Origin of the sequence: Pontibacter sp. FD36, from assembly GCF_015686655.1 — a bacterium.
Lineage (GTDB): Bacteria > Bacteroidota > Bacteroidia > Cytophagales > Hymenobacteraceae > Pontibacter.
Genome location: NZ_JADPMP010000013.1, coordinates 115,343 through 217,453 on the forward strand (window position 1 = coordinate 115,343; position 102,111 = coordinate 217,453).

General features: G+C 50.4%; 97 protein-coding genes and 1 tRNA gene (1 of these 98 running past the window's edge). 42 read left to right on the top strand and 56 right to left on the bottom strand.

Going from position 1 to position 102,111, the window contains the following annotated elements; translation table 11 throughout:
* Both plsX and I0P70_RS18270 read left to right on the top strand, forming a co-directional pair.
* On the top strand, nt 1-695 hold the 3' portion of the coding sequence (gene plsX, locus I0P70_RS18265) for a phosphate acyltransferase PlsX (RefSeq protein ID WP_196120595.1). It extends 250 nt beyond the left edge of the window; 695 of the gene's 945 nt are visible here — the last part of the coding sequence; the start codon falls outside the window, past its left edge; the stop codon is at nt 693-695.
* A 133-nt stretch (nt 696-828) separates the two neighbouring features.
* Complete coding sequence (locus tag I0P70_RS18270) at nt 829-1,827, top strand: beta-ketoacyl-ACP synthase III (RefSeq protein WP_076421630.1); 999 nt, start codon at nt 829-831, stop codon at nt 1,825-1,827.
* Between the two features lie 67 nt (nt 1,828-1,894).
* On the opposite strand, the gene I0P70_RS18275 is transcribed toward I0P70_RS18270, so the two are convergent.
* Entirely contained in the window at nt 1,895-2,260 is a 366-nt protein-coding gene (locus tag I0P70_RS18275) for a histidine kinase (RefSeq protein ID WP_370583256.1), read from the bottom strand.
* Between the two features lie 27 nt (nt 2,261-2,287).
* Nucleotides 2,288-3,550 carry a PAS domain-containing protein gene (locus I0P70_RS18280; RefSeq protein WP_196120596.1) on the bottom strand — a complete coding sequence of 421 codons (1,263 nt, stop codon included), beginning with the start codon at nt 3,548-3,550 and terminating at the stop codon, nt 2,288-2,290.
* 312 nt (nt 3,551-3,862) lie between these two features.
* Here I0P70_RS18280 and efp point away from each other — a divergent pair, with 312 nt between their 5' ends.
* From efp to I0P70_RS18300, 4 genes are all read left to right on the top strand, one after another.
* Nucleotides 3,863-4,426: an elongation factor P gene (gene efp / locus I0P70_RS18285; protein ID WP_007660147.1), complete on the top strand. Its 564-nt coding sequence runs from the start codon at nt 3,863-3,865 to the stop codon at nt 4,424-4,426.
* Between the two features lie 5 nt (nt 4,427-4,431).
* Nucleotides 4,432-4,932: an acetyl-CoA carboxylase biotin carboxyl carrier protein gene (gene accB, locus I0P70_RS18290; protein WP_196120597.1), complete on the top strand. Its 501-nt coding sequence runs from the start codon at nt 4,432-4,434 to the stop codon at nt 4,930-4,932.
* Nucleotides 4,933-5,042: 110 nt separating this feature from the next.
* On the top strand, nt 5,043-6,386 hold the full coding sequence (accC, locus tag I0P70_RS18295) for an acetyl-CoA carboxylase biotin carboxylase subunit (protein WP_196120598.1): 1,344 nt from the start codon (nt 5,043-5,045) through the stop codon (nt 6,384-6,386).
* A gap of 137 nt (nt 6,387-6,523) precedes the next feature.
* The gene (locus I0P70_RS18300; protein ID WP_196120599.1) at nt 6,524-7,480 is read left to right on the top strand and encodes a DUF6340 family protein; all 957 of its coding nucleotides are present in this window, start codon (nt 6,524-6,526) and stop codon (nt 7,478-7,480) included.
* A 72-nt stretch (nt 7,481-7,552) separates the two neighbouring features.
* Here I0P70_RS18300 and I0P70_RS18305 read toward each other — a convergent pair whose 3' ends face one another.
* Both I0P70_RS18305 and I0P70_RS18310 read right to left on the bottom strand, forming a co-directional pair.
* Nucleotides 7,553-8,134, bottom strand: a complete 582-nt coding sequence (locus I0P70_RS18305) for a DUF3109 family protein (protein WP_196120600.1) — start codon at nt 8,132-8,134, stop codon at nt 7,553-7,555.
* An 81-nt stretch (nt 8,135-8,215) separates the two neighbouring features.
* On the bottom strand, nt 8,216-9,808 hold the full coding sequence (locus tag I0P70_RS18310) for an ankyrin repeat domain-containing protein (protein ID WP_196120687.1): 1,593 nt from the start codon (nt 9,806-9,808) through the stop codon (nt 8,216-8,218).
* A 269-nt stretch (nt 9,809-10,077) separates the two neighbouring features.
* Here I0P70_RS18310 and I0P70_RS18315 point away from each other — a divergent pair, with 269 nt between their 5' ends.
* From I0P70_RS18315 to murA, 3 genes are all read left to right on the top strand, one after another.
* Nucleotides 10,078-12,333 carry an ATP-dependent helicase gene (locus I0P70_RS18315; RefSeq protein ID WP_196120601.1) on the top strand — a complete coding sequence of 752 codons (2,256 nt, stop codon included), beginning with the start codon at nt 10,078-10,080 and terminating at the stop codon, nt 12,331-12,333.
* A gap of 187 nt (nt 12,334-12,520) precedes the next feature.
* Nucleotides 12,521-13,189, top strand: coding sequence for a DUF4290 domain-containing protein (locus I0P70_RS18320; protein WP_196120602.1), 669 nt, complete (start codon nt 12,521-12,523; stop codon nt 13,187-13,189).
* A 6-nt stretch (nt 13,190-13,195) separates the two neighbouring features.
* Nucleotides 13,196-14,500, top strand: a complete 1,305-nt coding sequence (murA, locus tag I0P70_RS18325) for a UDP-N-acetylglucosamine 1-carboxyvinyltransferase (protein WP_196120603.1) — start codon at nt 13,196-13,198, stop codon at nt 14,498-14,500.
* Nucleotides 14,501-14,702: 202 nt separating this feature from the next.
* On the opposite strand, the gene I0P70_RS18330 is transcribed toward murA, so the two are convergent.
* Nucleotides 14,703-15,896, bottom strand: a complete 1,194-nt coding sequence (locus I0P70_RS18330) for a class I SAM-dependent RNA methyltransferase (RefSeq protein WP_196120604.1) — start codon at nt 15,894-15,896, stop codon at nt 14,703-14,705.
* Nucleotides 15,897-16,219: 323 nt separating this feature from the next.
* On the opposite strand from I0P70_RS18330, the gene murB reads away from it, so the two are divergent.
* The 3 genes from murB (at nt 16,220) to I0P70_RS18345 (ending at nt 18,316) form a co-directional block, all read left to right on the top strand.
* On the top strand, nt 16,220-17,236 hold the full coding sequence (murB, locus tag I0P70_RS18335; RefSeq protein ID WP_196120605.1) for a UDP-N-acetylmuramate dehydrogenase: 1,017 nt from the start codon (nt 16,220-16,222) through the stop codon (nt 17,234-17,236).
* A gap of 102 nt (nt 17,237-17,338) precedes the next feature.
* Complete coding sequence (locus I0P70_RS18340; RefSeq protein ID WP_196120606.1) at nt 17,339-17,776, top strand: hypothetical protein; 438 nt, start codon at nt 17,339-17,341, stop codon at nt 17,774-17,776.
* 105 nt (nt 17,777-17,881) lie between these two features.
* Nucleotides 17,882-18,316 carry a hypothetical protein gene (locus tag I0P70_RS18345; protein WP_196120607.1) on the top strand — a complete coding sequence of 145 codons (435 nt, stop codon included), beginning with the start codon at nt 17,882-17,884 and terminating at the stop codon, nt 18,314-18,316.
* 32 nt (nt 18,317-18,348) lie between these two features.
* Here I0P70_RS18345 and I0P70_RS18350 read toward each other — a convergent pair whose 3' ends face one another.
* The gene (locus tag I0P70_RS18350) at nt 18,349-20,745 is read right to left on the bottom strand and encodes an endonuclease MutS2 (protein WP_196120608.1); all 2,397 of its coding nucleotides are present in this window, start codon (nt 20,743-20,745) and stop codon (nt 18,349-18,351) included.
* Nucleotides 20,746-21,075: 330 nt separating this feature from the next.
* Here I0P70_RS18350 and I0P70_RS18355 point away from each other — a divergent pair, with 330 nt between their 5' ends.
* Nucleotides 21,076-21,534: a YhcH/YjgK/YiaL family protein gene (locus tag I0P70_RS18355; protein ID WP_196120609.1), complete on the top strand. Its 459-nt coding sequence runs from the start codon at nt 21,076-21,078 to the stop codon at nt 21,532-21,534.
* A gap of 71 nt (nt 21,535-21,605) precedes the next feature.
* Nucleotides 21,606-22,574, top strand: coding sequence for an alpha/beta fold hydrolase (locus I0P70_RS18360; RefSeq protein ID WP_196120610.1), 969 nt, complete (start codon nt 21,606-21,608; stop codon nt 22,572-22,574).
* 154 nt (nt 22,575-22,728) lie between these two features.
* Here I0P70_RS18360 and I0P70_RS18365 read toward each other — a convergent pair whose 3' ends face one another.
* From I0P70_RS18365 to I0P70_RS18380, 4 genes are all read right to left on the bottom strand, one after another.
* Nucleotides 22,729-23,784, bottom strand: a complete 1,056-nt coding sequence (locus I0P70_RS18365) for a serine hydrolase (protein ID WP_196120611.1) — start codon at nt 23,782-23,784, stop codon at nt 22,729-22,731.
* Nucleotides 23,785-23,865: 81 nt separating this feature from the next.
* Nucleotides 23,866-24,642: a TIGR02757 family protein gene (locus I0P70_RS18370; protein ID WP_196120612.1), complete on the bottom strand. Its 777-nt coding sequence runs from the start codon at nt 24,640-24,642 to the stop codon at nt 23,866-23,868.
* Nucleotides 24,643-24,752: 110 nt separating this feature from the next.
* Nucleotides 24,753-25,736 carry a LysM peptidoglycan-binding domain-containing protein gene (locus I0P70_RS18375; RefSeq protein ID WP_230392285.1) on the bottom strand — a complete coding sequence of 328 codons (984 nt, stop codon included), beginning with the start codon at nt 25,734-25,736 and terminating at the stop codon, nt 24,753-24,755.
* 23 nt (nt 25,737-25,759) lie between these two features.
* Nucleotides 25,760-26,530, bottom strand: a complete 771-nt coding sequence (locus I0P70_RS18380) for a DUF4905 domain-containing protein (RefSeq protein WP_196120613.1) — start codon at nt 26,528-26,530, stop codon at nt 25,760-25,762.
* Between the two features lie 84 nt (nt 26,531-26,614).
* Between I0P70_RS18380 and I0P70_RS18385 the strand changes: the two genes are divergently transcribed.
* The 5 genes from I0P70_RS18385 to I0P70_RS18405 all read left to right on the top strand — a co-directional run bounded on the left by I0P70_RS18385 (nt 26,615) and on the right by I0P70_RS18405 (nt 30,271).
* Nucleotides 26,615-27,967 carry a nodulation protein NfeD gene (locus I0P70_RS18385; RefSeq protein WP_196120614.1) on the top strand — a complete coding sequence of 451 codons (1,353 nt, stop codon included), beginning with the start codon at nt 26,615-26,617 and terminating at the stop codon, nt 27,965-27,967.
* Nucleotides 27,968-28,063: 96 nt separating this feature from the next.
* On the top strand, nt 28,064-28,402 hold the full coding sequence (locus I0P70_RS18390; RefSeq protein ID WP_196120615.1) for a hypothetical protein: 339 nt from the start codon (nt 28,064-28,066) through the stop codon (nt 28,400-28,402).
* A 44-nt stretch (nt 28,403-28,446) separates the two neighbouring features.
* Entirely contained in the window at nt 28,447-28,791 is a 345-nt protein-coding gene (locus tag I0P70_RS18395) for a hypothetical protein (RefSeq protein WP_196120616.1), read from the top strand.
* Nucleotides 28,792-28,895: 104 nt separating this feature from the next.
* A complete protein-coding gene (gene kdsB, locus I0P70_RS18400; protein ID WP_196120617.1) occupies nt 28,896-29,633 on the top strand; it encodes a 3-deoxy-manno-octulosonate cytidylyltransferase in 738 nt (245 codons plus the stop codon).
* Nucleotides 29,634-29,845: 212 nt separating this feature from the next.
* On the top strand, nt 29,846-30,271 hold the full coding sequence (locus tag I0P70_RS18405) for a hypothetical protein (RefSeq protein WP_196120618.1): 426 nt from the start codon (nt 29,846-29,848) through the stop codon (nt 30,269-30,271).
* A gap of 154 nt (nt 30,272-30,425) precedes the next feature.
* Here the strand turns inward: I0P70_RS18405 and I0P70_RS18410 are convergent, their stop codons facing one another.
* From I0P70_RS18410 to gap, 4 genes are all read right to left on the bottom strand, one after another.
* Nucleotides 30,426-30,773: a translation initiation factor gene (locus I0P70_RS18410; RefSeq protein ID WP_196120619.1), complete on the bottom strand. Its 348-nt coding sequence runs from the start codon at nt 30,771-30,773 to the stop codon at nt 30,426-30,428.
* 18 nt (nt 30,774-30,791) lie between these two features.
* Nucleotides 30,792-31,673: a diacylglycerol kinase family protein gene (locus I0P70_RS18415; RefSeq protein ID WP_196120620.1), complete on the bottom strand. Its 882-nt coding sequence runs from the start codon at nt 31,671-31,673 to the stop codon at nt 30,792-30,794.
* Between the two features lie 122 nt (nt 31,674-31,795).
* A complete protein-coding gene (locus tag I0P70_RS18420; RefSeq protein ID WP_196120621.1) occupies nt 31,796-32,641 on the bottom strand; it encodes a universal stress protein in 846 nt (281 codons plus the stop codon).
* A 185-nt stretch (nt 32,642-32,826) separates the two neighbouring features.
* Nucleotides 32,827-33,819, bottom strand: a complete 993-nt coding sequence (gap, locus tag I0P70_RS18425) for a type I glyceraldehyde-3-phosphate dehydrogenase (RefSeq protein WP_196120622.1) — start codon at nt 33,817-33,819, stop codon at nt 32,827-32,829.
* A gap of 183 nt (nt 33,820-34,002) precedes the next feature.
* Here gap and I0P70_RS18430 point away from each other — a divergent pair.
* A tRNA-Glu gene (locus I0P70_RS18430) sits at nt 34,003-34,074 on the top strand.
* Between the two features lie 457 nt (nt 34,075-34,531).
* On the opposite strand, the gene I0P70_RS18435 is transcribed toward I0P70_RS18430, so the two are convergent.
* From I0P70_RS18435 to I0P70_RS18445, 3 genes are all read right to left on the bottom strand, one after another.
* The gene (locus tag I0P70_RS18435) at nt 34,532-35,497 is read right to left on the bottom strand and encodes a DUF5996 family protein (protein ID WP_196120623.1); all 966 of its coding nucleotides are present in this window, start codon (nt 35,495-35,497) and stop codon (nt 34,532-34,534) included.
* A 202-nt stretch (nt 35,498-35,699) separates the two neighbouring features.
* A complete protein-coding gene (locus I0P70_RS18440; protein WP_196120624.1) occupies nt 35,700-36,224 on the bottom strand; it encodes a DUF488 family protein in 525 nt (174 codons plus the stop codon).
* Nucleotides 36,225-36,518: 294 nt separating this feature from the next.
* Nucleotides 36,519-36,809 (bottom strand): M20/M25/M40 family metallo-hydrolase, encoded by a 291-nt coding sequence (locus I0P70_RS18445; RefSeq protein ID WP_196120625.1) that lies wholly within the window; start codon nt 36,807-36,809, stop codon nt 36,519-36,521.
* A 329-nt stretch (nt 36,810-37,138) separates the two neighbouring features.
* Between I0P70_RS18445 and I0P70_RS18450 the strand changes: the two genes are divergently transcribed.
* From I0P70_RS18450 to ygiD, 4 genes are all read left to right on the top strand, one after another.
* Nucleotides 37,139-37,717 (top strand): Crp/Fnr family transcriptional regulator, encoded by a 579-nt coding sequence (locus tag I0P70_RS18450; protein ID WP_196120626.1) that lies wholly within the window; start codon nt 37,139-37,141, stop codon nt 37,715-37,717.
* 207 nt (nt 37,718-37,924) lie between these two features.
* Nucleotides 37,925-38,497: a YceI family protein gene (locus tag I0P70_RS18455; RefSeq protein ID WP_196120627.1), complete on the top strand. Its 573-nt coding sequence runs from the start codon at nt 37,925-37,927 to the stop codon at nt 38,495-38,497.
* Between the two features lie 20 nt (nt 38,498-38,517).
* Nucleotides 38,518-38,970: a DoxX family protein gene (locus tag I0P70_RS18460; RefSeq protein WP_196120628.1), complete on the top strand. Its 453-nt coding sequence runs from the start codon at nt 38,518-38,520 to the stop codon at nt 38,968-38,970.
* Between the two features lie 116 nt (nt 38,971-39,086).
* Nucleotides 39,087-39,920, top strand: a complete 834-nt coding sequence (gene ygiD, locus I0P70_RS18465) for a 4,5-DOPA dioxygenase extradiol (protein ID WP_196120629.1) — start codon at nt 39,087-39,089, stop codon at nt 39,918-39,920.
* 79 nt (nt 39,921-39,999) lie between these two features.
* Here the strand turns inward: ygiD and I0P70_RS18470 are convergent, their stop codons facing one another.
* Nucleotides 40,000-40,863: an SDR family oxidoreductase gene (locus I0P70_RS18470; protein WP_196120630.1), complete on the bottom strand. Its 864-nt coding sequence runs from the start codon at nt 40,861-40,863 to the stop codon at nt 40,000-40,002.
* Between the two features lie 213 nt (nt 40,864-41,076).
* Here I0P70_RS18470 and I0P70_RS21405 point away from each other — a divergent pair, with 213 nt between their 5' ends.
* The 3 genes from I0P70_RS21405 to I0P70_RS18485 all read left to right on the top strand — a co-directional run bounded on the left by I0P70_RS21405 (nt 41,077) and on the right by I0P70_RS18485 (nt 42,081).
* Nucleotides 41,077-41,340 (top strand): YetF domain-containing protein, encoded by a 264-nt coding sequence (locus tag I0P70_RS21405; protein WP_196120631.1) that lies wholly within the window; start codon nt 41,077-41,079, stop codon nt 41,338-41,340.
* Between the two features lie 100 nt (nt 41,341-41,440).
* Nucleotides 41,441-41,737, top strand: a complete 297-nt coding sequence (locus I0P70_RS18480; protein WP_196120632.1) for a hypothetical protein — start codon at nt 41,441-41,443, stop codon at nt 41,735-41,737.
* Nucleotides 41,710-42,081: a hypothetical protein gene (locus tag I0P70_RS18485; protein WP_196120633.1), complete on the top strand. Its 372-nt coding sequence runs from the start codon at nt 41,710-41,712 to the stop codon at nt 42,079-42,081. Before I0P70_RS18480 ends, I0P70_RS18485 begins: the two co-directional genes overlap by 28 nt.
* A 30-nt stretch (nt 42,082-42,111) precedes the next feature.
* Here I0P70_RS18485 and I0P70_RS18490 read toward each other — a convergent pair whose 3' ends face one another.
* The 5 genes from I0P70_RS18490 to I0P70_RS18510 all read right to left on the bottom strand — a co-directional run bounded on the left by I0P70_RS18490 (nt 42,112) and on the right by I0P70_RS18510 (nt 48,203).
* Nucleotides 42,112-43,413, bottom strand: a complete 1,302-nt coding sequence (locus tag I0P70_RS18490; protein WP_196120634.1) for a DUF5690 family protein — start codon at nt 43,411-43,413, stop codon at nt 42,112-42,114.
* Nucleotides 43,414-43,572: 159 nt separating this feature from the next.
* The gene (locus I0P70_RS18495) at nt 43,573-43,983 is read right to left on the bottom strand and encodes a response regulator (protein ID WP_196120635.1); all 411 of its coding nucleotides are present in this window, start codon (nt 43,981-43,983) and stop codon (nt 43,573-43,575) included.
* Nucleotides 43,984-44,052: 69 nt separating this feature from the next.
* On the bottom strand, nt 44,053-44,409 hold the full coding sequence (locus I0P70_RS18500; protein ID WP_196120636.1) for a hypothetical protein: 357 nt from the start codon (nt 44,407-44,409) through the stop codon (nt 44,053-44,055).
* Nucleotides 44,410-44,860: 451 nt separating this feature from the next.
* Nucleotides 44,861-45,493 carry a response regulator transcription factor gene (locus I0P70_RS18505; RefSeq protein ID WP_196120637.1) on the bottom strand — a complete coding sequence of 211 codons (633 nt, stop codon included), beginning with the start codon at nt 45,491-45,493 and terminating at the stop codon, nt 44,861-44,863.
* 40 nt (nt 45,494-45,533) lie between these two features.
* Complete coding sequence (locus I0P70_RS18510) at nt 45,534-48,203, bottom strand: PAS domain-containing protein (protein ID WP_196120638.1); 2,670 nt, start codon at nt 48,201-48,203, stop codon at nt 45,534-45,536.
* Nucleotides 48,204-48,944: 741 nt separating this feature from the next.
* Here I0P70_RS18510 and I0P70_RS18515 point away from each other — a divergent pair.
* Together I0P70_RS18515 and I0P70_RS18520 are read left to right on the top strand one after the other, a co-directional pair.
* On the top strand, nt 48,945-49,436 hold the full coding sequence (locus I0P70_RS18515) for a hypothetical protein (protein WP_230392286.1): 492 nt from the start codon (nt 48,945-48,947) through the stop codon (nt 49,434-49,436).
* Nucleotides 49,437-49,529: 93 nt separating this feature from the next.
* On the top strand, nt 49,530-49,778 hold the full coding sequence (locus I0P70_RS18520) for a hypothetical protein (RefSeq protein WP_196120640.1): 249 nt from the start codon (nt 49,530-49,532) through the stop codon (nt 49,776-49,778).
* A gap of 116 nt (nt 49,779-49,894) precedes the next feature.
* Here I0P70_RS18520 and I0P70_RS18525 read toward each other — a convergent pair whose 3' ends face one another.
* The 4 genes from I0P70_RS18525 to I0P70_RS18540 form a co-directional block, all read right to left on the bottom strand.
* Nucleotides 49,895-53,089, bottom strand: a complete 3,195-nt coding sequence (locus I0P70_RS18525) for an efflux RND transporter permease subunit (RefSeq protein ID WP_196120641.1) — start codon at nt 53,087-53,089, stop codon at nt 49,895-49,897.
* Between the two features lie 35 nt (nt 53,090-53,124).
* Complete coding sequence (locus I0P70_RS18530; RefSeq protein WP_196120642.1) at nt 53,125-54,270, bottom strand: efflux RND transporter periplasmic adaptor subunit; 1,146 nt, start codon at nt 54,268-54,270, stop codon at nt 53,125-53,127.
* Between the two features lie 18 nt (nt 54,271-54,288).
* Nucleotides 54,289-55,623, bottom strand: coding sequence for a TolC family protein (locus I0P70_RS18535; protein ID WP_196120643.1), 1,335 nt, complete (start codon nt 55,621-55,623; stop codon nt 54,289-54,291).
* A 164-nt stretch (nt 55,624-55,787) separates the two neighbouring features.
* Nucleotides 55,788-56,363 carry a TetR/AcrR family transcriptional regulator gene (locus I0P70_RS18540; protein ID WP_196120644.1) on the bottom strand — a complete coding sequence of 192 codons (576 nt, stop codon included), beginning with the start codon at nt 56,361-56,363 and terminating at the stop codon, nt 55,788-55,790.
* Between the two features lie 195 nt (nt 56,364-56,558).
* Between I0P70_RS18540 and I0P70_RS18545 the strand changes: the two genes are divergently transcribed.
* Nucleotides 56,559-57,026: a DoxX family protein gene (locus tag I0P70_RS18545; protein WP_196120645.1), complete on the top strand. Its 468-nt coding sequence runs from the start codon at nt 56,559-56,561 to the stop codon at nt 57,024-57,026.
* Here the strand turns inward: I0P70_RS18545 and I0P70_RS18550 are convergent.
* The 3 genes from I0P70_RS18550 to mug form a co-directional block, all read right to left on the bottom strand.
* Nucleotides 57,023-57,457 carry a hypothetical protein gene (locus tag I0P70_RS18550; RefSeq protein ID WP_196120646.1) on the bottom strand — a complete coding sequence of 145 codons (435 nt, stop codon included), beginning with the start codon at nt 57,455-57,457 and terminating at the stop codon, nt 57,023-57,025. The two genes, I0P70_RS18545 and I0P70_RS18550, sit on opposite strands and share 4 nt — an antisense overlap.
* A gap of 15 nt (nt 57,458-57,472) precedes the next feature.
* Entirely contained in the window at nt 57,473-58,378 is a 906-nt protein-coding gene (locus I0P70_RS18555; protein ID WP_196120647.1) for a cyanophycinase, read from the bottom strand.
* Between the two features lie 145 nt (nt 58,379-58,523).
* Nucleotides 58,524-59,087, bottom strand: coding sequence for a G/U mismatch-specific DNA glycosylase (gene mug, locus I0P70_RS18560; RefSeq protein ID WP_196120648.1), 564 nt, complete (start codon nt 59,085-59,087; stop codon nt 58,524-58,526).
* A gap of 211 nt (nt 59,088-59,298) precedes the next feature.
* On the opposite strand from mug, the gene I0P70_RS18565 reads away from it, so the two are divergent.
* Both I0P70_RS18565 and I0P70_RS18570 read left to right on the top strand, forming a co-directional pair.
* Nucleotides 59,299-59,646 (top strand): PadR family transcriptional regulator, encoded by a 348-nt coding sequence (locus I0P70_RS18565; protein ID WP_007657775.1) that lies wholly within the window; start codon nt 59,299-59,301, stop codon nt 59,644-59,646.
* Nucleotides 59,643-60,308, top strand: a complete 666-nt coding sequence (locus tag I0P70_RS18570) for a hypothetical protein (RefSeq protein WP_196120649.1) — start codon at nt 59,643-59,645, stop codon at nt 60,306-60,308. The genes I0P70_RS18565 and I0P70_RS18570 overlap by 4 nt, the downstream gene beginning before the upstream one ends.
* Before the next feature lie 105 nt (nt 60,309-60,413).
* Here I0P70_RS18570 and tyrS read toward each other — a convergent pair whose 3' ends face one another.
* A complete protein-coding gene (tyrS, locus tag I0P70_RS18575) occupies nt 60,414-61,610 on the bottom strand; it encodes a tyrosine--tRNA ligase (RefSeq protein ID WP_196120650.1) in 1,197 nt (398 codons plus the stop codon).
* A gap of 593 nt (nt 61,611-62,203) precedes the next feature.
* Between tyrS and purL the strand changes: the two genes are divergently transcribed.
* Nucleotides 62,204-65,884 carry a phosphoribosylformylglycinamidine synthase gene (gene purL, locus I0P70_RS18580; protein ID WP_196120651.1) on the top strand — a complete coding sequence of 1,227 codons (3,681 nt, stop codon included), beginning with the start codon at nt 62,204-62,206 and terminating at the stop codon, nt 65,882-65,884.
* Nucleotides 65,885-65,977: 93 nt separating this feature from the next.
* Here purL and I0P70_RS18585 read toward each other — a convergent pair whose 3' ends face one another.
* From I0P70_RS18585 to I0P70_RS18670, 18 genes are all read right to left on the bottom strand, one after another.
* On the bottom strand, nt 65,978-66,652 hold the full coding sequence (locus I0P70_RS18585) for a LytTR family DNA-binding domain-containing protein (RefSeq protein WP_196120652.1): 675 nt from the start codon (nt 66,650-66,652) through the stop codon (nt 65,978-65,980).
* Between the two features lie 43 nt (nt 66,653-66,695).
* Nucleotides 66,696-68,213 carry a sensor histidine kinase gene (locus I0P70_RS18590; RefSeq protein ID WP_196120653.1) on the bottom strand — a complete coding sequence of 506 codons (1,518 nt, stop codon included), beginning with the start codon at nt 68,211-68,213 and terminating at the stop codon, nt 66,696-66,698.
* Nucleotides 68,214-68,288: 75 nt separating this feature from the next.
* On the bottom strand, nt 68,289-71,936 hold the full coding sequence (locus I0P70_RS18595; protein WP_196120654.1) for a M1 family aminopeptidase: 3,648 nt from the start codon (nt 71,934-71,936) through the stop codon (nt 68,289-68,291).
* Nucleotides 71,933-72,844: an ABC transporter ATP-binding protein gene (locus I0P70_RS18600; protein ID WP_196120655.1), complete on the bottom strand. Its 912-nt coding sequence runs from the start codon at nt 72,842-72,844 to the stop codon at nt 71,933-71,935. Before I0P70_RS18600 ends, I0P70_RS18595 begins: the two co-directional genes overlap by 4 nt.
* A gap of 334 nt (nt 72,845-73,178) precedes the next feature.
* A complete protein-coding gene (locus tag I0P70_RS18605; RefSeq protein ID WP_196120656.1) occupies nt 73,179-73,808 on the bottom strand; it encodes an HAD family phosphatase in 630 nt (209 codons plus the stop codon).
* 37 nt (nt 73,809-73,845) lie between these two features.
* Nucleotides 73,846-74,796: a phosphatase PAP2 family protein gene (locus I0P70_RS18610; RefSeq protein ID WP_196120657.1), complete on the bottom strand. Its 951-nt coding sequence runs from the start codon at nt 74,794-74,796 to the stop codon at nt 73,846-73,848.
* Nucleotide 74,797: 1 nt separating this feature from the next.
* Nucleotides 74,798-75,418, bottom strand: a complete 621-nt coding sequence (locus tag I0P70_RS18615) for a sterol desaturase family protein (RefSeq protein ID WP_196120658.1) — start codon at nt 75,416-75,418, stop codon at nt 74,798-74,800.
* Nucleotides 75,419-75,425: 7 nt separating this feature from the next.
* Nucleotides 75,426-75,986, bottom strand: a complete 561-nt coding sequence (locus tag I0P70_RS18620) for a DUF4833 domain-containing protein (protein WP_196120659.1) — start codon at nt 75,984-75,986, stop codon at nt 75,426-75,428.
* Between the two features lie 16 nt (nt 75,987-76,002).
* Entirely contained in the window at nt 76,003-76,722 is a 720-nt protein-coding gene (locus I0P70_RS18625) for a CDP-alcohol phosphatidyltransferase family protein (protein ID WP_196120660.1), read from the bottom strand.
* A gap of 18 nt (nt 76,723-76,740) precedes the next feature.
* A complete protein-coding gene (locus I0P70_RS18630) occupies nt 76,741-79,344 on the bottom strand; it encodes a DUF5686 and carboxypeptidase-like regulatory domain-containing protein (protein ID WP_196120661.1) in 2,604 nt (867 codons plus the stop codon).
* Nucleotides 79,331-79,702, bottom strand: coding sequence for a GtrA family protein (locus I0P70_RS18635; protein WP_196120662.1), 372 nt, complete (start codon nt 79,700-79,702; stop codon nt 79,331-79,333). Before I0P70_RS18635 ends, I0P70_RS18630 begins: the two co-directional genes overlap by 14 nt.
* Entirely contained in the window at nt 79,703-80,164 is a 462-nt protein-coding gene (locus I0P70_RS18640; protein ID WP_196120663.1) for a phosphatidylglycerophosphatase A, read from the bottom strand.
* Between the two features lie 9 nt (nt 80,165-80,173).
* Nucleotides 80,174-81,502, bottom strand: a complete 1,329-nt coding sequence (locus tag I0P70_RS18645) for an inositol-3-phosphate synthase (RefSeq protein WP_196120664.1) — start codon at nt 81,500-81,502, stop codon at nt 80,174-80,176.
* Nucleotides 81,503-81,541: 39 nt separating this feature from the next.
* Nucleotides 81,542-82,534 carry an NAD(P)-dependent oxidoreductase gene (locus I0P70_RS18650; RefSeq protein WP_196120665.1) on the bottom strand — a complete coding sequence of 331 codons (993 nt, stop codon included), beginning with the start codon at nt 82,532-82,534 and terminating at the stop codon, nt 81,542-81,544.
* The gene (locus I0P70_RS18655; RefSeq protein ID WP_196120666.1) at nt 82,531-83,652 is read right to left on the bottom strand and encodes a hypothetical protein; all 1,122 of its coding nucleotides are present in this window, start codon (nt 83,650-83,652) and stop codon (nt 82,531-82,533) included. Before I0P70_RS18655 ends, I0P70_RS18650 begins: the two co-directional genes overlap by 4 nt.
* The gene (locus tag I0P70_RS18660) at nt 83,630-84,871 is read right to left on the bottom strand and encodes a pyridoxal phosphate-dependent aminotransferase family protein (RefSeq protein ID WP_196120667.1); all 1,242 of its coding nucleotides are present in this window, start codon (nt 84,869-84,871) and stop codon (nt 83,630-83,632) included. The genes I0P70_RS18655 and I0P70_RS18660 overlap by 23 nt, the downstream gene beginning before the upstream one ends.
* Before the next feature lie 212 nt (nt 84,872-85,083).
* Complete coding sequence (locus I0P70_RS18665) at nt 85,084-85,674, bottom strand: TetR/AcrR family transcriptional regulator (protein ID WP_196120668.1); 591 nt, start codon at nt 85,672-85,674, stop codon at nt 85,084-85,086.
* Nucleotides 85,675-85,974: 300 nt separating this feature from the next.
* Complete coding sequence (locus tag I0P70_RS18670) at nt 85,975-86,379, bottom strand: DUF983 domain-containing protein (protein WP_230392287.1); 405 nt, start codon at nt 86,377-86,379, stop codon at nt 85,975-85,977.
* 146 nt (nt 86,380-86,525) lie between these two features.
* Between I0P70_RS18670 and I0P70_RS18675 the strand changes: the two genes are divergently transcribed.
* A complete protein-coding gene (locus tag I0P70_RS18675) occupies nt 86,526-87,404 on the top strand; it encodes an AraC family transcriptional regulator (RefSeq protein WP_196120669.1) in 879 nt (292 codons plus the stop codon).
* A gap of 10 nt (nt 87,405-87,414) precedes the next feature.
* Here the strand turns inward: I0P70_RS18675 and I0P70_RS18680 are convergent, their stop codons facing one another.
* From I0P70_RS18680 to I0P70_RS18695, 4 genes are all read right to left on the bottom strand, one after another.
* Nucleotides 87,415-88,329, bottom strand: a complete 915-nt coding sequence (locus I0P70_RS18680; protein WP_196120670.1) for a pirin family protein — start codon at nt 88,327-88,329, stop codon at nt 87,415-87,417.
* Between the two features lie 184 nt (nt 88,330-88,513).
* Nucleotides 88,514-90,460, bottom strand: coding sequence for a PAS domain-containing sensor histidine kinase (locus I0P70_RS18685; protein ID WP_196120671.1), 1,947 nt, complete (start codon nt 90,458-90,460; stop codon nt 88,514-88,516).
* A 120-nt stretch (nt 90,461-90,580) separates the two neighbouring features.
* Entirely contained in the window at nt 90,581-91,135 is a 555-nt protein-coding gene (locus tag I0P70_RS18690; RefSeq protein WP_196120672.1) for a serine acetyltransferase, read from the bottom strand.
* Nucleotides 91,136-91,210: 75 nt separating this feature from the next.
* The gene (locus tag I0P70_RS18695; protein WP_196120673.1) at nt 91,211-91,438 is read right to left on the bottom strand and encodes a hypothetical protein; all 228 of its coding nucleotides are present in this window, start codon (nt 91,436-91,438) and stop codon (nt 91,211-91,213) included.
* A gap of 187 nt (nt 91,439-91,625) precedes the next feature.
* Between I0P70_RS18695 and I0P70_RS18700 the strand changes: the two genes are divergently transcribed.
* The 8 genes from I0P70_RS18700 (at nt 91,626) to I0P70_RS18735 (ending at nt 99,080) form a co-directional block, all read left to right on the top strand.
* Nucleotides 91,626-92,738, top strand: coding sequence for an SDR family oxidoreductase (locus I0P70_RS18700; RefSeq protein ID WP_196120674.1), 1,113 nt, complete (start codon nt 91,626-91,628; stop codon nt 92,736-92,738).
* A gap of 494 nt (nt 92,739-93,232) precedes the next feature.
* A complete protein-coding gene (locus I0P70_RS18705) occupies nt 93,233-93,706 on the top strand; it encodes a small multi-drug export protein (RefSeq protein WP_076421573.1) in 474 nt (157 codons plus the stop codon).
* Between the two features lie 128 nt (nt 93,707-93,834).
* Nucleotides 93,835-94,956, top strand: a complete 1,122-nt coding sequence (locus tag I0P70_RS18710; RefSeq protein ID WP_196120675.1) for an MBL fold metallo-hydrolase — start codon at nt 93,835-93,837, stop codon at nt 94,954-94,956.
* A gap of 78 nt (nt 94,957-95,034) precedes the next feature.
* Complete coding sequence (locus I0P70_RS18715) at nt 95,035-96,852, top strand: long-chain fatty acid--CoA ligase (protein WP_230392288.1); 1,818 nt, start codon at nt 95,035-95,037, stop codon at nt 96,850-96,852.
* A 68-nt stretch (nt 96,853-96,920) separates the two neighbouring features.
* Complete coding sequence (locus I0P70_RS18720) at nt 96,921-97,352, top strand: cytochrome c (RefSeq protein WP_196120676.1); 432 nt, start codon at nt 96,921-96,923, stop codon at nt 97,350-97,352.
* A 179-nt stretch (nt 97,353-97,531) separates the two neighbouring features.
* Nucleotides 97,532-98,287, top strand: a complete 756-nt coding sequence (locus tag I0P70_RS18725; RefSeq protein WP_196120677.1) for a sulfite exporter TauE/SafE family protein — start codon at nt 97,532-97,534, stop codon at nt 98,285-98,287.
* A gap of 122 nt (nt 98,288-98,409) precedes the next feature.
* On the top strand, nt 98,410-98,652 hold the full coding sequence (locus I0P70_RS18730) for a MoaD/ThiS family protein (protein ID WP_196120678.1): 243 nt from the start codon (nt 98,410-98,412) through the stop codon (nt 98,650-98,652).
* A gap of 11 nt (nt 98,653-98,663) precedes the next feature.
* The gene (locus I0P70_RS18735; RefSeq protein ID WP_196120679.1) at nt 98,664-99,080 is read left to right on the top strand and encodes a molybdenum cofactor biosynthesis protein MoaE; all 417 of its coding nucleotides are present in this window, start codon (nt 98,664-98,666) and stop codon (nt 99,078-99,080) included.
* Here I0P70_RS18735 and moeB read toward each other — a convergent pair whose 3' ends face one another.
* From moeB to moaC, 3 genes are read right to left on the bottom strand one after another with little or no spacing between them, the layout of a single operon-like run.
* Nucleotides 99,081-100,142: a HesA/MoeB/ThiF family protein gene (gene moeB, locus I0P70_RS18740; protein ID WP_196120680.1), complete on the bottom strand. Its 1,062-nt coding sequence runs from the start codon at nt 100,140-100,142 to the stop codon at nt 99,081-99,083. It abuts the gene before it with no gap.
* On the bottom strand, nt 100,142-101,311 hold the full coding sequence (locus I0P70_RS21625; RefSeq protein ID WP_196120681.1) for an NTP transferase domain-containing protein: 1,170 nt from the start codon (nt 101,309-101,311) through the stop codon (nt 100,142-100,144). The genes moeB and I0P70_RS21625 overlap by 1 nt, the downstream gene beginning before the upstream one ends.
* Nucleotides 101,292-101,768, bottom strand: a complete 477-nt coding sequence (moaC, locus tag I0P70_RS18750) for a cyclic pyranopterin monophosphate synthase MoaC (protein ID WP_196120682.1) — start codon at nt 101,766-101,768, stop codon at nt 101,292-101,294. The genes I0P70_RS21625 and moaC overlap by 20 nt, the downstream gene beginning before the upstream one ends.
* Between the last annotated feature and the right edge of the window lie 343 nt (nt 101,769-102,111).

Here is a 102,111-nt window from a genome sequence, read left to right on the forward strand (position 1 = left end):
TTGCTGTTGGTTATGGATTGCTGAAGGCCGGGAAAGCACATGCTTTCTGCAGCGCCGGCAATACCGGCGCCATGCTGGTTGGAGCCATGTTCAGCGTAAAAGCCACTGAAGGTATTCTGCGCCCCGCTATCGGTGGCCTGGTACCGAAACTAAGCGGGGGCTTTGGCATCATGCTCGACGTAGGCGCCAATGCTGACTGCAAGCCAGAGGTTTTGGAGCAGTTCGGTGAAATTGGCTCTATTTATGCCAAGTATGTACTGGACATCGAAAAGCCTAAGGTTGGCCTGATGAACCTTGGCGAAGAGGAAGGAAAAGGAACTGTGAATACACAAGCAGCCCACCAGCGCCTCAAAGCCAACCCGAACATCAACTTCATTGGTAACATCGAAGGACGCGATATGTTCAACGACAAAGCCGATGTAATTGTGTGCGATGGGTATACAGGCAACATCATCCTCAAGATGGCGGAATCCATCTACGACATCCTCAACGAGAAGAACATGCATGATCCGTTCTTCGACAAGTTTAATTACGAGGCCGTAGGTGGCAGCCCGATCCTGGGTATCAATGGCAATGCCGTGATTGGTCACGGGGTATCCAGCCCGAAGGCTATTTGCAGCATGGTGCTGCAGGCCCAGAAGATGGTAGCTTCCAACCTGTCAGAGCGATTTAAAAAGCATACAGGCGCCCAATAAGGCGCTGGCTTCGGCCAAACATATTTCTTGGCACAAACTGTCTCCCTACTCTTTTTGCGGTAACGACGGTTTGTGCCAAGTTTTTTTTATTATATTGCCGTCTTAAACTTCCAACACTTATACCTTTCACAACATGAGTAAAATTACTGCCGCGATTACAGGTGTGGCTGGCTATGTTCCCGATTACGTGCTGACGAACAAGGAACTGGAGACAATGGTGGACACAAATGATGAATGGATTCTTTCACGCACCGGTATAAAGGAAAGGCGCATTCTCAAGGGTGAAGGCAAAGGCACTTCCCATATTGCAGTACCGGCAGTACTGGACTTACTCAAGAAAACCAATACCAAAGCAGAAGAAGTAGACCTACTCATCTGCGCCACTACAACTCCTGACATGGTATTCCCGGCTACGGCCAACCTGATCACGGCTGAGGTAGGAGCCGTAAACGCATTCGGCTACGACCTGCAGGCAGCCTGCTCGGGCTTCCTTTATGCACTGGCGACTGCTTCGAAGTTCATCGAATCGGGTCAGTACAAAAAAGTGATCGTGGTAGGTGCTGATAAGATGTCCTCTATTATTGACTATACTGACCGTACGACTTGCATTATTTTCGGTGATGGCGGCGGAGCCGTGATGCTGGAGCCAAACACCGAAGGCTATGGTATCATCGACTCGGTGTTGAAGTCGGACGGAACAGGCGCACAATACCTGCACATGAAAGCAGGCGGAAGCCGCAAACCAGCCACCATGGACACCATACTGGCGCGTGAGCACTATGCGTACCAGGAAGGACAGCAGGTGTTTAAATTTGCCGTGAAAGGTATGGCGGATGTTTCAGCTGAAGTGATGGAGCGCAATAACCTCACAGCAGAGGATGTTGCCTGGCTTGTACCGCACCAGGCGAACAAGCGCATCATTGACGCCACCGCAAATCGTATGGGCGTTGGAAGCAACAAAGTAATGCTTAACATTGAGCGCTATGGCAACACGACAAGTGGCACTATTCCACTTTGCCTGTGGGAGTATGAAAAGCAACTCAAAAAAGGGGATAACCTGATTCTGGCAGCTTTCGGTGGTGGATTCACCTGGGGCGCGATTTATGTAAAGTGGGCTTACGATCCGAAATAATTTATACCTCTATAAACAGAAAAAGCGGCACATTAGCCGCTTTTTCTGTTTATAGCAATCGTAGCACTTACACGATGTCGGCGCGAAGTGCTAATCGTTTTTCTACCTGTGTCAAAAGCTCCTGAAAACGGTCAGATAGCTTTTCAATGTCTTTCATGCCAGCATGTGCCTGGTCTATGCTACCATTGCGGTACAAGCCGAACAACTGGTTAGCGCTGGACAGCAAATCATTATGCGTTTTTTGCAGACTGTAGAGCTCCGGCTCATTGCCGTACTTTACTTTCCCGACCTGCACAAACCAATTGCTGATCGGGCCAGCATCAGAAAAGAATACACTATCGAGTACCCCTCCATATAGCACAGACCGCACCTTGGACTTAAACAGAATATGCTTAATCCGAATTTGCTGAAAATCTATCTGTGCTGAATTCACGTGCCTCTCCCCTAAATTTTTCTGCTGCTATACATCATCTACTGCAACTCCTAATTCCTGCAGTTTCTTTTTTAACTGATACTTGTCAGTCACATTAAAACCGGCGATCAGTATACCGGTTATCTGGTTATCTTCGTCATAGAGCGGCTGGAAAATAAAAGTCAGGTAATTGTCCTCCAGTTTCCCCTCTGCATTGGCAAGCTTTACAATAATCTCCTTGGCTTCGAACGTCTCCCCTGTCTTGTATACATTGTCCAGAACATCGATATACCCCTGATCAGCAATTTCAGGCAATGCTTCTGCCACCGTCTTTCCGATGAGCTCAACATGTGGGAACAGGTCCTGGTACTTGGGGTTAACCAGCTCATAACGATGCTCAGGCCCCTTCAGGATACCAAAGAAAGTCGGCGCCTGCATAATCAATCGCTCCAGGGTCTCCCGCTCGTTCTCAGCTTTGCGGTATGCCAGTTGCACCTGGTCGGCCAGTTCCGACATCTGCTCGTTGCTAGACAGGAGCTCCTGCACCATGTTTTTCACATCATGGATGTCACTGCAGCTGCCCAGCCACATTTTGATACTGCCATCGTCGTTGCGCATGGGCAAGTAACGGTTGAGGTGCCAGCGGTAATCACCGTCTTTATCCCGAATGCGAATCTCTAACTGTGATGGCTCCCCTGTCTCAAGAGATTTTTCCCATGCTTTGTTCGCTGCCACCAGATCATCCGGATGTATCGCCTCCTTCCAATCACCAGCTAAAAGCCGCTCAACAGGTATACCAGTATAGTTTTCCCATTGCTTGTTGAAATAGGTAGAACGGCCGCTGGCATCATCGGCGTCAACCAGGTGAGGCATTGCATCAGCCATAAAGCTGAACTTTTGCTCAATATCACGCAGCGCGTATTTGGTCTCCTCCCTTTCGGTTACATCTTTTGTTTCCTGTAATATATACACTACCTCCCCTTTTTCATTCAGGATCGGCGTATGTGATGCCTCCCAATAGCGCTCATCATAACCGCTGCCGTCAGGGCGGGAGATCGCGTAGCGTATCACATCCAGGTATACCCGCTGGCCTTTCGCTATCGCTTCCTGTATCGAGTGCAATACCGGATTCTGTTCATAGGGCACATTGGGCTCTGGAAAAGCTTCCAGAAGAAAATGTTTGCCTACAATATCATCCAATTGGCGCATCGTCACTTCCAGATAGCGCTTGTTAGCCCCCACAATTTTAAGATCGGGGTCAAGCAGTACCATGGCTTCAGGGCTATGTTCAAAGATGAGCTTATAATCCATGCAAAAAAGATTTACATTAAAAAAAGCACCAAGCAGGTGCTGTGGGCATACAACCATACGCAGAAATGCGAAAAGCGCATATGCTGGCACAGCTTATTTCTTTAAAATAAAGCCTAAATTATAGAAAAAAACTGACTTACCTCCCTATAAGACAGGCTTTGTTGTACTGATGTTCACATCCTGCCTGACAAACAACTTGCCCTAAGCTTTTTAATCAATATTTGAGTATAATAGCTAACTTTGTTTGCAAGACAGCGATTTGCGCTATACTTTTATCGTTTCATTCAATATCAAGCGTAACAACAGCATACTATGGCAACCACAGCTGACATCAGAAATGGTCTGTGCATGGAATACAATAACGACCTCTATGTGGTTATTGAATTTCAGCACGTTAAACCAGGCAAAGGCCCGGCTTTCGTTAGAACAAAGCTTCGCAATATCAAAACTGGCAAAGTAGTCGACAATACTTTCTCTGCCGGCCACAAGATCACAACTGCCCGTGTGGAGCAGCGCCCTCACCAATTTATCTTCAAGGATGACCTGGGGTATAACTTCATGGACATGAATACATTTGAGCAGGTAGCACTTGACGAAAAGATGGTTCCCTTTGCTGATTTGATGAAAGAAGGTCAGGAAGTAACGATCCTGTTCCATGCCGAGACGGAAACGCCGCTTACCTGTGAGATCCCTCCTTTTGTAGAGCTGACGATTACGTACACAGAGCCCGGTCTCAAAGGTGATACCGCTACAAACGCATCAAAACCAGCCATCGTTGAAACAGGCGCCACCATCCAGGTACCGTTGTTCATTGGCCAGGACGAAAAAATCAAAGTAGACACACGAACTTATTCTTACGCAGAAAGAGTAAAATAGAAAACATGAAAGCTAAAGAAATCCAGGACCTTATTGACTTTATCGCCAAATCTGGCTTGAATAAAGTAAACATTGAGACAGAAGAATTTAAGATCTCGGTGAAGCGCGATCCAGACCAGCAGGTAACGTATGTAAAGGAAGCTGCCTCTGCTCCGGTACAGCACGCTGCTGCTCCTGCACTAGCCGCTGCCCCTGCTCCCGCAGCACCACAGGCACCAGCCGCTCCGGCCGCCCCTGCTGCTGCTCCGGCCAGCGACGACAGCAAGTACATTGCGATCAAAGCACCTATGATCGGTACCTTCTACCGCTCTTCCAGTCCAGACAAGCCATCATTTGTCAATGTAGGTGACGAGGTGAAAAAGGGCCAGGTGATCTGTATCATCGAAGCGATGAAGCTCTTCAACGAAATCGAGTCAGAAGTATCAGGCAAGATCGTGAAAGTGTTGGTAGACAACGCCAACCCAGTAGAGTATGATCAGCCTCTGTTCCTGGTAGATCCTAGCTAATTCATTGATTTGAAAATGTGAAGATTTGAAAATGGAGAAGGCGTGTCCCTCTCCATTTTTATATCATTTTCACGACAGTCTCACGTTTCCAAATCTTCAAATCCGACAATATGTTTAAAAAGATACTAATCGCTAACAGGGGCGAGATTGCCCTGCGCATCATCCGTACCTGTAAGGAGATGGGCATTAAAACGGTAGCTGTGTATTCCACGGCTGATAAGGAAAGTCTGCACGTGCGCTTTGCCGACGAGGCTGTGTGCATCGGACCACCTCCTAGTGCCCAGTCCTACCTGAACATGCCAAACCTGATCTCGGCTGCCGAGATCACCAATGCAGATGCGATTCACCCGGGTTATGGCTTCCTGTCAGAAAACGCAGAGTTCTCTCGTATTTGCGCTGAGCACAACATCAAGTTCATCGGTGCATCGCCTGAAATGATCAACGCCATGGGTGACAAGGCTTCTGCCAAGGACACCATGAAGAAGGCCGGTGTACCAACTATACCTGGCTCTGATGGCTTGCTTAAGTCTGCAGAGGAAGGCAAGAAACTGGCCAAGAAGATCAAGTACCCGGTTATCATCAAGGCAACTGCCGGTGGTGGTGGTCGTGGTATGCGTATCATCAAGAGCGAAGAAGAGTTCGACAAGGCCTGGAACGATGCCCGTACCGAGTCAAAGGCTGCTTTCGGTAACGACGGTATCTACCTGGAAAAATTCATCGAAGAGCCTCGTCATATCGAGATTCAGCTGATCGGTGACCAGCACGGCCAGGTAGCGCACTTGTCAGAGCGTGACTGCTCGATTCAGCGCCGTCACCAGAAACTGGTGGAAGAGACACCTTCTCCGTTCATCACCGACGACCTGCGTGACCGTATGGGCAAGGCTGCCATCAAAGGAGCCAAGGCCATCAACTACGAAGGAGTGGGTACCATTGAGTTCCTGGTAGACAAGCACCGCGAGTTCTACTTCATGGAGATGAACACCCGTATCCAGGTAGAGCACCCGATCACAGAAGAGGTAATCGACTACGACCTGATCAAAGAGCAGATTAAAGTAGCGGCCGGTGAGAAGATCACGGGCAAAAACTACTATCCGAAGATGCACGCCATCGAGTGCCGCATCAACGCCGAGGATCCAAAGAACAACTTCCGTCCTTCTCCAGGCAGGATTACCAATCTGCACGTACCTGGCGGTCACGGTGTTCGCGTAGACTCCCACGTTTACTCTGGCTATACCATCCCGTCGAACTACGACTCCATGATCGCGAAGCTGATCGTGAGTGCGCAGACACGTGAAGAGGCCCTTGTGAAAATGAAGCGTGCCCTGAGCGAGTTCGTGATTGAAGGAATAAAGACAACCGTGCCATTCCACCTGAAACTGATGGATGATCCGGGCTTTAAGGAAGGAAACTTCACGACAGCATACTTGGATAATTTCGATTTCAGCGCGATATAATCGTTTTAAATTATTTACAGAAAAACCGGTTCAGCAATGGGCCGGTTTTTTTGTTTGGCCCGATATATGTGGTTTTAAAATATAGACCGATTACCATATTTGCGTTAAATTAGCCACGTATCTGAAAAGAAACCTCAATGAAATCAAGCAAGCTATTTGCCATCCTGTTATGGAGTGTACTGGCTCTGCAGCTAAGCAGCTGCGTGTCTGTTGTGATGATGGAAACCGTGCGCCCTCCCGTGGTGCGGGTGAGTCCTGACCAATGGAAGGTACTGGTCGTTAATCGATACGATCCTGCTGTGCAGGCATCGAATAAAAATGGCAATGTGATGGAAGTGCTGCGTGAAGGAGCCTACCAGGCAGCTGGTGGCGTCATGGGCGCCGTTTATAGTGACTCCACCTTTGTGCTGGTCAATCCAGACCAGGCTATTGCCCTTTCCTCCTCCTCGCCCAAGTTGAGCGATGCCGAAGTGCAGGAGCTGTATAGCAAGCACCGCCCTCATCTGATCCTGACGCTTGATAAGTTTGACACACGGTTCGGGAAGCAAATAGATTCCTATGAAGATGAAGAAGGCTACAAGACCAAGACAGCGAACTTTGACTTGGTGGTAGCCAGCACCTGGTCGTTGTACGACAGCACAGGTACAGTTTTGGATCAGGCAACTATTGAGCAATCCGATTTCTACGATTCCAGGACAGTAGTAAGTGGTCTGCTCGCCATTGGGCCAGCCATGGGCAAAGCTGGTCCGGTCGTAAACCAACTGGCTGTGGAAACGGGCTATAGCTACTGGGACCGCTTCTACCCGCAGCCGATGCTGCTGGCAAGACAGATTTACATCGGCAGCCCCTTCCAGGATCTCAACCTGATGCTGCTGACAGGGCAGTTTCAGCAGGCCATTACCAAGCTACAGCCATTGGCACAGGACCTATCCACCAAAACAGGTATAAGGGCAGCCCATAATCTGGCTGTTGCCTACGAGGCCACGGGTGATTACGAACAGGCAACGCACTGGGCCCGCCAGGCACAGGGCAAAGGCGATAAGCTGTCAAATAACCTGATTCAACTTTGGGCCACTGCTGGTCTGATCAAATAGTAACTTCAAATAAAACAGCAAAGCCCGGCCATTTAGGTCGGGCTTTGCTGTTTTATCAGGTATAGCTATACCCTAGGTAGTAGCTGTTTGCTGTTCTTTTTCTATCATTTCTGTCAGTTCACCGTACCAGGCCTCCCCGTATTTGCGGATGAGTGGCTCTTTCAGAAACTGGTATACCTTCACACCCAGGTCTGCTCCAAAATTGCAGGCAGCGGCACAGATGCTCCAACGGTCGTAATTCAGTGCTTCAAAGTCGTCGTACTTGGTGATGCGAATCGGGTACAGGTGGCAGGAGATTGGTTTTTTCCAGCTGATCTTTCCATCATAATAGGCCTGTTCAATCGCGCACTTGAGTATACCTTCGTTATCGTAGAGCGCATAAGCACACTCTCTGTTTTCGATGGTTGGGGTAGAAAAGTCTCCTTCAAAATCCTCGATGTAAAGCCCCTGCTCTTCTACGGCCAGTTTACCGGCTCCAGTCATGTAAGGCTTAATGTGCTCGTAATTCTCTTCCAGGATGGTCAGCTCATCTGCATCGAGCGGAGCGCCCAGGTCGCCTTCTATGCAGCAGGCCCCTTTGCACTTTTCGAGATTGCAGACAAAGAAATTATCGCGGATGTCGTCACTGATGACGGTATTCTGGAGAACGATCATGTGTTGTAGGCAGTAAAATAAGCTTCTTATACCAGTGTCACCGGCAAAGATGAGACAAAATTAAAGTTAAATAAGTTTAGACTAACGCTTAGGTGCGCTCGCTCCTGCCGCCACCAGAATATTCTGAACGCTCTCGCGTTTTGCATAGTCCATGGCTGTTTTGCCATTGTAGTCGCGCAGGCTCGGATCAGCGCCGGCGTTGATCAGCATCACGATCACCTCATTGCCGCCATCCAGCTGACAAGCCAGCATAAGCGGCGTCAGGCCGTCTAGGTTTTGGATGTTCGGATTGGCACCACCTTGCAGCAGGCGGCTCATTTCCATCATATGTGTGCCGTTGGCAAAGCGCACCGCATAATACAGGGCTGTATTGCCTTTGTTGTCCACTATATTCGGATCAGCTTTGTACTTGAATAGTGTATCCAGCAACTGCGCCTGCTCAATCTCGAAGCCTTCGGTATTGATACGGGCTCCTGACATGGCGTAGTGCAGGGCTGTTTTGCCATCCTGGTCGGTTGCATTTACGTCAGCCCCGGCCTGCAGCAACTGACTTGCCACCTGCAGTCGTACATCAGGCTGGTAGATCACGCCATAGTCTTCGAGTAGCAACGGAATAAATATGCCGTGCATAAGCGGTGTGCGCAGCCTGAAGTCAAAGTCATAGCCATTCGGCACAGATACCGTGTTGACATAGGCACCATTCTCCAGCGACCGCTTCACGATGTCCGGGTTACGTTCAATGGCTGCCAGTACCAGCTTCTGATCAGAAGACTGGTTGAGGTACTTGAGCTGCTCAAACGCATTGGAACTACCCTGTGAGATGGCTTCGTGGTAAAGTTTGCGTGCTTTTTCTGGCTCAACTTTGCCCAGGTTACCTTCTTCGTAAAGCAAGCCCAAGGTATAGAGTGCTTCTTTTTCACCGACAGCGGCGCCTTTCTCAAGCCAGTACTTCGCTTGAGCTACATCCTCTTTCACGCCCTCCCCTCTCAGGTATAGGTTAGCCAACGAGGTATAGGCTGCCACATCGTTTAGTTCAGCGGCTCGTTTGATATAGGTAAAGGCATAGCCTTTATCCTCCATTTCGCCGTAGCCGGTATAGTACATACTGCCCAAGATGCGGTTACTGAAGGCATCGCCCGCTATGGCCATATCCCGGATGTCGAGGGCGGCACTGCGCATCAGGCGGGTGAAGCGCTGCTTGTCCTCGTCGTTACGCAGGGTCATCAGTTCTGCCAGGCCAAGGTTGCCATAGAGGCTACTGCCCTCTAGTGCCTTTTCGAACAGGATACGGGCCGTGTCCGGGTCAGCTTTGTAAAACTTCTCAGGGTTGCGCACATAGGCAACTGAGTCGGATGAAATGATCGAGTCGATTGGCGCTCCATCTTCCCGAAGCTCGCCGTACTGGTGCATGCGGCCCATAAAATAATAAGCAGCTGCCTCATCACGAGCAGCAGCCTGCCTAAACTTGGAATAGGCTTCATTGAATTGCAGACCGATGTAAAGGTCCATAGCCTCCTGCATTTCCGGAGTGCGCCATACCTGTTTGGCGGAACGTGGCACCTTTGCCTGTCTCAGGGAGTCAGGGATCACCTTGATAACCTGAGTAGTATCGGATTGCGCCACAGCCAGATGTCCGGCCGGGAGCAGTGCAAGTAGCAAAAGAAGCTTTTTCATGCGTGGTATTGGGATCATATATTTTTCAGGTATAGCACAGGTATAAAACCCGCTCCAACCTTCTCAATTTTACAAAGATACAGATAATGCGGCGTTTCTCTAAAAAGCCCTGCCCGAAGACACGCAAATGAGAGGCCAAAAACGCATTACTTTATAAGAAACCAAAAGCAGGGGCTGTCTGGTTCTCTAAATGTGCAATCGCCGTTCCTAAAACGGATAGGAATGTGTAAATTGCATGGATTATCAAAGTAGCACGCGGAAGAAAGCAAATGGATTATATTAGTTTACTGAACGAGTCGCAGCGCAAGGCCGTGCTCCACACCGAGGGGCCTGCCATGATCATTGCGGGTGCCGGCTCAGGCAAAACAAGAGTACTTACTTACCGGATCGCCTACCTGATCAGCCAGGGAGTGGATCCGTTCAACATACTGGCCCTGACCTTTACCAACAAGGCGGCCAAGGAGATGCGCAACCGTATCGAGAAAGTGATCGGCAACGAGGCCAAGAACATTTGGATGGGTACCTTTCACTCGGTGTTCTCCCGCATCTTAAGAGCGGAGGCCGATAAAATTGGCTATCCAAAAAGCTTCACCATATACGATACGGACGACTCCAAGACACTCATTCGCAACATTGTGAAGGAGATGAACCTGGATGACAAGCTTTATAAGCCGAACATCGTGCTGGGCCGTATCTCATCAGCTAAAAACAAGCTGATTTCGGTGAAGCAGTACCTGAACGATGCGGTAATTCAGGCCGACGATGAGGCTGCTATGCGCCCAAAGATCGGTAAGATCTACGAGCAGTATGCGAACCGCTGCTTCAAAGCGGGTGCTATGGACTTCGACGATTTGCTGTTCCAGACCAACGTGCTGTTCCGCGATCATCCTGATGCGCTTAACAAGTACCAGAACATCTTTAAGTTTGTGATGGTGGACGAGTATCAGGATACGAACTACTCGCAGTACCTGATCACCCGTAAGCTGGCCGCCCAGAATCGCAACATCGTAGTGGTGGGTGACGATGCGCAGTCCATCTACGCCTTCCGTGGAGCCGATATCCAGAACATCCTCAATTTTGAGCGCGACTACCCGGAACTGGAGGTGTTCAAGCTGGAGCAGAACTACCGCTCCACCAAGAACATTGTGAACGCCGCCAACTCGGTAATCAAGAATAACTCTGCCCAGCTCAAGAAGGACGTGTACACGGACAACGAGCAGGGCCCGCTGATTGAGGTGATCAAAGCCAACTCTGATAACGAGGAAGGAAAACTGGTGGCCACGACCATCTTCGAAGACAAGATGAGCAACCACCTCTCCTACGACGATTTCGCCATCCTGTACCGCACCAATGCGCAGTCCAGAGCCATGGAGGAAGCCCTTCGCCGCATGAACATCCGGTATAAGATTGTGGGCGGTCTGTCGTTCTACCAGCGCAAGGAAATCAAGGATCTGATCGCTTACCTGCGTTTAGTGGTAAACCCGAACGACGAGCAGGCCCTACGCCGCGTGATCAACTACCCAAAACGAGGGATTGGCGAGACGACCGAGCAGAAGATCTTTGTGACGGCCGATGAGACGAACCACAGCGTATGGGAAGTGATCCAGAACGCCGGTCAGTTCCTGGGCAACCGGGTGGGCACTGCCATCGAGAACTTCTCGATCATGATCAAAGACTTTGCCCGCATTGCCGATAACACAGATGCCTTTGAGGTAGCCAAGCATGTTGCCAAGCACTCAGGTATAGTCGACGACCTGTACCAGGACAAAACCGTAGAGGGCCTCGCCCGTTACGAGAACATACAGGAATTGCTGAACGGTATAAAAGAGTATGTGGACGATCCGGAGAAGGAAGACAAGAGTCTGTCGGCTTTCCTGCAGGACATCGCCCTGATCACTGATGCCGATACGAAGGCGGATATGGACGGGGAGTTTGTGACCTTGATGACGATCCACTCTGCCAAAGGCCTGGAGTTTAAGAACGTGTTCATCGTAGGTATGGAAGAGAACCTCTTCCCGAGCCAGATGATGCTGAACTCCCGCGCAGATCTGGAAGAGGAAAGACGACTATTTTACGTGGCCATCACCCGCGCCGAGAAAAAGCTATACCTTACTTACGCCACCAGCCGTTACCAGTGGGGCAACCTGCGCTCCTGCGAGAAGAGTCGCTTCCTCGACGAGATCGATCCGAAGTACCTAAACTTTAAGTATGGTGAGCAGAACACGGCCAGCGGAGGCGGTAATGTGTTTGATCGTGTGTTGCAGCGAAAGAGTAGCATCAGCAGTCTGGTGCAGCCACCGGCCCGCAAACAGGCGGCCACGGCCTATACCGCCCCTGCCGATTTTAAACCGAGCGATACCTCGAATCTGGCGGCTGGTATGAAAGTAGAGCACCCTAAATTCGGCTTTGGCGTAGTATCCAAAATAGACACACAAGGCAACAGCACCAAGGCTATCATCAACTTCGACGAAGTAGGCGAAAAAACCCTGCTGCTGAGCTTTGCCAAGCTGAGAATTCATAATTGAGTGAGTTCAGAATTTAGCGAATGAGTGATTTAGTGAATGAGTGATTTTTTTATTTTTGAATGGTGATTGAATGAAAGTTCTTCAATGGATGATTCTTCCATGTATCAAACTTTATAACTCACTCATTCACTAAATCACTCATTCAAAAATAATTTACCCCTACATTTGAGATTCATAAATTGAGATAATGGAAGCAAGTACCACCTTTAAGCAAGACCTGTTGCTGCGCGAGTACGGCAGAAACGTTCAGGACCTGGTCAACCACATCCTGTCGGTAGAAGACCGCTCAGAGCGCACCCGTCTGTCGCACCTGCTCGTCAACCTGATGGCCAAACTAAATCCGCAGTTGCGCGACACACAGGACTTTCAGCAAAAACTATGGAACCACCTCTATGTGATGTCCGGCTCCAAACTCGACGTGGATGCTCCATACCCACTCAGTGCGATGGAGTACCTCAACGACAAGCCGCAGCCAATGGAGTACCCACTGAGCACGCCCAGGTATAAGCACTATGGCCAGAACGTGGAGCTACTGATTCAGCGCGCCACAGAGATCGAGGATGATCAGGAGCGTGAAGCCGCGACTATCTCGATCGGTAAACTGATGAAGACGCTGTACCGCTCTTATAACAAAGACAGCATCACAGACGATGTGATTCTGAACGATATACAGCAGATCTCAAAAGGAAAACTGAACCTGGACCTGGCTATGATCGAGAGCAATAACCTGTTCGAATCCGTGAGCAGCAAGTCGCAGGACAGTGGCAGCAACCGTTCGCAGCAGCAGCAAAACCGCGGTGGCGATAACCGTGGCCGCAAAAACACCAGAACAACTTCCAATCAACGAAACAAATAGTATTAAATGGCTTCATTTGAAGTAAAAGGCGGTGCAAAGCTGCGCGGAGAAATCATTCCGCAGGGTGCCAAAAACGAGGCACTGCAGATCCTGTGCGCCGTACTCCTTACCCCCGAGAAAGTAACGATTTCTAATATCCCGGATATCCGCGATGTCAATAAACTGATTGAACTGCTACAATCGCTTGGTGTGAAGACGGAGCGTTTGGCCCCGGACACTTATACCTTCCAGGCCGATGATATCGACATCAACTTCCTGGACTCCGAGCGATTTGTAGAGCTGGGTCGCGCTATCAGAGGTTCCGTGATGATCGTGGGTCCGATGCTGGCCCGATTCGGTAAAGCGAAAATGCCAAAGCCAGGTGGGGACAAGATCGGCCGCCGCAGACTTGATACGCACTTTACAGGCTTCGAGAAACTGGGCGCTTCTTTCGAGTACAGCGCTGAAGACGATTTCTTTATGGTTACGTCACCTGGCCTGAAGGGTGCCTATATGTTGCTCGACGAGGCTTCCGTAACAGGTACAGCCAACATTCTGATGGCCGCCGTATTAGCAGAAGGTACCACCACGATCTATAATGCAGCCTGTGAGCCTTACGTGCAGCAACTGTGCCGTATGCTCAACCGCATGGGTGCCAAGATCAGCGGCATCGGTTCCAACCTGCTCGTAATCGAGGGGGTGGAGCAGCTTGGAGGCACCGAGCACCGCATGCTGCCTGACATGATTGAGATCGGTTCTTTCATTGGCCTTGCTGCCATGACGGGTTCTGAGATCACCATCAAAGACTGCCAGATTCCAGAGTTGGGTCTTATACCGGATACTTTCCAGCGTCTGGGCATTAAAATGGAATTCCGTGGCGACGACATCTTTATACCTGAGCAGGACCGCTACGAAGTAGATACCTACATCGATGGCAGCATCCTGAACATCTCAGACCATACCTGGCCAGGCCTAACGCCTGACCTGCTGAGCGTTGCTCTTGTAGTGGCTACACAAGCGAAGGGTACGGTACTGGTGCACCAGAAAATGTTCGAGAGCCGCCTGTTCTTTGTGGACAAGCTCATTGACATGGGTGCTCAGATTATTCTCTGTGACCCGCACCGCGCTACTGTAATCGGTCAGAACAAGCAGATTCCGCTGCGTGGCATCCGCATGACCTCGCCTGACATTCGTGCCGGTGTGGCCTTGCTCATAGCAGCTCTTTCTGCGGAAGGCACCAGCATCATCGACAATGTAGAGCAGATCGACCGCGGCTACCAGAACATCGATGGTCGCCTCAACGCACTAGGCGCACAAATCAGAAGAATGTAGATTGTTGATGCAAGGCATTTTGTCTGAGCATTATTTGATAAATAAAACGAGAAGAGCACCCTAAACAGGTGCTCTTCTTGTTTCTATACCTCTTAATAAGCTCTTCCTATACCTGCTTTTTTCTGTATCAACCGAAAGAGCACGCTCTGCAGCATGCTCATTTGGTTTTATCCCTTAATGCAATTTATCTATACCTGCAAGCTTAGTCTTGCTGCATTTCCTCTTTCCCCTCTCCTCTTCTACTGCCTCGGTACAACTCATACTTAAGCAAGCGGCAGTCGATAGCGCCATTGTAAAGTGGCGTACGGCGGGAGGCACGCAGACCTATACTTTTGGCAGCATCCAGGTTTCCGGTAAATACAAAAGCGTCGAAGCCCTGGTAGTTGTTCTTGAGCGTGTCCCCGATCTGCTTATACAATTGATGTATGTCATCAGACACGATCCGTTCGTTGTAAGGCGGGTTCATGATCAATACCCCCTCTTCTGCAGAAGCTTCGGTCTTGAAAAAGTCAGCCAGTTCGATTTTGATCACATGGCTCAGTCCGGCATTCTCTATGTTTTTGCGGGCTGCCAGCACATAGTCCGGATCGATGTCGTACCCAATGATCTGGGCCTGCGGCTCACGCTTTTCTTTGGCCTCGGCCGTTTTCCATACCATTTCAAACAGCTCTTCATTGTGATCTTTCCAGCTCTCAAAACCAAAAGGGTCACGGCGGAAGATGCCCGGTGCAATGTTTTGTGCCATCATGGCGGCTTCGATCAGAAAAGTGCCGGAGCCAGCCATGGGATCAATAAAAATCGATTTCTTGTCCCAGCCTGACAGGGCGATAATGCCAGCAGCCAACACCTCATTGAGAGGCGCCACATTGGTTTGCAGGCGGTAACCACGACGGTGCAAAGAGTCGCCTGAAGAGTCCAACGATAAGGTGACCATATTCTCGTGCATGTGCAGGTTCAGCCGCACATCTGGCCGGATGCGGTCCACGGAAGGTCGCTCACCGGTGGCCTTGCGAAACTGGTCCACGATGGCGTCTTTGGTGAGCTGGGCCACAAACAGCGAATGCTCGAATGTAGAGTGGCTTACAACGGCATCGATAGCAAAAGTCTGATCCAGGTCCATGATCTCGGCCCAGTTGGTTTTTTGTACCTGCTCGTACAGGTCGCGCTCGTTGCGAGCCTTAAAATTGCGGATCGGCCTCAGGATGCGGATGGCCGTGCGGCACCACAGGTTGGCTTCGTAGAGCTGGCGCAGGTTACCCGAGAAAGAAACAGCCCGGTTGCCTACTTTGATAAACTCTACCTCCAGCGCTTCCAGTTCTTTTGCCAATACCTCTTCCAGACCACTGAGCGTTGTGGCAATCATGTTAAAATTATCGCTCTGCTTTTGCTTCGCCATCTGCTATACCTGTTTATGCTGCAAAAATAGGGTTTTAAGTTGGGAAGTTAGAAAGGTAAAAAATTAGAAAGTTATATTCTTCAGCTAAAAAGCGCCCGAAAGAGCCCTTCCTCCCTTTCTTTTTGAGAAGATACAGCCTTAAAGCTCCCCCTTTTATACTTACTGCATCCGTACTAAGGCACTTGGCCCGGATGAATTGAACACTGCTTAAATATTCAGTTTTATACTTTTACGTCTTTCAGGCTAAGTACTCCAGACGGTTTCACTTTCTATCTTTTAATTTTCTAACTTAGAACCCTTATTTTTGCCTTAAATACCCGCTTATGAAATTCGAGAGAGACTTTTCCCTTAAACCTTACAATACGTTTGGCATTGAAGTGAAGGCCAGGCATTTTGCCCGCTTCGACAGTGTGCAGGAGTTGCAGGAGCTGCTTCAGCGGCCTGAGGTACGGGAAGAGCCGAAGCTTATATTAGGCGGGGGCAGCAATCTGCTGTTCACCAAAGACTTTGAGGGTATCGTGCTGCTCAACGGCATCAAAGGCATGGAAGTGCTGCACACAGAGGGCGACCATACCTATGTGCGGGCTGGCGGTGGTGAGAAGTGGCATGATCTGGTGCTCTTTTGCCTCAAGCATGACCTGGGCGGCATCGAGAACATGTCGCTTATACCGGGTACCGTAGGAGCCGCTCCTTTGCAGAATATTGGTGCCTATGGCGTAGAGCTCAAGGACGTTTTTGTAAATCTGGATGCTGTACAGCTCGAAACCGGTGAAGTCCATACCTTTGACAAGGAGGCCTGCCAGTTCGGTTATCGTGAAAGTATATTCAAACACAGCCTGAAGGGACAGTATGTTGTGGCAACCGTGACACTGCGCCTTCGCAAAAATCCTGAACTGAACACATCTTATGGCGCTATCCAGACTACCCTGCAGGAAATGCAGGTGCAGCAGCCTACCATACACGACATAAGTGCCGCCGTTTGCCATATCCGCCGCAGCAAACTCCCTGATCCGGCGCAGATCGGCAATGCGGGCAGCTTCTTCAAAAATCCTGAAATACCGGTGCTTCTCTTTGACGTGCTCAAGGAAAAGTATCCTGAAATGCCGGCCTACCCTGTGTCTGAAACGAGCGTAAAGGTGCCCGCTGGCTGGCTTATTGAGCAGTGCGGCTGGAAAGGCAAAGTAATCGAGAACTACGGTGTGCACAAAAATCAGGCACTGGTACTGGTCAACTACGGTGGTGCTAAAGGCGAAAATCTGCTTCAGCTGGCCCATGATATCATAGCGTCTGTGGAAGAAAAGTTTGGCATCGCGCTGCAGCCGGAAGTAAATATCATGTAGCCCTGGCAAACCGGGGAAAATGCCTAAATTTTTAACTAAACTTCCCTAACTTATTTAAGCAGGCTGCGATATATAGGGTATATCTTAACCGTTCCATACCCTATGAAATTGTATATATTTCGCTACCTGCTATTATTGCTGGCGCTTCCCCTTACGCTGACTTCCTGTGACGATGATGATCCGGCACCGACCAAAACGGACCTTATTGTGGCCCATGAATGGCAAGGTGACCGCGTGCTGGTAAACGGCTTTGACGTGTCAGACCGTCCCGAGATCAAAGACATGCTGCTTGACATTAAGAGTACACGCCTGACGTTGCGTCGCGACGGTACTTACACCGCTGTATACGACCAGGCAGGCTCTACACAGACCACCGTCGGTACCTGGGAGTTCAAGGAAAATGAAACAATCATCTACTTTGACCTGCTTGGCGACCTGCAGATAGAGAGCCTAACCGCTACCAATATGGACCTCATCTCTACTGTGAACCGCAACAATACAACGTTCGATGCGAAGGTCCAATTTGTGAAAAAAGACTAAATTCCTTAAGTTAGGACTGACCATACCCTCGTGCGTATCCATGTCACCTTAACAGGCTCAGGACAGGCTCCAGGTAATTCCATTCTTTCACTAAAAGACCGTTTCATGAAAATCCAAAAATTACTCACCTTCCTGTTTGCCCTGTTATTGGTAACCAGCATGACCTCGTGCGACAAAGATGAAGACAAAGAGCCATCGAATACAGACTTACTGACGGCTAATACCTGGACAGGCAATTCGCTGTGGGCTTTTGGCAATGATATCTCTGACCTCTTTTTAGAAGAACTTGGCTATGACATCAAAAAGAACACGGTCAAATTTGACAAAGCTGGCAAGTATGTAGATTCCTACGAGAGAAGTTCACTTAACGGCACCTGGGAATTTGCGAATAATGACCAATCCATTATTTTCGACAAAGGCACAGAGGATGAATACACAGCTAAAGTATTGAGACTCACAGATACCGAACTTCGTTTGGAGCAGACGCTGGAGTTTGAAGATGATGAACCTGTGGCTCTGGAAGTCAGGTATACCCGATAAAATAAAAAAAGCTCCTTTGCAGGAGCCTTTTTTTATTTCAGTACAGCCAGGGTGGCACCATCGCCTCCTCTTTCCTCGGCCTCGCTGGTCAGACTAACCACTTCCGGCACCGAGTACAGGTAGTCGCGTACCACCTGACGCAGCACACCGTTGCCACGACCATGCACGATCTTGATCTCCGGTATACCTAGCATGATAGCTTCGTCAGTGAAGTTCATCACTTTATTCAAAGCATCTTCGGCATACTCGCCCCGGATGTCTATCGTAGAGCCAAAGTCAGCCATACGCTGCGTGATGTTCATGCCACGGGTATAGCCTTCTGCTGTTTCGGCTTTCTTCTGCTTTTTGGTCAGCGCTTCGGCACGCTCCAGATTGTCTACCTTTACAATCGTTTTCAGGCCACCAAACAGCACCTCAGCCGTTTTGCCTTTAATACCTACGATCTGGCCTACCGAGTCCTGCCCGATGAGCGAAACCGTGTCACCGGCTTTGAGTGGTCCGCCATTGCTAGCTACCCGTTTATGGGCAGGGCGGGGTTCTTCCTTACGCACCTTCTCGGTGGCAAACTCCTCGAGTTCGCGGCGGGCCAGCTTGGTCTGCTCCTTGTCAGCCTGGCTCTGCTTGATTTGCTGAATGGTCGCTTCGATCTTCTGGTTAGCATCCTTCAACAGCAGCTTCGCTTTGCCTTTGGCTTCGCGCATTACGTCCTGCTTACTCTCCTCCAGGAAGTTCTTCAACTCCTGGTACTCCTTCACGTTACGCTTCAGCTTCAGTTCTAAGGCCGTGGCCTCTTTCAATTTCTTCTCCAGTTCCTGCTTCTCAGTTTCAAGTTCTTCCAAGAGGCGATCATAGCGTATTTTGTCCTTACCTACCAGACTGCTAGCCTTGTCCACGATGTGCCGTGGCAAACCAATCTTACGGGCAATCTCAATCGCAAAAGAGGAACCCGGTTTACCAATCTCGAGCTGGTAGAGCGGCTGCAGGTTTTTGTGGTCATAGCGCATAGCGCCGTTCACGATGCCCGGCGTGCGCTCAGCAAAGTTCTTGAGGTTGGTATAGTGCGTCGTGATCACGCCAAACACCTTACTGTCGTTCAGGTTCTGCAGCACTGCTTCGGCAATAGCACCGCCCAGCACCGGCTCTGTACCAGTACCGAATTCGTCTATCAGCACTAGGCTCTTGTTATCGGCCACCGTCACAAACTTCTTCATGTTGGTGAGGTGCGAGCTATACGTACTCAGGTCGTTCTCGATGGACTGCTCGTCACCGATGTCGATGAAGATGTCGTGGAATATACCTGCCTCCGAGTTGTCAGCCACCGGAATCAGCATACCTGTTTGCAGCATGTACTGCACCAGGCCTACCGTTTTCAGACTCACTGACTTACCACCTGCGTTCGGGCCAGAGATCAGCAGAATGCGCTGGTCACGGGTTAGCTCCAGGTCCATTGGCACGGTTGGCTTGCCCATCTGCTTATGTGACAGGTATAGCAGGGGGTGAATGGCCTCTTTCCAGGCGATATGCGGGTACCTGTGCAGCTTTGGCATCGAGGCCTCCACTCGCCTTGCAAAGGCTGCTTTGGCCCGGATAAAGTCCAGCAGACCCAGGTACTGGTAGGCCTTCCGCAGCTCCGGTATAAAGTTGCGCAGCGTATTGGTCAGGCCTGTCAGGATGCGAATCAGCTCACGGTGGTAGGCATTCTCCAGGTCCTTGATATCGTTGTTGAGTTCGAAAATAGACTCCGGTTCAATGTATACTGTCTGCCCTGTGTTTGACTCGTCGTGAATCAGGCCTTTGATGCGGCGCTTGTGCTCGGCAATAACAGGTATAACCAGTCGTCCACCTCGTATGGTCGGCTCCGCATCGCCAGGCGTCCAGCCTTCGTTTTTGGCATGGCGGATGATCGAGCTGATCGTTTTACGCAATTGTCCCTGTTGGGCGATCAGGTCACGCTTGTAACGCTGCAGTTCAGGCGAGGCATCGTCACGCACAGCACCGGCATCGTCCACCACCTTGTCGAGGGCGGCAATCAGGGAGCGCTCTACCATCACATTGGCACCCAGCGCTTTCAGGGCTTCGTATTTGCCCTCTTCGGCACTGGAAATGTAGCGTAGCGAGTCGCGGATTGTGCGCAGCGACATCTTGATCTCGAAGAAAGCCTGCACTTCCAGGAAAGTACCAGGTATAGCGGCCCGGTCGAGGTAGGCGGTTACGTCGAAGTAATGCTGCAGCGGAATCTCGGCGTCGGACTCGAGCAGTTGTTTGAATTCGTTTGTTTGTTCTAACAGGCGCTGCACCAGGTCATGCCGGTTTAGGAACGCCATGCGGCTGACAAATTGCCGGCCAAGTGGGCTCAGGCAAAGTTCCGAGAGCATCTCGCGTACCTGCGCAAAGCCAATTTTTATTTCAAAGTTATCTGGATAGATCAATTGTTATCTCTTAGATTTAGGGCAAATTTAGCATATTATAACAAGTAAAGCCGCTGCTTTCGTTCGCTGTGGTTTTATAAATTATGCCATGTTTGAATGGTTAAGTTTAGATTGCCTTTCGCACATGGTTTTCATAACCCCGCTGCTGATATACGAGCATTACGTTGATCGTTTTCGGTGCACGATTCGGACAGGTTTCGGTGCACAATTCGGACAGGTCGCGACCTGTCCCTACAAGGAACGATAAAATTGCGTAGCACCACAATATTGCGTTCTAAGATCGCTGACATTAACTTTATAGCTCTCAAAATCTTTAACTCCTAAACTTTTATGGTTCTCGACAAACTCTCCAACGCCAGCCGCTATACCTGCATGCACCCGCTTTTTGCGCAGGCTTTCCAATTTTTACAGGAAGCCGACCTGATGATGCTCCCAGTCGGACAACAAGCGATCGTAGGCAAAGACCTGTTTGCGATTATTTCCGAAGGCAGCGGTATACCTGAGAAAGACGCCAAACTGGAAGTGCACCGCAAGTACATCGACATACAGTACATAATTTCAGGGAAGGACCACATGGGCTGGAGAGATCTGGCGCTGTGCAGTGCTCCCAACGATCCGTATACCGACGAGCGTGACGCCGCTTTCTTCCCTGACAAACCTGCCTTCTGGTTCGATGTGCCGGCAGGTTCCTTCACCATCTTTTACCCCGATGATGCCCACGCGGCGATGATCACGGAAGAGAATGTACGCAAGGTGGTATTGAAGATTGCAGTGAAGCCTGAGGCATAATGCTGCCTGCTCTACAGAATCGAACCTGGAAAATAGCTCTACTCGTTCAAGGGAAATAAGATGTCATCCATATGAAGTATTTATACAGCCTATTGCTAGTAGCAGTACTCTTTTCCTGTGGCCGGCCTGCTGCTAGCAGCCAGGCTCCTGAGAGCAGCGTGCAGACGAATGATGGGGAACAGTACTATACCTTAAACGGCATTAAGCATTGGGTGAAAGTAAAAGGCAGCCAAAACAGCACTACTCCCATTATAGTCGTGCATGGCGGCCCGGGTGGTAACCATTATAATTTTGAAAGGACGATAGGGCCAAAGATCGAATCCTTTGCTACAGTTGTTTATTACGAGCAGCGCGGAAGCGGAAGAAGTGAAGCTCCCCAGGACCCAAATGACTACTTGCTACCGACACTCATCAGTGACCTGGACCAGTTGAGAGTAGCTCTAGGAGTTCAGAAAATGACCTTGCTCGGGTACTCGTTTGGGGCCGAATTAGCCTTACGTTATGCCATTGCACATCCTGAGCGGGTTGAGAAATTGATCTTGTCATCACCTGCCGAATTGTCGAAATCAAACATGCTGGTGCAGATACAGGGGTTCTATGCCATTGGAGACAGTACACTCAAGGCTGGGATAGAGCAGATACTGAAAGACACTACTTCAATAGAAGATAAGTATGGAAAGGTATGGAACTTGAGTTCTTCGGAGGTAGTCGATCGATTCCTGTTCCAGAACCCTGAACTAGCTCAGAAAAACAGGCAATTGTGGCAGGAAAGTAAGCTAAAGAATACAGGCCTAATGGCGAAGGTGTACATCAAAAACAATAAAGCCGACCTGGTGGAGAAGGCGACGGGTGTACAAGCGTCTACCCTGATCATTAGTGGCGTACATGACAAAAACGGCGGTCTACACACAGGGCTTGCCTTAAAGCAGGTGTTACCCAACAGCTTCATCAAGTTGTATGAAAATAGCGCACATTTCCCGGACATGGAGGAAGAAGACCGATTTGCGTCAGATGTTCGAATATTTACCCAAGGAAAATAAGAGTTCATTCCTATACCTGGATCACATCAAAACAATCCTGAAATCCAGCAATGGAGTTTGTAATCTCATTGCCTATACCATCAACTTAAATTAAGGCTTTTTGCCAGCTCGAAAAAGAACGTCTGCCTCAAGAAGTCATTAATCAATCTATAGGCTAGCGAGTCAGCTGTAGCAAATCTCTGATAAGTTCAGACTCTGTATGGAGGACAGGAAAATGCTCCAGCACATCCAGGAAACTTGTCATTAGATATGGGTTATCGGCCGTATTGGAGAAACAAGCGATCAGCACATCATTTTCAGGTATACGGATAACCAGATTGCTAAAGCCGCTGGTGTTGCCGGTGTGATACATTTCCAGTCCGCCTGAGCTACGCCTGCTAAAGAACCACCCCATCCCGTAGAAGCCATTTTCATGACCACCAATAGGAGCGTATACCTGTTCCAACGCAGGTGCCATATCGGGCTGTTTGCCGAGCGCCTGGTGCCAGTGCAGGTAATCGCGCACAGAGGTATAGATACAGCCATCGCCCTTGGTGGCGGTGCAGGTGCCCTGGTCAGCCTTTACGACTTCCCCTTTCTCGTTTCGGGCATAACCCATCGCCCGCTTAGGTATAGCCTTGCCCTTTTGATAGAGCATGGATGTCTCCATACCTAGTGGGGTAAAGATGCGCTGCTGCAGAAAATCCGCATAGGCTATACCTGACACCTGCTCAACCACCAGCGCCAGTAGCACGAAACCCGTGTTGCTATACCTGTATTGGGTACCGGGTGTAAAGTAGGTCGAAATTTGTGCAGCAGCTATGGCCAGTACCTCTTCGTCACTGATTTGCCAGTCAGGCAGCTCTTCTACAAATTCCTCGTAATCCAGCAGACCGGAAGTATGGCTGAGCAAATGCCGCAGCGTAACCTGCGCTCCTATACCTGCCGGAAACCCCGGAAAATATTGTTGTAAGGTATCGTTATAGGCCAGACGCCCCTCCTGCTCCAGCAGCTGAATGCACATCGCCGTAAACTGCTTGCTCACCGAAGCCAGGCGGAAAGTGGTTTCGGGGGTAATCGGTTCGCCAGTGGAGATATCGGCTTTACCTTTACCGCTTGCATACAGCTCCTCTCCTGCCACCGATACCAGCAGGGCTGCACCAGGACCGTCAGGGGTGTAATTGTTAGCCAGGTGTTCGTCGAAGGCATTTGCCAGGCTGTGTAGATTCATTGTGCGTATTTATTCAGCTTCTTGTGCAAAATACAGCTGCAGAAAGGGTTTCAGATCGAAGCGCAATCGTGTAGCTATACCTTAAAACTTCTCCTCCACTCCCAGCCCGAACAGGGCGTAGTCGTATTTCACAGGGTCCTGCGGGTCGAAAGTCCTGAGATGGTCGGTAAGTTCTTCTGCTGTTTGCCAGTCCATGCCCTTGCGCGTGATCAGGCCCAGCCTACGGGCGACCCGCTCTACGTGCACATCGCAGGGACAGACCAGGTCTGCCGGTTGCATGGTGTGCCAGATGCCGAAGTCCACACCGCCATCAGCAGGCCGCACCATCCAGCGCAGGTACATGTTCAACCGCTTACAGGCCGACTTGCGTGCCGGGGTCGATATGTGCTTGCGGGTACGATGAGGGGCATCCTCGAGGCTGAACACCAGATCGTGAAAATGCTCCAGCCGCGCCTTCTGTGTCTTGATCTGGTTGCGCTCTCCCGTAAAAGCCGTTTCCAGGCTCTCGTGCTGCTCGTAGTACCACCTGAACCAGTGAATCAGGTAGAGCAGGTCGGTATCATTGAAAGTGCGGTGCTTGAAACCCAGAAAACGCGGCAGATCCTGCTCCTGATGCTGGAGGATGAACTCGTGCGGAGCATTATCCATCAGGTCCATCAGCTTTAGGCAGTTGTTGATGATGGTCTTGCGCTGTCCCCAGGCAAGAATGGCTGCAAAAAAGCCACTGATCTCGATGTCCTGCTTTTTGGTGAAACGGTGGGGGATGGACACCGGATCATTCGGAATGAAGTTGGGCTGGTTATAGCGGGCTACCCGGTCATCGAGCATGGCCTTGATCTGGGCGATATCCTGTTTCATGTGCTTGGTACGAGAAATGGCGCCCTGCAAGTTAAGGATTATGCAGGAGGTAGCCCATAAAAAAAGCCCGGACACTGCTGCCCGGGCTTTCTTTTTATCGCTATACCTGCTTATGGCATGTAAGACAGCTCTACTCTGAACTTCTGGTCAATCGCTCCCAGCTTCTGGCAGGCCTTCTTCGACAGACGCACTACCACGTTGTTGTTCTCGCCTGTGTTTGGCAGTTTTCCGATCACACGCACATACACTACCTGGTCGTTCATGGCATTTTTCACCTGCATGATGGTACCTACCGGAGCAGTTTTGTGCAGCGCCAGGTATTTGTTTGTATCTGCTTTTGGGTCGATCATTTCGGCCATACCTGTCTCGATGATCTTTTTGGCACCAGACACAGAGTCTACCATTTCCTCGTCGTCTTCCGAAACGCTGGTAGCCGGTGCCGGCGTAGCTGGCTGCGGCGTCAGTACAATGTGGGAATTGGCTGGGTTGGTAGTAGCGGCCACAGGCTCCGTCGAAGCTACAGCAGTTTCTGCCACTTTATCTTTTGCAATCTCGTCATCAGACTCACTCACATAGATCGGGTTCTTAGACGGCACAGCTTGGCCCTTGCCCACGATCAGATGAGATCCTACACTGATCGTATTGTCAGGCAGGTTATTCCAACGCTTGATGTCATCTACTTTCACGCCATGCATGCGGGAGATCGAAAAAAGGGTCTGCTGCGGCTCTACCTGGTGCAGCTTCTCGCCACGGCTGTTTACCGTGAAGGTACGGTTGCTGGCTGTGCCTGCAGTGGCGGTTTGCTGGATCGCGGCTGGTGCTGCGGCATACTTGCGCGGTATCAGCACGACCTGGCCAATGTTGATGGTCGTCTCCACAGATGGATTTGAATCAACGATTTGGGCAACAGACACGCCATACTTTCTGGAAAGGGCGTAAAGCGTTTCTTTTGGCTCCACACGGTGCTGCACGTATACCTTCCCGTTCTTACGCTCCACACCTACAGAGTCGCGCAGGGCAACCATGTCGAAGGCTGAAGCCGAAAAAGGAAGCAGCGGCATTGCTACAAGGGCGATAAGTAAAATTCGGATCATAGCTAAAAGTCGAACTATAAAAATTAAAGAGAATATGCCTTCCAGGTTGTTTTGTTTTGCACGAAGTACAAATTGCGCATAAAGATAAAAAAAGTATCTGAACCTACGCCATCAATTGCACCTGCAAGTAACTCATTTAAGTGCAAAAAACCATTTAAATCAAAAACAGCCAGAAAATTATCTAACTTATTTTCGGCTGACTTGCAGTAGTAACTTACGACCAGGAAAGTGTCCGTTTCGGCGTACTCCAGGGCGCTTACAGGCTCACAATCAAGTTCCTGCGCCAAAAAATCACGTACCTGCCCAAAGTAAGCTTCGCCTTCCCGGTACAGGTGCGGGTACTGCACAGCACCAAAGCGGTGTTCGTGGTAGTGCTGCACCCGATCAGCCGCCTCTTTTTGGCCTATATCGTTTTGCACGGTTTTACCGTAACCGCTTTCCAGCAAAAGCAGTTCCCCAGGTGCTTCTGTAATATTATACGCCAGCACGCCCCTCTCCTCCACTCCGTAAAAAGCCAGCTCCGGCTGCTGCCAGCGAGCTATACCTGTATCTGCCGCAAATGCTCGTATACCTTTGTGCTGCCCTAGTTTTCGGTCGCCATAGCCGTGCAGGTATACGACCTGGTCATGCACGTCTTCCAGCCCCAGCCACCAGGTGTTAGGGTCGGGAAGTTTCAACTCGAGCAGCTGCGCATCGGGCAGGTGCAGGGTATAGAAGCGGGCCTGCAGCAGGTCAGCGTCACGCACTTCCAGTGCCAGCCAGCCATTGGGTGCATCCAGACGAATGCGCCACACAGGCGCCTCAAAATCGTATTTAAAAAGTAGGGAAAGAATAAGCGGGTTTTTTTTAGTATCTTATTTCCGATTAAGCCCAAATGTATGAAATCTAACGCAAAAATATGGCAATGGCCGTCACTCCTCCTGCTGGCCCTTCTCTTTTCTTTCACAGCCGCCCTGGCACAGGAGCAGCAACGACAAAAGGTGTTCATAATGGAGATCGGGTCTGAGATCGACCCGCGCACCAACCGCTATACCCAGTTGGCGCTAGAAGAAGCCACCCGTGTGGAGGCCGACCATGTGCTGCTGAAACTGAACACCTACGGAGGTGCCGTGAACGATGCAGATGCCATCCGCCTGCGCTTGCTTGAGTACCCGAAACCAATTTATGTGTTCATCGACAAAAACGCGGCTTCGGCCGGGGCGCTTATCTCTATTGCCTGTGACAGCATTTACATGGCGCCGGGCGCCAACATCGGGGCAGCCACGGTGGTGGGTGCCGATGGACAAGCCGCTCCAGGCAAGTACCAGAGCTACATGCGGTCCATCATGCGCTCCACTGCCGAGGCAAACGGACGCAATCCCAGACTGGCCGAAGCCATGGTAGACGCTGCCGTGGACAGCACCTTGTCTGCAGATCAGGTGTTGACACTCACCACATCCGAAGCCATCCAGCATGGCTTTTGTGAAGGACAGGCCAACAACATCGACGAAGTGCTGCAAAAGCTTGATCTTCAGGATGCTGAGATCATCCGATATGAACTGAGCACCACCAACAAGGTCATTTCCTTTTTCCTGAATCCGGTTATCAGCGGCATTCTGATCCTGATCATCATCGGCGGGTTGTGGTTTGAGCTGCAGACTCCTGGTGTGGGCTTTCCGCTTATGGCTGCTATTGTAGCCGGTGTGCTCTACCTCACGCCTTTCTACCTCAACGGACTGGCTGAGCACTGGGAGATCCTGCTGTTCATTGTGGGGCTGGTGCTCATTGCGCTGGAAGTGTTTGTGGTGCCGGGCTTTGGCGTGACAGGTATAAGCGGCATTTCGCTGGTGTTCCTGTCGCTACTGCTGATCATGGTCAACAACCAGGCCTTTGACTTTACCTTCGTTTCGTCTGAGCGCCTCATGGAAAGCCTGGTATCAGTGCTGCTGGGCATGATCAGTGCGGTGATCATCGTCATACTGACCTGGAACCGCGTGCTGGGCAGTCGCGCTCTGCAGCGTGTCACCCTTGCTAATACCTTCGCCAGCAAAGAGGGCTACCGCTCCAGCAACTCAGTGGAGCACCTGATCGGCAAAACAGGTGTCGCCTATACCCGCATGGCCCCGAGTGGACGTGTGATGATTGACGACAACGTGTACGACGCGCAGGCCCGCGACGGCTTCATCGAAAAAGGTGATTCCGTGCAGGTGATCGACCAAAGTACCTTCGCACTCCGGGTAAAGAAGGTATAGGAATCCGGGGATTTAGGAGTTTAAGCATTTTTTTAACCGCCTTTGCAACGCTGGAGGGCATTCTGGGGTCATGCCAGTAGACCAAACCTTGATCACATGAAAATCATTTTCCGCTACTTCCTACTAATGGCAGCTTTCACAGTTTCTGCCTTCTCCTGTGACAAGGACGAAGACCTTGAAGTGCTGGAGGAAGTTGCCGCCATCACCTGGTCCGGCGATTATGCTGTAGACGGCTGCGGTTTTCATGTGCAAATCGGTGAAACGCGCTTCAAGCCGGCAAATGAAGCATCTATTGACAACTCCTTCAAATCACATGAACCTATACCTGTAGAGGTGAAATTTGTGCAACTGGGCCAGCGGGACTTTCAATGCGGCATGCTTCCCATGGCCACTAAAAAGGAGATTATCCGTATCCTCTCAATTAAGAAAATGTAAACCAGGCGCTACCTCCTGTATAAGCTCACATATCCTGTTCCTATATGAAACTGTTTCTACAGCTTACCCTATTTATCAGCCTTTCTTCCCTTTTACTTATTTCCTGCCAGCACACCCCAAATACCGAAACAGATACCAAGGAGGCCATGCTGATCTGGTCGGGTGAGTATATGGTGGACGGTTGTGGTTTTGAAGTGCTCATCAACGGCAATAGGTTCAAGCCCGAGAATGAAGGGGATATAGATGAGGCATTCAAAGTGGAGGGTGAGACGCCCGTCCTGATCGAGTTTGAGAAGCTGGGCCGCCAGTTGGATATTCGTTGCGGCCTCTCCACCCAAAGCAGGGCCATGGATGCCATCCGTGTCATCTCTGTCAAAAAAAGACCCTAACAGGCAAATTGCTTTTTGCAGCGGACTGCTGCATTACTCCTGTCTGTTGCGTAACTTGCCGGAGCCTGCCACTGCACGGCTGGCCAAAGATAACCGTCTGCCCTATGGAAATACTCGGCATTATACCTGCCCGCTACGCCTCTACCCGTTTCCCCGGAAAGCCACTTGTTGACATCAATGGCAAAAGCATGATACAGCGGGTATACGAACAGGCTTCATCATCTGGTTTAACTGATGTTATCGTAGCCACTGACGATCAGCGCATTTTGGACCATGTACATAGTTTCGGAGGCAAGGCCGTACTAACAGCAGCGCACCACCAGAGCGGCACCGACCGTTGCTTCGAAGCCTATCAGTTACATGACCAGCCGTTTGAGTATGTGATCAATATCCAGGGCGACGAACCTTTCATTAAGCCTGAGCAGATCGAATTGCTGGCCACCTGCTTCGATAATCCACAGACGCAACTGGCCACCCTAGTCAAAAAGATCAACACCCCGGAAGAGCTCTTCAATGTCAATGCGCCTAAAGTAGTCATCAGCGGTCATGGGGAAGCCCTGTACTTCAGCAGACAGCCTATTCCCTATTGCCGCAACGTGCCCAACGACATCTGGCACAAACAGCATACCTACTACAAGCACATCGGCATCTACGGCTACCGCACCGACATACTAGAGCAGATCACCCAGCTGCCTCCTTCCAGCCTGGAACTGGCCGAGTCACTGGAGCAACTGCGCTGGCTCGAAAATGGATTCCGCATTACCACCGCTATCACGGAGTTTGAAACCATCGGCATCGATACCCCAGAGGATCTGGAGAAGGTGGTGCGTAATGTTGAATGAGTAATGATTAGTGATGAATGAATTAGTGCCACGCTTTGTAGATTATGAATTTGACACGCGGCTTTAACTATTCATGTGTTAATTTATCAATCATACGATAAACCACTGATTACAAGATTACTTAAGACACGCTACACTCACTTTAACCATTCTGTAATAGATTCTCTACGAGCAGTGATTAATCATTCTTCACTACTCATAAACCATTACCTATGAAGCACTACACCTTGCAGCGATTTGTGAAGCTGAGTCTATACTTCTTCGGGATGTATGCTTTGTTGACTGCGGCCTGGTTTGGAATATCCGGCAGGTTCAGGGAAGACGCTACCGGGGCGATAAATGAAATCCTTGTGAATTCGGCAATTTTCTCGCTGCTGTTCACGATTGCCCTGCTGCTGTGGTACAGGCGGACGGAAATTAGAATACCGGTGAAAAGCATCTCTTCTAAAGCGCTTGATCAGAAACTTGAAGAGATTGGCTACGAACGTATACCTGGTAAAGAAAAGGGAGCCGTGCAGGTATACAAACCCCGGCCACCAAAAGCTCCCGCCCTGGCCGGTCGTCTATTCGTGCAGAAGTCAGCCAACTTTTACCACCTGCAGGGGCCGGTGAGTAAGTTGAAGAGTTTAGAAGTTTGAGACTTGAAAGGCTCGAGCTAGGTTTCGGGATGGGTAGAATTGTTTAGTGCATGCTTCGGATAGGTTGCCACCTTTTCCTTTGGGGCAAAGTCATACTTCGCAGCACCATGATATGACAGCGTCATGTCGCTACAATCAAACTCCCGGACTCAAATCATCCTCCTGCCTTCTTTGCCTTATAGCCTGTGGCTTGTAGTACCTGCAGCACTTTGTCGCGGAAATCGCCCTGGATCAGGATCTCTCCATCTTTGGCAGAACCGCCCACGCCGCATTTATTTTTAAGCAGCTTGCCCAGCTCTTTCAGATCGTCTTCCGTTCCTACAAAGCCTGTTACTAGCGTTACCTGCTTGCCTCCACGGGCTTTCTTATCCAGCATCACTTTCAGGTTCTGCTGCTGTGGCGGAAGCGTCTCGGCTTCGTGCTCCTGCTCGTATTGGTAACTGAAATCAGAACTGGTGGAGTATACCACTCCCTGTCTGCCTTTTTTATTTTTGTCGCTCATAATCTTAGTCTCCTATATTTAGCGTGCTACCACGTGCAGTGACTGTGGCACCATGCGTACTTCAAACTCCTTAGCCTTTCCCAGATACTCTCCGTCGGCATGGTGCATCATTTCGTGGTCAGTCTGCACCGTGACGCCCTCTGTCTTAAAATACTCAGCGCTGTCGGCACTGGCTGGTCTGTTGGCCAGCATCGCATAGCTCAGTTGCAGCGCTTTGAACATATCCAGTTTACGCACCAGGCATACGTCCAGCATACCATCCCGTATGTCAGCCATTGGGGCGATATAGGCATTATTGCCGTACTGCGCCGCATTGGCAAAGGCCATCACAAACAGCTCCGTTTCGATGGTCTTGCCATTAATAACGGCCTTTACAGGAAGATGGCGGTAGTTGCGCACCTCTTTTAGAATCAGTTCCACATAAGTCCTGAGGCCACGCTTCTTACTCCCAGCAAACACCGAACTGATATAGGCATCAAACCCTATACCTGCGGTTGTGAAGAATGGCCGCCCGTTGATGATACCGCTATCTATCTTAGAACGATGTCCGTGGTTCAGGTAGCGGATAGCGGCATCAACAGTCAGGGGTACCTGCAGGTGACGGGCCAGTCCATTTCCAGAACCCCTGGGGATGATACCCAGGGCCGTTTCAGTATGCAGCAGGCCTTGCGCCACCTCGTTCATGGTACCGTCGCCCCCAACAGCTACCACCACCTCACAGCCCTGCTCAGCCGCCTGCCTGGCCAGTTCGGGTGCATGTCCGGCATAGTCCGTGTACACGATGTCGTGGTCAAACTTTTCGTGGTCCAGGTGAAGCTTAATGCGGGCAGCTACATCTACCTTGCTGCTGGGGCCAGACTTGGGATTGATGATGAACCGGAAATGGGGACGTTTGCTCATATACGGACGGACAGGTCAAAGACGCTGCTATCTGGGTTAATTCTACGCAAATTAACCCATTCCTTCGGAGAATAAAAAAGCCCAGCAAATGCCGGGCTTTCTGTCTATACCTGTTCAGTTACTTATTTCAGGTGGAAGGTGAGTACTGGAATGTCGGAATGGTTTACCAGGTCTTCAGCGATGCTGCCGCTAAGCAGATGCGACAGGCCGGTACGGCCGTGTGTGGCCATCATCACCAGGTCAGCTCCGGTCTCCTCTGCAAAGTGCAGGATGCCGTCTTCCTCAATCGTATCGTTGTAGACATTGATTGTGAAGTTCTGCAGTCCGTAGCGTTCAGCGGCCTTCTGCATGCGTGCCCGCAGGTTGCTGCTCGACTCGAAGGCACCCGGCGTGTTAATGTAAACCAGGTGCAGTTTTGCTCCGAACATCTGCTGAAAATACTTGAACTTCTCCACAGCCGTTCCGATCTCACGCTTGAAATCAGAAGGCAGCACGATGTTTCGGATCTGCAGGTTCGGAATTGGTCCTTTCACAGTGAGCACCGGGCACTCGGCAGTACGCACCACCTTCTCGGTGTTGGATCCGATCAGGAATTCATCCATACCGCTGGCGCCTTTCGAACCCATCACCACCAGGTCCACCTTGTCGTCGCTGATCACCCGGCGTATCTTGCGGATCACGTTGTCGGCGTCTACTTCCTGCACCACTTCCACCCCTTCGTGCTCCACAGAGCGCTCCAGTTCGGCCATGCGGTATTTGGTGTTCTCAAGCAGCTTCATCATGTATACCTGCTCCATTCCGTTTCCGCCTACCAGGTCACCGGTTGCACTGAAAGAGTAGGAATAAGGCATTTCGACCACATGCAGCAGTTTGATGGCAGCACCCGTCTGGCGGGCAATGGCAACAGCTACTTCGAAGGCGTTGCGGGCCTGGTCGGAAAAGTCGGTTGGTACAAGTATTCTTCTCATAATTTTGTGCGGTTTTATAATGCTTTGTTCTATTTCAGATGTAAAAATACAGGCCTGTATACGCCTGTACTATGACAAATGTCATTCCTGATGAAATATAGTGTTTTTCTTTTATAATCGCCACTAAAACACAAAAGCCCACCAGAATGGCGGGCTTTTGCAGGAATGAGGTATAAACCAGGTGATTAGCCAAGCTTTGTGATCAGGTCAGCAGCTCTGTTAGAGTAGCCAGCCTCGTTGTCGTACCAGCCTACTACTTTCACCAGTGTTTCGTTAGCTGATGTCATCTCTGCGTCGAAGATGCAAGAGTGTGTGTTGCCTACGATGTCGATTGAAACGATCGGATCCTCTGTGTACTCCAGGATACCTTTCATTTCACCTTCAGCAGCCTTCTTCATAGCAGCGTTGATTTCCTCTTTCGTAGCTGGCTTCTTCAGCACTACAGTTAAGTCAGTCAAAGAGCCATCAGGAATAGGCACGCGCATAGCCACGCCGTCCAGTTTGCCTTTCAAGTGAGGCAGTACAAGACCAACGGCCTTGGCAGCACCTGTAGAAGTAGGCACGATAGAGTAAGCGGCAGCACGGGCACGGCGCAGGTCGCTGTGTGGTGCATCCTGCAGGTTCTGGTCAGCAGTGTAAGCGTGTACAGTTGTGATATAGCCTTTCTCGATACCAAAGGTGTCGTCAAGTACTTTCGCCATTGGCGCAAGGCAGTTAGTAGTACAAGAAGCATTGGAGACGATGCGCTCGTCGCCAGTCAGAATGTCTTCGTTCACACCCAGTACCACAGTTGGGATGTTGCCTTTGGCAGGAGCTGAGATAACTACTTTGCGGGCACCAGCTTCCAGGTGACCACCAGCGCCCTGCTCGTCAACGAAACGACCAGTAGACTCCAGCACAACGTCAACGCCCAGATCACCCCAAGGCAGGTTCTTCGGCTCGCGCTCAGCTGTGATTTGAATCTCTCTGCCGTTTACGATAATACCGTTGTCAGTGGCTTCTACTGTACCATTAAAACGGCCGTGTACTGAATCATACTTCAGCAGGTGAGCCAATGTTTTGGTGTTGGTCAGGTCGTTGATCGCTACTACCTCTACATTGTCCTTCTCCAGAAGGGCCTTAAAAGTAAGTCTGCCGATACGGCCAAAACCGTTAATTGCAACTTTAATTTTAGACATGGTATTTGGGATTGATTTGTTTTTAAAATTTGATGGTGCGAAGTTACGATTACGGATAAGGAAAACCAATATATTTTTTCCTGCCTGACTCCTAACGATTTACGTAAAATAAGGTTGAAAACGCAAAAAAATATTTGCCTTGTAAGTGCTTTGCCTTATCTTTGCACCACAATACGACAGAATGGTCCGTTCGTCTAGGGGTTAGGACTCCAGATTTTCATTCTGGCAACAGGGGTTCGATTCCCCTACGGACTACTTAGTAAAGCTTAAAAAGCCGCTTAATTCTCAAATTAAGCGGCTTTTTCATTTCCAGCCTAGCAGAAAAGGTTTTATACTTTGCTAAGCCTTTATGCTAGCTTTAACACATCTTAAGAGATGTAAGGGGATTTCAGGAAAGATGGTGAGTAGAGAACTAAAGTAAATGGAAATTAATAAGCTCGTAAAAAGGACTTTTTTGGATACCTAGCCAGTTACAGTTCAATATGAGCTTACCGAATAGGGAAAAAGTTTAAAGTCCGTCACTGAAGATCATGCTGTCTGGGGCTTAGAACACCCTAAAACCACAGAACTTAACTTCACCTGCCTTAGCATAAAAGGCCACTATACTTGCAAAGGTATAGCGGTCTCTCTTAATTTTACTTGCTCTCCTCGCTATTGGCCAGCACTGTCACCATTCCAGGTGGCCTTTCTCGCATGCCGGAATCAAGGCACTCTATGCATCTTTATCCACCTGCTTGTAGGCACTGCGATCTGATTTTCTCCGATTGTCGAAATTCTCCTGCTCCAGCGCTTTTCTATCCCACCGTGCCAGGTCAGCTGCCGCCTCGTAGGTGCTGCGCAGGAAGTCCAGCAGCACAGATTCCGGATCATCGGCCTCCTGCACTGCATCGTAAGGCAGAATGAATTCCCGGAGCTCCGAATGGTAGTAGGCCTGGGCAGGCTTTATGCGGGCATCCTTATACCCTTCCGGTTCCGGATAAATGTAGCTGTAAAACGCGGCCGCCGGAAATGCCTCGCTTCCGGGCCAAAAGCCGCAGCTGCAAACCTCTTTGGAATAGGCTTCCTGCGCAATCCAATCGGGTAGGTTAGGTACGCCTCCGGGGTGCCGCGGTGCGTCACGACCAGAGAAGCGTGACAACGCCAGATCGAAACTGCCCCAGAAAAAATGCACGGGGCTGCACTTGCCACTGAACTCTGCCCTGAACCGGGTAAAAACATCGTGCACCCGAAGAAATGCCTGGTGCAAAGCCGCAGCGTGTTCCGGGTTGTAGGTGGCATGCGTTTCATCTTTATTAAAGGGAATGGGGTCTTCCAGTTCATTCGGTACAGGGTAAATTTCTGCCTGTATACCTACTTCCCGCAGGGCGTCCAGTACCTGCTTATAGCACCCTGCCACGGATAGCTTTTTCAGGTCAATGCTGCTTATTTCACCAGCACTGGTTTTTAGCTGCAGTTGATGGTGTATAAAGTCAAAGTCTAGCTGAAAATGTTTATCCCCGTCCACGATGTCTGAGGTGGTAAGTCCGCTCGGAGTTACATAGAGTGTGACGTGCCAGGAATGATTGATCCAAGGCGTTTTGACCAGTCTGATCTTCCCCACGATCTGTGTCCACAGGTGAATCGTTTCATAGGTCTTTTGAGCTTCTTTAAAAGACAGTTTAGGCCATGCTGTTTTCATAGGCAATTATTTTCGAACGGATAATCAATCCAGTAGCGTGATGATATCGCTGGGCCTGTTTAAAGGCCGGTATAGCGGACATGCTTTCGCTATTTTATTAAGCTTGCCCCACTGCTTTGCTGTCAACTTCTCTTTGAAATATTCCTTGTAATCACCATACAGGATGCCAGGGCCATACACAAAATGCTGACAGTTAACATTGTTAGACCTTTTCCTTTACGGGATGTGTTTCCAAGTACGCTGAGGTGAATGGGTGTTCTTTAGCTATCCCCTCATTCATAATGTGCATCACAGTCCAGCCCCTTTCCTTGAGATAGTCCGAGATGATGGCGCGATGACACCGCCACCATACGGCTTCGGAACACATATAAGCGGTTCTCTTTTGGGTAGCGACTTCTGTCAGCTTCGCTATTGCATCTTCAAATTCCTTAGTTTCAGCATAGTCAGCATAGCCGCGAAAGGATTCACTTCTCCAGACAGAGTGGAGAGAATCAGGCCTGGGCTTTCTGCGACCGCCTAGCTCCTGCTCAGGCATATACCTGATTCCGGCTTCGGGCAGGTAGGTCTCCAGGGCCGACACGTTGAAGTGGGGGTACTTTTTAGAGCCGGGATACCGGCGCACATCCACCAGCACCTCAATCTGAAATGACTGTAGCGCTGCCACAAACTCCTCCGGGCTTCTGGTAGAATGACCGAAGGTCCAGATAGTTTTGTTGGTTACTGACATATATGTTCCTCTTCCCGTTAATTTCTTCTATACCTTTTCCAATTGGAGGGCAGCCCGCTTCAGTACTACTCCGTCGCTTTCAACCCACAGCCGCAGCTGGCCGGTTCTCTAGCGTCCATTCGCCGCCGGCATAGCCTTATGAGCATGTTCCAGAATCATCACCATTTGCTTTTAGCTCGGTCTCAATAAGAAGGCTGCCTTGTCTAGCATTTCATACTGCAGGCGGAAGGAAAAGTTGGCTAAAGTGAAGCTCAGGTTCGTCCCTTCTTGACAGGATTTGGCTCAATACCTGGTCTACTTATTCAGGTAGTCCAGGATTATCTGTACCTGGGCTTTCACTCCGTTTTGCAAGGCGCTTTCATCCACCGTGAATTTGGGGTTGTGGTTCGCTGCCCCTTCCCCAATGCCAAGTGTCATAAAGTAGACAGGAGCTGCCTTTCTGTAATAGGAGAAGTCCTCGCTGGCTGTCACCATGGGGGCGTCAAAAACCTGGTCCTTTCCCAGGGCGGCCACAACACTTTTCCTGGCAAAGGAAGTAAGACCGGCATCGTTTTGTGTAGAAGCGCCAGCCGAAACAGGAGTCATGCATCTCGGAGTCGTTGCCGAAGGCTCTGCTGGGTTTGGAAACCACCTCTATTAGTTTAGCACCGCCTGTTCAAAAATCAGGGATCTAAGCAGGAAGGCTCTCTCCTGCTGACCTGGCTGCAAGTGCTAATTATTCGTAATGCTAAAGCAAGTGGTCAGGCATTCAGCGAGCATTAACACGCCATGGCTGGCTTTCCGGGAGAGAAGCAGGCGAAGGAAACTGAATGGCTGAAATAAAATCGTAAATTAGCTCCCAGTTTAAGAGCCCAATGTTCGATTGACATCAGGATCAGCAGACTCTACCCTACTGTAAATCAATCATAACAGTGATGTACAAGCTATTCTTTCAGCATCTGAACAGTAAAGTCCAGCTAACAGAAGCGGAAGAGGCGCACATCAAAACCTACCTGACCCTTAAAAAGCTCCGAAAGAAGCAATTCCTGTTACAGGAAGGCGATGTATGCAAAGCAATCGCCTTTGTAGAGAAAGGGGCCTTGCGCGCCTACTCTGTGGACGAGAACAGTAACGAACACATCATTCAGTTTGGCCTGGAAGGCTGGACGATCTCGGACCTGTACAGTTTCCTGACAGGAGAGCCCGCCACCTACAACATCGATGCCCTGGAAGACTCGGAACTAGTGATCATCAGCAAATCGGCCCATGAGGAGCTGTTGCAGACGATGCCCAAATACGAAACTTTCACCAGGCTGAATATTACAGGCGCTTACCTGGCCATGCAGCGCCGGCTGACTTCCATTATCAGCGCCTCCGTGGAAGAGCGCTACCAGGAGTTCATCGCCTTATACCCGCACATCGCGCAGCGCGTTCCCCAGCACATGATCGCCTCCTACATGGGCCTCACCCCTGAGACCCTGAGCCGCATCCGAAAACGCATCTCCTCAAAGTAACAATCCGCATTACTTCCTAAAAGCATTGATTTGGATCAATGTTCTTTCTTGACCGGGCTCAATGCATCGAGGCATGCCGTGGTCGTACCTTTGTATTGTTCAAAGGATTCAGCTGAACATGGAGTACGACTACAACTGGCTGGAAAATCCTGCACCAATAATCGAATCACACTAACTTTTATAAACACTATTTAAATCACAAACCGCATGAAAAGAATATCCTTAATTTTATTCGCATTTCTGTCACTGACGGCTTTTACAACCCTGAACACCGTTTGGACAAACGATGACGCGCACTCGCAGCTTGGCTTTACAGTAAAACACCTGGGCATTTCCGATATATCAGGTCATTTTGATGACTTCGATGTAAAAATCACTGCCACGAAGCCGGATTTCAGTGACGCAGTCGTAGAAATGACCGCCAAAACAGCTTCTATCGACACGAGAGTAGCCGACAGAGACACTCACCTGAAGAGCCCGGACTTTTTCAACGTGGAGAAGTACCCAACCATGGACTTCAAAAGCACTTCTGTAAAGAAAGCAGGCAAAGACAGCTACAAGCTTACCGGCAACCTGACCCTGAACGGCGTGACTAAGCCCGTTACCATGGACATGAAGTACAACGGTACAGTAGAGAACGCCATGAACAAAAAGCAGACCGCAGGTTTCCAGGTAACGGGTACCATCAAGCGTTCCGACTTTAACTTAGGCAGCGGCTTCCCGGCCCCCATGATCAGCGACGAAGTGCGCATCAAGGCGGACGGTGAGTTTATCCAGTAATCTATCATTAAGAATCAGCCATGAAAAAGCTATTAAACGTGTACCAGAGCGCCAACAACATTGACGTGGCGCTTCTGATCACCCGTGTAGGCGTAGCAGCCCTGATGCTTGTGCACGGCTGGCCAAAGCTGGAAATGCTTTTCTCGGCCGGTCCGGTTCAGTTTCCGGCCGTCCTGGGTCTTAGCGCAACAACTTCGCTTGCCCTGGCAGTATCCTCCGAAGTGCTTTGCTCCCTGCTGATTCTGATAGGGCTGGGCACCAGGTTGGCCACCATCCCGTTGATCATCACCATGCTGGTAGCCGTGTTTGTGGTACATGGGGCAGACCCCTTTGCCAGGCAGGAACTGGGGCTCCTATACCTGATGCCTTATACCGCCTTACTACTGACCGGCAGCGGCAAGTACTCGCTGGATTATCTGCTCTTGCGAACGGTACTAAAACCAACTTATGTCAGAACTCTTTCATTACAGTAAGCAGAATTTAATGGGTGCTTCCAGGATAAATTCTTCCTAGAAGCACTTTTAAAATAGATCAGGCTGCCATGCAACGGAAACACTTTATTAAAACACTTTTAACAGGAGTAGCAGGTATGACGACATTATCAGCTTTCAATATATTCACAGATAGCCTGGGTGAGCAAGAGCAGCTGATGCCGGTCCTCTTTATGGGCCACGGCTCCCCCATGAACGGTATTCTGGACAACGAATTCAGTCAGAAATGGGCGCAGCTGGCGAAAGATATACCTACACCCAAAGCGGTGCTGGTGATATCGGCCCATTGGCTGAGCAAGGGCACCCGCATCACGGCCATGGACTTCCCAAAGACCATCCATGATTTCGGCGGCTTCCCGCAGGAGCTGTTTGATGTGCAGTACAAAGCACCAGGCAGCCCAGAACTGGCAAGGGAAACGGCTTCCATCATCAAGTCTACCGCTGTGGAAATGGACCACGACTGGGGACTCGACCACGGCGCCTGGACCGTTATCCGGCACATGTACCCCGAGGCCAACATACCGGTGCTGCAGCTCAGCATCGACTATACTAAAGGGCCGCAGTACCATTATGAGTTGTCCAAAGAGCTGGCTGCCCTTCGCAAAAAAGGCGTCCTTATCATGGGCAGTGGTAACATGGTGCACAACCTGCGCATGGTGGCCTGGGATAAACTAAACGAAGCAGAGTATGGCTTTGACTGGGCGGTGCAGATGAACACCACCTTTAAAGACCTCATCCGCAACGGGCAGCACGACAAGCTAATAAAGTACGAGCAGTTGGGCCGTGAAGCCATGCTCGCTATACCTACCCCCGAGCACTACTGGCCTTTGCTCTATACCCTGGGCTTGAAAGGCAGCAAGGATGACGTTTCCTTCTTTAACGACAAAGTAGTGGGCGGTTCCCTGACCATGACCTCGGTGATGATCGGCTAATACCGCATCATGCTACCTTTTCTACTTAAACGACTTAATTATCTTCGCATTCCCGTATTGCGCCTAATCCTTAGCAAATCTATCCTGCTTTCGGTGCATTTTTCAAGGCATCCCCCACTGCAACGGAAAGCGGTGTGGTGGGCCGCCCGATCAGTTTGGAAAGCTGCCGGCTATCATCGAACAGATCGCCTTTCGACACAGAAACATCCCAGCCGGCGATTGCCTTTGCCATTTCCTCAGGTATACCGAAGCTGGCAAGCGCAGCCGCATACTCAGACTCAGGCAAATTCTTGTAAGGGATTTCCCGACCTGCCTGGCGGGATAGTTCCGCAGCAAACTCGCTGAGGTTGAACGCTTCGTCACCGGCTAGTTCATATACCTTGCCTTCATGTCCTTCGCTGGTCAGGACGGCAACCGCCGCCTCGGCATAGTCTTCGCGCGTGGCCGCTGAAATCCTGCCCTCCCCTGCGCTGCCAATAAAAGCACCGCCGGCCAGGGCACCCGGAATGGAGCCCGTATAGTTTTCGGTGTACCAGCCGTTGCGCAGCAGGGTATGCGGAATTCCGGAAGCCTTCAGGGCCTGTTCTGTAGCAAGGTGCTCTTTTGCCAGACTAACGGATGTGTTGTCGGTATGCAGCAAGCTGGTGTAAACGATACGCTGTACGCCATTTTTCTTTGCCGCCTCAATGACGCGCTGGTGTTGTGTGGCACGCTTTCCCACCTCACTTCCTGATATGAGCAGCAGGGTATCTATACCCTCCAGGGCACGATTAAGTGTGTCGGGCTTGTCATAATCAGCTTCACGAGCTTCTATACCCAGGTCGGCTGCCTTATCAGGGGAGCGTACAAGCGCAACCAGGTCATCGGCGGCTGCTTTATCTTTCATTTTAGCTACGACTAGGCGCCCAAGGTGCCCCGTAGCTCCGGTTATTCCTATTTTCATCCTGCTTGCTATTTAAGTTAGACTTTTGATTTGTACGCTGAATCTATAAAATCAGTGTGCCGTTACTTTCGATAATGGCGTGAAGGGAGTTTAGGTTGATGCCTGTGCCGTATACGCTGACGCGGTAACACCTGGCAGGACGATCAAACTAGGGAGAGAACACTAAAGGAAATTATCAGTACCTGTCCTGCACCACTACCCCACCGGGCTAAGGTGCATAGCCTCTTCCTTCTCCTCATCATCAACTTCCTGAGCTATTACCCACCTCTTGTAGAAAAGCGCATATCCTACCCACCACTGCTCGTGGCAAAGGATGGCCAACTACTGCGCCGAAATATGCGCCGTGAGTTTCTGACAGAAGAAGAATTGATGGAGTATTTTCGCAGAGCAGGTATAGAGGATGCAAAGGATGGTAGGGCAGCCCATGTTGAAGCGAATGGGCATATCAGCCTTATCAGAAACAAAAGAAGCAGCTAAAAAGAGTACCTTTGCATAGCTCAGTTGAGCAAAATAAATTTTGAACCCTGAGATACCCACTTCAGTTTGAATTGATGTGGAAGACTATACCTGAATACCTATGAGCGCAAGCAGAAAATGTCCTAACTGCGGTAAATGGTCCCGCTGGAACCAAAACCCCACTGACCGCTGCGAGCACTGTCACAGTGTGCTTGACCCGGTGGCTGTTGCCCGCCAGGAAGCACGTGAGCAACGCCGGCAGGAGGAAGATGAGCGTTTTTCTATAAAAATGATCGAGATAGACCCTAACGAGCCCTGGTATATCCGGTTCTTTAAGAGAATTGGGCTTGGCCTGCAAATCGCCTTCGTCTCCATTATCTCCTTTATCCTATGGCTGATCGCGTTGCTGGCCGGATAAACTGGAGTACCCTTAGCCCGCTGTTCTGGCTTTTGGCAGCGGTATACCTGGTACATGTGGTATGGCGCTGGCTGGAACTGCCGAGAGCCTGGTGGGTGCAGCACTATCTGGACGATCTGCTTTGCCTGCCGCTGGTGCTCACCGTGACTCTTTTCATATTGCGCTTCTTTTATGGTCCCCAGCTGCGCCTCTCCTGGTACCAGGTAGCTTTCACAGTAATTTACTTTTCACTGGCCTTCGAGGTGTTCTTTCCGAAGTTTATGCCCCGCTATACCTCCGATTGGGTAGACGCGGCACTTTACGCGGTAGGTGGCGTAATCTTCTACCGATTTTTGAACAAGTAACAGCGCTGGTGCTTCTTTATAACCAGCAAATCATACTTGAACTGCCTTTGCCTCGCTCACTTCTCTTATCCGCATTTTTTCATACTTCCTCCCGAAATAGACCATGGAAAAAGCGGTTAGCAGAATCCCAATGGCAGATAGCCAGATCACACTGTTGGAGAAGAATGTCACCCAGTTCAGCTGTACCTGCAGGATCTCTTTGCTGAACAACACGCCGACACTTCCTACATAGCCAAATGAATCTGCCAGGTAGATCAGAAAACCTACGTTACCGGTATACTTGAAGGCGGAGATCAGGCGGTCGAAAAAGACGGCGTTGAACGGGATATACACCATGTATAAGCCCAGCCCGACCAGCATCATCCACCAAACCGGGTCCAGTGATTGTGCAGCGAAAAGCGCTGTGGAAATACCGGCGATCGCAAACCCCAACAAGATAAAAACATGCGCCGTTTGCAGAGCCCTGTAGTTGTTTTTGATCAACACCATACTGCCGATCAAAACCAGAATGATCAGCGTAATCGGTGTCTCTGTTTTTGAGAAAATGGCAGGCTGATCAATATACCCCAGCTCGATCCACATTTCTGCGCCAAAGTTATCGCGTATATCCCGGAAGATCGTCGCAAAGCAGTAGATGATGACACAAACAACTATACCGGCCAAAAATTCTTTGATAAAGCGTTTCCGGTCATTCTCTGTCATAGGAGCCCGCTCGGTTCTCATCCTCACATCCTCTTCGCTGGGTGGCGGAATCCTTTCCATCAGGAAAACAAATAGCAAGAGTGGTAGGGCAAACACCAAACCGGTGTAAAATGGCACCCAAAATTCCGATACGCCAAACTGCACCATCAGCCAGGCACCAACAGACTTGACAAAACCAGAGGCGAATATAAAGCTCACTGCTAATGTTGCTCCAATAAAGTCGGTGCTTCTGCGGCCCTCGACATAAGAGAAGACAACACCCCAGAGCATGCCAAGCGGGAAGCCATTGATGAAGAGAAACGCAATATTATAGGGAGCCGGCACCAAGGCAAAAAACAGCCAGCTGAGCCAGGCGATGCCTGTCAGCAGCAGAATCACGGTGCCTCTGCCTGTTCGTCTGAGTTCCGCAATGTACTTGATGCCGTAGAATTTGGCCAGCAGGTAACCCAGCATTTGGCTGATGACCAGGATCGTTTTGTAGCTGTAACCGGCAATCTCAATCCCGTCGAAAGTGGCGACTGTAAACGACTTCCTGAAACCAAAGATCATGGTATAAGCAAAGAATACCACCACTGCAGCATAAAGCCCTACTTTAATCTGGCTACTGTTCTTATTTATGAATGCTGCCATGCCTTTTCCATTATTCCCAGAATAGTGATTTTAACTTCTTAATGGGAATGTAGTCAATAGCGATGAAATTATTGCGTAAGTGGTAAGATTTGTTTTGGTTTTCTGATGATCAGACTTGTCTCAGGTTTTAAGTCACTTGGTTGAGCACTAGATTTCTTCTTACTGCAAATTAGCCAACTCTTCGAGTTCCTCCCGTTGCAGTGGTTTATTAATAAAGCCCTGCACACCGTACTCATACATTTTCTCCAGATCGTTTGGGTGACTGGAAGTCGTTAGCACGATCACAGTTACTTTTTCTTTTATTCTGTCCTCTAGGGAATCAAAAAACTCCATGAACTCCAGTCCATCCATGATGGGCATGTTGATGTCAAGCAGAACAATCAGTGGAATGTCTGACTTGCGTTCGGGGTTATCTTTGCTGAAATGATTCTGGATAATAGCATGGGCTTGCTGCCCATTGAGTGCCACCATTATCTCATCAACAATTCCACTCTTTTTTATGATCAGCGTATTGACATAGTTCGTGGTTTCATCATCGTCCACGAGCAGTATGCAGGGAATCTTATTCATGTTAATTAGTAAGTAAGGCTAGTTTCTACTGTGAGTCTGTTCAGGTACTGTATACCCTGGTACTTGCAGTCAGTCAACTGAAATGTTATCTTCCTTATCATGCAGTTTCAACCACGCGGCAACTTCCTGTTTCGTGCTAAAAAAAAGAAACTCCATTTCAGGATGCTTCCTCATCCACAGGTAGCGCCCGATTCTTTCTCCGAAGCTGTTGGGCTTCGCTATATGAATAAAGCCACTCACTCCCAGGCGCCTCATTCTCAGAAGCCATACCTGTGAGAACCAATCAATGGAATCATCCCATACAGAGATGAGAGCACTGCAGTCATTCATTAAGGTTTCAAAAGGGATTTGCTGTATGAGCGACTCTACCCATATAGCCACTACTTCTATCTGGTGTTTTGTGGTATAGCCATACCACTCCATCACAAGAGCACGCTGTGCTGCGTGTAGGGTAACTTTACTGTAAGTTTTCCCAAATTCATTTACAAAAGTCTTCTCCAGATTGATGGGCAGACCAGTAGGTATTTGATTTAGATTTTCGATAATGTTTTGTTCCGAAAAGCACTAGTTGAATACAATTGTAGTATATAGCTTAACAATGAAACAGGGGGAACAGCTCGCAAATAGACGAACAAGGAGTATTGGTTGCGGGCTACACTTACGCGGCAAACAGGCTACCTGTCACTGGCGCTTATAAAGTGAAAAGCTATACTATATACAAAGGTAGTCTAACCTATACCCGGATTGTTGGGCTGAACCGCTAAAGACGTGTCACGAAAATGGGGATTGCTTTGTCGCATTTTTTACGACAAAGCTTAAGTACCGGCAAGCTGCTGCGAATACTTATGAATGGCAGCCTAAAGTTTTTTCGAGTAGACTAAATGAGTTTGTTCTGAATGCAGTAGCGAATAAGGTCCGTATTGGACGAGAACTTCATTTTTTCGTTTATCCGATTTCGGTACGTATTTACCGTACTCAGCGTCAGACTCAGGTTCTCTGAAATAGATTTCAATGATTCTCCTTCTGCAATCTTGCACATGATCTGAAACTCTCTGTCTGAAAGTGTTTCATGAGAAACCAGCAGTTTATTGTCGCCTACCAGCGTATCTGCCAATAGTTCTGCAAGGGAGGCTGTGATATACTTGCCGCCGTTCCATACCTTCTTTATTGCCATGACCAGTTCTTCTGCAGCACTCTCTTTACATAAGTATCCGGAGGCACCTGCTTTCAGAGACCGCAGGGCATAGGTTTTTTCGGGGTACATACTCAGAATGAGCACTGGCAATTGAGGAAACATGCGCTTCAAGTCGAATAACACATCCAGGCCGCTTTTTACGGGCATGTTGATGTCAAGCACGACAAAGTTTGCTTCGCTCTTTTTAAGCTTTTTCAATACTTCTGCCCCATTGGTGGCTTCCGCTACCACTGTGATATCGGGCTCGTTTCTAAGAACTTTTTTTAGTCCTTCCCGAATCAGCACATAATCGTCCGCGATTAATAAATTAATCATCCTGTCAGGTAAGTTTAAAATGAATGGTTTACAGTTCTATTCAGTTAAAAGGCACTTCAAGAATCAAGCGTGTTCCCTTGTTATGTTTCGATTCTATGGACAAACTCGCGCCAATTCTTTCGGCTCTCTCCTGCATTCCCAGAAGTCCGAAAGTTCGTGTTCCAGATAGTTTGTCATCTTGCAGCCCTTTGCCATTATCTTCAATCGTAAAACAGAAGTGGCTATCCGTCTTCGATATTTGAATGCTAGCCTTGGAAGCTCCGGAGTGCCGCACGATGTTCGTCATAGATTCCTGCATGATCCGGAATACCTCAATGGATTTTTCGTTTTCCAGTTCGACATAGTCCACATAAGAGAGTACATCCATTTGGATGGCGCTACGCTTCTGGAAGTCCTGTGCCTGCGACTCTAGTTCGGATACCAAGCCAAAATTATCCAGCACTGCGGGCCGAAGAGTCGCTACAATCTTTCGTACCGATGCAATCGAGCTATTGATGGTTTTCATCATGGACTGCAACTCTTCTTGCAACAACTCATGCTCCACCTGCCCTTTCGCGAGGGTTTTAAGCAGCAATGTTACATCAATTTTGAGAGCTGTAAAAGCCTGCCCAAGTTCATCGTGCAATTCACGTGAAATATACTTGCGCTCCTCTTCCCGCATTACCTGCAAGTGACGGGTAAGTGCCTGCAGTTGCTCATGCGATTTGGAAAGGGATTCGCTCGTCTTTTTCCGTTCTTTTATGTGCTCTTTCAGCAGTTCATTCGTTTTTTGCAAAGCAGCCGTTCGACTCATCACCCGATCCTCTAAATCGCGGTTATTGTCTTCAAGTTCTGAGTTAGCCAGGTTCAGTTCATGGTTCGTTACCGCTAGTTTTTCAGCCATCGTTTTAGCCTTTTGCTCACTTTCTTCCAGTGCTTTGCGAGCATTCACCTGCTCTGTTACGTCCGTTACCAAGGTATAGAAACCATGTACCACGCCTCCCCTACGATCAGGTATATAGCTCACTTGAATGTGCTTCACAAAGTCTTCCCGGTAGGGCATAGTTGCTTCAAAGTCCAACACTTCTCCGGCCAGGGCCCTCTGTATGTTGGCTTTCACATTGTGATAAGATGGCTCCCCTATTACCTCCCGAACAGTTTTCCCCAGCAACTCCTGCGAGACCACCGGAAACCATTTTTCATAGGCTTTATTTGTGAAGCGATACCGCTCTTCCCGGTCCAGGTAACCAATCAGAACCGGAAGCGAATCGGTGATGAGCTTTAACTGCTGCTCACTTGCCTCCACAGCTATCCTGGACTTCACTTGTTCTGTTACTTCAAGCGCGAATACGACCACACCATCTACCTGTTTCTGGTCATTAATCTTGGCCTGTAGTATAAACCGAAAGTACCTGTCTTCAATTACGCCATCCGCAGGCCGCACAAAAGGTATAAGCAGTTCAGACTCCTCGTGGGTAATGCCTTGTTCATACACTTCTCTGAAACTCTTATAAACAAGATTATGCTCTATCTCAGGCAATGCTTCCAGTATGGGTTTACCCAGCAGTTTCCGTTCCGGAAAGAGCCCTTCATAAACCGGGTTGACTAAGGTATACACCAGTTCTGGTCCTTCGACAATACAAATGGCTGCAGGCGCCTGCATGAATAGATTTCCCAGCCGCTTACGCTGCCTTTCAGCTTCTGCTTCAGCCCGCTGTAGCTCGCGGGTCCGCGTCTTCACACGGCCTTCCAGCTCGCGGTTCAACTCCAGCAGCGATTCAGATTTATGCTCTAACTCCTGCTTTGTCTGAATAAACTCGGTAACATCCAGCGCAAAAATCAGAATGCCATCTACTTCACCTTTCGTATTGTAAATAGCCTGATAAATAAAATTCCAATAGATATTTTCGATCGGTTGATCTTCATAGCGCGCTACCGGAACCAAGACCTCTTTCCCTTCAAAAGTGACACCTGTCTGATAAACATTCCGTATGATTTCCGCAATTGGTTGGCCATCTAGCTCTGGAAGTGCTTCGAATAGTGGCAGCCCTACCAGTTTACGCCCCGGAAACAGCTTTTGGTAACTGTCATTTATCTCTTTGTATACAAAATCAGGGCCTTCCAGTATAGCCAAGGCAGCAGGTGCCTGCTCAAACAAACGCTCCAAACGAAATCGCTGTTGGTCACCAAGTGCAGTGGCCCGTTCTTCCCTCACAAGGCTCTCTGCTAACTTACGCTCCGTAACGATATGATCTGATACGTTGGTGGTTTCATGAAGTATGTAAGCAACTTTACCTAGTTCATCGAAAATGGGAATGTTGATTACGCTCCAGTAACGCTCCAAAAACTGGCCAGGCTGCTGTGGGTCACTAATATCATACTGCTGCAAATCCATCCGGTGGGGTTTGCCCGTCGCCAGTACCTGCTCCAAAGAAGCTCTCAGGTTAATAGAGGCAAACGCATGAGGGGAGCCGGGATTGTCAGGAAAAGCATCGAACAAATACTTGCCTACAATGTCCTCCCGTGACATGAAAATCTCTTTTAAGAGCGCGTCAGTAGCGGCCTCTACCACAAACTGCGGAGAGAGCAGCAGGCTGGAGCCACTCTGGGATTGAAAAATATGGAGGAAGGGTATAGCGTGCACACTTGCGCTTTCTGTTGATGGAGAAAGCACAGCACCAGACTCCGGGCTTGTGCTGCCTGGCAGGTTTTCAAATGGCATATTATTCATAGGTTTTAAACTTGTGCTTTAACTCAGCGCTCGGTTAGGAGAAGTGAGTTAAGCAGTAGGGCATTCGTACTAGTTGCTAAATAGGTAATAACTGAAGTTCAGCTGAGCTGAAAGGAAATCCGCTAATAAATTCCCTTTGAGAGTGGAGGTTGTTCAGACCCATGAAGGGGTCGGTAAGCTGCTGAATATGGATGGGCAAAGGCTTGATGCATAGATTTTCGCTTGGTAAGTTTTCTAAGGCAAAACCTTAAAAAAACACATTAAAATTTTAAGCACTTCGGCTGGTTTCAGGACTGAAGAAACTCAGCAGCAAAACCTATCAACAAGTCAGTTTCAGAAAAAGTGCCTTTAAAATATTTAAACCCTCTTTTTGCTATGTGCCAACTGGTGTATGCTATACCTGCCAAGTAGTTCAAAAATTTATAGAACTTTAGCTTAATCATTAAAAAGGAAAACTTCTCAAAACCTCCCGTAACTACTCATACAGAGCTAGATGCCCTATCAGGAATAAGAAAAAGGATTGCTCGAGTACTATGTAGTAAACAGCATCTGCTTTACTGCCTTGTTGCTAAAAATCTGGTGATTAAGATGTACAACATTTTTTCACAAGTGGATCTTGAGTACCATCCGATATAGACAATTTCCTGAAACCGAACATGATGGTAAAAGCAAAGAATACCATCACTGTCTGAGGGAGTAAACAGCTGTAATTTTGTTAACTTGCAGGCTATAACGCACAGCTTGAATAAGCAACATATCAATTTGAATAAGCAGATCAGAAACCAGATAAAAGCCATTGCGCTTTACCAGATCATCGGTGGTATTTTAGGTATAGCACTCACTGTTTGGGTGCTATTCAGCGGCGAGATGGTGGTAGACCAAATGGCCATGCGCATCGGCCTTTTTGCCAGCGGACTTTACATCTTTTCCATCCTTTGCGGCCGTATGCTTTTCCGCAATCTCCGACGCGGATTGGTGCTCTCCATTATTAACCAAGTACTGCAAGTCGTGTATTTTTCCTTTGGCACCTATGCCTTCCAGTATGTAGCGGGACTTCGTATTGGCGTTGGTGTGGACATGGTAGCAGGCTGGATCTTTAAATTCAGGTTGGCCCTCTCCTCTTTCCACTTTAGCGTCGGCACCGACCTGGGCCAGAAATTCATTGGCGTCAACCTGGTTGCCCTGTTTCTGATCTTCTGGATAGAGCGGTTGATGGAGAAGGTAAAAGAGTAGCGCTATACTTGTATCAGGTATAGGTATAGACGGCAGCAATACAAGATCATTGTAGAGCTTTATTCTTATTTCGACATCAATGAATGAAGTAAAATGAAAATCTATAAAGCTTTATTCTGGATTACACTAATTACTGGTTTTACAATATTCTCAATCGGTGCCTATTTGAAATTCACTAATCAGGTTTCTATAGGGTTGACTGCTGGTAGACTTGGGAATATTCAGCAGGGAACGATAACAGGGTTTAGCGGAATGCTTCTTGGCGTTTTACTGATACTGTTATCAATTTGGACTTATAGAATTTATAGAGAAGAAAAAGAGAAATTTGATAGAATGGAATAAAAGGTTGTTGCCAACAGATATGGGTATAGCTTCAGGCAAAAGCAAAAAGCCCCGACCAAATGGCCGGGGCTTTTCATTTATCAGGATCAAAAATCTTTTGTCCTTTGTCTAAAAACTTACGGATTCACATAAGCAGGATCACCGCCATCATTATCTGGCAGGTCACCGCCTTTAGCGCGAAGCTCGGCCAGACCTTTTTTACCGTAGGCGATCCGGGTGATCACCACGTATAGTACCGGCACCACGAAGATGGCCAGGAAGGTAGCGGCCAGCATACCGCCGATAACTACCCAACCAATAGTCTGGCGCGACACGGCACCTGCACCGGCGGCAAGCGCCAAGGGTACTACACCCAAAATGAAGGCAAGTGAGGTCATGATGATTGGACGCAGACGGAGCTGAACCGCTTCAATCGTAGCTTCAATCAGATCCATACCCCGATCTACACGTTCCTTGGCAAACTCCACGATCAGGATGGCATTTTTAGCTGCCAAACCAATCAATGTGATCATACCGATCTGGGCGTATACGTTGTTGTCCAGTTTAGGCAGTAAGGTGAGCGCCAATATGGCCCCAAACATACCAAGCGGAATAGCAAACAGGATGGAGAACGGCACGGACCAGCTTTCGTATAACGCTGCCAGCAACAGAAGCACCAGCAGGATCGAAAGCGAGAAGATGTAGATGGTGCTCGCACCCGCTGCACGCTCTTCGCGGCTCAGGCCTGTAAACTCGTAGCCATAACCGGCAGGGAGTACCTCGGCGGCTACTTCCTCCAGTGCATCCAGCGCCTGACCACTACTGTAGCCCGGTGCGGCACTACCATTGATATCGACAGAGCGGAAAAGATTGTAGTGCGAAATTACTGCCGCGTTTTCTACTACCCGCGAGGTCACCAGTGCGCTCAGCGGCACGGACTGGCCTTGTCTATTCATCACGTAGTACTGCTTCAGGCTTTCGATGTCCATGCGGTAAGAGGTGTCGGCCTGCGCCACTACCCTGAAGTTACGGCCGTAGCGCGTAAAGTCGTTCACGTAGCGGCTACCCATGTACGTTGACATGGTCGAGTAAATATCAGCGATGTTCACACCGAGTCGCTTCGCTTTTTCGCGGTCCACGTCTATATGGTAACCCGGTGTTTTTGCTGTGAAGAAGCTGTAGGCCATTCCAATCTCAGGACGTGCATTGGCAGCTGCCAGGAACTGTCCCATCACCTGTTCGAGCTCACGCACATCACCGGCCCGGCGCTGCTGCAGCACGAAGGTGAAACCGCCTGACTGCCCCAAACCAGGTATAGCCGGAGGCGCTACAAGGCGTACGCTGGCTTCTTTTATACCTGCAATCTTCTGCTGCACTTCAGCCATCACCCCATTCAGGTGCGAAGCCTCGTCCTTCCGCTGGTCCCATGGCTCCAGCTGCACAAAGAAGGTACCGCTGTTTGACTTGAAAGAGAAGTTAATCGCATTCAGACCAGCAATGGAGGTATAGTTTCGAATCGCTTCCACAGAACCCAGCTGATTACCAATCTCCTCGAGTATCTCTGAAGTCCGGCTCATGGAGGCGCCTTCCGGCAGCTCCACCGACACGAACATACGACCCTCATCTTCTGTAGGTATAAAGCCGGTTGGTTTGGTGGCAAACAGTCCGAAAGTACCCACATAGATACAGATCAGGATGATCAGCACCAGCGGTGTCGCTTTGATGCTCTTGCGGACGCCTACCGAATAACGCTCGGTGGTGCGGGCAAACCAATTGTTGAAGTTGTAGAAGAATTTGTTGATGCCGCGTGAGTCCTTGTTCACATTCATCGGCTTGAGCATCAGCGAGCAAAGTGCCGGCGTGAGGGTAAGAGCCACAAAGGCGGAGATCAACACAGAGATCGCAATCGTGATCGCGAACTGCTGGTACAATCTACCTACGATACCAGGTATAAAGCCCACAGGTATAAATACCGCCGCCAGGATCAGACCAATGGCAATAACCGGCGCCGTGATATCTTTCATGGCCTTGCGGGTGGCTTCTTTGGCAGAGAGCTTTTCATGGTCGATATAATGCTGCACGGCTTCCACCACCACGATGGCGTCATCCACCACAATACCAATCGAGAGCACGAAACCGAAGAGTGTGAGCGTGTTGATGGTAAAGCCCAGCGGGATGAAGAACACGAAAGTACCGATAATGGACACAGGTATAGCCAGGATCGGCACCAGGGTCGCGCGCCAGCTCTGCAGGAACAGGAAGACCACCAGGATCACGAGGATCAGGGCCTCTACCAGCGTTTTCACCACCTCGTTGATCGACACCTGCACTACTGATACCGTTTCGAACGAAACGATATAATCTACGTCAGCCGGGAAAGAGGCCTTCAACTCGTCCAGCGCAGCGTAGATGCCTTCGGCGGTCTCGAGGGCGTTACTGCCCGGTGCCTGGTACAGGAGCATCATCGTAGCCGGGTTACCGTTGATCTTGGACTGGCGGCCATAGTCAAAGCGGCCAAACTCGATGCGGGCCACGTCGCGCAGGTATACCACCGAACCGTCCGTCTGGTTGGTGCGCACGATGATGTCACCAAACTCCTCCTGCGTCTGCAGTCGGCCAGTTACCGTGATCGGGTACTGGAATGCCTGGGTATTGTACTGCGGTGCACCGCCTACCGTACCGGCAGCCACCTGCAGGTTTTGCTCCTGTATAGCCGCTGTGATCTCGTTGGCCCCAATGTTATACTGCGCCAGCTTGTCCGGCTGCAGCCAAAGACGCATACTGAAATCCTGCCCGATGGAGGTGATATCGCCCACTCCACTCACACGCATCAGGGCATCCTTGATGTAAATGTTAGTGTAGTTGTCGAGGAACTGGATATCGTGGGTGCGGTTCGGCGAGTAGATACCGATTACCATCATAATACTCGGGTTACGCTTACGCACCGTCACGCCCAGTCGTCTTACTTCTTCTGGCAAGGTCGGCTGCGCAATGCTGGCCCGGTTTTGCACGTCGAGCGTCGCAATGTCGATGTCGGTGCCCACCTCAAAGGTAACCGACATGTTCATCTGGCCGGTACTCGTGTTGGTAGAGGTGATGTAAGCCATACCTGGTGTACCGTTGATCTGTGTCTCCACCGGCGTGGCCACCGACTGCTCTACCGTCAGGGCGTCAGAGCCGGTATAGTTAGCCGATACCGATACGGTAGGCGGCGAAATATCCGGGTACTGCGTGACAGGCAAATTCATCATGGCCAGCAATCCCACCAGCACGATCACAATCGAGATCACCATGGCGGTGACGGGCCTTCTTATAAATACTTCTGAAATCATCTTGCTTGTTAATCTTCTGAAAGACCTATCTCTGTTTATCTGGCGGCACCCGCCTGTGGCTGGCCCTGCTCAGGACCTTCGAGCTGTACTTTGGCTCCCTGGCGCAAACGCTGTATACCTTCGGTCACAATCTGCTGCCCTTGCTGCAGGCCTTCTCGCACGACAATGTTGCCGTTCACGCGTGTTCCCAGCTGCACGTTCTGCTGCACCACGGAGTCGCCCTGCACCACATACACATAGTACTCACCCAACTGCTCTGTCACGGCCTTAAAAGGGATCACAATCTGGTCGCCCAGGTCCTGGTTAAGCACGTCCAGGCTCACAGTCATCCCTGGTATCAGTCTTTCGTCGGGGTTCGGGAACTGCACACGCACGGTGGTAGTACCTGACTGGCGGCCAATGGCTCTGTCGATGGCGACCAGTTTGCCATTGTGCTCGTACTGCTCACCGTTATTAAAGCGAATCGTGAAAAGTGAATCCGGTTGGTTGCCTTGACGCAGGTTGCTAAAACGACCAAGCTCGGCTTCGTTGATCACAAAGTCAACTGCGATCGGGTCAGATGACGACACCGTGTTCAGCAAAGGCTGGCCCGGCGATACCTGCGCTCCTACCCTGACCTGCGAAATGCCGATCACACCGCTGAATGGCGCTGTGATGGTCGAATAACTCAGATCCGTGCCTGCGCTGCTCACCTGGGCCTGCGCCGCTGACACCTGTGCACGGGCGGTCTGCACTTCGGTGCGGGCGTAGTCTACCTGCTGCCTGGCAATGGCGTCACGTTCGGCCAGTCGCTCGTAACGCTCCAGGTCCTTCTCGGCGCGGGCCAGGTTGGCTTTGGCGCTCTGCAGACTGGCCTGCGCCTGCTGTATACCTGCCTGGTATTTGTTCTGGTCTATCTCGTAAAGTTTCTGCCCCTTTTTGACACGCTGTCCGTCCTGCACAAAAATATTGGTGATATACCCTGATACTTGCGGACGCAGCTCTACTTCCTGCAGCGGCACCACCCTGGCCGGGTATGTATCGCGGCCGGTTACGCTTTGCTGCTTTACCTGAATCGTGTTCACCGGAACGGCCATGGCTGCAGGGTTCATCTGCTGCTGTCCGGCATCGTCACCGCCGCAAGACACAAGCATAGTCGGGCTGATGATGGCTGCGAACAGCCAGGTGTATTTATTTTTCATTATTCTGTTTCTCTGATTTTATCGGTTGATGTCTATGTTTCCAAGGGCTCGCTGCAGGTCTAGTTTGCTGGAGAGCACGCCGTAAAGGGCATTGTAGTAGTTGAGTTGCGTGGTGCGCAGTTCTGTCTCGGCCACAATCAAGTCCACGTAGGCTTTCACGCCCTCGTCGTACTGCAGCTTGATGATCTCGTACACCTCTTCGGCCATTTCCAGGTTCGACTGTACGGTGCGCCACTCTGTGTAATCGCCCTTGTAATTGGCAAGAGCCGTCTGGTATTCGGTGTTGATGGCCCGGCGAGCGTCTTCGATTTGCACATCCAGGCGGTCTTCCTGCAGCTGTGCAATCTTGAGGTTCTGCAGCCTTCTGGTACCCTGGAAAATAGGTAGCGCTACCTGCAGACCAACCGACGAATTAGGGAAATGCTGGTCGTAGAGGTTGGCGAACTCGTTGTTGAAGTACAGGAGGTTGTAATTGGCGAAAGCAGAAACAGTTGGCAGGAAGCTCCAACGATTAAAAGCCGTGTTCAGCTTCAGAAGTTCGCGCTGCGTCTGCAACTGCTGCAGTTCCACCCTTTTGTCGAAGGCGATCAGTTCGGTAGTATCTACCTGTACTTCCTGCTCCATGCGGGCATACTGGTAGGTCAGGTTCAGCTCCTGCTCCACCGGATAGCCCATCAGCTGTTTCAGATAGGCTACGCTGGCTTTGATATTCTCCTGCACCCGCTTGCGGTCTGACCGGATGTTGGCCAGTGTGATGGCGGCACGCTGGTAGTCCGTTTTATCAACCAGACCAACCTCGTAGCGGCTGCGGGCGTCGTTGAACTGCTTTTCCTGGCGCGAAATGTTCTGATCCAGAATGCGCAACTGTTCCTGCGTGAGCAGCACATTGTAGAACGCCTTGCTCACTTCTACCACTGTATTGATGCGGGTATCGGTTACCTGCTGATCCAGCAACAGTTTTCTGGAGCGGGATGCCCTGGAGGCGAGCAGCAGGTTGTTGTCAAAAATGTTCTGTGTGGCCTGCAGCGCCAGGTTGGAGTTGTATTTCTGTCCGAAGGTGATGATCTCCCCTCCGATTGGCTGCTGGGGTCTTTTGATGTTGTAAGTGCTCCCGAAGTTGGCATTGATCTGCGGAAACCAGCCCGAAAGACTGGCTCTGATCTCCCGCTCACCGATCTGCTCATCGATCAGTGCCTGCTCCATCGCCGCCCGGTTTTCCAGCGCATAGCCTACGCATTGCTCCAGGGTCAGGCTGTCCGTCGCGGCTATACCTGTCTTGTCCTGCGCCATCAGGGCGCCCGGAACCAGCAGGCAGGCAATCAGCAGTTGTTTAAAATAGGTAGTTAATTTCATGTATAATTTTGGTGTTCAGCATTTTGATTGAGTATTAAACGTGCAGGTGCAGTAACTGATGGTACCGTACCCACTTTAGTTTTTTCTTTCTTATTTCATTCAGGCGCTTATTGTTATTGTTTAAACATCAGTGTAATGGTAATTTTATTTGCTAAAGTTGGCGGCTAACGGTCAAAGGCGATGCCGTCCCAAATAAGCTGCAGTATCTGTTCGAGCTCTTTTCTGTCCAGATGGAGTCGGCCGCTGCCTGTCAGCTTGGCCATAGAGAGTACACTGCTGTGGGTGAGCGTAGCCAGTATCTTAGGACTCACTTCTTTTAGCAATCCTTCCTGTATGCCCCGCTCAAAAAAGGCGAAAAGCAAGGTATAGAACTTGTCTTCTTCAAGCGGTGGCCTGGCAGCGCTGTAAGGAGAGTTGACAAACTGCTCGAAGAACCTGAGCAGGTTCTGATTGTTTTGGTAAAAGGTATAGAGTCCACCCCAGAGGTTGAAAAAGCAGTCTTTGAAAGGTATAGCGGCACAGGTTTCCTGCTCCACCACTGCAATAACCTGCTGCTGTGCGTAGTCAAACAGTTCGGTGATGAGCTGCTCTTTGCTCTCGAAGTAATGGTAAATGGTACCCGCAGCCACACCGGCGTGCTTGGCGACCATACTCATCGGCGTACCATGAAAGCCCTTGTCGCGAACCAGCTCCATCGTACTTATGAATATGGCTTTCTTCTTGTCTGCAATCGGCTCCATTCAAATCCCCTATTAATCCCAATTGAATGTTCATTCGGTCTGCAAAGCTACGTTTGTAGCTACAATTGTGAAAGTTGTTCCGCCAAAAAACTGAATTTTCTGGTCAAACGACTTTAAAAGCATGGCAAATAAACGGGATAGCAGCCGTGAACGTAAATATAGATATAGCGCTCTTTTCACTTAAACCCCTCTGCCATGGCACTCGCACATGAACTCCACCACACCCCTCGCGTCAACAGCGCCAACAACCCAGTCTGGATGGATGCCCTGAGAATTCTGCTAGGACTGTTCCTGTTTGTCAAAGGCCTGCTCTTCCTGGAGCATACCACGGATGTGTTCTACATCTTCAGTTCCAGCCAGGATGTTCTCTCTGCCGGTAAGGCCCATTTCCTCACTAGCATGGTACACATAGTAGGCGGTTTGATGATCGCTTTTGGGATGCTCACGCGATTGGCTCTGCTCTGTCAGATCCCAATCCTGGTCGGTGCGCTGCTGATCGTGAACCCACAACGCGGTGGCATTAGTCTGGGTAACACCGAGTTAATTTTGTCCCTGACTGTCACAGCCCTGCTCCTCTTCTTCATGGTGAAAGGCCCGGGCCGCTACTCCGTTGATAACAAGGTACTGCGACAAAGGCAACCGGAAGAAGATCAGGATGTTTAAGCGGCTTGATCTTCATCAGTACTAAAAAGCCACTCCAGCGCATCTTCTTTAAAGATAAAATCGCGGGACTCGCAGGGCAAAGGGTATTTGGAGGCTATTTCGTAGATGGTCTCGATCGAGATCTGCTGAAAAATATCGGAGCCCATGATGTTGGCGACGCGCTTTAGCTTGCTGTGATGCAGTATTTGGGCAGCGTGTGTGGCAATCCAGGTCTGGTCCTGCAGGGAGGGTGGCAACATGCGGGTATAGTCTGCAAGTATAAGCTCTATCTCCTTTTCAACTATAAACTGGCAGGCAAAGTGCATGGCTTCCCGAAGTGGTCCGCTCGGGATGTTGCCCCGCCACTCGTTCCAAATCATTTTCGTTTCGGGGCAGTGCCGTATGGTAACGAACTCCCGTTCATGCGCCTTTTCAAAATTTTGTAGATTCATGCACCATGCTGCTTATTATGCTCTATCGTTTATATCTTCATTGAAAGCAGGAATCGTATAGGTTTTACCATTGCCCAGCAGGTGCATCTTCAGGTCGTAGATTGTAAAGGGATCACCTGATTCAATTTCGTAAATATTGGTGCTGCTAATGTCCATGCCATCCAGAATGGTAACCAGTCCGCTGCCTACCACCTCTATCTCCATACCCTTTTTTACAAGTATGGCCGTGTCTTCTTCCAAACCAATACCGATACAACCCGGGTTCTGGGCCACCGCCTGTGCCATGCGTATAATGCGGCCGCGGTCTATAAAATGCGTATCGATCGCGACATTCTTGAGCAGGTCGAGTCCGGCGGTAGCACTCATTTGATCTTTCAGCATACCGCCCTGCGCCTCGCCTTTGTAGATCATGTTGGTCGACATAGCCGAAGCGCCTGCACTGGAACCGGCCACCACGAGCTTTTCATTCATGTACCGCTCCTTGATGCGTTCCATAAAGGGGCTGCCGCCGAGGATGGAAGTCAGCCGGAGCTGGTCGCCCCCGGTTAGCATGATGCCGGCCGCTTTGTCAATTTGTTTTATTTTCTCGGGGTCTTTGGCTTCGTCGCGGGTCCTGACATCCACTACCTTGACAGTATTAACTCCCAATTCTCTAAATAACTTTACATACTCCTTTGCAATCGGTTCAGGTTCACTGGAGGCAGCTGGCACCACTAACACTAACGGATCTTTTCCCTGCAGTTCTTTTACAAATCGCTTCAGTATTTGCTCACTTATAAAACTGGAGTTTTCGTCCTGCGATTCTGGACGCTCTTCTTCGCTCTTGCTTTCTTTGCCGCCTATGGCCAGCAGTGTACCCTTAGGTATAGGAAAGCCCAGCTGCCGGGCCTTCTTTTCTATAGATTTACTTTTTGCTGCCATTCAAACTACCCTTAAAATACTGCTGATCAATGATATACTATATACTACCGGTTGGCGTATAAGTTGGGGCTTTAGCGGGGCATTTTGCGCAGTACCGCGCGACTGAAATACTACCTGTTTTGCTAAGTAATCAGAACAGGATTTTCTATGTCATCCCATCGATAAACACCCTCAGCTCCTGGTATACCTGTGCCAGCTTTTGTGGCGGGAAATGCGCATTCAGACCACTGGGATTAGGCAGCAACCACAGCCTGGTGTTCCCGATGGTCTGCTCCTGCATACCTATACCTGCATTTGCTTTCCCGAAGGCCACACGGTAGGCAGATATACCCAGCAAGGCCAGCACCTGCGGCTGATACGCGATCACTTTCTCCACCAGTTTGATCCCGCCTTTTACCAGCTCCACGGCTGATAACTCAGCGGCATTGGCTGTTGCCCTATCCACGATGTTGGTGATCCCGAAGCCAAGGTCTAGCAGGTTGTTTTCTTCTTCGGGCAGGTATAGCCGGGGCGTAAAACCGGCGGCATGCAGGGTTGGCCAGAAGCGGTTGCCCGGGCGGGCGAAGTTATGCCCTACCACAGCCGTGTAAAGCCCCGGGTTGATACCGCAGAAAAGGACTTTGAGGTTGGGCGCAATGATATCAGGCAAGGTTCTCCCATTAGCCGCCGCCAGCTCTTCTTTGGTAGGTCTTCGTTTTTGAGGTTGCATACCTTTGCTTTACTGGGGCTGGGTAATTGCGGTTATAATTTGGTTGGCGGTGCAGTCAATAAAAGCTGAAGATGCAACGGCTTAATGATCTAGGTCTTTTGATTTAGTAACAAGGAATTTTGGCATTATAGGAATTACCATCTCCATAATTTTTTATCAAAAAAATTAATACCTAACTTTCTTATGCAAAACATTCTTATATATTTGCAGTATGAAAAACAGTTCACTTTATAAAGGCAGTCTCTCGACCATCATCCTAAAGCTGTTGGAGGAGAACGACAGGATGTATGGGTACGAAATAACTCAGAAAGTTAAGGAGCTGACAGCCGGAGAACTTAATATTACCGAAGGCGCTCTATACCCCTCGCTCCACAAACTCGAGGCCGAAGGGCTGCTGCAGGCGGAGATGGTACATATCGGCAACCGGATGCGGAAATACTATAAGTTGACAGAGGCAGGTAAAAAAGAAACAGCGGATAAGCTGGCCGAGCTGAAAGGCTTTATAGAGCAAATGCAGTTGATCATGAACACGAACTTAGCCAATCCCTCAAAAGCATGAAAAAGGAACTGACAGCCACAGACATCGAAAAACTGTATGCCTTCTTACAGAAGAAGTTTGTAGATACTTATGATATCCAAACGGAGCTGGTCGACCACCTTGCATCTGACATCGAGAAACAATGGGAAGAAAATCCTGAGCTGACGCTCGACGAGGCGATTCAGAAGGTATACAAGAGTTTTGGCATTTTCGGCTTTACGGATGTGTACGAAAAGCGGGTAGCCGCCATTCAAAAAGAGCATATGCTGCTGTGGCTACGGACTTTCTTAGGCTTTTTTAAACTGCCTTACCTCCTGCTTTCGCTTGCACTTTTCGTCGGTTTCCAATTGGCGCTCACCTCACTCGATCCGGCCATGGTAAAACTGGTCAGCTTGGGAGTTCTCACGGCTGCCATTCTGTATTTTGCAGTAAAAGAGTTCGTTTACCTAAGAAGGAACTTACAAAAAAAGCTGTCAATCATGCAGTATACCTATGGGTTTATGCCGCTGCTTTACTTCCCCATGTACCTGAACTATATGGTCTTAGAAAAACTGATCCCGGAAGCTATCTGGCCATATGCCCTGCATATCACCATCTCTTTCATCCTAACCATTGCCTATATCGACACAATAGATAAGATCAAGCAGAGAGCCCAAAAGATATACCCTGCTGCCTTTGCTTAAGCTATGCGCAAGTAAGGGAATCAATCTACAGCGCTATACCTGTAGCAAAAGGACGCCACGCAATCTATACCTTGCGTGGCGTTTGCTTTTTCACGCTCCTCTACCTTACACCAACTCAAAGTAATGCCGCTTGCCCAGCTTGATTTTCGTGGCAGTCTCCAGCTTTATCTTCTCTTGCGCACCAAGCACCTTTTCGTCATTTACCGTTACACCTCCCCCTTCGATCAGCCTTTTCAGGTTGGCCTTGCTCTCGTTTTGGAGTAACAGTTTACAAAGGTCAATCACCGTTACTTCGCTTTCTATACCTTCTAGCTCTTGCAGGCTCACCGGCGTGAAGTTCTTCTCCTGGAAAGTTTTGCTCTGAAAGCGCTGCGCAAAAAACTCCTGCGCCTTCATAGCTTCCGCCTCGTTGTGGTACTGGCCGATCACGTTTAGGGCGATGGCTTTTTTGAGCGTCATCGGGTTCTCTCCCTGCGCCAGTTTCTCCAGCCATTCCTGCTTTTCGGCCTGGCTGAAATCCGTTACCAGTTGCAGGTAGTCGGGTAGCAGCGTGTCAGGTATAGACATGATCTTGCCGAACATCTCGTTTGGTTCGTCTGTCAGCCCGATGATGTTGTTGAGCGACTTGCTCATCTTCTCGTGCCCGTCGGTACCGCGCAGCAAAGGCATGCACATCACAATCTGTGGAGACATTCCTTCTGTTTCTTGCAGCTGCCGTCCCATGGTGCAGTTAAAGAGCTGGTCAGTGCCGCCCATTTCTATATCGGCCTGTATCTTCACCGAGTCGAAACCCTGCATGATCGGGTAGAAAAGTTCGTGCATGGCAATGGGCGTGTTCTCCTGGAAACGCTTGCTGAAGTCGGTGCGGTGCATGATCTGCGCCACCGTCACTTTCGAGAGGAGTTGTATCATTTCGGATAGCTGCAATGTGTCGAGCCAGTCGGAGTTGTACACGATCTCGCAGCGGCTCACGTCCAGGATTTTGGAAAGCTGATTCACGTAAGTCTGTGCATTGACCGCCACATCCTCTTTGCTTAATGGCGGTCGTGACTTGTTCTTGCCGGTAGGGTCGCCGATCCGGGCTGTAAAGCTGCCGATCACGATCACGATGCGGTGGCCCAGGTCCTGGAACTGCTTCAGCTTCTTCAGCACGATGGCGTGCCCCAGGTGCAGATCAGGCGCCGTTGGGTCAAAACCCAGTTTAATAACCAGTTTGCGGTTCTCCCGCTCAGCCTGCTCCAGCTTTTGCTCCAGGCCGTTTTCTGGCAGAAAAATCTCTACGTTCTCTTTTAATGCGTTCATTTTTTGGGATGATTTTAAAATTTCGGACATAAAAAAAGCCCAGGCGGATGCCTGGGCTCATGGTATAGAAGTGTTTTTACTTACAATGCTATGCAGTACAGCAATGCACATACCTTTCCCAGACATACACGAGGGTGTAATAATCGTTGTAGAATGGGTATGGCAATATGTGCTGCTGTTTTGTCATCTTATGTATAACAATGCAAAATTGCTATTTCCCCTCAACTATTACAAGTATTTAAAAGTTCTTCTTGCTATTAGTATATTTTTCCCTGCCTGGTCCCGATCCATGCCTTCAAACCAAACGAAGTGTATCGGCTTTTTCAGTCTCAAAACTTTATACCCCGCTCTCTCCTACGCTTCTCCAAAAAATATCCTTACTTTTGGACTGAAATTGGCAATCCAGGAAAATTCGAATTTAGATGAGCAACAATCAGGAGATTCTTCTCTCCACACTGTTACCTCAGTTAGTAAGTACATATTGTCGTGCTGGCAATATGCTCACGCTAGAAATGCCTCTGAACCTGGCTCCCCTACCTGCCCAATTATCTCAATTTGAACCGTATCTTTGCGTATAGAAATAAAAACTAAGCATGCTTCACTTCTTTTTTAGTCAACCTGATACAGTGTACGCCTTACAAAGCGAAGGTGACCTGAACGCTACTGACATCCAAAAACTGGAATGGTTATTCGGCAACGCCACTCTAAAGCAGGAAACTGTGCTGAGTGGCTTTTTTGTTGGCCCACGTGCTGCTATGATCACGCCTTGGAGTACCAATGCCGTGGAAATTACCCAGAACATGGGCATCGAAGGTATAATCCGTATCGAAGAGTTTGCCATCGTAACGGAGGACTTCACGGATTTTGACCCGATGCTTTCGCAAAAGTATAACGGTCTAGATCAAGAGATTTACACGATCAACATACAGCCGGAGCCGGTGCAGCCGGTAACGGATATTGCGGCTTACAACAAACAGGAAGGGCTTTCGCTGAGCGAGGAAGAGGTGGAGTACTTGAATAAGCTATCTGAAAGAGTTGGCAGACCGCTGACTGATTCTGAAGTATTCGGCTTCTCGCAGGTGAACTCAGAGCACTGCCGCCACAAGATCTTCAACGGCAAGTTTGTGATCGATGGCGAAGAGAAGCCAAGCTCTCTGTTCAAACTGATCCGCAAAACATCAGAGACACACCCGAACGACATCGTTTCTGCTTACAAAGACAATGTGGCCTTTATCAAAGGGCCGGTGGTACAGCAATTTGCCCCGAAGCGTGCCGATGTACCTGATTATTACCAGGTAAGTGATTTTGAATCGGTTATTTCGATTAAAGCAGAAACACACAACTTCCCGACCACAGTAGAGCCTTTCAACGGTGCTGCAACAGGTTCTGGTGGTGAGATTCGTGACCGCCTGGCTGGTGGACAGGGTGCCCTGCCGCTGGCTGGTACTGCCGTGTACATGACCGCTTTGTCGCGACTGGAGAAAGACCGTCCGTGGGAACAAGCGACGCAGGAAAGACAGTGGCTCTACCAAACGCCGATGGATATCCTGATCAAGGCTTCTAACGGAGCTACTGATTTCGGTAACAAGTTCGGACAGCCGCTGATCACTGGTTCGGTGCTGACGTTTGAGCACGACGAAAAAGCGGATCAGATCGAGGCTCCACGTAAACTGGGCTACGACAAAGTGATCATGCTGGCAGGTGGCGTTGGCTACGGCAAAGCAAGCCAAGCTCAGAAAGGACACCCGAAAACGGGCGATAAAATTGTGATCCTGGGTGGTGAGAACTACCGCATCGGTATGGGTGGTGCAGCGGTTTCTTCTGCTGACACAGGCGAGCACGGCACAGGTATAGAACTGAACGCCATCCAGCGTTCCAACCCGGAAATGCAGAAGCGTGCTGCCAATGCCATTCGTGGTATGGTGGAAAGCGAGCACAACCCGATTGTTTCGATCCACGATCACGGTGCTGGTGGCCACTTAAACTGCCTTTCTGAACTGGTGGAAGAAACCGGCGGCAAAATAGACTTGGATAAATTGCCTGTAGGCGACCCTACCCTTTCAGCCAAAGAGATCATCGGCAACGAATCGCAGGAGCGTATGGGTTTGGTGATCGGTGAAGAAGATATCGAGACCCTGCAAAAGATAGCGGAACGTGAACGTGCTCCAATGTATACCGTGGGCGACGTGACCGGTGACCACCGTTTTACCTTCGAGTCTGCCTCTACGGGCCAGAAACCGATGGATCTGGAGCTGAGCGATATGTTCGGCAGTTCGCCAAAAGTGGTGATGAACGACAAGACCGTTGCCCGGGAATACCAGGCGGTAACTTACGAACAAAACCAGCTGCATACCTACCTGGAGCAGGTGTTGCAATTGGAAGCTGTCGCCTGTAAAGATTGGCTCACGAATAAAGTAGACCGCTGCGTGGGTGGCCGCGTAGCGAAGCAGCAGTGCGCTGGCCCGCTGCAATTGCCACTGAACAACTGCGGTGTGATGGCACTGGACTTCCAGGGCAAAGAAGGTATAGCCACTTCCATTGGCCATGCCCCTATCTCAGCCCTGATCGATCCGGCAGCGGGTAGCCGCAATGCCATCGGTGAATCACTTTCCAACATCGTGTGGGCACCTTTGAAGGATGGTTTAAGGAGCGTTTCGCTTTCTGCTAACTGGATGTGGGCTTCCAAGAACGAAGGAGAAGATGCTCGTCTGTATCAAGCGGTGGAGGCCTGTTCTGATTTCGCTATTGCCCTGGGCATCAACATCCCAACCGGCAAGGACTCGCTTTCGATGAAGCAGAAGTACAAGGACGAGGATGTAATTGCGCCAGGTACGGTGATCATCTCAGCAGCAGGTAACTGCAGCAACGTGCGCCAGGTGGTAGAGCCGGTGTTGCAGCACAATGGCGGCAACATTTACTACATCAACTTGTCAAATGATGCCTTTAAGTTAGGTGGATCTTCTTTTGCGCAGGTTGTCAACAAGATCGGTAACGAAACACCAGATATCACTGATGCAGCCCTGTTCAAGAATGCGTTCAACACGTTGCAGCAGCTGATCAAAGAAGATAAGATAGCGGCGGGCCATGACATTGGCAGTGGCGGTTTGATCACGACCTTACTGGAGATGTGCTTTGCTGACAATAACCTGGGTGCTTCCATTGACCTGACCTCACTGGGCGAAGAGGACTCTATTAAAGTGCTGTTTGCTGAGAATATCGGTATCGTATTCCAGGCTTCGGCAGAGGTTGAAGAAACCTTGAAATCCAACAATGTAGCATTCTATAAAATAGGCACGAGCACATCAAGCGCTACATTGGAGCTGAAGAACGGCGAAGCAGCTTTTAGCTTCGACATCGCACAACTGCGTGACACTTGGTTCAAAACTTCCTACCTACTGGATATCAAGCAAAGTGGCCCGCATAGCGCCAGAGAGCGTTTTGAAAACTACAAAAAGCACGAACTGACCTATACCTTCCCGGCAGGATTTGACGGCAAGAAGCCAGCCATCGACAGTTCTAAGCCAAGAATCAAGGCGGCGATCATTCGGGAGAAAGGAAGTAACTCGGAGCGTGAAATGGCCAATGCTATGTACCTGGCCGGCTTCGACGTGAAGGACGTGCACATGACCGACCTGATCTCTGGAAGAGAGACCCTGGAGGATATTCGATTCATCGGTGCCGTGGGTGGCTTCTCTAACTCGGACGTGCTGGGTTCTGCCAAAGGATGGGCAGGTGCCTTTATGTACAACGAGAAAGCAAAGACTGCCATTGAGAACTTCTTCAAACGCGAAGACACGCTATCGGTAGGTATATGCAACGGCTGCCAGCTGTTTGTAGAGCTTGGTTTCATCACGATGGGGCATGATCAGAAGGCGAGAATGCTGCACAATGTGAGCCAGAAACACGAAAGTATCTTCACTTCCCTGACTATCCAGGAAAACAAATCGGTAATGCTTTCAAGCCTGGCCGGTGCTACGCTAGGGGTTTGGGTATCGCACGGCGAAGGTCGCTTTAGCTTGCCGCACACCGAGGATAAGTACCAGATCGTGTCGAAGTACGCGTACGAGACCTATCCGGCCTGCCCGAACGGCTCTGACTACAACACCGCCATGATCTGCGATGAAACAGGTCGTCACTTGGTGATGATGCCACACATCGAACGTTCGCTCCTGCAGTGGCAGTGGGCGCACTATCCGAAAGGCCGTCACGATGAGGTATCACCTTGGATGGAAGCCTTCGTGAACGCCAGAAAGTGGCTGGAAGCGAACCAATAGGTATAGCAATCCACATCATAAAAAAAGGCGCTCCGGGAATTCCCGGAGCGCCTTTTTTTATAAGCTAAACTCTACTATTTTCAGGTATAGCGGTCAGATACTGTGCAGCTGCTGCATGTAGGAGGCCCCCACAGGCACCTCATTTCCTTTGATGCATACCTGGTGGCGCTCTATCTTATCGATCTGCTTTTTAGCGACGATGTAAGAACGATGCACCCGCACAAAGCTATCGGCAGGCAATTGCTCGCTCAGTTCCTGTATGGTCATCCGCGAGAGCAGTTTTTTTCCTTCCAGCACAAAAGTGACGTAATTGCCCGCAGCCTCCAGGTATAGGATCTCGTCGTAGTGCACCTTCACCTGCTCGTAGCCGGTTTTGAGGAAGAGATAGTCCTTCACCGGAGCTGTCGTGCCGCGCAATTGCAGGAGTTCCTGTGCTTTGTTGCAGGCCTTGATAAACCGGGGCAGCGAAAATGGCTTTAGCAGGTAATCAACCGCATCCAGCTCAAAGCTGGTAACGGCGTGCTCAGAGTAAGCGGTCGTAAAGATCACCATCGGCTTTTTCTGGAGGCTCGTCACAAACTCCAGTCCAGAGATGTCCGGCATTTTAATATCCAGAAACAGCAAGTCAATCGGTTCGTTTTGCAGGAACTCCAGCGCCTGAAAGGCATCCGTAAAACAACCCACCAGCTCCAGGTAAGGCACTTTGGCAGCATGTGCCCGTACCACTTCCAGCGCCATTGGCTCGTCGTCTATTGCTATTGCTCTCATACCTGTTGCTATACCTTGTCTGCTATACCTGCTTTAAATATACTTATAATTGGAGTGTGAGGTGCACAAAGAATTCTTCCGGCGTATCGCGAATGATCAGTTCGTGTCTGTCCGAGTACAAATGCTCGAGACGCTGCTTCACATTCTTCAGGCCGATACCTGATTTGTCTTTCTCCGGATCCTGCTCCGACTTTTTCTGCTTGCTATTGTATACGTCAAAGTACAGCTTATCCTTATCGGTATGCAAGGTTATCCTGATCCAGGATTTGTGCTTCAGGCTAATCCCATGTTTAAAGGCGTTCTCGATGAAAGGAATGAGCAGCATAGGGGCAATGTACTTATCTCCTACCACCTCTTCTATCTTGGTCTCGATTGAGATGTTTGGTGAGGCCGAGGTGCGCAGCAGCTGCAGGTCAATGTAATTGCGCATGTACTCGATTTCGCGGGAGAGCAGGATTTTTTGCTGGTGATTCTCGTGCAGCATAAAGCGCATCATGTCACCCAACATCTGTATACCTTGCGCGGTGCGTTCGCTGTTCTCCTGCAATGCTGTACCATAGAGCGTGTTCAGGGCATTGAACAAGAAGTGCGGGTTGATTTGGGAGCGCAGGAAATCGAGGTTGGCACTCGTCGATCCCAGCTCCTTCTTGAGTACAAATACTTCCTCTCTCCCCTTCATCTGGCGCTTAAACAGAAACCAGACAAAAGGCACTGTCACCACCAGTTGGAACAGGGAGTTGAAAAAGCTCAGGCCAAAAGCGTGGTCTTCGTCATGAAAGAACATCAGCAGCAAAAATGCAACCGGCAAATAGGCCAGTATGACTACCAGTAGTGATACGAGGAGGTATTTCCTGAAAGGACGTTCTGACTTGAGCGCATTCGGGATCAGATAATAGAAAGCACCGCAATATAGCAGCAAGGCGCTAAGCGATACGATCGCCAGGGTCAGCGTGAACTCCATCTCTAAATTGAAAACCATCAGTAAAAACACACTGATCATCCAGATGATAAAGGCCGTTAGCGTATCACGGTTGATGATCCGGTACCGGGCCGAGATCGCCGTAGCGTTGGCAATCAGGTAGAGCCCACTGTACTTGATAAAGGTATAGATACTGACCAGTAGCAACAGAAACAGCGCATGACGGAAGCTATCCTGAAAGATCAGGCCATAGTCTTGCTCACCGCCATACTCCCAGGTTAACAGGTAGCTCTTGGTATAGGTGTCGAGCACGCCCGCCACGAAGGCATAGGTCAGGTATAGCCCAAGCAGCAGCAGGGAATAAAGTGCCACGCGTTCCTTCTGCATCAGCTTGGGTATGATCCTGAAGTTGAGGAACAGAAATGCCAGGTACAGCAAGGTATAGCGGATCAGCTGCGGCCAGAAATAGTGCTTGTAGAAGTGATATTCAATCCCTGCCCTCTCAAAAAACCATTGATTAGGTTCGTAAGAAGTAGAGAGCGAGAAGATTGAAAAAACAAAAATAGCAGTCGCCACCCAGAACTCTATTTTAGCCGTCTGGAGTGGCTTTGCGATGTGGTTGTCCAGTGTCATATCATTCATAAAACAATGATAAATTAAAGCGTTGAGTATAAACAAAAAATGTGATGAATGCGGTTAATTTTGTGACGGATGGTGCTAAAACATGGTATCCAGCATGAAATTGATCAGTTGCGCTGACTGTCGTACATAAAGGGCTTTTGTAGGCGCAGCCGGTTTCTGAATGGTCACCTTTCTGACATTGTCCATCATCTCCAGATCGATCAGCAGGTTGCGCGGGTCTATACCTGCGTGAGCCGGCTTAGCGGGAACAGTGAGTTGGATTTGCTGTTCCCCGGCATGTAACCTGTGCTTCTCCAGGTATAGCAACTCTCCTAACTGGCCGTCCTGACCAGCGGCATACACTCCTACTTCTACCAGATCTTGTACAGGTATAGCCGTTTCCCTGCCTAAGGTGTCCACCACCGACTTCTGCGCCCGGACATCCAGGGTCACGCTCCATTGTCCATCCGCTGTCGGAACTGCTACAGCCTGCTTCGTTTCCAGATTCCAGTAAGTGTTTTTTTCGAACAGGTCGACCAACAGGTACTGCAATGAATCCGGGGCGGCCGCCTGCAATTCGCGGTACAGATGCAGGGATGTGGACAGTGGGGGCTCACCTGAACCGAACTTTTGCAGCAGCTTGCACAGGGCCCGGTTCACCTGCTCCTCTCCCAGGTATTCTTTTAGGGCATACATGGCGAAAGGGCCTTTCCTGTAACGCATAAAAGGATCTGAAGCCCGTAGCAGCGGCACATCGGCCTTGGAGCGGGGTGTGAGATAAGACTGGCGCATCACCCACAGGAGCCTTTCCAGATGCTCTGCGCCGTAAGTGGCCTCTACCACTCCCAGTGCGCTGTACCAGGCCAGACTCTCGGTCAGCAGGGCCGCTCCTTCCATGTCAGCCGGCACCAGCTGATGCGCCCACCATTGGTGTGCCACTTCATGTGCCCCTACCGCAAAAACAAGGTCGATATCCCGCCAATCTTCCTCGGGGTTCAGCATGGAGAAATTCTCCGTCAGGGCAATGGTACCCGGATAGGCCGATGCCCCGCCTCCGGCCCCGGGATACTCGACCAAGCGGAGTTGGCGGTGCGGGTAAGGCCCAAAATGACGGGTATAGTATTTTAGCGACGCTTCCGCACTTTTGAACAGCCGATCCGCCTGATGGACATGCGCCGGGTGATAAAGCACCTGGATCAGGATATCCTGCCACTCGGTTTCGCGTATGGCATAGGCAGCCGAATAGAAAGTATAGAGGTTGCGTATGGGTGCGTCAGCCACATAGTAAAAGTAGCGTCTCCCTTTTTCTGTCCAGGTATACTGCAGGGCGCCGCTTGTAACGGCTGTTTGGTCTGCGGAAGTGCCTACCACCGCCTCAAAGCGGATTCGCTCCTGATCAGCGTTCTGATGCTGCACTTCTCCTTCCTGCAGTGGCTGAATAGCCGGTTTTGGAGGAAGCTGATGTGCCTGCCGGTCGCGTGCAAGATGCAATTCCCGGTTTGCCTGGTAGCCGATGGCAGGTAGCCACGCATGATTTAGAAAATAGCTGCCGTTCGCTGTCACTGCATAATCAGCACCTTTCCTGGCAAAGCCTTTGGGCATATATTGGATGTCAAAACTCAACTCCAACGAATCACCAGGTTGCAGAGCCTTTTCGAGGATGAAAATGGAATGGTGATGTTGCTGATCCTCGAGCAAAGTTATGGTCGCCCGGTCAAACTGCAAATCCCTGGTATCGACACCAAGAGCTGTGGCAATGTGTATCGTGTCAATGGCTACCCTACTTTTGTTCTGAAGGGTATAAACTCCGCTCACCCACGCCTCCCCCTGATCGGGGAAAAACTCTACGTGCAGGCTGGTGGCTGTCAGCGTTGGCTGCGGTACCCCATGATACTTTCCATAGAGCTGTTCATAAGTGGCACGTCTTGCTAGTAGCTCATCTTTTGACAGTTGCTCAGTCAGCACATCCGTCTGGTAGAACACAAAAGCACCCAGCGAAAAAATCGCCAGCAATCCGCATGCGAGTGCCAGTAACAGTGGTTTTGATGGGTGCAGCACCGCACGGCGTATTCGTTGCCCTATACCTGTTTCCCGGCCTCTCACCCAAAACCTGAGAGTAAGCAGTGCCAGTAGTAGTGCCCAGGCTACCCAGTATAGTTTAAACCAAATCCAGGATGCTAACTGCGACCCGAAACCACGCATATCCGAGTAAGACCACCCAAGGTCTGCACCGTAAATCAAAAGCTTGTTTACCACGCCCATTTCATGCGCGAATACACTGAAGAGAAAGGTGACAAACGTGATGATGTGCGCCAGGTATTTATGATTCACCAGTACATGCACGACCATTCCCAGCACCGCAACCAATAAGTAGTCTATCAATTGCAGCCCAAAGAGCATACGCAGGTATAAGCCGATCTCCAGCACTTTATACCCCTGCGATAGCTGCGTGGCTATACCTGCCAGCAGAAAAACTAGTTGCAGACTAAGCAGCATCAGCACCAAACTACTCAGCTTACTGAAGAGCAAAACCCAATTAGGCACGGGGGCCGCATCGGCTATATCACTGATCCGGGCGTCCCGCTCACGCCAGATAAGCTGCCCGGCATACACCACCATGACCGCAACTACGACCAGGCGTAACATGAACAGGTTGTAAATGGCTGTAATGCGGGCAGTCGTAGGAAGCGTCGGCACTCCGAGCGAGCCCTCCAGCCACTCCGGCAAAAGCACCAGTAGTAGCCCCGCTATACCTGACAAAGCAATCCAGCCCCAGCTTTTCATGTTTTCCCGATAGGTCTGTAGCGTGATGGCAGCCGTCTGTTGCAGCCGGGAGCGCAACCGGAAGTTCTTTTGAACCTGTGGAACGGCAATCGGTACTGCATCTGCGATCGGTGCCTCTATGGGTTTGCGCTTCATGATCCGGCTCCACCAACCTGAACTGACATGGTGTGCAAATCGAAAGCGACCGAAGGCAACGGCCATAAAGCCAAACGCTATCAGCAGCCAGAGCAACCTGTTCCAGAGCAGCCATCCATCTAGCGGCAACAGTTGGGTATTGATGTTAAGAGGTGTCTGTGTTTTCCTGAACTCAGCCACTATGGTAAAGCAAGAGAAGTCCAGCTGCTTAGCTAAATCCCATTGGCCCAGCTGGTCTGCCAGCATTTCTTTGCTTGTCAGTGCCATCATAAACAGCAGTCCGCCGCTTAGAAAACTCACCATGGCATGGCGACTCAGCAAGGCCAGCGAAAACAACATAGCCGTGGAAACAAAGGCAGCGGGAAGCGCGATCACCAGAAAGGAACTCAGGTAGGGTGAGAACTGGAATGGGCCAAAGAGCACAGGGTCTATACCTGGCACTACCAGCGCCAGCAACAGACCCAAGGGCAGCGCCAGCATGACCAGTGCGACCACGGCAAAGGCCCCCATCAGCTTACCACCCAGGTAGGCAAACTTACTGACAGGCGTTGTGTACAACAATGGATCAATTCTGGACCGCAAGTCGTGTGTCGCTGCTTCGCCGGCCACGGCTGCTATCACCAGCAGTGCCAGCAAACTGGCAATGGCTGAAATAGCCGCTATCACAACAGGTGCATTCAGGAAATAATCTCCGCTGTACACATTCTCGGTAAAGCTCAGTACCATTGCAAAAGTCAGCAGCAGAAAAATACCGAAATAGATCCAGGTGGAAATGCGGCGCAGCTGGTAGCGCAGCTCAAAACCGAACATCGCCCAGAACATCATAGCACCACCTCCTTTCCGGCTTGCACTTGTCGATTGCCTTTAAGTCCGGCCATGGTGCTGAAATAAACATCCTCCAGCGTTGCTTCCACAGGCTCAAACCCATTGCTTGGTAAACTGCTGCTGCAGACGCGCACCACAAACTTCCCAGCCTGCAATCTGGTTGAGATCACAGCATGCCCACGCTCTATTTCCGAGAGTTCTTCTTTCCAGATCACCTTGCGCCATACCTGCCCCTGCATGGCGTCTATTGCCTGCAACGGCTCTGCTTCCAGGAGTATTTCCCCTTTGTTGATAATGGCCATGTGCGTGCACAGCTCCGATACATCCTCCACAATGTGCGTCGAAAGAATGACGATGCTGTTCTCACCCAACTCACAGAGCAGGTTCAGAAATCGTACGCGCTCCGAGGGGTCCAACCCGGCAGTAGGTTCATCCACGATCAGCAATTTCGGGTTGCCAAGCAGGGCCACTGCCACACCAAAGCGCTGCCGCATGCCGCCTGAGTAGCCACCCAGCTTCTGCTTGCGGACCTCCCAAAGGTTGGTCTGCCGCAACAATTGCTGAACTACCTCAGTGCGGTCGGCACGGCTCGTGATTCCTTTTAGGATCGCGAAGTGATCGAGTAGGTGCTCGGCTGTTTCGTTGCGGTACACGCCGAACTCCTGCGGCAGATAGCCCAGCGTTTCACGCACTTTCTCTTTTTGCCGCACCACGTCGATGTCTCCGAATAAGATCTGTCCTTCGTCCGGCTCCTGCAACGTAGCCAGTATGCGCATCAGTGTGGATTTACCGGCTCCATTCGGTCCCAGCAAGCCATACATACCTGCGGGAATTGTCAAACTGGCGTTGTGCAGGGCCTGCACCCCATTCGAATAGGTTTTGGAGATGTTTCTGATCGTTAATTTCATCGTTTCTTCTGTCTGGTCTTGTTCCTTTTGCACCCGCCTAGCTGATTACCAGGCCTTTAACAGGAGTAAGATTAGAAAACAGCAAACAGGACTTCAACTAAAAGTGATGAAACTCCGAAAAGATGTGATAAACGAAGGATCGGTTTGATTTTACCCTCCAACGCGGTAGCTATTGTAGCCTGTTCATACAGTCCAACTCTGGTTTCTACTTTGAGGTATTCGTTGCCAAAGCCATAAAAAAACCGCTCCTGCCATGCAGGAGCGGTTTTACTTTCGTCTAAAAATTAGCGTTATTTCTGATGTTTACACAAGGCCAAAGTAGTTGGCCTGTTCCCTATACCTCGTCTACCCTCACCCATCGCATACCTGCTGCTTCAGCAGCCTGCACGCCGGGCACTCCGTCTTCAAACACCAGGCAATGTTCGGGTGCTACGCCCAGCTTTTCTGCCGCCAGCAAAAACGGATCTGGAAAAGGCTTTCCCTTCCCTGTGTCGCCGGCACATACCAGCGCTTCTACCAGGTGGTCGATCTGCAGCACCTCCAGCGTCTTCTGAATCATCTTCCTGGAACCCCCTGACACCACTCCGATCCTCACCTTGCCGGCATGGGCTACCAGGTGGTCTACCACAAACTGCACGGGCTTTGTCTCGGAGATGAACTCGTGGTAGAACAGCTCCGATTTTGTTCTTTCAAATGCCTCCGGGTCGAAGCTGCTCCCGTACCGCTTGTTGATCTCAACAACCACATCAGGTATAGGCAGCCCTGCAAACTCGTCTACAATGGCAGGATCAATCGTGATGCCCTGACCGGCAGCCACTTTTACGTAAGTATCTTTGTGCGCCTGCATGTTATCCGCCAGCGTACCGTCGCAGTCATACAGAAAGGCTTGGTAGTCCCCTGCTGTTAGCCTAAGCAGCTGCTCATAGAGACGCTTGTTTTGTAAGGCGAAGTTGTCTTCTGTCATGTTGTGTAGATTAAGTTTTGCCTGGTTACAGGCCTTGTTAGCGGATGGCGGCTACAAACCGGCCAACGGCTCTGCTCACAGCACCTTCTCTGGCCACCAGCCAGTTGAACAAGAGGATGCCACAGGAAGCGCATACTATACCTGCCAACACATCCAGCACGTAGTGGTGCGAGGTATAGACCGCCGCAAACCAGATACCAACCGTAATGATGGTGAAAAACACTTTAGCTACTATCCCCAGCCTGTTCTTCAAGGCATAATAAAGCACGATGAGCGGATAAGCAGAGTGCAGCGAAGGCATGGCGGCAAACACATTGGAGCCCTTGGCATAGAGCGAATGGAATACCGTTATGCCGAAAAACTCATCGAAGCGCACCAAACCGGCTGTGTTACCGGGTGTTTTGTCTATGAACTCGAAGCCATGCAGCTGCACATACCAGGGCGGTGCAGCCGGGTAGAGGTAGTAAACCACAAATCCCAGCAGGTTGACGAGCAGAAATGTGAGCGAGAAGTACACGAACTGCTGTCGGTTCCAGAAAAACAGAAAGCCGGCAAAGGCCAGCGGCACCGGTATCCAGCTGAGGTAGAAGATACCGCTCATCACATCCAGAAAGGCGTTGCTGTGCTGTTGCCAGAATTCATTTGGGCTCAGTATACCTTCGCCATTCCGGATGCCGAACACTGCTTTCTCGGCATTGTACAGGTCCCCGATGTGCACGGCGTTGAACCAGTAGTTCGGGAAGGCCTTCATGTAATCGTAAAGCACCCAGAACACGATAAAGATCGAGAAGCCGGTAATAAACTTACGGGTGATGGGCGTTGCAAAATACAGGGCGTTTGCCAGCCCCACCAGTACCAGCTGATCAGATTTGAACCCCACCAGCAGGTACGAAAGCAGCAGATAACCGATCGAAAGGGCGGCTACAACAAGGGCATTCTTCCGTGTTACTTTCGCCTTCCCCTCTGTTGCCGTAGTTGTTAAACTCATTTTATTTTTTGTCAAAATCAGAACCGAAAATCTTGTCCCAGAGAGAAGAACTCACCCCGTAGCCTTTTGTAGCATCGGAGTAATGATGCAGCATATGGTGCTTTTTCAGCTTCTTCCAGAATTCGCCTTTAAAGTTGAAGTGGTGCAGGGCATAATGCGAAATATCATAGAACAGGTAGCCCAGCAGAAAGGCTGCAAAAAAAGCATACAGCTCTCCGCCTGACAACACCAGTGCAAACAAAAAATACAGCGCAGTGGCCATGGGAATGCTGGCAGACGGCGGCATCACCAGCCGCCTGGCATCGTTTGGATAGTCGTGGTGCACGCCATGGAAGATGAAGTGCAGGCGCAGGGCCCACTTCGCCTTCGGCACATAATGGAACACGAAGCGATGCAGCACATACTCGGTCAGCGTCCAGACAAACAGGCCAAGTGCGGCATAGCCTACAAAGGCAAGCACAGGCAGTTGCTCCCCGTATAGCGCCAGCCAGCTCAGGAAGAGGATGACAGGTACGTAAATGTAAAGCGGCACCGTCCAGTGCACTTTGGACAGGGCTTCCATCCAATCATATCTGAACATCCTGACAGACTCCTGCGAGTTAGACACGAAATTCTTTTTCATCTGTAAACTAAGGTTTAAAACGTCCTGTTACTGCCTTTCCGGTAGCGGCATCGCGGCCGCTCAGCTCAACATACAACACATTGGGCACCCAAAATGTACCGCCTTCGATTCGCACAAACACGCGGTCCAGTATAGCTTCTTTCTTGTTTATGGTGGTATAGACACGGTACTTGCCATCCCCTGCCTTGCGCAGGTATAGGGCGAGTTTGCCATAACTCACGAACTTCACCTCATAGTGGTCTTTGCCCAGTTTTTTGGTGTTCAGACCGTAGGCAAATTTGCGCTGAATGTAATTCAGCTCTTTCTGCTCTCCCCCATCCGCATACCGGATCCAGAACGGGTGAATCGGCTCCGTTTCGTTCAGCCCTCCCTGCGCCGTCCGGTTAAGCTCGTACACCACCGTGTTGGCATTCGGGTCGCGCTGCACGTAAAACAGCAGCTCTTTGATGCCCTTCGGCACCGGCAGTGTGTCGGCTTTTGCTTCGGCTATACCTGCCAGACTGTTGCCGCTGGCACTGCCTATACCTGCGTAAAGCAGCAGGAGTGCCAGGTAAAATATTTTTCTCAAGTTGTTAAGCTTCTTCTTAGCGTGTTGCCATCTCCTTCTGCTCCATGGCTTTTTTGGAGTCCATCAGCCTGTTATAAGCCGTTATGTTCGTCATCACCGCCATCACGGTGATAGGTAGCGTAAACACCGACATAGTCTCGAACACATGGAACGGGATGCCCGGCACGTATACCTTGTAATCGGCCCCCACAAAGTAGTAGGTAACACCACAGGCGATGGCTGACACCCCGATCAGCACGACCCGCTCCGGTCGCTGCATCAGACCGCCCTTGCACTCCACACCAAGCCCCTCGGCGCGGGCACGGGTATAGCTCACCATCATCGAGCCGATTAGGGCGATGAAGGCAAAGAGTGAGCTGAGCAGGTAGTGATGCGAAATCAGGTAATAGCAGATGCCCATGAACATGATCATTTCGCTGTAGCGGTCGAGCACCGAGTCGTACATAGCGCCGAAAGTAGACTTCATATTGCCCAGCCTGGCTACCTGCCCGTCCAGCATGTCGAACACGCCGGCAAACAGTACCAGCGCTCCGGCCCAGCCCACGTATTCGAGCTCACCTCTGTTGCTGGTTTCGCCACCCCAGATAAAAATGGCCGCAACCCCGATGTTCAGTATAAGCCCGGTGGTGGTAACAGCGTTGGGTGTGAACCCCAGCCTGATCAGAAGTCGCACAAAAGGGTTGATCACCGTGTAGATTCCCTGCTGCAACGCGTCGCGCACTGATTTCATGTCCATACTTCTATGTTGTAAGTATTAAAAATCAAACTTAAACCTGCCCCTTATACCTATATCGGACACATTTGGATGATCCAGGTAGGTCAGACGCTTCACTACGTCAATTCTGAAGAAGTTAAAAATGTTACCTATACCTACGCTCGCCTCCATATAAGGCTTGTTTTCAAGAGTATACGTGAGTGGCAAACCATTGGCATCTGTCGGGAAGCGCAGCAGATCCGGGTTTTCGTGAGGCATGTTTTCTTCGCGCACTTTGCCATACAACGCCTTGAAAGTGACAAACTCCCGCAGCTTCGTTTTCTTGATCAAAGGAAGCTTATTGAAGATGAAGCCGTTGAAACCGTGGTCGATGTGCACGCTGGCATACTGGTCGCTCACAAATTCCAGGAAGTTCATCAGGTTGTAAGACTGCAGCTGGTAAGAATAGCTCTGGTTGGCACGGTGAATCGACAGCAGCGGGAACGGCACCTGCCCGAAAATGTAACCGCCTTCCGTTACCACATCCGAATAGCCCAGCTGCGACAGGTAGAAGCGCTTGCTCACATTCAGGGCTACCTTCTGGTACTCAAACTGTCCCCCGAACGTACCTTTCAGACCGGCAGCCGCCCGCAGCGTAAACACCGGGTGCCGGTTAGCGACCGGTGTGCGGTAGATCTTACCTTGCAAAAACTGCTCGTTCGGAGCCCAGCGCAGTTCAAGCGAAGCCTCCGTGGTGGTGAGGTGTTGGAGTGGCAGCGATTCGTCCTCACCGGTGGCATCGCCTACCGGGATGTATTGCAGTGAGCCGGCCGGGGACTGTCTCCAGTTCCGGAAGCCGATGCGGTACGACATGTGGTTTTCGAACTCCCGCAGGTAATCGATGTTGTAGGTCTCGTTGTAGAGCCACTTGTCGTTTTCGCCACGCTTAAAGGAAAGCAGGAAATTGTCTTCCTGCACAAACTGCAGTTCCTGACCCGGTATGTTGGTGTCTTTCTGGTAACTCACCCGGATGGCACGCACCGGAAACTCCCAGATGGAGCGGTCGGTGAGCGAGTAGGTGCCGCCGAGGTAGTATTTCCACTTCTCGTCTTTGAAACCGTAAGCGGTGTAAGTCTCCAGCATCACTTTTTTGCTGAAGTTGTTTGTTGTACGTCCACCAAAGCGCAGACGGAAACCCTCCACCGGGTTGAAGCTGTAGAACGTATTGATCGGGCCTATCTCGATCTTGGAACCTGCCCGCTTATACCCCGCGATCAGGGCGGTGCCCCAGTCCATGGTGCGCCTGAAAGATTTCATGTTCACCAGGCTGTCGATGTTGGTATAGGTATTCACCTCCACGGCAGAAAGTGAGTCGTGCCGGCTGGCCTGCCAGAAGTCCTCCCCCTGCTGGACTGTTTGCTGTGCCCTTACTATAGCCTCACCCTCGTAGCGTGAGGCTGGCTGTGCTTCATTTATCTTGTAGTCCCTGAAGGAAACCACGCGCTCCCCATAAAAGCCCATGTCGCTGTTCTGCGTCAGGCCGAAGTCGGCTTTAAGACCGCTTTTGCTCAGGTGATAACGGCCGTCCGGGTTCTTCTCAAAGTCCAGCTTGATCTTCAGGTCGCGCACCCAGTTGATGCTTACGCCCTTGCTCACCTCCATGTCCACACTCTGCACGGCGTAGGTGCCGTCAAGCGTCACGTACAGGCTGCCGGTGAACATAAAGGCTGATGGGTTACGCGGCTCAAACTGCAGTCTGGCCAGTTGCTGACCACCCTCGGCTGTCACCGTGTCTTTCAGGTAGAACTTGTAGAACGTAGGCGCCATGTCGGCGATCGGGCTCAGGAACTGGTTTGTCAGGATGGTGATGTTGTTGTCGTAGATGTCCACGTCCTGGTACATGTGCTGCATGTAGGCCATGATGCCCTGGTTGTCGACAAACTCCCCGAAGTCTACTTTCTTCTCGGCCTTTACCACGGTCTTGCGCGTCTGCGGCGACTTGCGGTAATACTGCTCCGTCAGCTCCTCCTGTATGAAGAAAGGCAGGATCGCTCTGCCGGCGAGCACGGTAGTGTCAATGTTGTTGGTAATGAAGTCGTACTTGCGCAGCAGAAGATTGCGCTTCAGTTTTTCCGGTGTGTTCACCAGCGACATCTGCGTTTTCTCGTACTGTTCATACTGCACGTAGTCGTAGCTTTCCGGCCTGTTCTTGGCTTTGTTGTCCACGATCAGCCTGATCAGGTCAACCGCCGGGTTATCCTTATTGCTATACTTTACCTTGCGCTTTTTACCTACCACCACTACTTCGTTCAGCACTTTGGCGTCGGTTTGCAGTCTCACGTGCAGCGTCTGCTCCTGCCCAGGCGTCACGGCCATGGTGGTGGTCTGGTATCCCAGGTATGAGAATTGTATTTTATTAACGATCTGGTTTGTCCGGATCTGGAAGTTTCCCTCGTAGTCGGTGCTGGTACCAGTGCTGGTGCCAGGTATAAAAACAGAAACGCCGATGAGCGCCTCGTTGGTGGCAGCGTCTTTTACGGTGCCTTTAATTGTGGTGAGGCCCTGGGCCATCACTGGTGTGGCCTGTACTCCAGCCGCCATGAGCAGCATGAAGCAAATCAGCCGGTATAGGTATACGCTATACATATTCTTATTTGAATACATATCGTTTTTGAAAAATGTAATTGTAGAAAAAGCCAACAAGCAGAGAGGTGATAATTTTGGAATAGAGGTAAGGCAGACCACCATAGTGTGTAATCACATACACCCCTGATGCGTTGAGTACCAGGCTCCCCTTCCAGATGATCAGATACTTAGCTGCCTGGGACGGCACAGTTTTATGTGAAGCCTGGAACACCCAGTTCCGGCCGAGTGCAAAATGTGTTATGCCCCCTGAAATAGTGCCTATTACGGTGCCTGCCACATACCAAATGCCGAGCAGTTCCACCACCAGCACTGTGACCAGAAAGTCGACAGCGGAAGCTACCAGAGAAGCAGCCTGCGCCTTCAGAAAGGTAAACATTTAGAATAGCTTCAGGTAAAGCAATATTTGTAAAACAATATTTGCGTAAACACCCGCTACTACGTCGTCCAGCATCACGCCTAATCCTCCCCTCACTTTCTCCAGCTTTCGGATATAAAGCGGCTTCACAATATCGAAGAAGCGAAACAACACCAGCCCGGCCAGCAGGGTGCTGAGCGACACAGGTATAAACAGCATGGTGATCAGCATGCCTGCCACTTCGTCTATCACTACTTTCTTATCATCTTTGCCCCAGTGCGGCTCCACTTCGTTGGCCGACCAAACGCCCAGAACCGTGAGCAGCAGGGTGATGACAGGAAGCCAGATAACAAGCTGGCTTCCACCTGCCTGCGGCAGCGCATACAGGCACAGGCAGGCCGCCACAGCAGCTACTGTACCGCCCCCCTTGCCTATGTAGCCGATGCCCAGGCTGGTGGAAACCAATTTGTGTAATTTCAGCATATATTCAGCTTACAGCGACTCTTCTACCATGTCTTCGTAGTAGTCCAGGCCCAGGTGCGTGATCAGGTCTTCGCCCATGATGTGGCGCAGGGTATTCTGCAGCTTGATCAGTTGCTTGAAGATGTCATGCTCCGGACGCAGGCCTTCCGCTGTCTGCGGCGACTTGTAGTAGAACGACAGCCACTCCTGTATGCCACTCATACCTGAGCGCTGTGCCAGGTCGGTGAACAGGGCAAGGTCAAGCACGATCGGTGCAGCCAGAATTGAGTCGCGGCACAGGAAGTTGATCTTGATCTGCATCTTGTAACCCAGCCAGCCAAAGATGTCGATGTTGTCCCAGCTCTCTTTGTTGTCGCCGTGAGGAGGGTAATAGTTGATGCGTACCTTGTGGTAAAGATCACCGTACAGCTCCGGGTTGTCCTCCGGGTGCAGAATGTCTTCCAGCACGCCCAGTTTCGACACTTCCTTTGTCTTGAAGTTATCCGGATCGTCCAGTACAAGACCGTCGCGGTTACCCAGGATGTTAGAAGAGAACCAGCCGTTGATGCCCAGCGCTCTGGCCTGCAGACCTGGCGCTACGATGGTTTTCATCAGCGTCTGACCTGTCTTGAAGTCTTTGCCGGAAATGGCTACTCCTTTTTCTTTTGCCAGCTCAAGAAGCGCCGGAATGTCTACTGTCAGGTTAGGGGCACCGTTTGCATAAGGCACACCCATTTTAATCGCCGCGTAAGCGTAGATCATGCTTGGCGCAATGCGCGGGTCGTTGTTGCGCAGGCCTTCCTCAAAAGCAGCTACTGTTTCGTGCACGTCGCTTATTTCAGTGTATACCTCCGTAGAGCCACACCACACGATCACCAGGCGGTCGCAGCCGTTTTCCTCTTTGAAGGTACGCATGTCGTCCATCAGCGCCTCGGCCAGTTCGTATTTGGTAGCAGCCTCTTTTACGTTGGTGCCATCCAGGTTTTTAGCATAAGCTTTATCAAACACAGCTTTCATCGGCTTAATGGCCTCCAGCTCCGGCTTGATCGAGTGCAGCAGCATCGGCTCCAGCACTTTCGCGTTTACGGCCGCCTCAAACACGTTGTCTTCATACACGTCCCAGCCACCAAAAACGATGTCGTTCAGGTTTGCCAGTGGCACAAAGTCCTTGATCAGTGGGTTGCGGTTGTCTGTACGCTTACCCAGGCGGATGTTGCCCATCTGAGAAAGTGAACCTACAGGCTGCGAGAAACCTTTTCTGATCGCCTCTACTCCTGCAATAAATGTGGTGGCAACTGCTCCCAGTCCCGGAAGCAGGATACCCAAGCGCCCTTCGGCTGGTTTTACTTGATATTCCATCTTATTCACTTAAAGTCTAAAACTGTTTTAAATCAATACTTATAGCCAATTGTTTTCTTTATACCATTTTAATGTGTGTGCCAGCCCTTTCTCCAGGTCGTACTCCGGCACGAACCCCAGGTCCTGCCGGATCCGGTCGATGCTGCAGTTCCAGTTCTCGGCGGCCAGCTCGTTGAGCTTCTCTTTGTTCAGGGCCGGCATTTTGCTGCTGGTCGAGTAGGCTGCCTCCAGTAGCCGGGCCATCACATTCACCACCCCCATCGGCACGTGAAAGCGTATGGCCTTCCTGCCCAGAATGCGCTTGGTAATAGTAGCCAGGGCGTAACGGTCGTAGCTGTTGCCATCAGACACATTGTAGCAGGCATGGTGTATTTCTGCGCCCAGCGCCTGCATCACCGCCCTTGCCAGGTCTTTTACATACACAAAGCTCAGCCACTGCGGCTTGTTGCTGATGTAGGGCTCCAGTCCCAGGTTCAGGGTCTTGAGAACGATGAAAATATCTTTCTCCCGTGGACCATACACCGCCGTCGGACGCAGCACGACCAAGGGCAGATCCTTTAGCTCCGCCAGGTACTGTTCGGCCAGGAGCTTGCTTTTGCCGTAGGCCGTTACCGGCTGTGCCTTGCTCTGCTCATGTATAGGCGTTGTGTCGCTGTATACCACCGGGCCCAGCGCCGCCAGACTGCTGATGAAGACAAACTTCTTCAGTGGTATATCGGCCTCCGTAGCTGCCAAAGCCAGCTTTTGGGTATAGCCAGCGTTTACGTTGTTATACTCCTGCTCGCTTTTGGCCTTGGTGATGCCCGCCGCATGGATGATGTAGTGGTACTGCTTCTCTTCCAGCTCCTTTACCAGTGCTGCGGAGTCGTTAAAGTGAAGGGAAGTGTAGTGGATGTCAAAAGCCTGCAAGTGCGCTACCTCGCTGGAAGGGCGTACGGCGGCGTATACCTCCAGCCCTGCCTGCACGGCAGCCTCCACCAGGTGGTGCCCCACAAAGCCGCTTGCTCCCGTAATCAGTACACGCTCCTTCATATCGCCTTCTCGTAGATCCTGTATTTTTTATAAGGTGTAGCACCCATTTTCAGCAGCCCCTGGTTCATCAGCACGTTATTCTCCAGTATCCAGGAGGCCTCAGCTGAATGCATCTTCTTTTCCCGGTGCTTCTGCATGGCAGCGCCGTAAAAACAGGCCTCTATCCCCATTTTTCGATACCCTTCCACCACGCCCAGCGCAATGATCCGCACGGCCGTTATCTTTTTGCGCAACAGCAGTAACTTAAAAATACCGGTTGGCAGCAAACGTCCTCTTCTGATCTTTTTGAGGATTTGGTTGATGTCAGGTATAGCCAGCGAAAAGCCTATCACTTTCCCGTTATGCTCGGCAATCAGACAGAAGTCCGGGTCCACGATCAGCTTCAGGTCTTTGGCCATGTAGTCAAACTCCTTTGGTGTCATCGGCACGAAGCCCAGGTTCTTGTCCCAGGCTGAGTTGTAGATCTCACGCAGGCTCTCTGCTTCCTGCTTATAGTTTTTTAGGTTGATCGGCCGGATGATAATGCCTTTCTGTGCCAAACGCTCCTGTAGAGCTGTTGCCATGCGGGCAGCTTTGTCGTTGTAGCCTTCTGACAGGAACTGGTAAGCCAGTAAATCCACCTTTTTCTGGAAGCCCAGCTTCTCCAGCAGCTGTATGTAATAGCTGTAATTATAGGGCATCATGGCCACAGGCGAGCTTTCAAAACCCTCCACCAGCAAGCCGCAGGTTTCATTTGTAGAGAAGTTCACCGGGCCGATCATGGTGGTCACCTGCTTTGCCAGCAGCCATTGCTGTGCCTTCTGAATGAGCATACTGGCTACCTCTCCGTCATTCACGCAGTCGAAAAATCCGAAAAATCCGTCCCGGCTATTGTTGAAGGCGTTGTGGTTGTTGTTGAGTATAGCCGCAATCCGCCCGACGAGCTTGTCTCCGTCGTAGGCCAGGTATAGCTGTACTTCGGAGTGGTCGTGAAACGGGTGTTTGCCTGGCGTTAACAGATCCTTTTGCGCCATATAAAGCTCCGGCACATAATGCGGATCGTCTTTATACAGGGCATGCGGAAAGTCAATGAAGGCTTTCAACTGCTGCTTGGTATCAACAGGCAGTACTCTCTTCATAAGATGTATTTCGGGAGTTGATGCCGAGCAGTTTAAATGCATCAGCAATTTTAGTAACCGCCTCTTCGATCTGGTCAAAGGTATGCGTAGCCATAATGGAGAGGCGCAGCAGGGTAGAATCAGCAGGAACTGCCGGCGCTACCACCGGATTCACAAAAATACCGTTGTCCTGCAGCAGTTTCGTCACCATAAAAGTCTGGTAATTGTCCCGCACATAGACCGGAATGATCGGCGTTTCCGTTGGGCCCAGTTCCAGGCCAGCGGCCGTCAGGAGTTCTATCGCATAGTTGGTGTTAAGCCAAAGCTGCTCACGGCGCTCCGGCTCCGACTGAATGATGTCTAGGGCGGCGATGGTACTGGCCACGGAGGCTGGCGACATGCTCGCACTGAAAATGAGCGAACGTGCATGGTGCTTCAGGTACTGAATGGTATCGTAGTCGCTTGCAATGAAACCACCCAGCGAGGCAAGTGACTTGCTGAAGGTACCCATGATCAGGTCCACCTGGTCGGTAAGCCCGAAGTGTGAGGCCGTACCGGCCCCCTGCTCGCCAATCACACCCAGTCCGTGGGCATCATCTACCATAATGCTGCCGCCGTAGCGCTCAGCCAGGGCTACCAGTTCCGGTAGTTTCACAATGTCACCTTCCATGCTGAACACGCCATCCACCACGATCAGCTTGATCGCGTCCGCAGGCAGACGGCTTAACTTGCTCTCCAGGTCCAGCATGTCGTTGTGCCTGTATTTGATCACCTTGGAAAAGGAAAGCCTGCTTCCGTCAATGATGGAGGCATGGTTGTACTCATCGAGAATGATGTAGTCGTTGCGGCCGGTGAGGCTGGAGATCACGCCCAGGTTGACCTGGAAGCCGGTGCTGAACACCAGTGCGGCGTCCTTGCCCACATACTCGGCCAGTCTGCGCTCCAGCTCCTGGTGAATGTCCAGCGTGCCGTTCAGAAAACGGGAACCTGCACAGCCACTGCCGTACTGCTCTATTGCCTTTATCGCCGCTTCCTTTACCTTCGGATGGTTTGTAAGACCCAAATAAGCATTCGACCCAAACATCAGCACCTTCTGGCCATTTATGATCACTTCCGTATCCTGAGCAGACTCTATTGATCTGAAATAAGGATAGGCTCCCTGCGCCATCGCCCTTTCAGCTGCATGGTGCGCAGCACTCTTCTCACGGGCGAGGATTTTCTCACGAAGTATATTGCCCATCTACAACACGTTAATTGTTATCTGTATTTATTTAACTGGCATGAACACCAGCACGTTTTCAGCCGGCTTAAAACTGCGTGTTGCAATTTACACAGTTCTCTTGGTTCATAAATTATAGAACTACTTATACCTACTAATACTACTATTTATTGTCAATAATTCCTTAAATTTTATGGATTATTTTTGGAAATTGCTTTAATCAGACTGAAAATTTAGGTTTTCAATCCGCGCATTAAAATATTATTGATGATATCCATCCTGCCTTCCAGCGCGGCAAAGTTATTTTCGACTAGCAAGCCTACTTCAAGTCCCCGAAAGGCGCAAACCATGGCAAATGCGATCGCATCTATATCATGTGCCGCATACTGGGCAAACTCTTTCCGCTCAAGGCCAAACCGGAGGATATTCCGAACCAAACTTATTTCTCTCAGTTCGTATCGCCTGTGCAGATCCCTAAGGCGCGGAATATTGGCTTCTATGTCCCCTTTTATTACAGTGTAAAGGTTCGCTTTCTTTTTGAGGATGTTGAACCGGGTAAGACACAGAGTCCTCAGTTTGTCTTCAGCCGTCTGGGCTTTGTTCACCTCCTCCTGCAGCGTCCGGAAAACCTCGTCCATCTCGCGTGTGAGGACCGCATCAAAGATATCGTCCTTGCTTTTATAGTAATAATAAAGTGTACTCTTTCCTTTTCCGGCGGCTTTGGCTATGTCCTCCATAGTGGTCTTGGCCCAGCCAAAGTGCCTGAACAGTTTTTGGGCTTCGTCCAGAATCTCCTTTCTTACAAGCTCATCCTTCTCGTTCATACACGTTAGACCAAAATCGTTTTTCGGTCCAAAGGTAAAAGAAAGTTAAACATTAATCTAATTTTCCCAGACCATTTTTTTTACGTCTGTCACTAAACGACTTCTCTATAACTACCCCTTGAAAGCAAATGACCGCTCCAGGTATAACTGGAGCGGTCTGATCAAACTAAACCTACTATATGCAGGCTACAAAGCCCATTCTCAGAGCCAGTGCGGCGTATAGTCTCGTTTCAGCCAGACAAGTTCTTTGTCCGGCGTATTTTCATCCTCGGTTCTACGATGGTGCTCCATGCTCCCGGATCAGTGTGTGTGCAATTTTTTAGGGATCTGGGTGCTGGGCCCCTCATACCTGATAAAGATATGGATCCAAAGCGATCGGGACAGTCGGAAGATAATCGGCAGCAAACCCACTACGGTTATTCCGACCAGGGCCATCATCATGGGGATAGTTACCTCCACTCCTGCCTGGTACATCACAAAAAGAAACACCAGAAAAATAGCCACGTTGAATGCGAAGCTCACATACATGGCCCCATAGTAATAGCCCGGCTCCGGCTCAAAAACCTGACCGCAGCAGGGGCAGTTCGCGTGCATGTCTGCAAACCTGGGGCTATACAGGGTTCCTTCCGGAAACATGTTCCCCTCCCGGCAGCGCGGGCATTTTGCGGTAGCGACACTGTATAAAAATGACTTTTTCTCGCTCATGACGTTCTGTATCCTAATAACTAAGCAAATTTAGCTCTTTAGTATGCTGTTGAATCGGCACAAAAACGACGAAATGCTGTACTTTTATGCTGAACACTCAGCACTCAATCAAAGGATTCATCTGAGGGCATAGAACAAAAACTGCCATGGCAAAAGAACATCTTCCCATTTACCAGATACAGGATTTTGAAGCCCAGTCCCGCAAAGACAGGTACTTCTACATCAGTTCTTTTTCCGCCCACCTGCAGGAGCACCTGTTCATCCGCAAACCTCACAAACACGACTTTTACATTATCCTGTTTATCACGCAGGGCCAGGGCACTCATACCATCGACTTCAAGACCTATGACGTGCAGCCCGGCAACGTGTTCTTCCTGACACCCGGACAGGTGCACAGTTGGGAGCTCTCGAGTGATGCCGATGGCCTGATCATCTTCTTTTCGCAGGAGTTTTATGCAAAGGAGTACCCGCACAGAATGCCGTTCGAGTTTCCGTTTTTCAATGCCTTGCTCTACAATCCGGTGCTCCGGATCAGCCAGGCGCATGAAAATACCCTGATGCCCATTCTGCAACTGCTGCAGCAGGAATACAGGCAGAACGGGTTGATGCGAGATGTAGCCCTTAGCAGGTACCTGGACATACTGCTGATCGAGCTGACCCGTATTTTCAGACCGGGTGAGGCTGTGAAAGGGACTTTTGCGAAAGACCTTGCCCTGCTGCAGCAGCTGGAGCGACTCATCGACCTGCACTACAAGGAGCAACAGCCTGTGTCTTTTTATGCAGAACACCTGCATGTGACGCCCAAGCACCTGAACGACGTCTGCCGCAATGCCCTGAACAAAACTACCAAAGAGCTGATACAGGACAGAACATTGCTGGAGGCGCAGCGGCTCTTGGTACATGCTGACCTCACGAGTTCTCAAATCGCTGCGGAGCTCGGTTATTTTGACAATACCTATTTCTTCCGCTTTTTCAAAAAGCACATAGGCTGCACCCCGGAGCAATTCAGGGCTTCGAACAAGTAAGGACTATACCTTAAGACAGCGCCTGCGGCGAGGGTCCACCGGCAGGTTTGGAACGATCGGCAGGAAGCGGTACGTACTCCAGGTTGTCAGTGGGAGGCAGCAGGATGCGTCCTTCTTTCCAGTCTGCTTTTGCCTGCTCTATCCGCTCCTTGCGCGAGGACACAAAATTCCACCAGATATAGCGTTCGCCCACTGGCTCTCCGCCAAGCAGCATCAAAGTAGTAGGCTCCTTGGCCACGATCATAGGGTCTGCCCCTTTGTTAAAGACCAGCATTTGCCCTACGGTATAAGTTTTGTGGGAGACTTCTATACTGCCTTTGGCCACATAAACGCCCCTTTCCGAGTGCTCTTTTGGCAAACCAAAGCGTGCGTCCTTTTCCAGCACGACATGCAGGTAAAACAGGGGTGAATGGGTTTTCACGCCATTGCGCAGCCCGTAAGCGTCGCCGGCAATCAGGCGCATCCACACGCCGGTTTCTGTAAAAATGGGGAGTTGTTCGGGTTTGTAGTTCTCAAACGAAGGGGCGGACTCTTCATCCTTTTCAGGCAGGGCTACCCAGGTCTGAATCATTTCGAGCTCACCCCCTGCGAGGGTAGCGGGGTCTTCGAAGCGTTCGGAGTGCGCAATGCCGCTACCTGCTGTCATCCAGTTTACCTCTCCCGGCCTGATGATCTGCTCCACACCCAGGCTGTCGCGGTGGGTCACCTGCCCGCCAAACAAATAGCTGACAGTGGAAAGGCCTATGTGCGGATGTGGCAGCACATCCATGTCGTGACTGATGGACGGCTGCAGGTCTACAGGTCCGGCATGGTCCATGAAGATAAAGGGGCCGACCATGCGGCGCAGCCGAAATGGCAGAATACGCCGCACGTCCATTCCGGGAGCGAGCGAGGCTTTGCGTGCTTCAATGACAAGATCCAGCATTTGTGTGTATTTAATGTAATCCTATACCTGGTATGAAACGCTCGCCTCTGCACGATGGCCCTGCACAGGCCGCGGCCATACCTCATTACTGAGGTATACGCTGAAAGTTGTGCCCACGCCCACTTCCTTTTTTACTTCTATCCTACCTTCATCAGGCAAAGAAATGACGTTTCAGGTATGGCCATCATTTCTTTGTCTGATGGAAGCGCACTATAAATCTTGAACCCACTCCTTCCTCACTTTCCACTGAAATACTGTCGCCGGAGTTGTCGAGAATGCGCTTCACCAGGTATAGTCCTATACCTGAACCCTCCACATGGTCATGTGCTCGCTTAAACAAAGAGAAAATCTTACCGATCTGACTCGGGGCCAGGCCCAGGCCGTTATCCTGTACCGAGAGTTCGTACACCCCACTTTCGGTTATGGTTGTACTGATTTTGACCATCGGATTTCGATCAGGGTTCGAATACTTGATGGCATTGGAGACCAAGTTGAATAGAATACTCCGAAGGTTTTTGCGGGAGTAGCGCAGGGTCTCAAAGTCCATACCCTTGCACTGTACAACTGCTCCAGTATGTTCGATGTAAGGCTGCAGGCTGATCTTGATGTCTTCCAGCATATCCCGAATCTGCACGTCTTCCGGTGCCTCGTGCTCGTGCTTCAGTTTTGTCACGTCAGACAGGTCTGCGATCACGTTTTTGAGCGTGCCGAGTGCGCCATTCATGTGTTTTAACAGCACCTCATGTTTTTGTAAGTCCTCTCCCAGGTCTTCCTCCAGCGCCTGCAGCAGGCCTTCGAGGTTGGTGATCGGCGCTTTCAGGTCATGGGAGGCCGCGTACACAAAATTATCAAGCTCGTTGTTGATCTTGATCAGCTCACTATTCTTGTGCATCAGCTCCTCGTTGCGGCGGCGTTCTGTCAGGTCCCGGGTTACTTTGGAGTAACCCAGCAGCCGCTTTTTGCCGTTGTAAATAGGCGTTATCACCACATTCGCCCAAAAAGCTGTGCCGTCTTTGCGAATGCGCCAGCCCTCGTCTTCAAAGCGACCCACCTCTTGCGCCTTCCTGAGTTCATACTGCGGAAAGCCTTTTGAGATAGATTCCCGATCATAGAAAGTAGAAAAATGACGACCGATGATCTCTCCTGATTTGTAGCCCTTGATACGTTCGGCCCCTTCGTTCCACCTCATCACGATCCCTTCCGGGTTAAGCATCAGAATGGCATAGTCCTTTACACCATCGATCAGCAAGCGGCTTTTTTCTTCACTCTCCCGCAGCTCTTCATTCACTCGGAAAAGCTGTTGCTCCATCTGAAGCTTTTCAGTCAGGTCGCGGGTTATTTTCGAAAAGCCGATCAGATCTTTCTTTTCATTGAAAATAGCAGTGATTACCGTGTTTGCCCAGAAGACGGAACCGTCTTTCCTGTAGCGCCAGCCGGTGTCCTCAAATCTGCCGTGCTCTTTTGCCTGTCTGAGTTCATAATCCGGAAACCCTTCCTCTACCTGCTCCTGGCTGTAGAACCTGGAAAAATACTTTCCGATGATCTCGTTCGCTTCATAGCCATTCATGCGGCGGGCGCCATGATTCCAGGTAGCCACATTGCCCCCCGGGTCCAGCATGAAGATGGCATAGTCTGTCACCCCTTCTATGAGCAAACGAAAGCGTTCTTCGCTCTCCTTCAACTCCTCAAAGGCGCGGTACAGATCATCTTCAGCCTTTTTGCGCTCCGACAGGTCGCGGGTGACCTTAGAGAAGGCAATCAGCTGCTGGTCTTTGTCATACACAGGTGTGATGACCACATTCGCCCAAAAGACGGAACCGTCCTTTTTCACGCGCCAGCCTTCCTCTGTGTACTTGCCCTCCGCGATGGCTTTGCTCAGTTCCTCTGCCGGGTGGTTTTCGTCAATATCCTTTTTCGTGTAAAAGATCGAAAAATGCTTCCCGATGATTTCTTCAGCATCATAACCTTTTATCTGCTTCGCCCCGGTATTCCAGGTGCTGATGTAGCCTTCCGGATTGAGCAGAAAAATCGCATAGTCTGTTATGCTGTCGATCAGAATCCGGTACTGCTCCTCACCGCCGGTATCTATACCTGCTGCGGCAGCAGTAACTGGTTTTAAGTTTATGTCCATTAAAAAAAGCTGCTTAGGTAAGGTGAGTAGGTATGGGAGTCTTCAGCCTTTTTAGGTTAAAATTGCTGGTATTCAGGCAATATATGAAAAAATATTAACTAGGTCTGGCGAAAAACCAGGCTATACCTCCTGCGGCTGCAGGTTACTGTTTACCTCATCGGGCATGGCAGGCTGGTCAAGACGCCTGATGACACGGGCCGGATTACCCACTGCTACGCAGTTATCAGGTATGTCTTTTACTACGACAGATCCCGCACCAATGCGCACGTTGTTCCCTACGCGCACCTCCCCGATGATGCACACGTTGGCGCCTAGTTCCACGTTGTTACCGATAATAGGAGAACCAGTATAACTGCCGTCCTCGCGACGTATGTTACCCAATGTAGTGGAGTGGCGGAAAAAGCAGTTTTCACCGATCACGGAGCAGCCGTTCACTACCAGAGCCTGTCCGTGGCCCAGGAAAAAATTCTTACCCACGGTGGTCCAGTGAGGCAGTTCTATACCCAACACCCATTCGACAAAGAACTTGTAAAAGGCCAGGTATGGCAACCAGATAATGCGGAAAAGGGTGTTGATAGAAGCAGGTCGGGCCAGGCGGAATAGCACCATCACGAGGCGCCCTTTAAGATTTCCTTTGTTGACGTTCCAGTCCTGGAACACATAAGACAAAAACATAGGCGAGTATTAATTTATATTCCGCATACGCTATGTTGCGGCCTGGCGTTGCAACATTCAAACCAAGCCCGTCCCCTACTCCGGCTTTTTCCGGATAGCCCCATACAGCACAGGGCTGAAAAAACGCAGATTTTCAAGTACACAGGCCATGCTGAAAAATTTTTCAGGATCAATCTCGGATTCCTCTGCCATGGCAGCCAGCAGCATGTCTAAGGTATAAGTGAACGTGGCGTCGAACTCTTCTTCGGTCATTTTATTTATCTCAGGGGTATCGTCCTGCTGTATAACCACAATACTAGCCATTTAATTTCAAACCTGCCCTGTCACCCAAAACCCGACGCTGCCGTTTATCCCCGGAAAACTAAAACCAGAACAGGTATAAAACTTAGTGAAAGCCTGAGGACTAAGGCAGCTATTCCCTAACTGCAAGTCCAGATGTGCGTACCTTATTAAGGTATAATCTATTTTCCGACAAAACAACTGATGAACTATGAAGATCAAACTAAAACCATTGAAGGACCAGGTAATCGTGATTACAGGGGCATCGAGCGGTATCGGGCTTTGCACAGCCTTTGCCGCAGCCGAAAAAGGAGCGCGCCTGGTGCTGGCGGCCCGCAACGAGCAGGCGCTGTACGATATAGCACAGGAAATAAATGACAAAGGCGGCGAAGCTATTGCCATCGGGGCAGATGTGGCCCGGCAGCAGGATGTGCAGCGTATCGCCGATATGGCCATGTCACATTTTGGCGGCTTTGATACCTGGGTGAACAACGCCGGCGTTTCTGTTTACGGTCGCCTGCTGGAGGTGAGTGACGAAGACAACCGCCGCCTCTTCGAAACAAACTTCTGGGGAGTAGTGTATGGCTCACAGATGGCCGCCATGCACCTGCGCAACCGGGGTGGGGCCATCATCAACATTGGCAGCGTGCTGTCCGACATGGGTATTCCGATGCAGGGCATGTACAGTGCCACAAAGCATGCTGTGAAAGGCTTTACAGATTCCCTGCGCATAGAACTGGAAGAGGACGAAGCACCTGTATCGGTTACGCTGATCAAGCCTTCGGGCATTAACACCCCCTACCCTGACCATGCCAAGAACTACACAGACCATAAACTGACCCTGCCGCCACCGGTATACGAGCCGGAAGAAGTGGCCAACGCTATCCTCTATGCTGCCACCCACCAGAAACGCGACCTGATGGTAGGCGGAGGCGGCAAGCTTATGAGTCTTACAAATAAGATCGCACCGGGCCTGATGGATACTTCCAGTGAACTCCTTATGACGGATATGCAGCTTCTTGACGAATCGCCACAGCACCGCGATGGTGCCTTGCACAGACCAGGTGAAGGCGGCCGCATACATGGCCGCATCAAGGACACCATGCCAACCAGCCTCTACACCCGTGCACTCACTAACCCTGTAGTGGCGGGCGCTGTAGTGGCCGCAGCAGGTGCCGCCGCTCTGGCTCTGATGGGCAAAAAGCGCACAGACAACGGTAATCGCAATTACAAGCAGGAGAATACCAAACCAGAGATGGTAGAGGTTGTGGAGATTGTAGAAGAAGTGAATGTTAATCCACTTCCTCCGCAGCGACCGCTATAAACTACTGTTTGCAGCCTGCGCCAACTGTGCAGGTAAAGCATAAAAGCTTCAAAAACAGGTGCAAAGTCCAGAACTTTTGCACCTGTTTTTGTTTTTACATAGAGAGCAGTTGGGATAGCCAAATGACTAAAATAAATATATTACAATAAAAACAAGCATTAAGGCTTAACACAGCCCCTCATCTGCCCAACAAAATTTTGTTTAAAATATTGCTTAAGAGCCTATATAGGTTAATTTAACTTGATCAAACCAGAAACACATTTGATATTATATTTATAATTAGTAAATCACTATATCAAAAAACTACCAAAATACGTTGAATTAAATTGATAGTGATGCTGTTACAGGTGCACTAGTTACTCAACTGAAACATCTGATATAGAGGTGGATAAAATATTTTCAGTGACAGTAGCATGTTCTGATGTATAACCACCGATTTTGACGTTATATTTGCAGACTTTAAAATAGTAGCTTAGCTTATTTTTTAGAACAATATGTTTGAAACGCTTCTTTATACCTTTCTTCTGAGTATCTCCCCATTCGGTGAAGCGCGGGCAGGCATACCTTACGCCATTCTGAACAACGTTCACTTTATACTGGCTTTTCTGATCGGCACGGTGGCCAACACCCTGGTGTTTCCGTTGTTCATGTGGCTGATCGATACATTTAGTCAGAAGTTCTGGCCATTTAAAGCCTACAAAAAAGGTGTAATCTTTCTGTCAAAGCGGGCCAAAAAGATCGCTGGCGACAATGTGAAAAAGCATGGTTTCTGGGGACTGATGGTGTTTGTGATGATTCCGCTTCCTGGCACCGGAGCCTACATGGGTACCATTGCAGCCAACATCTTTAAGATCGAGCGCAAGAAAGCCTTTATGGCCATCAGCCTGGGTGTAGTGATCTCGTCTATCTTCATGGCTCTGGCAACCCACCTGGGTCACCTGGGAGTGACGCAGCTTTCCTTTAACTAAGACGGCATACCGGATTTTACCGGATACATATGAAAGCCCTGCTTGCAAAGCCTGAATGGCTAAACGCAAGCAGGGCTTTTTGCTGCGCAATCCCCCTCCTGCATCAGAAGAATTCGTAATTTTGCCCCATGACGCTAAAACGGATCATCAGCTATACCTTCCTTTTTCTTTTGCTGCTTATCGGTGTGGCCGGTTGCAGCTTCATGCAGCTCTCTCCTCAGTTTGGCGCAGAGGCCAAAGGCAAGCGATTGCAAGCCATGCAGGCCTCTCCTCACTACCACGATGGTGTCTTCCATAACCCAGTCGAGACCAACATGGACATCGGCTTCAAAGGCTATGTGAAGATGATCCGCTCACGCTTCTTCGACGAGGTTGAAAACCAGGAGCCGGACTGGTACCTGCCCGTTGACAAAATAGCACCCGAGCGACTTGAAAAGGTGCAGGACACAGCCACTGTCATCACCTGGTTCGGACACTCCGCTTTTCTGATCGAGCTGGACGGCAAGCGCCTGCTCGTCGATCCGATGCTGGGCGAACGGGCCTCTCCCATCAGCTTCATGGGGCCAAAGCGCTTCAATGAGGAGTTACCTATTCCGATCGAAGACCTGCCCTATATCGATGCGATCCTGATCTCGCATGATCACTATGACCACCTGGATTATGGTTCTATTAAACAACTAGCCGACAAAACCGGGCACTTTTATGTAGCCCTTGGCGTGGGCGCGCACCTGGAGCGTTGGGGGGTACCCGCCGAAAAGATTACGGAGCTGGACTGGTGGGACGAAGCCGAGATGGCAGGTATAAAGTTTGTCGCCACCCCAGCCCGCCATTTCTCCGGGCGAGGTTTCTCAGATCGCATGAAAACCCTGTGGGCCTCCTGGGTCATCGTTGGGAAAGAAGACCGTATCTTCTTCAGTGGTGATACGGGTTACTTCGATGGGTTTAAAGAGATCGGCGAAAAGTACGGCCCCTTTGATATTACACTGCTGGAGTGCGGACAGTACAACGAGCTCTGGTCCAGTATCCACATGATGCCGGAGCAAACCGTGCAGGCACACCTCGACCTGAAAGGGAAACTGATGATGCCGATCCACTGGGGCGCTTTTGCTCTGGCCCTGCATTCCTGGACCGATCCGATCGAGCGAGTGACCAAAGCAGCCAAGTCGCAAGGTATAATGATGACGACACCACGCATCGGGCAATCAATCATACTGGGTCGCCAGACACCCCGCAGCAAGTGGTGGGAATAGGACCTAGCCGACTCAAATTAGCAACACAGAAAGCCTGTTCGCAGTATTGCTAATAGGCATCTACACAAGCACCACGTTTTGAAAAACAATACGAACACCACACAGCAGGCCAGACCTGCACGCCTCTTTGACTGCATTGACTGGCAGTTGCAGCAGTTTCCACTTGACGATATGCTGGCTTCAAAAGAAGACGGTCAGTGGCGCACCTACAGCACCCAGGAAGTAAAGGACCTTGTTAACCGCATCAGTGCCTCCCTGCTCAGTGCCGGTATCAGTAAAAACGACGGCACCCCGGAAGGCCGTGACAAAGTAGCCATTATCAGTCCGAACTGTCCGGAATGGATGCTGGTGGACATGGGCATCCAGCAAATCGGTGCCATTTCGGTCCCCATCTACCCGACTATCAGCAATAGTGAGTTGGAGTTTATCCTGCGTGATGCTACTGTGAAAATGATCTTTGTAGGCAACGAGGTGCTGTATCGCAAGATAGTAGGTATGCAGGATGCCCTGCCTGAGCTGCAGGCGATCTATACCTTCAAACCAGTAGAAGATGCTCCCTCCTGGAAAGAGTTGCTAACCGAACCTGCTGTCCATACCCTGCAACAGCTAGAGGTGCTGCGCGATGCCGTAGAGGACCACGAGCTGGCCACCATCCTGTATACATCTGGCACTACGGGCACTCCCAAAGGGGTGATGCTCTCCCACTTCAGTATCCTGAACAATGTGTTCGACAGTGCCCTGATCATTGAAGAAGTGGGTGTGTTCCGCAAGAAGGCCATCAGTTTTCTGCCACTCAACCATGCTTTCGAGCGCATGGCCACCTACTGCTACTTCTACTGCGGCGTATCCATTTACTATGCCGAAGGAATGGAGACCATTGCCGGCAACCTGCGGGAAGTGAAGCCCACTATTTTCACGACAGTGCCGCGTTTGCTGGAGAAGGTATACGAAGGCATTGTGGCCAAGGGATCTGAACTCACAGGCAACAAAAAGAAGATCTTTTTCTGGGCACTGGACCTGGCCGAGCGTTTTGAGATCAACAAGCCGATGCCACTGACCTACCGCCTGCAGTTGGCCATTGCCGACCGGCTGGTGTTCAGCAAATGGCGACAGGCATTGGGCGGCGAGGTGAAGTCGATTATCACAGGTGCGGCCGCTTGTCAGGTACGACTGCTCCGCATCTTCACAGCCGCTGGCATTGTCATACAGGAAGGCTACGGTCTCACCGAAGCCTCCCCGATCATCAGCGGCAATCGCTATTCCGAGGAAAATCGCATGTTCGGTACGGTAGGTCCGCTGCTCAAAAATGTGGAAGTGAAGATCGCACCTGACGGAGAAATCCTCTGTAAAGGACCGAACGTGATGATGGGCTATTACAAACGTCCTGACCTGACCGCGGAGGTGATCGATAACGAGGGCTGGCTCCATACCGGCGACATTGGCACCTTGATCGATGGAAAATTCCTGAAAATAACCGACCGAAAGAAAGAGCTATTTAAGACAAGCGGCGGCAAGTACGTAGCCCCGCAGCCGATCGAAAACAAAATGGTAGAAAGCGGTTGGATCGAGCAGATCATGGTAGTCGGGGAAATGCAGAAGTTTGTGGGCGCCCTGATCGTGCCAGCGTTTAACAAGCTGCGCGAATGGTATGACCAGCAGGGCAAATCCTACCCAGGCAATCAGGAAGTGCTGGAAGACAAAGAGGTATGGACGCTGATCAAACAGGCTGTGAATCAATACAACGTAGAGTTCAACCCAGTGGAACAAGTCAAAAAATTCGCCCTTATACCTGCCGAATGGTCCATCGAAACAGGTGAGCTCACGCCTACGCTTAAGCTGAAGCGCCGGGTCATTCTGGAAAGGTATAATCACCTGGTAAGTTCACTGTATGTATAGTCCGATTCATCGAACAGCCTGCACAACTGGCGAATAATGCCTATATTAGTCCTTCTAAATTCAAAAACATGATCAAAAGCTTATTGACAGCTCTTTTGCTGACTACCGGTATTTTGTCTATAGATTCACCCGGCAACCTACCTGTTACTAACAAACCGAACGACACCCTGAAAGAAAGTCTGGCAAGAGGCCAGCAGGTATACGCTGCCAATTGTGCGAGCTGTCATATGGCAGAGGGCGAAGGGATACCATCCACTTTCCCGCCGCTGGCCAAATCCGATTACCTGATGAAAGATCAGAAACGGGCGATCCGCACGGTATTACACGGGCTGAGCGGCGAAATTACTGTCAATGGCGACACATACAATATGGCCATGCCTGGCTACGATTCCTTATCAGATCAGGAAGTGGCTGATGTGCTTAACTACATCCAAAACAGCTGGGGCAACAAAGCCAAGCCTGTAACACCCGCCCAGGTAAAAGCGGAACGGAAGAAGTAGAGATTTTTTCGCTTAAAAGGCTTAACCCCTCGCTCGCGTCCCGCGAGTGTGAGCTATCCAGTGGCGTCCCGCCACTTGTGCCATTTAGCACAAAGAGTAGCGGCCGGAGTCCGCCAAATAGTTCGCACTCGCGGGACGCGAGCGAGGGGGTCTGCTTATATAACCGCAAAATCAAACGCATGCAGCACTGGGAGTTACTGTTCTTCTTTTTCGTGATTGCCTTTGTGTATGCCTCCGTGGGTTTTGGCGGAGGATCGAGTTACCTGGCTGTGTTGGCGATGTATAGCCTGCCCTTTCAGGAAATTCGCCTGATCGCCCTGCTCTGCAATGTGGTGGTGGTGACGGGCGGCACGCTGCTGTTCATCCGGCACGGACAAGTCAACTGGAAGAAGATCATTCCGCTGGTGCTGGTGAGCGTGCCGATGGCTTTCCTGGGGGCAAGTCTGCGACTGGAACAGGAAACCTTTTTTGTTTTGTTGGGATGTAGTCTGCTGACGGCGGCCGTACTGCTTTGGAGACAAAACCGCTCTATACCTGAGCAGGTCGACGCCCATCCTACACAAGCTAACTATACCCGTGACGGTCTGTTGGGCGGCAGTCTTGGTTTGCTGTCCGGTATGGTAGGTATAGGAGGTGGTATATTCCTTGCACCGCTGCTCAACCTGATTCGCTGGGACAATGCCAGGCGCATTGCTGCCACGGCGAGTTTGTTTATTTTGGTAAATTCAATTTCAGGTATAGCAGGCCAGCTAACGCACTTGCCAGCCTCCATCGACTGGAACCGTATACTTCTGCTAGGTATAGCTGTGCTCGCCGGCGGACAATTAGGCTCCCGCATTGCCATTGCCAGGTTCAACCCACTGGTCATCCGTCGCATGACGGCCGTGCTGATATTTGTGGCAGGTATAGAAGTGCTCTACAAACAGCTGACTTAATCAGATAGGTTGAATTTGGCGGCATAGCAAAATATTAGCATCAGGAGAGGCCGAAACACTTCGCTAGAATTGTCAAACGCAGTGTTGTTGATGGTCTCAAATCCATTGTTTAGAAAAAGAATATGAAAGTAAATGTCCTGGCATTCGGTATTGCAAAAGACATCTTTGGGGCTTCGTCCACGGAGGTAGGCCTTGCCGGAGAAGCGACGGTGGAGGCGCTGCGAACAGCACTTGAAACGCAGTACCCCCGGTTGAAACAACTGGCTTCTTTTATGATCGCGGTGAATGACGAATATGCTGCGGCTGGTCAGGTATTGACACCAGAAGATGAAGTCGCCATTATCCCACCGGTAAGCGGCGGTTAATCACAGCGCACATGATCGATATACAACTAACAGAAGAGCCGCTCGAAATCTCCGCCTGCATCGACTGGGTAATGTCGCCAACTTGCGGGGGCATTGACGTGTTCATCGGCACGGTGCGCAACGCCACCAAAGGCAAGGCCGTACTGCGACTGGAGTTCGAGGCCTATGGCAAAATGGCCCTCAGGGAAATGCAGAAAATTGCAGAAGAAGCGCAGGCTAAATGGCCCATCGAAAAGATACTGCTGCACCACCGCACGGGCGTGCTGCAGGTAGGCGAAGTCCCGGTGATCATAGCCGTGGCCGCTGCTCATCGCGATGCCGCCTTTGATGCCTGCCGTTACATCATCGACACGCTCAAGCAAACGGTGCCCATCTGGAAAAAAGAGATTTTTGAAGATGGTGAGGTATGGGTGGCTGCCCACCCCTAATTACTGCTGTTCTTTCCAGGCTTTTATACCCCCTTCTAGAGAGTATATTTCCAGCTCGGGTAACGCCTTTGAGATGCGCTTCACCGCCTCTCCACTCCGCTTGCCCGAAGCACAGTACAACACCAGCGGCTTGTTATCCGGCAATTGATTCATCTGCTCCGCTAGTTGATCGAGCGGCACATGCTTGCCACCAATGTGAAAAGCTTCCCGCTCCTCTTCACGCCGCACATCCACCAGTTCATAGAGCCCTTGGGCTATACCTTGTTTCAACTCCGGCACCGAGATAAGCGGCACTTGCTCTGTTTCCGATAATTTGTCAATCTTCACATTTGACACTTTCCCAACTTTAATGATGCGGCTTTGCATTGACAAGGCATCCAGCAAAAGGAGTTTGCCCACCAACGGTTCACCGGCACCAGTGATTAACTTGAGTACCTCGTTTGCCTGCATACAGCCAATCATACCTGCCAGCGTAGGAATCACACCACCATCGGCACAATTAGGTACCTGCGACGCATCCACCTCCGGAAAAACATCGCGGTAGTTCGGGCTTCTTTTGCCGGCTTCAACCGACACATTCCAGACCGCCACCTGCCCCTCAAATTGGTAAATGGCCCCATACACCAGCGGCTTTCCGGCCAGCACACAGGCATCGTTAAGCAGGTATTTCGTATCGAAATTATCCGTCCCGTCGAGCACCACGTCATAGTCCTGCAGGAGCTCCAGCACGTTGTCCGAGGTCACTTTCAATTGATGGACTACCAGTTTTATACCTGAATTCTGCTGCTGCAGTTTTTCACAGGCGATACGGGCTTTGTTCTGACCTACTTCAGCGGGTGTAAAGAGGATTTGGCGGTGCAGGTTGCCGGGCGAAACCGTATCGAAGTCGGCTATACCTAGCGTCCCTATACCTGCGGCCGCCAGATACTGCGCCGCCGGACAACCCAGTCCGCCAGCACCCACCACCAGTACACGCGCCTGTTGTAGACGCTCCTGGCTGGCTTCCCCGAAACCTGGCAAGGCAATCTGGCAACTGTAGCGTAACAAGTCGGAAGCTTGCATTAGTAAGTGGTTTTTTGTTGAAGAAGCAGCTGTACCTGCTCCAATTCTTCAGGTGTGTTCACGTTGCGAAGGGTATCCGCATGCGCAGCTTCTATCAAATGAATTTCGCTATTACGTAGCACCTTGCGCGGACAGGTATAGCCCTGCGCCAGGAAAGAAAGCAGGACCGGATAACTCTTCGGCTCCCAAATCGCGATCAGCGGCTCCGGAAATCCGTCCTGCGGACTGACGTAGGTGGTGGCATTAACCGAGGTGTCCCTTTTCTCTACGAGGTGCTGCAACGTAGCTGCATCGAGTAATGGCAGGTCGCAAGCCACGACCAACCAGGCGGCATCCGGATCTTCGCGAAAAGCAGATAGAATAGCACCATATGGTCCGAGCCCGGTAAAAGTATCAGGCAGGGTGTTGTAGTTTGCATCCAAATCAGTCTCCTGCTCTGCGCGGCAGGAAATGTATACCTCCTGGCACATTTCGCGCATCAGATCAGCCATATAGTAGCGCTGTTCCTTCCCGTGCCATTGCATCGCGCCTTTGTCCTGGCCCATACGCAGGCTTTGTCCGCCGGCCAGCACCAGGCCTTTTAACTTTGGCTGAACCTGCTGCATTTGGTTTTGAAAGAAAGCCACAATCTTGTCGGTTTCGCTTAGCTTCAGCACAGGTATAGCTTGCCAGTCAGGTATAGCCTCCTGCAAAAAATCATATACCTCCTCCATCCCATCGGCCAGTAAAAACAGCGCGATATTGGTCAGTTGCAGCAGTCTTTTTTGAAGTGACGCTTTCTTAGCTTCATCGATGATCACCACCTGTGCTTTGGCCTGTTCATGATTGCCGTTCACCAAGACCAGGTCAGTTTCGTTAAATAGCTGCCGAAACTGAAATGCATTCAACTCGCGCTTTATGTCGAACTGGTGATAATGGATCTGGTCGGTATACTCAGCCACAGCACCAGAAGCTAATCGCCCCGGCAGCACTGTTTCTTCATCGGCTTTTGCATGTTGGGCATCCACATAAGCACACGTATACCTGGGCGATAGTTCTTTGATCAGTACATCCGCCAGTGCTTTGATGGCACCGCAAGGGGCACCTACAATTGCCCATTCGTTGCGCCCAAAATTACCGTATGCCGGACGGGCGATCTTGCTGTGTTTGCTATGCTCTTTTAAAGTCACGCTTTCCTCCTGTCTTTTCGATCAACTTCGTTTCCCGGATCACAATGTTGTGGCTCAGAGCTTTGCACATGTCGTATACGGTGAGCGCCGCCACTGAGGCCCCCACCAGCGCCTCCATCTCTATACCTGTTTTGGCCGTGATGCTGGCCGTGCAGTCGATCACCACCTCCTGCTGTTCGTTGAGCTGGATGGTTATATTGCAATTGTCCATCCCGATCGGGTGGCAAAGTGGAATCAGCTCCCCTGTCTTTTTGGCTGCCATGATACCAGCAATGATCGCCGTCTGAAACACCGATCCTTTCTTCGTCTGTATATCATCGCCCGCAAACTGCTCCAGCACCTCCGGCGGCAGCGACACAATGCTGCGTGCTGTAGCCATACGGTGCGTCGCCTGCTTAGCCCCCACGTCCACCATGGTCGCCTGGCCTTTATCGTTTAAGTGTGAAAAATCAGTCATGTTTAGTTTTTAATAATGTACGCTATTCCTAATACAGACCTGTCTCTTTATTGAGAGGGGAATAGGGAACGATTGTCATCCCCCTGCCCCCTTCTTTGTCGAGGGCCCCTACCCCCAAGGGGGACTTTGCTGCCACTACCAATTCTCAGGTATAAGCCTTATAGCTACTGTCACGTAATTAACACTGGCAGGTATAGCAAGACTAACTCGCACGTTCATTATGAAACAAGCAGCAGTGCCAAGTGCGTTTTGTGGCGCTCCACTGTTTGAGCGTTCAGCGAGTTTGGAGCGTCTTGATTTTTTTGCTTACTTTTTTCATCAAGGAAAAAAGTAAGGCCCGCCC

Excerpts from the sequence above, each read along its gene's own strand:
- I0P70_RS18440 (WP_196120624.1), bottom strand. The coding sequence starts at position 36,224 with ATGTCAGTAACCAACAAAACTATCTGGACCTTCGGTCATTCTACCAGA.
- I0P70_RS18645 (WP_196120664.1), bottom strand. The coding sequence starts at position 81,502 with ATGGAATATCAAGTAAAACCAGCCGAAGGGCGCTTGGGTATCCTGCTT.
- I0P70_RS18695 (WP_196120673.1), bottom strand. The coding sequence starts at position 91,438 with ATGGCTAGTATTGTGGTTATACAGCAGGACGATACCCCTGAGATAAAT.
- I0P70_RS18505 (WP_196120637.1), bottom strand. The coding sequence starts at position 45,493 with ATGATTAATTTATTAATCGCGGACGATTATGTGCTGATTCGGGAAGGA.
- I0P70_RS18485 (WP_196120633.1), top strand. The coding sequence starts at position 41,710 with ATGGCTGATCGCGTTGCTGGCCGGATAAACTGGAGTACCCTTAGCCCG.
- I0P70_RS18375 (WP_230392285.1), bottom strand. The coding sequence starts at position 25,736 with ATGATCCGAATTTTACTTATCGCCCTTGTAGCAATGCCGCTGCTTCCT.
- gap (WP_196120622.1), bottom strand. The coding sequence starts at position 33,819 with ATGTCTAAAATTAAAGTTGCAATTAACGGTTTTGGCCGTATCGGCAGA.
- I0P70_RS18595 (WP_196120654.1), bottom strand. The coding sequence starts at position 71,936 with ATGATGTTCTGGGCGATGTTCGGTTTTGAGCTGCGCTACCAGCTGCGC.
- I0P70_RS18680 (WP_196120670.1), bottom strand. The coding sequence starts at position 88,329 with ATGCTGGATCTTGTCATTGAAGCACGCAAAGCCTCGCTCGCTCCCGGA.
- accB (WP_196120597.1), top strand. The coding sequence starts at position 4,432 with ATGAAAGCTAAAGAAATCCAGGACCTTATTGACTTTATCGCCAAATCT.
- I0P70_RS18725 (WP_196120677.1), top strand. The coding sequence starts at position 97,532 with ATGCAGCACTGGGAGTTACTGTTCTTCTTTTTCGTGATTGCCTTTGTG.
- I0P70_RS18510 (WP_196120638.1), bottom strand. The coding sequence starts at position 48,203 with ATGAATAATATGCCATTTGAAAACCTGCCAGGCAGCACAAGCCCGGAG.
- efp (WP_007660147.1), top strand. The coding sequence starts at position 3,863 with ATGGCAACCACAGCTGACATCAGAAATGGTCTGTGCATGGAATACAAT.
- murB (WP_196120605.1), top strand. The coding sequence starts at position 16,220 with ATGAAATTCGAGAGAGACTTTTCCCTTAAACCTTACAATACGTTTGGC.
- I0P70_RS18405 (WP_196120618.1), top strand. The coding sequence starts at position 29,846 with ATGAAGCACTACACCTTGCAGCGATTTGTGAAGCTGAGTCTATACTTC.
- I0P70_RS18710 (WP_196120675.1), top strand. The coding sequence starts at position 93,835 with ATGACGCTAAAACGGATCATCAGCTATACCTTCCTTTTTCTTTTGCTG.
- I0P70_RS18415 (WP_196120620.1), bottom strand. The coding sequence starts at position 31,673 with ATGAGCAAACGTCCCCATTTCCGGTTCATCATCAATCCCAAGTCTGGC.
- I0P70_RS18345 (WP_196120607.1), top strand. The coding sequence starts at position 17,882 with ATGAAAATCCAAAAATTACTCACCTTCCTGTTTGCCCTGTTATTGGTA.
- I0P70_RS18470 (WP_196120630.1), bottom strand. The coding sequence starts at position 40,863 with ATGAAAATAGGAATAACCGGAGCTACGGGGCACCTTGGGCGCCTAGTC.
- I0P70_RS18480 (WP_196120632.1), top strand. The coding sequence starts at position 41,441 with ATGAGCGCAAGCAGAAAATGTCCTAACTGCGGTAAATGGTCCCGCTGG.
- I0P70_RS18330 (WP_196120604.1), bottom strand. The coding sequence starts at position 15,896 with ATGGCGAAGCAAAAGCAGAGCGATAATTTTAACATGATTGCCACAACG.
- I0P70_RS18590 (WP_196120653.1), bottom strand. The coding sequence starts at position 68,213 with ATGAATGATATGACACTGGACAACCACATCGCAAAGCCACTCCAGACG.
- accC (WP_196120598.1), top strand. The coding sequence starts at position 5,043 with ATGTTTAAAAAGATACTAATCGCTAACAGGGGCGAGATTGCCCTGCGC.
- I0P70_RS18355 (WP_196120609.1), top strand. The coding sequence starts at position 21,076 with ATGGTTCTCGACAAACTCTCCAACGCCAGCCGCTATACCTGCATGCAC.
- I0P70_RS18435 (WP_196120623.1), bottom strand. The coding sequence starts at position 35,497 with ATGAAAACAGCATGGCCTAAACTGTCTTTTAAAGAAGCTCAAAAGACC.
- I0P70_RS18670 (WP_230392287.1), bottom strand. The coding sequence starts at position 86,379 with ATGAGCGAGAAAAAGTCATTTTTATACAGTGTCGCTACCGCAAAATGC.
- I0P70_RS18565 (WP_007657775.1), top strand. The coding sequence starts at position 59,299 with ATGAAAAACAGTTCACTTTATAAAGGCAGTCTCTCGACCATCATCCTA.
- murA (WP_196120603.1), top strand. The coding sequence starts at position 13,196 with ATGGCTTCATTTGAAGTAAAAGGCGGTGCAAAGCTGCGCGGAGAAATC.
- I0P70_RS18650 (WP_196120665.1), bottom strand. The coding sequence starts at position 82,534 with ATGAAGGAGCGTGTACTGATTACGGGAGCAAGCGGCTTTGTGGGGCAC.
- I0P70_RS18730 (WP_196120678.1), top strand. The coding sequence starts at position 98,410 with ATGAAAGTAAATGTCCTGGCATTCGGTATTGCAAAAGACATCTTTGGG.
- I0P70_RS18555 (WP_196120647.1), bottom strand. The coding sequence starts at position 58,378 with ATGGCAGCAAAAAGTAAATCTATAGAAAAGAAGGCCCGGCAGCTGGGC.
- tyrS (WP_196120650.1), bottom strand. The coding sequence starts at position 61,610 with ATGAACGCATTAAAAGAGAACGTAGAGATTTTTCTGCCAGAAAACGGC.
- I0P70_RS18495 (WP_196120635.1), bottom strand. The coding sequence starts at position 43,983 with ATGAATAAGATTCCCTGCATACTGCTCGTGGACGATGATGAAACCACG.
- I0P70_RS18705 (WP_076421573.1), top strand. The coding sequence starts at position 93,233 with ATGTTTGAAACGCTTCTTTATACCTTTCTTCTGAGTATCTCCCCATTC.
- I0P70_RS18585 (WP_196120652.1), bottom strand. The coding sequence starts at position 66,652 with ATGAGAGCAATAGCAATAGACGACGAGCCAATGGCGCTGGAAGTGGTA.
- I0P70_RS18625 (WP_196120660.1), bottom strand. The coding sequence starts at position 76,722 with ATGGACATGAAATCAGTGCGCGACGCGTTGCAGCAGGGAATCTACACG.
- ygiD (WP_196120629.1), top strand. The coding sequence starts at position 39,087 with ATGACGACATTATCAGCTTTCAATATATTCACAGATAGCCTGGGTGAG.
- I0P70_RS18720 (WP_196120676.1), top strand. The coding sequence starts at position 96,921 with ATGATCAAAAGCTTATTGACAGCTCTTTTGCTGACTACCGGTATTTTG.
- moeB (WP_196120680.1), bottom strand. The coding sequence starts at position 100,142 with ATGCAAGCTTCCGACTTGTTACGCTACAGTTGCCAGATTGCCTTGCCA.
- I0P70_RS18700 (WP_196120674.1), top strand. The coding sequence starts at position 91,626 with ATGAAGATCAAACTAAAACCATTGAAGGACCAGGTAATCGTGATTACA.
- moaC (WP_196120682.1), bottom strand. The coding sequence starts at position 101,768 with ATGACTGATTTTTCACACTTAAACGATAAAGGCCAGGCGACCATGGTG.
- I0P70_RS18320 (WP_196120602.1), top strand. The coding sequence starts at position 12,521 with ATGGAAGCAAGTACCACCTTTAAGCAAGACCTGTTGCTGCGCGAGTAC.
- I0P70_RS18365 (WP_196120611.1), bottom strand. The coding sequence starts at position 23,784 with ATGAATCTACACAGCCTGGCAAATGCCTTCGACGAACACCTGGCTAAC.
- I0P70_RS18665 (WP_196120668.1), bottom strand. The coding sequence starts at position 85,674 with ATGAACGAGAAGGATGAGCTTGTAAGAAAGGAGATTCTGGACGAAGCC.
- purL (WP_196120651.1), top strand. The coding sequence starts at position 62,204 with ATGCTTCACTTCTTTTTTAGTCAACCTGATACAGTGTACGCCTTACAA.
- I0P70_RS18455 (WP_196120627.1), top strand. The coding sequence starts at position 37,925 with ATGAAAAGAATATCCTTAATTTTATTCGCATTTCTGTCACTGACGGCT.
- I0P70_RS18340 (WP_196120606.1), top strand. The coding sequence starts at position 17,339 with ATGAAATTGTATATATTTCGCTACCTGCTATTATTGCTGGCGCTTCCC.
- I0P70_RS18315 (WP_196120601.1), top strand. The coding sequence starts at position 10,078 with ATGGATTATATTAGTTTACTGAACGAGTCGCAGCGCAAGGCCGTGCTC.
- I0P70_RS18535 (WP_196120643.1), bottom strand. The coding sequence starts at position 55,623 with ATGAAATTAACTACCTATTTTAAACAACTGCTGATTGCCTGCCTGCTG.
- I0P70_RS18690 (WP_196120672.1), bottom strand. The coding sequence starts at position 91,135 with ATGTTTTTGTCTTATGTGTTCCAGGACTGGAACGTCAACAAAGGAAAT.
- I0P70_RS18655 (WP_196120666.1), bottom strand. The coding sequence starts at position 83,652 with ATGAAGAGAGTACTGCCTGTTGATACCAAGCAGCAGTTGAAAGCCTTC.
- I0P70_RS18460 (WP_196120628.1), top strand. The coding sequence starts at position 38,518 with ATGAAAAAGCTATTAAACGTGTACCAGAGCGCCAACAACATTGACGTG.
- I0P70_RS18640 (WP_196120663.1), bottom strand. The coding sequence starts at position 80,164 with ATGCTGAAATTACACAAATTGGTTTCCACCAGCCTGGGCATCGGCTAC.
- I0P70_RS18635 (WP_196120662.1), bottom strand. The coding sequence starts at position 79,702 with ATGTTTACCTTTCTGAAGGCGCAGGCTGCTTCTCTGGTAGCTTCCGCT.
- I0P70_RS18545 (WP_196120645.1), top strand. The coding sequence starts at position 56,559 with ATGGCACTCGCACATGAACTCCACCACACCCCTCGCGTCAACAGCGCC.
- I0P70_RS18525 (WP_196120641.1), bottom strand. The coding sequence starts at position 53,089 with ATGATTTCAGAAGTATTTATAAGAAGGCCCGTCACCGCCATGGTGATC.
- I0P70_RS18605 (WP_196120656.1), bottom strand. The coding sequence starts at position 73,808 with ATGACAGAAGACAACTTCGCCTTACAAAACAAGCGTCTCTATGAGCAG.
- I0P70_RS18685 (WP_196120671.1), bottom strand. The coding sequence starts at position 90,460 with ATGGACATAAACTTAAAACCAGTTACTGCTGCCGCAGCAGGTATAGAT.
- I0P70_RS18310 (WP_196120687.1), bottom strand. The coding sequence starts at position 9,808 with ATGAAAAAGCTTCTTTTGCTACTTGCACTGCTCCCGGCCGGACATCTG.
- mug (WP_196120648.1), bottom strand. The coding sequence starts at position 59,087 with ATGCAACCTCAAAAACGAAGACCTACCAAAGAAGAGCTGGCGGCGGCT.
- kdsB (WP_196120617.1), top strand. The coding sequence starts at position 28,896 with ATGGAAATACTCGGCATTATACCTGCCCGCTACGCCTCTACCCGTTTC.
- I0P70_RS18540 (WP_196120644.1), bottom strand. The coding sequence starts at position 56,363 with ATGGAGCCGATTGCAGACAAGAAGAAAGCCATATTCATAAGTACGATG.
- I0P70_RS18370 (WP_196120612.1), bottom strand. The coding sequence starts at position 24,642 with ATGAAACAGGATATCGCCCAGATCAAGGCCATGCTCGATGACCGGGTA.
- I0P70_RS18600 (WP_196120655.1), bottom strand. The coding sequence starts at position 72,844 with ATGAAATTAACGATCAGAAACATCTCCAAAACCTATTCGAATGGGGTG.
- I0P70_RS18280 (WP_196120596.1), bottom strand. The coding sequence starts at position 3,550 with ATGGATTATAAGCTCATCTTTGAACATAGCCCTGAAGCCATGGTACTG.
- I0P70_RS18270 (WP_076421630.1), top strand. The coding sequence starts at position 829 with ATGAGTAAAATTACTGCCGCGATTACAGGTGTGGCTGGCTATGTTCCC.
- I0P70_RS18385 (WP_196120614.1), top strand. The coding sequence starts at position 26,615 with ATGAAATCTAACGCAAAAATATGGCAATGGCCGTCACTCCTCCTGCTG.
- I0P70_RS18530 (WP_196120642.1), bottom strand. The coding sequence starts at position 54,270 with ATGAAAAATAAATACACCTGGCTGTTCGCAGCCATCATCAGCCCGACT.
- I0P70_RS18300 (WP_196120599.1), top strand. The coding sequence starts at position 6,524 with ATGAAATCAAGCAAGCTATTTGCCATCCTGTTATGGAGTGTACTGGCT.
- I0P70_RS18610 (WP_196120657.1), bottom strand. The coding sequence starts at position 74,796 with ATGAGTTTAACAACTACGGCAACAGAGGGGAAGGCGAAAGTAACACGG.
- I0P70_RS18660 (WP_196120667.1), bottom strand. The coding sequence starts at position 84,871 with ATGGGCAATATACTTCGTGAGAAAATCCTCGCCCGTGAGAAGAGTGCT.
- I0P70_RS18450 (WP_196120626.1), top strand. The coding sequence starts at position 37,139 with ATGTACAAGCTATTCTTTCAGCATCTGAACAGTAAAGTCCAGCTAACA.
- I0P70_RS18390 (WP_196120615.1), top strand. The coding sequence starts at position 28,064 with ATGAAAATCATTTTCCGCTACTTCCTACTAATGGCAGCTTTCACAGTT.
- I0P70_RS18570 (WP_196120649.1), top strand. The coding sequence starts at position 59,643 with ATGAAAAAGGAACTGACAGCCACAGACATCGAAAAACTGTATGCCTTC.
- I0P70_RS18410 (WP_196120619.1), bottom strand. The coding sequence starts at position 30,773 with ATGAGCGACAAAAATAAAAAAGGCAGACAGGGAGTGGTATACTCCACC.
- I0P70_RS18615 (WP_196120658.1), bottom strand. The coding sequence starts at position 75,418 with ATGAAAAAGAATTTCGTGTCTAACTCGCAGGAGTCTGTCAGGATGTTC.
- I0P70_RS18550 (WP_196120646.1), bottom strand. The coding sequence starts at position 57,457 with ATGAATCTACAAAATTTTGAAAAGGCGCATGAACGGGAGTTCGTTACC.
- I0P70_RS18360 (WP_196120610.1), top strand. The coding sequence starts at position 21,606 with ATGAAGTATTTATACAGCCTATTGCTAGTAGCAGTACTCTTTTCCTGT.
- I0P70_RS18520 (WP_196120640.1), top strand. The coding sequence starts at position 49,530 with ATGAAAATCTATAAAGCTTTATTCTGGATTACACTAATTACTGGTTTT.
- I0P70_RS18305 (WP_196120600.1), bottom strand. The coding sequence starts at position 8,134 with ATGATCGTTCTCCAGAATACCGTCATCAGTGACGACATCCGCGATAAT.
- I0P70_RS18735 (WP_196120679.1), top strand. The coding sequence starts at position 98,664 with ATGATCGATATACAACTAACAGAAGAGCCGCTCGAAATCTCCGCCTGC.
- I0P70_RS18420 (WP_196120621.1), bottom strand. The coding sequence starts at position 32,641 with ATGAGAAGAATACTTGTACCAACCGACTTTTCCGACCAGGCCCGCAAC.
- I0P70_RS18395 (WP_196120616.1), top strand. The coding sequence starts at position 28,447 with ATGAAACTGTTTCTACAGCTTACCCTATTTATCAGCCTTTCTTCCCTT.
- I0P70_RS18630 (WP_196120661.1), bottom strand. The coding sequence starts at position 79,344 with ATGTATTCAAATAAGAATATGTATAGCGTATACCTATACCGGCTGATT.
- I0P70_RS18675 (WP_196120669.1), top strand. The coding sequence starts at position 86,526 with ATGGCAAAAGAACATCTTCCCATTTACCAGATACAGGATTTTGAAGCC.
- I0P70_RS18445 (WP_196120625.1), bottom strand. The coding sequence starts at position 36,809 with ATGACTCCTGTTTCGGCTGGCGCTTCTACACAAAACGATGCCGGTCTT.
- I0P70_RS18490 (WP_196120634.1), bottom strand. The coding sequence starts at position 43,413 with ATGGCAGCATTCATAAATAAGAACAGTAGCCAGATTAAAGTAGGGCTT.